At 67.4% G+C, this 115,343-nt stretch carries 88 protein-coding genes and 1 pseudogene (1 of these 89 only partly in view); 30 read left to right on the top strand and 59 right to left on the bottom strand.

The window, feature by feature from the left end:
* Positions 1-397, bottom strand: partial view of a fumarylacetoacetate hydrolase family protein gene (locus CFB39_RS25380; protein ID WP_089474903.1) — the 5' portion only. Its footprint begins 560 nt before the window's first position; the window shows 397 of its 957 coding nt (coding positions 1-397); it begins with the start codon at positions 395-397; the stop codon falls past the left edge of the window.
* A gap of 38 nt (positions 398-435) precedes the next feature.
* On the bottom strand, positions 436-1,506 hold the full coding sequence (locus tag CFB39_RS25375) for a VOC family protein (protein WP_089474902.1): 1,071 nt from the start codon (positions 1,504-1,506) through the stop codon (positions 436-438).
* A gap of 334 nt (positions 1,507-1,840) precedes the next feature.
* Here CFB39_RS25375 and CFB39_RS25365 point away from each other — a divergent pair, with 334 nt between their 5' ends.
* Positions 1,841-2,599 (top strand): TetR/AcrR family transcriptional regulator, encoded by a 759-nt coding sequence (locus CFB39_RS25365; protein ID WP_089474900.1) that lies wholly within the window; start codon positions 1,841-1,843, stop codon positions 2,597-2,599.
* Between the two features lie 300 nt (positions 2,600-2,899).
* On the opposite strand, the gene CFB39_RS25360 is transcribed toward CFB39_RS25365, so the two are convergent.
* The gene (locus CFB39_RS25360; RefSeq protein ID WP_089474899.1) at positions 2,900-3,625 is read right to left on the bottom strand and encodes a TetR/AcrR family transcriptional regulator; all 726 of its coding nucleotides are present in this window, start codon (positions 3,623-3,625) and stop codon (positions 2,900-2,902) included.
* Between the two features lie 155 nt (positions 3,626-3,780).
* Between CFB39_RS25360 and CFB39_RS25355 the strand changes: the two genes are divergently transcribed.
* The 8 genes from CFB39_RS25355 to CFB39_RS25320 all read left to right on the top strand — a co-directional run bounded on the left by CFB39_RS25355 (position 3,781) and on the right by CFB39_RS25320 (position 12,241).
* Positions 3,781-4,644: an alpha/beta fold hydrolase gene (locus CFB39_RS25355; RefSeq protein ID WP_089474898.1), complete on the top strand. Its 864-nt coding sequence runs from the start codon at positions 3,781-3,783 to the stop codon at positions 4,642-4,644.
* A gap of 16 nt (positions 4,645-4,660) precedes the next feature.
* Entirely contained in the window at positions 4,661-5,671 is a 1,011-nt protein-coding gene (locus tag CFB39_RS25350) for a VOC family protein (RefSeq protein WP_089474897.1), read from the top strand.
* Positions 5,668-7,434 (top strand): bifunctional 3-(3-hydroxy-phenyl)propionate/3-hydroxycinnamic acid hydroxylase, encoded by a 1,767-nt coding sequence (locus tag CFB39_RS25345; protein WP_089474896.1) that lies wholly within the window; start codon positions 5,668-5,670, stop codon positions 7,432-7,434. The genes CFB39_RS25350 and CFB39_RS25345 overlap by 4 nt, the downstream gene beginning before the upstream one ends.
* Positions 7,435-7,460: 26 nt before the next feature.
* Entirely contained in the window at positions 7,461-8,270 is an 810-nt protein-coding gene (locus CFB39_RS25340) for a 2-keto-4-pentenoate hydratase (RefSeq protein ID WP_089474895.1), read from the top strand.
* Positions 8,267-9,214: an acetaldehyde dehydrogenase (acetylating) gene (locus tag CFB39_RS25335; RefSeq protein WP_089474894.1), complete on the top strand. Its 948-nt coding sequence runs from the start codon at positions 8,267-8,269 to the stop codon at positions 9,212-9,214. Before CFB39_RS25340 ends, CFB39_RS25335 begins: the two co-directional genes overlap by 4 nt.
* 11 nt (positions 9,215-9,225) lie before the next feature.
* Positions 9,226-10,257, top strand: coding sequence for a 4-hydroxy-2-oxovalerate aldolase (gene dmpG, locus CFB39_RS25330; protein ID WP_089474893.1), 1,032 nt, complete (start codon positions 9,226-9,228; stop codon positions 10,255-10,257).
* Positions 10,258-10,339: 82 nt separating this feature from the next.
* Positions 10,340-11,395, top strand: a complete 1,056-nt coding sequence (locus CFB39_RS25325) for an amidohydrolase family protein (RefSeq protein WP_218829811.1) — start codon at positions 10,340-10,342, stop codon at positions 11,393-11,395.
* Positions 11,396-11,515: 120 nt separating this feature from the next.
* A complete protein-coding gene (locus CFB39_RS25320) occupies positions 11,516-12,241 on the top strand; it encodes an OmpW family protein (protein ID WP_089474891.1) in 726 nt (241 codons plus the stop codon).
* A gap of 114 nt (positions 12,242-12,355) precedes the next feature.
* Here the strand turns inward: CFB39_RS25320 and CFB39_RS25315 are convergent, their stop codons facing one another.
* The 7 genes from CFB39_RS25315 to CFB39_RS25285 all read right to left on the bottom strand — a co-directional run bounded on the left by CFB39_RS25315 (position 12,356) and on the right by CFB39_RS25285 (position 22,404).
* Positions 12,356-12,862 (bottom strand): TetR/AcrR family transcriptional regulator, encoded by a 507-nt coding sequence (locus CFB39_RS25315; protein ID WP_089474890.1) that lies wholly within the window; start codon positions 12,860-12,862, stop codon positions 12,356-12,358.
* Positions 12,859-13,518 carry a membrane integrity-associated transporter subunit PqiC gene (locus CFB39_RS25310; protein ID WP_089474889.1) on the bottom strand — a complete coding sequence of 220 codons (660 nt, stop codon included), beginning with the start codon at positions 13,516-13,518 and terminating at the stop codon, positions 12,859-12,861. Before CFB39_RS25310 ends, CFB39_RS25315 begins: the two co-directional genes overlap by 4 nt.
* The gene (locus CFB39_RS25305; protein ID WP_089474888.1) at positions 13,515-15,110 is read right to left on the bottom strand and encodes an intermembrane transport protein PqiB; all 1,596 of its coding nucleotides are present in this window, start codon (positions 15,108-15,110) and stop codon (positions 13,515-13,517) included. The genes CFB39_RS25310 and CFB39_RS25305 overlap by 4 nt, the downstream gene beginning before the upstream one ends.
* 40 nt (positions 15,111-15,150) lie before the next feature.
* Positions 15,151-16,479 carry a PqiA/YebS family transporter subunit gene (locus CFB39_RS25300; protein ID WP_089474887.1) on the bottom strand — a complete coding sequence of 443 codons (1,329 nt, stop codon included), beginning with the start codon at positions 16,477-16,479 and terminating at the stop codon, positions 15,151-15,153.
* A gap of 128 nt (positions 16,480-16,607) precedes the next feature.
* Entirely contained in the window at positions 16,608-18,074 is a 1,467-nt protein-coding gene (locus tag CFB39_RS25295) for an efflux transporter outer membrane subunit (RefSeq protein ID WP_089475664.1), read from the bottom strand.
* Positions 18,074-21,244 (bottom strand): efflux RND transporter permease subunit, encoded by a 3,171-nt coding sequence (locus CFB39_RS25290; RefSeq protein ID WP_089474886.1) that lies wholly within the window; start codon positions 21,242-21,244, stop codon positions 18,074-18,076. Before CFB39_RS25290 ends, CFB39_RS25295 begins: the two co-directional genes overlap by 1 nt.
* Positions 21,241-22,404 (bottom strand): efflux RND transporter periplasmic adaptor subunit, encoded by a 1,164-nt coding sequence (locus tag CFB39_RS25285; protein ID WP_373452742.1) that lies wholly within the window; start codon positions 22,402-22,404, stop codon positions 21,241-21,243. Before CFB39_RS25285 ends, CFB39_RS25290 begins: the two co-directional genes overlap by 4 nt.
* Before the next feature lie 442 nt (positions 22,405-22,846).
* On the opposite strand from CFB39_RS25285, the gene CFB39_RS25280 reads away from it, so the two are divergent.
* Positions 22,847-23,572: a TetR/AcrR family transcriptional regulator gene (locus tag CFB39_RS25280; RefSeq protein WP_089474885.1), complete on the top strand. Its 726-nt coding sequence runs from the start codon at positions 22,847-22,849 to the stop codon at positions 23,570-23,572.
* Positions 23,573-23,708: 136 nt separating this feature from the next.
* On the opposite strand, the gene CFB39_RS25275 is transcribed toward CFB39_RS25280, so the two are convergent.
* From CFB39_RS25275 to CFB39_RS25260, 4 genes are all read right to left on the bottom strand, one after another.
* On the bottom strand, positions 23,709-24,515 hold the full coding sequence (locus tag CFB39_RS25275; protein ID WP_089474884.1) for an oxidoreductase: 807 nt from the start codon (positions 24,513-24,515) through the stop codon (positions 23,709-23,711).
* A 37-nt stretch (positions 24,516-24,552) separates the two neighbouring features.
* Complete coding sequence (locus CFB39_RS25270; protein WP_089474883.1) at positions 24,553-27,693, bottom strand: efflux RND transporter permease subunit; 3,141 nt, start codon at positions 27,691-27,693, stop codon at positions 24,553-24,555.
* Entirely contained in the window at positions 27,690-28,808 is a 1,119-nt protein-coding gene (locus CFB39_RS25265) for an efflux RND transporter periplasmic adaptor subunit (protein ID WP_089474882.1), read from the bottom strand. The genes CFB39_RS25270 and CFB39_RS25265 overlap by 4 nt, the downstream gene beginning before the upstream one ends.
* Positions 28,809-28,890: 82 nt before the next feature.
* Positions 28,891-29,508, bottom strand: a complete 618-nt coding sequence (locus CFB39_RS25260; protein ID WP_089474881.1) for a TetR/AcrR family transcriptional regulator — start codon at positions 29,506-29,508, stop codon at positions 28,891-28,893.
* Between the two features lie 77 nt (positions 29,509-29,585).
* Between CFB39_RS25260 and CFB39_RS25255 the strand changes: the two genes are divergently transcribed.
* Positions 29,586-31,046, top strand: coding sequence for an efflux transporter outer membrane subunit (locus CFB39_RS25255; protein ID WP_089475662.1), 1,461 nt, complete (start codon positions 29,586-29,588; stop codon positions 31,044-31,046).
* 300 nt (positions 31,047-31,346) lie between these two features.
* On the opposite strand, the gene CFB39_RS25250 is transcribed toward CFB39_RS25255, so the two are convergent.
* The 18 genes from CFB39_RS25250 to tssJ form a co-directional block, all read right to left on the bottom strand.
* Complete coding sequence (locus CFB39_RS25250) at positions 31,347-32,837, bottom strand: ISNCY family transposase (protein ID WP_089474880.1); 1,491 nt, start codon at positions 32,835-32,837, stop codon at positions 31,347-31,349.
* Between the two features lie 175 nt (positions 32,838-33,012).
* Positions 33,013-37,581: an RHS repeat-associated core domain-containing protein gene (locus tag CFB39_RS25245; protein ID WP_089474879.1), complete on the bottom strand. Its 4,569-nt coding sequence runs from the start codon at positions 37,579-37,581 to the stop codon at positions 33,013-33,015.
* Between the two features lie 12 nt (positions 37,582-37,593).
* Entirely contained in the window at positions 37,594-38,862 is a 1,269-nt protein-coding gene (locus CFB39_RS25240; RefSeq protein ID WP_089474878.1) for a hypothetical protein, read from the bottom strand.
* Positions 38,863-38,877: 15 nt separating this feature from the next.
* Entirely contained in the window at positions 38,878-41,082 is a 2,205-nt protein-coding gene (tssI, locus tag CFB39_RS25235; protein ID WP_089474877.1) for a type VI secretion system tip protein TssI/VgrG, read from the bottom strand.
* Positions 41,079-43,736 carry a type VI secretion system ATPase TssH gene (gene tssH, locus CFB39_RS25230; protein WP_089474876.1) on the bottom strand — a complete coding sequence of 886 codons (2,658 nt, stop codon included), beginning with the start codon at positions 43,734-43,736 and terminating at the stop codon, positions 41,079-41,081. Before tssH ends, tssI begins: the two co-directional genes overlap by 4 nt.
* Before the next feature lie 12 nt (positions 43,737-43,748).
* The gene (gene tssG / locus CFB39_RS25225) at positions 43,749-44,840 is read right to left on the bottom strand and encodes a type VI secretion system baseplate subunit TssG (RefSeq protein WP_306426935.1); all 1,092 of its coding nucleotides are present in this window, start codon (positions 44,838-44,840) and stop codon (positions 43,749-43,751) included.
* 8 nt (positions 44,841-44,848) lie between these two features.
* Positions 44,849-46,720, bottom strand: coding sequence for a type VI secretion system baseplate subunit TssF (gene tssF, locus CFB39_RS25220; RefSeq protein ID WP_089427473.1), 1,872 nt, complete (start codon positions 46,718-46,720; stop codon positions 44,849-44,851).
* Between the two features lie 4 nt (positions 46,721-46,724).
* Positions 46,725-47,291 carry a type VI secretion system baseplate subunit TssE gene (gene tssE, locus CFB39_RS25215; RefSeq protein WP_256991455.1) on the bottom strand — a complete coding sequence of 189 codons (567 nt, stop codon included), beginning with the start codon at positions 47,289-47,291 and terminating at the stop codon, positions 46,725-46,727.
* Between the two features lie 16 nt (positions 47,292-47,307).
* On the bottom strand, positions 47,308-47,799 hold the full coding sequence (locus tag CFB39_RS25210) for a type VI secretion system tube protein Hcp (RefSeq protein WP_027791618.1): 492 nt from the start codon (positions 47,797-47,799) through the stop codon (positions 47,308-47,310).
* Positions 47,800-47,870: 71 nt separating this feature from the next.
* On the bottom strand, positions 47,871-49,379 hold the full coding sequence (gene tssC, locus CFB39_RS25205) for a type VI secretion system contractile sheath large subunit (protein ID WP_046547841.1): 1,509 nt from the start codon (positions 49,377-49,379) through the stop codon (positions 47,871-47,873).
* Entirely contained in the window at positions 49,372-49,926 is a 555-nt protein-coding gene (gene tssB / locus CFB39_RS25200) for a type VI secretion system contractile sheath small subunit (RefSeq protein ID WP_089474875.1), read from the bottom strand. The genes tssC and tssB overlap by 8 nt, the downstream gene beginning before the upstream one ends.
* 73 nt (positions 49,927-49,999) lie before the next feature.
* Positions 50,000-51,115, bottom strand: a complete 1,116-nt coding sequence (gene tssA / locus CFB39_RS25195) for a type VI secretion system protein TssA (RefSeq protein ID WP_089474874.1) — start codon at positions 51,113-51,115, stop codon at positions 50,000-50,002.
* A complete protein-coding gene (locus CFB39_RS25190; protein ID WP_089474873.1) occupies positions 51,102-53,465 on the bottom strand; it encodes a serine/threonine-protein kinase in 2,364 nt (787 codons plus the stop codon). Before CFB39_RS25190 ends, tssA begins: the two co-directional genes overlap by 14 nt.
* An 83-nt stretch (positions 53,466-53,548) precedes the next feature.
* The gene (tagF, locus tag CFB39_RS25185; protein WP_089474872.1) at positions 53,549-54,244 is read right to left on the bottom strand and encodes a type VI secretion system-associated protein TagF; all 696 of its coding nucleotides are present in this window, start codon (positions 54,242-54,244) and stop codon (positions 53,549-53,551) included.
* Positions 54,226-57,852 carry a type VI secretion system membrane subunit TssM gene (gene tssM / locus CFB39_RS25180; protein WP_089474871.1) on the bottom strand — a complete coding sequence of 1,209 codons (3,627 nt, stop codon included), beginning with the start codon at positions 57,850-57,852 and terminating at the stop codon, positions 54,226-54,228. Before tssM ends, tagF begins: the two co-directional genes overlap by 19 nt.
* 2 nt (positions 57,853-57,854) lie before the next feature.
* On the bottom strand, positions 57,855-59,177 hold the full coding sequence (locus CFB39_RS25175) for a DotU family type VI secretion system protein (protein WP_089474870.1): 1,323 nt from the start codon (positions 59,175-59,177) through the stop codon (positions 57,855-57,857).
* A 15-nt stretch (positions 59,178-59,192) separates the two neighbouring features.
* Entirely contained in the window at positions 59,193-60,605 is a 1,413-nt protein-coding gene (tssK, locus tag CFB39_RS25170) for a type VI secretion system baseplate subunit TssK (RefSeq protein ID WP_089474869.1), read from the bottom strand.
* Positions 60,602-61,117, bottom strand: coding sequence for a type VI secretion system lipoprotein TssJ (gene tssJ / locus CFB39_RS25165; RefSeq protein WP_089427480.1), 516 nt, complete (start codon positions 61,115-61,117; stop codon positions 60,602-60,604). The genes tssK and tssJ overlap by 4 nt, the downstream gene beginning before the upstream one ends.
* 629 nt (positions 61,118-61,746) lie before the next feature.
* On the opposite strand from tssJ, the gene CFB39_RS25160 reads away from it, so the two are divergent.
* Both CFB39_RS25160 and tagH read left to right on the top strand, forming a co-directional pair.
* Positions 61,747-62,133: a TssQ family T6SS-associated lipoprotein gene (locus CFB39_RS25160; RefSeq protein ID WP_089427481.1), complete on the top strand. Its 387-nt coding sequence runs from the start codon at positions 61,747-61,749 to the stop codon at positions 62,131-62,133.
* 44 nt (positions 62,134-62,177) lie between these two features.
* Positions 62,178-63,641 (top strand): type VI secretion system-associated FHA domain protein TagH, encoded by a 1,464-nt coding sequence (gene tagH / locus CFB39_RS25155; protein ID WP_089474868.1) that lies wholly within the window; start codon positions 62,178-62,180, stop codon positions 63,639-63,641.
* Between the two features lie 54 nt (positions 63,642-63,695).
* On the opposite strand, the gene CFB39_RS25150 is transcribed toward tagH, so the two are convergent.
* From CFB39_RS25150 to CFB39_RS25115, 8 genes are all read right to left on the bottom strand, one after another.
* A complete protein-coding gene (locus CFB39_RS25150; protein ID WP_089474867.1) occupies positions 63,696-65,174 on the bottom strand; it encodes a diguanylate cyclase in 1,479 nt (492 codons plus the stop codon).
* A 375-nt stretch (positions 65,175-65,549) separates the two neighbouring features.
* Entirely contained in the window at positions 65,550-66,995 is a 1,446-nt protein-coding gene (locus CFB39_RS25145) for an NAD-dependent succinate-semialdehyde dehydrogenase (protein WP_089427485.1), read from the bottom strand.
* A 152-nt stretch (positions 66,996-67,147) separates the two neighbouring features.
* Positions 67,148-68,446 carry a cytochrome c gene (locus CFB39_RS25140; protein WP_089474866.1) on the bottom strand — a complete coding sequence of 433 codons (1,299 nt, stop codon included), beginning with the start codon at positions 68,444-68,446 and terminating at the stop codon, positions 67,148-67,150.
* Positions 68,447-68,461: 15 nt separating this feature from the next.
* The gene (locus tag CFB39_RS25135; RefSeq protein ID WP_089474865.1) at positions 68,462-70,684 is read right to left on the bottom strand and encodes a xanthine dehydrogenase family protein molybdopterin-binding subunit; all 2,223 of its coding nucleotides are present in this window, start codon (positions 70,682-70,684) and stop codon (positions 68,462-68,464) included.
* A 1-nt stretch (position 70,685) separates the two neighbouring features.
* A complete protein-coding gene (locus tag CFB39_RS25130) occupies positions 70,686-71,141 on the bottom strand; it encodes a (2Fe-2S)-binding protein (RefSeq protein ID WP_089432687.1) in 456 nt (151 codons plus the stop codon).
* Positions 71,142-71,276: 135 nt separating this feature from the next.
* Complete coding sequence (locus tag CFB39_RS25125) at positions 71,277-71,576, bottom strand: putative quinol monooxygenase (protein WP_089458980.1); 300 nt, start codon at positions 71,574-71,576, stop codon at positions 71,277-71,279.
* 100 nt (positions 71,577-71,676) lie between these two features.
* Positions 71,677-72,735: an NADP-dependent oxidoreductase gene (locus CFB39_RS25120; protein ID WP_089474864.1), complete on the bottom strand. Its 1,059-nt coding sequence runs from the start codon at positions 72,733-72,735 to the stop codon at positions 71,677-71,679.
* A 234-nt stretch (positions 72,736-72,969) separates the two neighbouring features.
* Positions 72,970-73,590: a TetR/AcrR family transcriptional regulator gene (locus CFB39_RS25115; protein ID WP_089427491.1), complete on the bottom strand. Its 621-nt coding sequence runs from the start codon at positions 73,588-73,590 to the stop codon at positions 72,970-72,972.
* A gap of 305 nt (positions 73,591-73,895) precedes the next feature.
* On the opposite strand from CFB39_RS25115, the gene CFB39_RS25110 reads away from it, so the two are divergent.
* Positions 73,896-75,467 carry a hypothetical protein gene (locus tag CFB39_RS25110; protein WP_089474863.1) on the top strand — a complete coding sequence of 524 codons (1,572 nt, stop codon included), beginning with the start codon at positions 73,896-73,898 and terminating at the stop codon, positions 75,465-75,467.
* 149 nt (positions 75,468-75,616) lie between these two features.
* Here CFB39_RS25110 and CFB39_RS25105 read toward each other — a convergent pair whose 3' ends face one another.
* Positions 75,617-76,639: a DNA-binding protein gene (locus CFB39_RS25105; RefSeq protein ID WP_089474862.1), complete on the bottom strand. Its 1,023-nt coding sequence runs from the start codon at positions 76,637-76,639 to the stop codon at positions 75,617-75,619.
* A 519-nt stretch (positions 76,640-77,158) separates the two neighbouring features.
* Here CFB39_RS25105 and CFB39_RS25100 point away from each other — a divergent pair.
* Both CFB39_RS25100 and CFB39_RS25095 read left to right on the top strand, forming a co-directional pair.
* On the top strand, positions 77,159-78,343 hold the full coding sequence (locus tag CFB39_RS25100; RefSeq protein WP_089474861.1) for a thiolase family protein: 1,185 nt from the start codon (positions 77,159-77,161) through the stop codon (positions 78,341-78,343).
* A 288-nt stretch (positions 78,344-78,631) separates the two neighbouring features.
* Positions 78,632-79,297, top strand: a complete 666-nt coding sequence (locus CFB39_RS25095; RefSeq protein WP_089474860.1) for a cation diffusion facilitator family transporter — start codon at positions 78,632-78,634, stop codon at positions 79,295-79,297.
* Between the two features lie 199 nt (positions 79,298-79,496).
* Here CFB39_RS25095 and CFB39_RS25090 read toward each other — a convergent pair whose 3' ends face one another.
* The gene (locus tag CFB39_RS25090) at positions 79,497-80,687 is read right to left on the bottom strand and encodes a LuxR family transcriptional regulator (RefSeq protein WP_069251570.1); all 1,191 of its coding nucleotides are present in this window, start codon (positions 80,685-80,687) and stop codon (positions 79,497-79,499) included.
* 281 nt (positions 80,688-80,968) lie between these two features.
* Between CFB39_RS25090 and CFB39_RS25085 the strand changes: the two genes are divergently transcribed.
* The 4 genes from CFB39_RS25085 (at position 80,969) to CFB39_RS25070 (ending at position 84,946) form a co-directional block, all read left to right on the top strand.
* Positions 80,969-81,907: an alpha/beta hydrolase gene (locus CFB39_RS25085; protein WP_089474859.1), complete on the top strand. Its 939-nt coding sequence runs from the start codon at positions 80,969-80,971 to the stop codon at positions 81,905-81,907.
* Positions 81,904-83,028 (top strand): bifunctional 3,4-dihydroxy-2-butanone-4-phosphate synthase/GTP cyclohydrolase II, encoded by a 1,125-nt coding sequence (ribBA, locus tag CFB39_RS25080; RefSeq protein ID WP_089474858.1) that lies wholly within the window; start codon positions 81,904-81,906, stop codon positions 83,026-83,028. The genes CFB39_RS25085 and ribBA overlap by 4 nt, the downstream gene beginning before the upstream one ends.
* Positions 83,029-83,180: 152 nt before the next feature.
* A complete protein-coding gene (locus CFB39_RS25075; protein WP_089474857.1) occupies positions 83,181-83,609 on the top strand; it encodes a helix-turn-helix domain-containing protein in 429 nt (142 codons plus the stop codon).
* A 2-nt stretch (positions 83,610-83,611) separates the two neighbouring features.
* Positions 83,612-84,946: a type II toxin-antitoxin system HipA family toxin gene (locus CFB39_RS25070; protein ID WP_089474856.1), complete on the top strand. Its 1,335-nt coding sequence runs from the start codon at positions 83,612-83,614 to the stop codon at positions 84,944-84,946.
* 26 nt (positions 84,947-84,972) lie between these two features.
* Here CFB39_RS25070 and CFB39_RS25065 read toward each other — a convergent pair whose 3' ends face one another.
* Positions 84,973-86,202: a DUF2252 family protein gene (locus CFB39_RS25065; protein ID WP_089474855.1), complete on the bottom strand. Its 1,230-nt coding sequence runs from the start codon at positions 86,200-86,202 to the stop codon at positions 84,973-84,975.
* 218 nt (positions 86,203-86,420) lie between these two features.
* On the opposite strand from CFB39_RS25065, the gene CFB39_RS25060 reads away from it, so the two are divergent.
* Positions 86,421-87,656 (top strand): NADH:flavin oxidoreductase, encoded by a 1,236-nt coding sequence (locus tag CFB39_RS25060; RefSeq protein WP_089474854.1) that lies wholly within the window; start codon positions 86,421-86,423, stop codon positions 87,654-87,656.
* Positions 87,657-87,716: 60 nt separating this feature from the next.
* On the opposite strand, the gene CFB39_RS25055 is transcribed toward CFB39_RS25060, so the two are convergent.
* Positions 87,717-88,844, bottom strand: a complete 1,128-nt coding sequence (locus tag CFB39_RS25055) for a 4-hydroxyphenylpyruvate dioxygenase family protein (RefSeq protein ID WP_089474853.1) — start codon at positions 88,842-88,844, stop codon at positions 87,717-87,719.
* A gap of 355 nt (positions 88,845-89,199) precedes the next feature.
* Here CFB39_RS25055 and shiA point away from each other — a divergent pair, with 355 nt between their 5' ends.
* Both shiA and CFB39_RS25040 read left to right on the top strand, forming a co-directional pair.
* The gene (shiA, locus tag CFB39_RS25045) at positions 89,200-90,507 is read left to right on the top strand and encodes a shikimate transporter (RefSeq protein WP_089474852.1); all 1,308 of its coding nucleotides are present in this window, start codon (positions 89,200-89,202) and stop codon (positions 90,505-90,507) included.
* 217 nt (positions 90,508-90,724) lie between these two features.
* The gene (locus tag CFB39_RS25040) at positions 90,725-92,026 is read left to right on the top strand and encodes a UDP-N-acetylglucosamine 1-carboxyvinyltransferase (RefSeq protein WP_089474851.1); all 1,302 of its coding nucleotides are present in this window, start codon (positions 90,725-90,727) and stop codon (positions 92,024-92,026) included.
* An 87-nt stretch (positions 92,027-92,113) separates the two neighbouring features.
* Here CFB39_RS25040 and CFB39_RS25035 read toward each other — a convergent pair whose 3' ends face one another.
* Positions 92,114-92,602, bottom strand: coding sequence for a hypothetical protein (locus CFB39_RS25035; protein ID WP_256991454.1), 489 nt, complete (start codon positions 92,600-92,602; stop codon positions 92,114-92,116).
* A 394-nt stretch (positions 92,603-92,996) separates the two neighbouring features.
* On the opposite strand from CFB39_RS25035, the gene CFB39_RS25030 reads away from it, so the two are divergent.
* On the top strand, positions 92,997-93,536 hold the full coding sequence (locus CFB39_RS25030; protein ID WP_144030313.1) for a hypothetical protein: 540 nt from the start codon (positions 92,997-92,999) through the stop codon (positions 93,534-93,536).
* Positions 93,537-93,555: 19 nt separating this feature from the next.
* Here CFB39_RS25030 and CFB39_RS25025 read toward each other — a convergent pair whose 3' ends face one another.
* Complete coding sequence (locus CFB39_RS25025) at positions 93,556-93,969, bottom strand: PIN domain-containing protein (RefSeq protein WP_089474848.1); 414 nt, start codon at positions 93,967-93,969, stop codon at positions 93,556-93,558.
* Complete coding sequence (locus CFB39_RS25020) at positions 93,956-94,189, bottom strand: AbrB/MazE/SpoVT family DNA-binding domain-containing protein (RefSeq protein ID WP_089474847.1); 234 nt, start codon at positions 94,187-94,189, stop codon at positions 93,956-93,958. Before CFB39_RS25020 ends, CFB39_RS25025 begins: the two co-directional genes overlap by 14 nt.
* Before the next feature lie 166 nt (positions 94,190-94,355).
* On the opposite strand from CFB39_RS25020, the gene CFB39_RS25015 reads away from it, so the two are divergent.
* Positions 94,356-95,126 (top strand): IclR family transcriptional regulator C-terminal domain-containing protein, encoded by a 771-nt coding sequence (locus CFB39_RS25015; RefSeq protein ID WP_089427504.1) that lies wholly within the window; start codon positions 94,356-94,358, stop codon positions 95,124-95,126.
* Between the two features lie 60 nt (positions 95,127-95,186).
* On the opposite strand, the gene CFB39_RS25010 is transcribed toward CFB39_RS25015, so the two are convergent.
* From CFB39_RS25010 to CFB39_RS24990, 5 genes are all read right to left on the bottom strand, one after another.
* Complete coding sequence (locus CFB39_RS25010) at positions 95,187-97,487, bottom strand: ATP-dependent DNA helicase (protein WP_089474846.1); 2,301 nt, start codon at positions 97,485-97,487, stop codon at positions 95,187-95,189.
* Complete coding sequence (locus CFB39_RS25005; RefSeq protein WP_089474845.1) at positions 97,484-99,178, bottom strand: VRR-NUC domain-containing protein; 1,695 nt, start codon at positions 99,176-99,178, stop codon at positions 97,484-97,486. The genes CFB39_RS25010 and CFB39_RS25005 overlap by 4 nt, the downstream gene beginning before the upstream one ends.
* Positions 99,179-99,274: 96 nt before the next feature.
* The gene (locus tag CFB39_RS25000) at positions 99,275-100,153 is read right to left on the bottom strand and encodes a MipA/OmpV family protein (RefSeq protein ID WP_089474844.1); all 879 of its coding nucleotides are present in this window, start codon (positions 100,151-100,153) and stop codon (positions 99,275-99,277) included.
* A gap of 205 nt (positions 100,154-100,358) precedes the next feature.
* Positions 100,359-100,670 (bottom strand): hypothetical protein, encoded by a 312-nt coding sequence (locus CFB39_RS24995; RefSeq protein WP_041492268.1) that lies wholly within the window; start codon positions 100,668-100,670, stop codon positions 100,359-100,361.
* A gap of 323 nt (positions 100,671-100,993) precedes the next feature.
* Positions 100,994-101,293, bottom strand: a complete 300-nt coding sequence (locus CFB39_RS24990; protein ID WP_089474843.1) for a hypothetical protein — start codon at positions 101,291-101,293, stop codon at positions 100,994-100,996.
* Positions 101,294-101,428: 135 nt separating this feature from the next.
* Here CFB39_RS24990 and CFB39_RS24985 point away from each other — a divergent pair, with 135 nt between their 5' ends.
* The 3 genes from CFB39_RS24985 (at position 101,429) to CFB39_RS24975 (ending at position 103,196) form a co-directional block, all read left to right on the top strand.
* A complete protein-coding gene (locus tag CFB39_RS24985; RefSeq protein WP_089427509.1) occupies positions 101,429-101,677 on the top strand; it encodes a hypothetical protein in 249 nt (82 codons plus the stop codon).
* Between the two features lie 534 nt (positions 101,678-102,211).
* Positions 102,212-102,643 carry a CBS domain-containing protein gene (locus CFB39_RS24980; RefSeq protein ID WP_089442497.1) on the top strand — a complete coding sequence of 144 codons (432 nt, stop codon included), beginning with the start codon at positions 102,212-102,214 and terminating at the stop codon, positions 102,641-102,643.
* Between the two features lie 37 nt (positions 102,644-102,680).
* Entirely contained in the window at positions 102,681-103,196 is a 516-nt protein-coding gene (locus tag CFB39_RS24975; protein ID WP_089474842.1) for a PRC-barrel domain-containing protein, read from the top strand.
* A gap of 13 nt (positions 103,197-103,209) precedes the next feature.
* Here the strand turns inward: CFB39_RS24975 and CFB39_RS24970 are convergent, their stop codons facing one another.
* Both CFB39_RS24970 and CFB39_RS24965 read right to left on the bottom strand, forming a co-directional pair.
* On the bottom strand, positions 103,210-103,821 hold the full coding sequence (locus tag CFB39_RS24970) for a DUF4142 domain-containing protein (RefSeq protein WP_089474841.1): 612 nt from the start codon (positions 103,819-103,821) through the stop codon (positions 103,210-103,212).
* A gap of 106 nt (positions 103,822-103,927) precedes the next feature.
* Positions 103,928-105,919 carry an ATP-binding protein gene (locus CFB39_RS24965; RefSeq protein WP_089474840.1) on the bottom strand — a complete coding sequence of 664 codons (1,992 nt, stop codon included), beginning with the start codon at positions 105,917-105,919 and terminating at the stop codon, positions 103,928-103,930.
* 385 nt (positions 105,920-106,304) lie between these two features.
* Here CFB39_RS24965 and CFB39_RS24960 point away from each other — a divergent pair.
* Positions 106,305-107,352 (top strand): annotated as a pseudogene (locus CFB39_RS24960) (sigma-54 interaction domain-containing protein).
* 30 nt (positions 107,353-107,382) lie between these two features.
* Here CFB39_RS24960 and CFB39_RS24955 read toward each other — a convergent pair.
* Together CFB39_RS24955 and CFB39_RS24950 are read right to left on the bottom strand one after the other, a co-directional pair.
* Positions 107,383-109,182, bottom strand: coding sequence for a methyl-accepting chemotaxis protein (locus CFB39_RS24955; protein ID WP_089474838.1), 1,800 nt, complete (start codon positions 109,180-109,182; stop codon positions 107,383-107,385).
* 351 nt (positions 109,183-109,533) lie between these two features.
* The gene (locus CFB39_RS24950) at positions 109,534-109,785 is read right to left on the bottom strand and encodes a DUF3562 domain-containing protein (RefSeq protein ID WP_089427514.1); all 252 of its coding nucleotides are present in this window, start codon (positions 109,783-109,785) and stop codon (positions 109,534-109,536) included.
* A gap of 525 nt (positions 109,786-110,310) precedes the next feature.
* Between CFB39_RS24950 and CFB39_RS24945 the strand changes: the two genes are divergently transcribed.
* On the top strand, positions 110,311-110,745 hold the full coding sequence (locus CFB39_RS24945; protein WP_089474837.1) for a hypothetical protein: 435 nt from the start codon (positions 110,311-110,313) through the stop codon (positions 110,743-110,745).
* Positions 110,746-111,309: 564 nt separating this feature from the next.
* On the opposite strand, the gene CFB39_RS24940 is transcribed toward CFB39_RS24945, so the two are convergent.
* The 3 genes from CFB39_RS24940 to CFB39_RS24925 all read right to left on the bottom strand — a co-directional run bounded on the left by CFB39_RS24940 (position 111,310) and on the right by CFB39_RS24925 (position 115,315).
* Complete coding sequence (locus tag CFB39_RS24940; protein WP_089474836.1) at positions 111,310-112,245, bottom strand: universal stress protein; 936 nt, start codon at positions 112,243-112,245, stop codon at positions 111,310-111,312.
* Positions 112,246-112,463: 218 nt separating this feature from the next.
* Entirely contained in the window at positions 112,464-113,846 is a 1,383-nt protein-coding gene (locus CFB39_RS24935) for an amino acid permease (protein ID WP_089474835.1), read from the bottom strand.
* A gap of 443 nt (positions 113,847-114,289) precedes the next feature.
* Positions 114,290-115,315, bottom strand: coding sequence for a DedA family protein/thiosulfate sulfurtransferase GlpE (locus CFB39_RS24925; protein ID WP_041493311.1), 1,026 nt, complete (start codon positions 115,313-115,315; stop codon positions 114,290-114,292).
* Positions 115,316-115,343 lie beyond the last annotated feature (28 nt).

Here is a 115,343-nt window from a genome sequence, read left to right as displayed (position 1 = left end):
GTTTGAGGATGAGGCCGAGCTCGATTTCGTAGTCGAGAAACCGGACGTGCCGCGGTTTCACGACCGGTGAGTCGGCCGCGACGATACAACTCGTCGCCTTCGTGAAGATCATGTTGAACTTCTTCGCGTCCGGATCCATGCCAGATTCGATCATGTGCTGACGATAATTGGCGCCCTGGCAAACGAATTGCTGGTTGGTCGTCACCGGGGAAAGCCACTCCACCTCTTTCTCCGGAATCTTCGATCCGTCGAGCGTGACGAGTCGTTCAACCGGATTCGCCGCGAGAAAGCTCGCGGTCGTGTCGAAGTCGCCGGGAATCGGCGTGACGGCGCCGTGGGCGGCCACCCCCCATTGGGCGCGGCCGTTATGCCGGAAGTGCAGGACAAGCAGTGACATGGATGGATCTCTCGTGAGTCGAATGGGCGGTTTGGGGGTCAGGCGAACAGCTTCGCCAACGTCAATAGCTTGCTCAGCGTCAGATCGGGACTGCGGCGCAGGTTGCGAAACAGCGCCGCGAGGCTCGATGGCGTAAAGCGGGGCTTCGTGAAGCTGCGCGGCATCGTCGGGCCCCACTGCGCCATCGCTTCGCGACTGACCGCGTGCACCCCCGTCGGCTCGTCGGCCGTGAACAGGTCGCCGTCGCAATAGTGTTCGTGCTTGTCGCCCCACGGGTCCTGCCAGTAGTCGAAGATCTGGCTGCCGAGAATGTGTCGGCCGATGCCCCACGCATGCGTCCATCCGCTGTCGCGGAGCAGGCGCTGGCCCATGCCGACGGCATCGGCGTCGACCAGTTCGTACGCACTGTGGCTATACGTCGGCACGAACCCCTGGGCGAGTGCGAGCGTATGGTGATCGGCCGGCCTGTCACCCAGATCGAGCCGCATGAATGCAACCGCAGGCGAGCCGTCCGGCAGCACCTGGACATCGCTGGGGATGAACCCGAAATGCTGCGTGTACCACGCGCAGGTTTCCTGGTAGTCGGCGAGTTCGAGCACGACGTGCCCGAGCCGAATGACTTCGGGGGTGCTCGCCGGCGGCCGCTGCGTCTCGTTGATTCGTACGGGCGCGTCGACCGAGTTGAACGGGAGCGGAGCGCGATGCGGCAGCGTATCGGCCCGTGTCTGGCCCGCAATCGCATCGACCCGAAAACCGGACGGATCGGTGAGACGCACCCGGTGGCCGCCACCGGGCCAATCCGACGCCTCCACCTTCGATGCGCCAGGCACGCTGGCGAGCGCCTCCAGATCGGCTCGACTGTCGACCCGCAAGCCGAAGCCGACGAAGCGAGCCTTCGGCGCGTGGCGAACGACATAACAGAAGTGTGCCGTGCCCGTTCCGCGCAGCAGCAACTGCGTGTCGTCCCGCAGCACCGTTCGAAGACCGAAGTCGTTGAGAAAGTGCTCGGCCTCGTCGAGGTCCGGACGATCGAAGATCAGATAGGCGAGCGCCGATGCCTTCGTTGTCGGGTGAGGGTGTCGAGCCGGCTGTGTGGTAGTCAGTTTCATGGCGGATGACAGTCAGGCAGGTCGAATGGCAATTGCGAAGGCGGGCGCCGTCGCATCGAGGGACTTTCCAAGCAACGGCAGGCATGCCATCGAACCGGTGCACGACATGTCGGGCGTCGCACGCCACTCGCATCCGTGCGACGAAAGCGGGTGGTTGTGAATGGACGCGCTGGCGCCCGTATGCAGATGTGTCTCCACCGTTTCTCCATTCGTTTTTCGATCGGTTCTCGGGGCCGTGTTCAGCCGCCTTTGTGACATTAAATTCAGAAATGATAGTTTTGTCAATGTAGACATTTGAATCTATACTTGAGCCCGAACAAGGACCGGAAACGTCATGCCGAATACACCGAATCGCCGTACACCCAAGCGCTCCGCTCCGGAAGCACCCCATCCCGTGGTCGCGGTTACCGAAGAGCGCGAGCCGCGCGGCGCGCGCCGCAAGCGGGAAACCCGTGCCCGCCTGCTGGACGCCGCGCTCAGGCTGATGGCGCAGAAGGGGATGGAAGGCGTCGCGATCAACGAGATCACAGAGGCAGCCGACGTCGGTTTCGGCTCGTTCTACAACCACTTCGAATCGAAGGAGGCGATCTACGCCACCCTCGTGGAATCGGTATTCGAGGAGTTCGCGGATTCCCTCGATCGCCTGGCTAGCGGCTTGTCCGACCCGGCGGAAATCATTTCGGTGTCAGTGCGCCATACGCTGATGCGTGCGCGGCGCGAGCCGGTGTGGGGGCACTTCCTGATACGAGAGGGTTTTTCGGCGCGGGTCCTGACGCTCGGTCTGGGTCAGCGCCTGTTGCGAGACATCGAGCGCGGCATCGCCGAGAAACGCTTCGTGGTCGCCGACCCGTTCATCGGCTTCCTTTCGCTTGGCGGTACGGTGCTGACCGCCATTGCCGCCGAACTCAACTTCGTCGCTCCCGGCGCGCCGGCGGTGAATGTGCTGAAGGAACTCGGCTTCAGCGGAGAGCATTTTCCGGAACGCACCGCGGCAACGCTGCTGCATATGCTGGGGCTCAAGCGCGCAGAAGCCGAGAAGATCGCAAGCCGGCCGCTGCCGGTCGTGGAAGCGGTCGAACCGGCACAGTCGTGAACGAGGTGAGGCAGGCGCCGGCCGCGTCACCCCGTGCGAGTGCGGTACCCGCCAGTTCGTGGAATGCCACCGAAGGACGAGAACCCACGCGCATGCGCGTCGAACGGCATCGCGTGGCTTTGGGTGGGGGGAAGTGATCAGCCGGAAGGCTTGGCTGGACCGGGATGTGGCGGCTGTTTAACGAATTCCGACCAGCCCCCATCGACGCGTCTCTGAACGGCCGTTTGGTGGGTGAGTACGTCGATCCGGGGTCCGTAAAACATCGTGACGTTTCACGGGTCTAGGGCGACCCGATTGGTGTTACGAGCGGTGCGACGGCGCCTGTCGAATTCCGGGGGGCAGTTGAGCCTGCATCCTTGCATGCCCGCGTTCGAGTAGCGACGTATCGGGCGTTTCGATCGGCGGCAATACCGCTTCGACCAGCTTCTCCGCCTCAAGACGCTCGACGCCCAGTGCAAGCAGAATTGCTGCGACCACCGGCTCCGGAACGACGTTTTGCGGGCCTTCATTGGTGATTCTGAGGATCGTCGCGAGCGCGGTTCCGGCGATCACGTCGAGCGCGGTGCCGACGCCGACATGGGTGAAACGCCCCAGTGCCAGACCCTGCTCGATATGCGGCGGCAGGAACACGTAGATCAGGCTGCTCGGCCCCGCGGAATGCAGGCCGGCCGCGCAAATGAAGCGCGCCAGCAGCGGATACGCGCGCGCCGCGTGCAGGAACATGCGCACACCACACGCGATGCGGAGCGCCGGATCCTCATAACCGTGGACTTCCGCTTCGATCAAACGCAGCAACTCGTCGTTCAGTTCCTGCGTCACCGCCGCGAGCAGATCCTCGTTGGTGCGGAAGTATTTGTAGAACGTGCCCTGCGACACGTCTGCGGCTGCAATGACGTCCTGGATGACGCTTGCGCCGACTCCCTTTTCTGCGAACACGAGCATCGCGCTTTCGATCAGGCGGGCGCGCATGCGTTCGCGTCGCTCCGCCGCGACGCGGGTCCGATGGTCAACGGTCGTTTCATTCATGGCGGGAATTATACGGCGACGCAACAGACGCTCCGGCTGGCTAGGTGAAGACGAGTATATTGTCATGATGACAAATATCTCATTATTAAAACAAGCAAGCCTGATCAACCGTCTGGAGCGACTCCGCCGTGAATGCCCCGTTCATGACTCACGCAATGACTCAACGCACCGTTCGAGTCGGTGCGCGAACCATTTCCTTTACCGAAGCGGGCGAGGGCCCGGTGGTGCTCATGCCCCACGGCTGCGGTCCCGGCGCTTCCGGCATGTCCAATTACGCGCGCAATGTCGGTGCGCTCGCGTGCGTCCACCGGGTCGTCGTGCCCGACATGCCCGGCTATGGCAAATCGACGAAGGGCCTGGATCGCGGTGACCCGTTCGGCGACCTGGCCGCGAGCATGCTCGGGATGCTCGATGCGCTGCGTATCGAGCGCGCGCACATCCTCGGCAACTCGCTGGGTGGCGCCTGCGCGTTGCGCATGGCGATCGAGCGGCCGGCAGCGGTCGGCCGTCTCGTGCTGATGGGGCCCGGCGGCGTGGACACGACGCGTGGGTTGCCGACGCCCGGCCTCAAGCGTCTGCTGAATTACTACAAGGGCGAAGGCCCGACATTGCAAAAGCTTGCGACGTTCATCCGGGGCGACCTTGTCTACGACGGCAGCCTTGTATCCGATGCGACGCTCCAGGAGCGCTTTCAGTCCAGCATCGACCCGGAGGTCGTCGCCAGCCCGCCATTGCTCGGCCCCAAGGGCATTCCGCAATTCAGGAAACTCGACTTCACGCGCGATCCGCGTCTGGCCGGCGTGCAAAACCCGACGCTCGTGTTGTGGGGAACGGAGGACAAGGTCAATCGACCGAGCGGTGCCCGCTCGCTGCAGCGGCGCATGCCGAACTGCGACGTAGCATCTGTTCAGCAGACCGGTCACTGGGTGCAGTGGGAGCGCGCTGACGAATTCAACGCGATGGTGGTGGCATTTCTGGCCGAAGACAGCGCCGACGCGCCTGACTTCCGCCGTGTTTGAGCCGGAGCGCGCCGCCATGCCGACCATCGCCAGCTCGCCGGCCTCGCCCGACACGTTGTTCGGTCGCGTGCGTCTTGGCTATTTGCTGATCGAATCCGTCCGACTGGACGCCTGGAGCACGTTCGTCACGGAGGGGCTAGGGCTGCATGCGGATCGTCCGCAGCCCACGTTGCTCGCCTGCCGGATCGATGCGCATCAGCGTCGCTTGATCGTTCATGAAGGACAAGCGGAAGACGTCACCGCGATCGGCTGGCAGCTGGCCGACGACGCGGCGTTGAAGCTTGCGTTCGAGCGGCTGTCCGCGTTCGGCATCGAGGTGCTGCAGGGCAGTGCGGACGAAGCCGCGTTGCGAGGGGTGACGCGCTTCTGGCACTTCACCGGACCGAAGCGGTTGCGCACCGAGTTGTTCACCGACGCGGGGCTGACCGATTCGCCGTTGCAGATGAAGGCAAGCGGATTCGTGACAGGCGCATCGGGCCTCGGGCACGTCGCGATCACGACGCGTCAGCCGGAAGCGATGCAGGCGTTCTGGAAAAAGGTATTCGACGCGCGCCTGTCCGACGAAATCGAGGACAAGATCGACGGCCTGAATCTCGATTTCGCATTTCTGCGGCTGAACGAGCGCCACCATTCGCTCGCGACCGCGGCGACGCGCGGGATTCGCCTGAATCCGCTGCGCACGCAGATTCACCACCTGAATCTCCAGTGCGCGTCACTGGACGATGTGACGCAGGCCTATTTGCGGTGCAGGTCGATGGGATACCCGATCGCCAATGCGATCGGCCAGCACCCGAACGACCGCGAGCTTTCGTTCTATGTGCAGACGCCGTCCGGTTTCGAGATGGAACTCGGCTGGAACCCGATCGTCGTGGACGAGCGCGCGTGGAGCACGACGACCTACCGCGGGATCAGCCTGTGGGGCCATCGCCCGGAGAACCTGACGTTGCGCGCCCGGCTGGGCCGCGCGCGACGCGCGTTCGCGTCGCTGCTGCATCCGGAATTCATCATCCAGGGAGACCAAACATGAGCGTAGTGCATCAGGACGATGCGTGCGACGTCGCGATCGTGGGGCTGGGGCCGACCGGCCTGGTGCTCGCACACCTGCTCGGCCAGGCGGGCCACCGCGTCGTCGTGCTCGAGCGCGAACCGGTGTTTTACGGTAATGCCCGCGCTGTTTATACCGACGACGAATGCATGCGGATTTTCCAGCATCTGGCGGTGGCCGACGAACTGCAGGCGCGCATGATGATGGAAACGCCGGTGCAGCTCGTGCGCCCCGACGGCACGCCGATCACGCAGTACATGCCGCGCAAGCGACCGCTCGGCTGGCCGATCATCAATTTCTTCTATCAGCCGTATCTCGAAACGACGTTGTCCGACACGCTGTCGCGCTATCCGAACGTCACGATCCGGCGCGGGCGCGAAGTCGTCGATTTCTCGCAGGACGCCGACCGCGTCGACATCGTGCACCAGGCCACGCGCGATGCGCGCTTCAGCGAAGCCACGGATGCGCGTACGCGCTTGAGTGCGGAACCCGATGTGCAATCGCTGCGGGCGCGGTACATGGTCGGAGCGGACGGCGGGCGCAGCATCGTGCGCACGCGACTCGGCATCGACATGGCCGGCAAGAGCTTTCCCGAACCGTGGCTCGTCGTGGATATCGAGCGCAAGCCCGGAACGGACGCACTGCGCCACCTGCCGTACTTCAATTTCGTCGTCGACCCAAAGCTGCCGGTCGTGAGCTGCGTGCAGCCCGACAAGTTTCACCGCTTCGAATTCATGCTGATGCCCGGTGAAACGAAAGAGAACATGGAGCGACCGGAGACGGTGCGCGCGTACCTGTCCCGGTTCGTCGATCCGGACCAGTTCGTCGTCAAGCGCAAGCTCGTTTATACGTTCAATGCGCTGATCGCGGCCAAATGGCGGATCGGCCGCGTGATGCTCGCGGGCGACGCGGCGCACATGACGCCGCAGTTCATGGGGCAGGGTGCCAGCTCCGGCGTGCGCGACGCGTACAACCTCGGGTGGAAGCTCGACCTCGTGCTGCGCGGCGCCGCCGGCGATGCACTACTGGACACCTACCAGTCGGAGCGCCACGCGCACGCCAAGGCGATGATCGACGTGTCCGTGCTGCTGAAGAATGTCGTATCCGTACGCAATCCGCTGGGCACGTTCGTGCGCGACACGTCGCTCGCGGTCATCCGGATGATCCCGCCGCTCAGGCGCTGGTTTCAGGAGGGCGGTTTCAAGCCGGCGCCCGTGTACAGGAAGAACGCGTACATCGGGCTGCCGCGGCGCCGCCGCAACGGCCCGGAGGGGGCGCTTGCCCCGCAACCCGAAGTGCGCCGGTTCGACGGCGCGAGGCAGCGGATGGACGACGTGCTCGGGCGCGGATTTTCGCTCGTTGGCCTGAACGTTGATCCGTCCCGGTATCTGGATGCCGCGTCCGCTGAAGTGCTGCAGGCGTTGTCGGTGCGGTACGTCACGCTCTATCCGTACGGAGGACGTCCGCAGGGGCTCGAGGGCGTCGAGCGCGACAACCGCAACGGTGGCGCACCCGAGGTCGAGGACATTGACGGCAACATGATCGCGTGGTTCGCGAAGGCGGGGTTTCGCGACAAGGCCGTGGCGATCCTCAGGCCGGACCGGTTCGTATTCGCCGTCGTACCCGTGACCGAACTCGATCGCACGGTGACGCGCCTGCGCGACCAGCTCGGCGTGCCGAATACGGGCGGCGGTACCCGCGCGGCCGTGCCGGCCGATGCGGCGTCGTTCGCCAGGGCTGCCTGAATTCCGACTCTTTCATTCCGCCAATCATGTGTCCCTTACCTGACGATTCCCGTATTCATGCCGCCGCCGACGCACTGCGCAATGCGCGCGCGACGCGCACTCCGGTCGAACCGATTGCCGAGCGGTTCGGCATTGCCGGGCTCGCTGCCGCCTATGCGGTGGCCGAAGCGAACACGGCGGCGCGAACCGCTGCCGGCGCGCGCATCATCGGCAGGAAGATTGGATTGACATCGCTCGCGGTGCAGCGGCAACTCGGCGTCGACCAACCTGACTTCGGCGTGCTGTTTGACGACATGGAGTATCTCGACGGCGACGACGTGCCGATGGATCGCTTGCTGCAACCGAAGATCGAGGCCGAGGTCGCGTTCGTCGTCGGTCGCGATCTCGACGACCACGCACCGAGCTACAGCCGCGTCGTGTCGTCGCTGGCCTATGCGTTGCCGGCGCTCGAGATCGTCGACAGTGCAATCGCCGACTGGCGGATCACGCTAGAGGACACCGTCGCCGACAATGCGTCGTGCGGCGCGTACGTGCTCGGCCATCAGCCGGTGTCGCTCGGCCGGCTTTCGCTCGGCGAGCTCGGCATGACGATGACCAAGCACGGCGACGTCGTCTCGACCGGCGTCGGTGCAGCCTGCCTTGGCCATCCGTTGCGCGCGGTCTATTGGCTCGCTCGTACGATGGCGCGTCATGGACAGGGCCTGCGTGAAGGTGACGTGATCCTGTCCGGTGCGTTTGGCCCGATGGTGGCGGTGGCGAGCGGGGACGCGATTCACGCGCAAATCGGCGCGCTCGGCAGCGTGCATTGCCGTCTCGTCACAGGAGCCGCTCAATGAGCAGGAAACTCAAGGTTGGCATCATCGGCAGCGGCAACATCGGCACGGATCTGATGATCAAGATCCTGCGGCACGGCGAACATATCGAGATGGGTGCGATGGTCGGGATCGACGCCGCGTCGGACGGGCTGGGGCGTGCAGCCCGGATGGGCGTCGCCACGACGCACGAAGGCGTCGAGGGGCTCGCGCGGATGCCCGCGTTTGCCGACATCGACATCGTGTTCGATGCGACGTCTGCATCGGCCCACGCGTACAACGATGCGTTCCTGCGCACGATCAGGCCCGGCATCCGCGTGGTCGACCTGACGCCGGCGGCGATCGGTCCGTACTGCATTCCGGTGGTCAACGGCGCGCGCCATCTGGATGCACCCAACGTCAACATGGTGACGTGCGGCGGACAGGCGACGATCCCCATGATCGCGGCGGTGTCGCAGGTCACCAACGTCCACTACGGCGAGATCGTCGCATCGATCTCGAGCCGGAGCGCGGGACCGGGCACGCGTGCCAACATCGACGAGTTCACCGAGACGACGGCGCGCGCGATCGAAACGGTCGGCGGCGCGGCAAGAGGCAACGCGATCATCGTGCTCAATCCGGCCGAGCCACCGCTCATGATGCGCGATACGGTATACACGCTCAGCGATTTCGCCGACGAAGCGCGCATCGAGGCCTCGGTCGCGCGGATGGTGGACGCGGTGCAGTCGTACGTGCCGGGCTACCGCCTGAAGCAGCGCGTGCAGTTCGATCGCATCGAATCCGATCGGCCGATTCGCATTCCGGGTGTCGGCGAACGCATGTCGGGCCTCAAGACTTCGATCTTCCTCGAAGTCGAGGGGGCCGCCCACTATCTGCCGGCCTACGCCGGCAACCTCGACATCATGACGAGCGCGGCCCGGGCGATGGCCGAACAGGTCGCCGCCCGCATGCTGCGCGACGCAACGTGAGAACGCCGCCCATGGACAAGAAGGTCTATATCTCCGATGTGACGCTGCGTGATGGCAGCCACGCGATTCGTCACCAGTACAGCGTGGCGCAGGCGCGGCAGATCGCGACGGCGCTCGATGCCGCGCGGGTCGATTCGATCGAAGTCGCGCATGGCGACGGCCTGCAGGGCGGCAGCTTCAACTATGGTTTCGGCGCGCATACCGACCCGGAATGGATCGCGGCCGTCGCCGAGGTCGTCACCCACGCGAAGGTCGCCACGCTGCTGCTGCCCGGTATCGGCACCGTGCACGATCTCCGTGCCGCGTACGACGCGGGCGCACGCATCGTACGGGTCGCCACGCATTGCACGGAAGCCGACATTTCCCGCCAGCACATCGAATTCGCGCGTGAACTCGGCATGGAGGCCGTGGGCTTCCTGATGATGAGTCACATGCACACGCCCGCCGGCCTGGCCGAGCAGGCGAAGCGGATGGAAAGCTATGGCGCGACCTGCTGCTACGTCGTGGATTCCGGCGGTGCGATGAACATGAATGACGTGCGCGACCGCGTCCGCGCGTTCAAGGATGTGCTGAAACCCGACACCGAGGTGGGCATTCACGCGCACCACAACCTGAGTCTCGGTGTGGCGAACTCGATCGTCGCGGTCGAGGAAGGGTGCGATCGTGTGGACGCGAGCCTGGCGGGAATGGGAGCCGGGGCGGGGAACGCACCGCTCGAGGTATTCGTCGCGGCAGCCGAGCGCCTCGGCTGGCGTCACGGCACGGATCTGTACCGGCTGATGGATGCGGCGGACGATATCGTCCGGCCGCTGCAGGACCGCCCGGTGCGCGTCGACCGGGAGACGCTTGCGCTCGGTTATGCCGGCGTGTATTCCAGCTTTCTGCGCCATGCTGAACTGGCTGCCCGGAAATATGATCTCGGTACGGTCGATATCCTCGTCGAACTAGGGCGGCGCGGTATGGTGGGCGGTCAGGAAGACATGATCGTCGACGTGGCGCTGGATCTGTCGAACGCCCGGGACGCATCCCGAGCGGCGACGTAGGTAGGCGGCGTTTCGATACCGAAACGACACGCTTTAAATATATTTCGTCATCCATATCATACGTTTCATGCCGGAGCTGATCGTGCACCGAATCGACGTCCATCATCATTTCGTTCCGCCGGCCTATCGCGATGCGATGTCGAGGCAGGGCATACAGAAGGTCGCCGGCGCGGCATTGCCGGAATGGCATGCGCAAGCGTCGCTCGACGTGATGAACGAGAACGGCATTCAGGCGGCGCTGCTGTCGATCTCGGCGCCGGGTGTGTATTTCGGCGACCTCGAAGCAGCGCGCACGCTCGCACGTCAATGTAACGAATTTGCGGCGCAGCTTTGCGATGCGCATCCCGGCCGCTTCGGTTCGTTCGCGGTTCTGCCGATGCCGTTTACCGAACTGGCCTGTGCGGAAGCCGTTCACGCGCTCGACGTGCTGAAAGCGGACGGCGTCGTGCTGCTGGGTAGTACGGAAGGAAAGTTTCTCGGAGCGCCGGAATTCGACGAACTGATGGCCGAGCTCGATCGCCGCCATGCGGTCGTGTTCGTGCACCCGAACCTGCATCGGACGAGCGAGTCGCTCGGGCTCGGTGCGCCCGGCTTCCTGATCGAGTTTCTGTGCGATACGACGCGCGCGGCGGTCAACCTGATGCTGACGGGGACGCTGGAGCGTTACCCGAATATTCGCTGGATTCTCGCGCACGCGGGCGGATTCCTGCCTTACGTCGCGTGGCGCGTGTCGCTGGCCAACCTGATGCCGGAATACCTTTCGGCGGTACCGGCCGGCGCGCTCACTTACATCAGGCGCTTTCACTTCGACACGGCACTGTCGCCTGCCGCGTATCCGCAGGCCGCGTTGCGCGAACTGGTCGAGCCGTCACAGGTCCTGTTCGGCAGCGATTTCCCGTTCGCGCCGGCGCCGGTGGCCGCGATGCAGCGCGAAACGCTCGAACGGTCGCCTGTCTGGGACGCCCACGCGCGCGCCGGCATCGAGCGCGGCAACGCGCTGCGCCTGTTCCCGCGCTTGGCCGGCGATGCGGAGCGCGTCGCCAGTAAGCCGCCGCACGACAGCGGCCCGTTGACTTCGCTCCGGCGCGCGGCGGCCGGCGCGAGCGTCCGGTTGATCGACCGGCTCAGGGACCGCTGAATCCCGCTTCGTCTGGCCCCCCGGACGCGCATGCCTGGCGGATGACTTCCGCCCGGCGGTGACGCTTGCCGCCGTTTCGCCGGTGGCGCCTTTCTGCACATCACAACAATTGGAGACAACATGAAACATACGAGCGCGGCCATTCTTCTGTCGATCGCGGCGATATCGTGCGCCCGAGCACAATCGGCGGGTCAGTGGGTCATGAACGCTGGATGGCTTCACATGGCGCCGCAGGATTCGAGCGAACCGTTGACGGTGAATGCACTCGGACGCTCGAGCACGGTGGCGGGCAGCGGCGCGAGCGTGGCGGATACGGATACGTTCGCGCTGACGGCAACCTATTTCGTCACCGATCACATCGCACTCGAGACGATCCTGGGCATTCCACCGAAATTGCATCTGAGCGGCACCGGCTCCCTGTCGTCACTCGGCGAACTGGGGACGGCTAGCGCGTGGAGCCCGGCGATTCTTGCGCAATACCATTTCGGCGAACCGTCGGCCCGCTTTCGGCCGTATGTCGGCGCGGGCCTGACTTATGTGTGGTTCCGGGACGTACAGCTGAGCAACAAGGTCGCGAGTGGCGCATTCCTGTATTCGCCGACGCTCGGCAGCCGTCTTGAAGGCCCCACGTCGGTGACGCTGAGCCATTCGTTCGCGCCGATCGTCAACGCCGGGCTGACGTACAACATCGATTCGCACTGGTCGGTCGGTGTGTCGGTCGCCTACGTGTGGTTGTCGACAAAAGCCGACCTGAGCACGCGATCCGCGGTCGGAACCGTGACGAGTTCGACGCGGATCAAGATCGATCCGATCACGACCTTCGTGTCGTTGGGGTATCGGTTCTGAACGGGATAAAGCGGCGTGCGCCCATTTGGCAGACAGTCTTCTTGGAAGGGTTGGCGTCCGCCATCGCGCGGACACTCGTGGCGACCGCCAGGCCGGCATGAGCATCGCTGCGTCCTACGTCGGCTCGTTGCGCCGTGGGCACCGCGCGCCAGCACGCAACAGCGCGACGCCGAGCACTGCCGCCCATTCGGCCATGCGGTCCGAGGTGCCCGCCGCGTCCGGTAGCGCGGACAGTTCGGCATGCATGTGGTCGATGATCTGCCGGAATCCGGCATCGCGCAGTGCGTACAGGTGCACCTCGACCCACAGCGGGAAACATTCCCAGCCGGCGGCGATGTTCGTGGAGCCGGCGGCGGTGCAGTCACCGCCGCCTTCCGGCGTCGCCAGCCGAAGCTTCCCGATCATTCGATCCTGGTCGCGGCGCAGGATCTCGATCAACGGTTCGCGCTTGTGTTCGAAGTGCGCATAGAACGCGCCGCGCGTATAACCAGCGCACTCGGCGATATGTTCGACGCTTGTATCGGCAAAACCTTTCGCGATGAATAGAGCGCGAGCGGTGGCGATGAGCCGCTCGCGGGTGTCGAGCCTGCGTTGCTCGCGTGTGAGGCGGGTGGGTTTCATCCTGGGTTGTTGTCGAGTGTTCCCGTGCGGCATCCGGCGCGCGGCGCCGCGCGTGTCGCTTCCGCACGAATGACCGCGGCGATGTCGAGCGCGAGCATATCGAGCGCATGGCGATGCGCATCGACGAGCGCGTCGTAGCCCGCCGATGCGCCGGCCCGAATGACGCTGCGGCACGTCAGCACCGGCTGCCCGGCCCCGGAACTCACACTCCACGTCGCATCGAGCAGCACGTGCGACGCAGGCCACGACTCGATACGCTGGATGTTGACCGTGACCCTGTAGACGGGTGCGTCGGCAGCATGGGCGACGCGGTGAACATCGATCGTGCCGAGCCGGGAGGCGACGCGCGTCGACAGCCCGTCGCGCAGCTCGTCGCCGAGCGGCGCGGCCCAGCGCTCCTGCTCGAGGATATCGACCCGGCCGGGTCCGCTTTGCACGACGAACCGGTTGCCGTCCGCCGGCGCCGTGACGTGCACGGCCTGGATGTCGATCAGCCATGGGGGAGGTGACGCAACAGCGTCGCTGCCGGCACTGTCCGTCATCGCGAGGGTATGGAAGTGCACGGGCGGCGACGTGCAGGCGCTCAGCACGGCCAGTGCGACGCACGTCGTGATGCGCAACGGCATGCGAAGCCGATGAAACGATCGCGCTTTCATTGCTGTTCTCCCTTCTTGCCGAACAGCAGCGACTCCGGATGACGCTGCAGATAGTCGGCGAGCGCGTTCAACGACTGGAGCGTCTGCGTGAGCGATTGCATCGCGTCATGTACGTCCGACTGCATCGGCGAATCCTGCCGTAACGTCGACTCCGCCGCGTTGAACGTGCGTTGGGCGGCGGCCAGCGTGTCATGTGCTTGCGGTACCACCTGCTCGTCGAGGTGGCCGAACAACTGGTTCGCATGCGCCAGTGCGCCGTTCAGATTGTTGCCGATCCGGTCGAACGGAACCTGGTCGAGCTTGTGCGCGATGTCGGCAATCTGCACCTGGAGTTCGTCGAGCGTGTTGGGCACGGTCGGAAGCTCCACCGGCGTATGGCGCACGTCCACGTTGGCGCGCGGCGCCTTCGGGAACATGTCGAGCGCCACGTAGAGCTGGCCGGTCAGCAGGCTGCCGGTGCGCAGTTGCCCGCGCAGCCCCTGCACGACCAGGTGTTCGAGCAGTTCGTGGCCGCCTGCCGTATCGGGCGCGGGCAGCGCCGTATCGCTGCGCCGGCTCAGTCGCGACGGATACAGCGCCATCGTGACCTTCATGCTGAAGTTGCGCGCGTGCTCGTTGTACTCGATGCCGATGCTCGTGACCTGGCCGAGCGCAATGCCGCGCAGATCGACCGGCGCGCCGACCGCGAGCCCGCGCAGCGACTGGTCGAAGCGCATGACGACCATCAGCGGCGTGCCGTCGGGGTCGCGCATCGCGTCGGCTTCGTCGGATGCGAGCCGGAACGGCGCGTTGTCGGCTGCCTGCGGCGCCTCCGGCTGGCCGGGCGGCGACTGAAATGCGAGGCCGCCGACGATCACCGTCGCCAGCGATTGCGTATTGAGTTTCAGTCCGCTCGAATCGAGCCGCAGATCCACGCCGCTCGCGTGCCACCAGCGCGTGTTGGTACCGACGTACTTGTCGTAGGGCGCCTTCACGAACGCCTGCACGTCGACGCCGGTCCCGTCCTTGTCGAGCGAGAAGCCGACGACCTGGCCGACCTGCAGATGCCGATAGAACAGCGGCGAGCCGATGTCGACCGAGCCGAGCGAGTCGCCATGCAGCAGATAGCGGCGGCCCTGCTGGTCGGCGGTGACGGGGGGCGGTGTCTCGAGACCGGTGAAGTCGGTCTGCTTCTGCGGGGAGCGGCCGAGATCCGCGCCGATGTACGCCCCGGAGAGCAGTGTGCCGAGCCCGGAAATCCCCGTAGCGCCGACGCGCGGTCGAACGACCCAGAAGCGCGTGTCGCGGTTCGCGAACCGCGCTGCATCGCGCGTCAGCTGAATGCTCGCGATCACGCGCTTGAAGTCGGGGGTGAGCGTGATGGTCCGGACCGAGCCGATATCGACGTCCTTGTAGCGGACCTTGGTCTTGCCGGCTTCTAGGCCATCGGCGTTGGCGAACGTGACCGTGATCGTCGGGCCGGTCGCGGCGACGGTCCGGATCACGAGCGACAGCCCGATCAGTGCGCATACGAGCGGCACGATCCAGACGAGGGACGGGATCCAGCGGCTGTACGGCCGGATCTCGGGCGGAGGAATATCGAAAGGAGACATCGTTCTGGAATACGAAAGGAATGGGCGGGCTGGCGCCCGTTCAGGGTTGGCGGCGGCCGGTAGCCGGGCGTGGCGCGCCGTCCCAGATGAGCCGCGGATCGAACTGCATCGACGCGACCATCGTCAGCACGACCACGGCGCCGAACGCGAGCGCGCCGGGGCCGGGCGTGATGTCGGCGAACGAGCCGAAATGCACGAGCGCGATCGTGAGCGCGACGACGAACACGTCTAGCATCGACCAGCGGCCCACGCGCTCGACGAGGCGGTGCAGCCGGGCGCGTTCGAGCGGCCGCCATTGCACGCCGCGGTAGGCGGCGATTGCCTGCAACGCGAGGATCGCGAGCTTGAGCATCGGCACGAGCACGCTCGCAATGAACACGATGACGGCGAGCGCCCAGTCGCCGGACGTCCAGAAGTACGCGACGCCGCCGAGGATCGTGTCGTCCTCGGCCCGGCCGAGCGACGTCGCGTGCATGACGGGCAACAGGTTCGCCGGGACGTAGAGCAGTGCGGCCGCGGCGGCGAGCGCGCCCGTGCGGGCCGCACTGTGCGGGCGGCGCGCGTGCAGCCGCGAACCGCAGCGCGTGCAGCGCGGGTCGGACATATGTGCCGACTGCACACGCGCGCAGTGGTGACAGGTGACCAATCCCGCCGCGCGAGCCGTCATGCGCGTCGGTCCTTCGGCTAACCGGGGCGCGGCGTGATGCGTCATGTCGGGGCGGGGCGGTGTCGTGCGCGCGGCGCTGTCCGGCTGCAGCGCGACGAGTTCGTCGCGCGCTTCCCACAGGTGGACCGGGTCGATCGACGACAGCATGCCGAGCATCACGGTAAGCGCGCCGAACGCGAACAGCGCGGGCTCGGCGAGCACGTGCGCGAGGCTCGTCATCTTGACGATCGTGATCAGTACGCCGAGCATCAGCACTTCCACCATGCTCCACGGCTGCAACAGCCGAGTGCCGAGCAGGACCGCCGCGAAGCGCCTCGGTACGCGGCCTGCGCGCAACGGCACGAGCAGGTACAGCCACGCGGCAAGCTCCATCAGCGGGAACAGCATCGTCGTGCAGAACACCAGCACGGCCACCACCGGCTGGCCGTTCGACCATAGCGCGAGCACCGCGTCGCCGAGCGTCGCGCGCGACGCGATGCCGGCCGCATCGAGCGCGACGATCGGGAAGGCTTGCGCGATGCAACAGGTCAGCAGCGCGGCAAGCGTCAATGCGCACAGCCGGTCGAGTGAGCGGCGGCCGTGCGCGGCGCCGCTCACGCGGGCGCGGCACCTCGGGCAGCGCGCCGTCAGCGCGCGCAGGCGCGGCGGACGCTGAAGCAGGAGGTCGCATTCGTGACAGGCGACCAGGTTATCGGGTTTCATCGGGAATCGATCATGCGGGTAACGGAGGCCGGACGCCGCGGGACGTGCAATACGCCGGGCATCGGGCATCGAGGTTCGGCCCGGTGCGGCCCGAAGGCGCGCGACCGGTCCGTCGACGCAAACGGCGGCTATTGCCGGGCCGCGACCGTCGTGCCGGTCTCGGGCGGCAGTTCGCCCATCGCCTGCAGGAGCGCCGCCGTATCGGTCATTCGGCGGCTCGCGGCACGCACCGCATCGAGATCCGCGTTCAGATAGCGCTGCTCGCTCGCCCGTTGCGAGGTCATCGGAACGGCACCCAGCGTGCGGCGCTGCACCGTTTCACGGAAGGCCTCGCCGGCCGCGCGCGCCGCGAGTTCGTTCGCGGCCAGCGCTTGCGCGTCGTTGTCCAGCGCGGCGAGCGAATCCGCGGCATCGCCGAACGCGGACAGCACCGTCGCCTTGTACTGCAGCACCGCCGCGTCGTACGCATCGCGCGACGCCCGTCGGTGAGCCAGCAGGGCGCCACCGTGGAAAATCGGCTGCGACAGCCCGGCGCCGACCGCCCACAGCCCGCCGGCGCCCGACAACAGCGCTGGCCAGCTGAAGCCGCCGCGCCCCATCGTTGCGGTGAGCGAGAGGCTCGGGAACAACTGCGCGGTCGCTTCGCCGACGTCGGCCGATGCGGCCTTCACTGCTGCCGCGGCCGCGCGAATGTCGGGGCGCGCCTTCAGCAGGTCGGACGGCACGGCGACGGGCACGTGCTCCGGCAGTGACAGCCCGGTGAAAGCGGGAATCGGCGGCGGCGCGTCGGGCGTGCGGCCGAGCAGGATCGCAAGGGCGTGAACGGCGCGCGCGCGTTGCTGGCGCAGCGGCGGCAGCGTCGCGGTCAGCGACGCCGCATCCTGTGTCGACGCCAGCGCCTGCACGCGGGACACCGCGCCGAGCGCCTGGCGCTGCTGGTCTTCGAGCGCGGTCGCTTGGGCGACGGCGACCAGGCGTTCGGTCAGCATGATCTGGCGGTCGAGCGCCGCGGCGCCGATGGCCGTGCCGACGATGTTGGCCGCCAGCGCGCGCCGCGCCGCTTCGAGCTCGCAACCGCGCACGTCGACGCGTGCGGCGCTCGCCGCATTCGCATACCGCGTGGCGCCGAACAGGTCGAAGGTGTAATGCGCCTGCAGTTGCCCGACGAAGACGTTGTAGCGCAGGTTTTGCGCACCTGCGCCGGAAATGTCCGGCGTGCGCGTGCGGGCGACCTGCGCGTTCGCGTCGATCGACGGCAGCGTCGACGCGCCGATCTGCGCGCGTAGTTCCTCCTGCGCGGCGGCGAGCGTCTTTTCCGTTGCGGCCAGCGTCGGGTTCGCGCGCAGGCCTTCGTCGACCAGCGCGTCGAGCGCGCTGGAGCGATACAGGCGCCACCATTGCGGGACGGGGGCGGCGCCGACGTCGAATTGCTGCGTGACACCTGCCGCTTCGACGGTGCGCGGCGCCTGAGGCATCGCGCCGTAGTGTGCCGGCGACGGCATCGCGGGCGGCGTGCTGTTCGGCGCCATTGCACAGCCGCTCAGGCCGAGCGCCGCGCTCGCGGCGAGCACCGATGTGATACGAGGGAATGTCATCAGCATGTCTCCGAGGGTGCGACGGTCATTGCGCACGACTCGCGTTCGTCGCTGCGCACCTTGAAGCAGGTCGCATAGAGGGCCGGCAGGAAAAAGATGGTCAGCACCGTCGCGATCGTGATGCCACCCATCAGCGCCGTGGCCATCGGGCCGAAGAAGCCCGAGCGCAGCAGCGGAATCAGCGCGAGCACGGCCGCGGCGGCGGTCAGCATGATCGGCCGGAAGCGGCGCACGGTTGCGCCCACGATCGCGGCGAAACGCGGATGCCCGGCCGCGATGTCCTGGTCGATCTGGTCGACCAGGATCACGGAGTTGCGCATGATGATCCCGAACATCGCGATCACGCCGAGCAGCGCGACGAAGCCGAACGGCTTGCCGAACAGCAGCAGCGCGGCGACCACGCCGATCAGGCCGAGCGGCGCCGTCAGCACGACGATGAAGGTGCGCGAGAAGCGCTTGAGCTGGATCATCAGCAGCGTCAGCACCGTGATGATCATGATCGGCATCTGCGCATTGATCGAGGTCTGGCCCTTCATGCTTTCCTCGGCCGCGCCGCCGATCTCGATCCGGTAGCCGGCCGGCAGCGAGGCGCGCACCGTGGCCAGCGCGGCGTCGATGTCGCGCGTCACGCCGATGCTCGGCGCTTCGCCGCGCACGTCGGCCTGCACGGTGACGGTCGGTTGACGATCGCGTTCCCAGATCACGCCGTATTCGAGCGTGTCGCGCACGTGGCCGATCGTGCCGAGCGGCACGGGGCCGTGCGGCGTCGGGATCGCCAGGCCTGTGAGCTTCGACGGATCGATCCGTTCGCTCTTCGGCGCGCGCAGATCGACGTCGATGAGCTTGTCGCGCTCGCGATACTGCGTGACGGTGTAGCCGGACAGGGTCATCGCGAGAAAGCCCGACACGTCTTCCGACGTCACGCCGAGCTGGCGTGCCTTGAGCTGGTCGATCTCGAACGAGACCGACCGCTCGGCCGGCTCGTCCCAGTCGAACTGCACGTTGCGCGTGCGGGCGTCGGCGCGCACCTTGTCCGCCACTTTTTCCGCGATGCCGCGGACGGCGGCGATGTCGTCGCCGCTGACCCGGAACTTGATCGGGAAGCCGACGGGCGGCCCGTTCTCGAGCCGCGCGACGCGGGTGCGCACGGTCGGGAACCGGCTGGCGAGCGTCGATTCGAGCCAGTGCGACAGCCGGTCGCGCGTCTCGACGTCCTTGGCCGTGATCACGAACTGCGCGAAGTTCGGCTGCTGAAGCTGCTGGTCGAGGGGCAGATAGAAACGCGGCGCGCCGGTGCCGACGAAATCGACCACGTGGTCGATTTCGGGTCGACCGTCGAGCGCCTTTTCGAGCCGTTTTGCCTCGCGCAGGGTGGCCTCGAACGAGGCGCCTTCCGGCAAGCGCATGTCGACGAGCAGTTCGGGCCGCTCCGAATTCGGGAAAAACTGCTGCGGCACGCGCGTGAACGCGGCCATCGCGATCGCGAACAGCACGGCGGTGACGCCGAGCACCACCCAGCGCCGCTCGATGCAAGCCGAGATCCACCCGGACAGCCGGCGGTAGAAGCCCGTGTCGTACACCTCGTCTCCGTGTGCGTGACCGTCGCGATGCGCCTGCTCGGGCAGCATGTGGTAGCCGAGCAGCGGCACCAGCACGACGGCCGCGAACCACGATACGATCAGCGCGATCGCCGATACCTCGAAAATCGATCGCGTGTATTCGCCGGTGCTCGATTTCGCGAGCGCGATCGGCAGGAAGCCGGATACCGTGACGAGCGTGCCCGTCAGCATCGGGAATGCCGTGCTCGTATAGGCGAAGGCCGCCGCGCGTGCGCGGCTCCAGCCCTGTTCGAGCTTCACCGCCATCATCTCGACGGCGATGATCGCATCGTCCACCAGCAGCCCGAGCGCGAGCACCAACGTGCCGAGCGACACCTTGTCGAGGCCGATGCCGAATACGTGCATGCACAGTGCCGTCACGGCCAGCACGATCGGAATCGTGATGACGACGACCATCCCGGTACGCAGGCCGAGCGACACGAGGCTGACCACGAGCACGATCGCGACGGCTTCGCCGACCGCTTCGACGAAGTCGTCCACCGAGTGCTTGACGGCATGCGGCATGCTCGACACCGAGGTCAGCTTCAGGCCGGCCGGCAGACCGGCCTGGAGCTCGGCTGCCTTCGCGTCGAGCGCCTTGCCGAGGTCGATCACGTCGCCGCCCTTTTGCATCGTGACGCCGATGCCGAGCACGGCATGGCCGTTCGTACGCATCTGCGTGACGGGCGGGTCGTCGTAGCCGCGCGTGATCTTCGCGACGTCGCCGAGCCGGAACGTCCGGTCGTTCACGGTGATCAGCATGTCGGCAAGCGCCTGCGTGTCCTTGAACGCACCGCTCGGCCTCACGAATACGCGATCGTCCGCGGTCGTGATGGTGCCGACCGGCGCGACGGCGTTTTGTGCATCGATGGCCTGGGCGAGCTGCTGCGGCGTGATGGCGAGCCGCGTCAGCTGCGCATTCGAGATCTCGACGAACACGTGCTGGGCCGGGTCGCCGAAGTAGTCGACCTTCGCGACGCCCGGCACGCGCAACAGCCCGGCGCGCAGCCTGTCCGCGTAATCGTGCAACTGCGCCGGCGAGTACCCGTCGCCTTCGAGCGCATAGACGTTGGTATAGACGTCGCCGAATTCGTCGTTGAAGAACGGTCCGACCGTTCCCTTCGGCAGTGTCGAGCGGATATCGCCGACCTTCTTGCGCACCTGATACCAGGTTTCGGGCACCTGGTCGACCGGCGCCGAATCCTTCATCGCGAAGAAAATCATCGATTCGCCGGGGCGCGAGTAGCTCTTGATGTTGTCGACGTACGGCGCGGCCTGGAGCTGGCGGCCGATGCGGTCGGTGATCTGTTCCTGCACTTCGCGCGCCGAGGCGCCCGGCCAGTAGGTCTGGATCACCATGGTGCGGAACGTGAACGGCGGATCCTCGGATTGCGCGAGCCGCGTATAGCCGATCACGCCGAAGATCGTGGCGAGGCCGATCAGAAAAATCACCAGTTGCTGATGCTTGAGCGCCCACGAGGACAGATTGAAGCGACGGTCGTCGCCCGAGCCGGCATCGGTTCGCGGATCGTGCGGGCCGTCCGACGGATGTTGACGTTCGGGGGCGTTCATGACGGGAACTCCTCGGGATGCAGCGGTGGCACGGCGCGTACGCGCTCGCCGGCGCTGACCGTATGGACGCCTTGCATCACGACGCGCTCGCCGCTCTCGAGCCCCGACGTAATGGACACCGTGCGCTCGTCGTAGCGTCCGATCGAAACCGGGCGCAGTTCCAGCGTGTCGCTGCCCTTGCGGACGACCCAGACTGCCGGCGTTTCGCCGCGGTGAAAGAGTGCGGTGGCCGGCAGCGTGATCGCGTGGGCGGCGGCGTCGGCGGTACCGTCGAACGTGACGTTGGCGGTCATGCCCGAGCGGACGTCCGGGCCCGGCGCGATCAGCGTCAGCTTCACGCGCCACGTGCGGCTCTGCGGATCGGCCGCTGCCGCGACTTCACGCACGCGTGCGTCGAGGATCTTTCCCGGCAGTGCCGTCAGGCCGACGTGAGCGACGCGGCCGACGGCGAGATCGCGCAGGTCACGCTCCGAGACGTCGCACACGATGTCGAGATCGCCGCTCCAGTCGAGGTGAAACACCGCCTGGCCGGACTCGACGTTCTGTCCGGTATTGGCGTCTTCCGACGTGATGACCCCGTCGTGATCCGCGATCAGCGTCGCATAGCGCAGATGATCGTCGGCGAGCGCCATTTGAGCGAGGGCGGAATCGCGTTGCGCGACCGCCGATGCATACGCGTCCTGCGTCGTCTCGAGCTGTGCCGGCGCAATCAGGTTGGCCTGGGCTTGCGCGCGGTCGCGCTCCAGCTGCTGCTTCGCATAGACGGCGCGATGCTCGGCGGCATCGAGCTGCGCACGGGCATTCAGCAGCGTGTTGTGCAGGTCGGCCGGATCGAGCATCGCGAGTGCCTGGCCTGCCTTGACGACGTCGCCGATTCGCACGCGCCGCTCGACGATCTTGCCGCCGACCCGGAACGACAGCGGCGTCGAATATCGTGCCTGGACCTGCGCGGGTAGCACGCGCTGCCCTGCGTCGTTGTCCGCATGAACCGCCAGCGCAGCGACCGGTTGCAATTCGGGCGCGGGCGCTTCGCGCGAGTGGCAGGCCGTCAGCAGAATCGCACAGCAGGCGAAAGCGATCGGCGCCCGCCGAACCGGCGGCGCGAGGCGTGTCAGAAACGGGCGCGTTACATTCCGCGCGTCAAGACTGGGTGATTTCACGATGTTTCCAAGACAAGTGAGAGGTCAACTGAAGAAATTCGACGACGATCCTGCTGATAAATCAGTACTCCAATATTTGTGATGCAAATCGGCCGCGTTTCCGGGCTACCGATGCCCATGCACTGTGACGGCCGCTGACCTGGCGACGGATCGGTCGCGTCGGTGGCGCGGCCGGCCGACAGAGCCGGGCGGCGCCTCACATCGCCGTCGCCTGGTGTCCGGACCTGGCGCACGACGGGATAACTAACCGGCGGGGACGGCTTGCACAGGCCGTGAACGCGCTGGCGTTGCCCGCTACCGCGCGTCGGACGCCGTGTTGGCACAGGAACCCTGTGCTGAGATTTCCGAGATTAGACTCATAACTGATAATATTGTCAAGTATGAGTGGTTAATCTAAGATTGCGGCATGCAGAAAATTCTTACGAACAGGGAAGACGCGCTCATGGACCGAACGGTCGGGCCCCGTCGCCCGAACGTCTCCGTTGGGGAGGCGGTGCATCGCCAACCGCGCGGCGCGCGCCGCAAGCAGGCGACGCGCATGCGTTTGCTGCAGGCGGCGTTCAGGCTGATGGCGGAAAAGGGGAGGGACAACGTGGCGATCAGCGAGATCACCGAGGCCGCGGATGTGGGGTTCGGCTCGTTCTATTACCACTTTGAATCGAAGGACGGCGTCTTCGCCGCGCTGACGGAGTGGGTGTTCGATGAATTCGCGGACGGGCTCGAGCGTCTCGCGGGCGGCTTGTCGGATCCCGCCGAGGTCGTGTCCGTATGCGTGCGCCACACGCTCATGCGAGCACGCCGGGAGCGCTTATGGGGCCGCTTTCTGATGCGGGAGGGCTTCTCGGCGCGCGCGCTCGATCAAGGGCTGGGCAAGCGTCTGAGGCGGGACAGCGAGCGCGGGATCGCGGCACGCCGTTTTGTCGTACACGATCCGTTCGTGAGCTTGCTCGCGATGACGGGGACGATTCTCGCGGTGCTCACGGCGGAGGTCTATGCGGCCGACAAGGTCGCGAGCGGAAGCAGGGTGCAGGCGAGCGTGGAGGGCGGTTTTGCGGAGCGCGCCGCAGCGGTGGTATTGCAGACGCTCGGCCTGACGCGCGTCGACGCGCAGGACGTCGCGAATCGCCCGCTACCGCCGGGCGATTTTGCCGCGACGGGCGGCGATTGAGCAGCGGTAGCCGCCGTCGGCCCGTCGGGACGCCCGGGTGGGGTAACGAGGGCGGCAACGCCACCGTGTCCAGTAGCGAGCATGCCGCCGGACGCCACTCAGCGTGCGGTCCACGATCGCATCGTTGCCGATGGCGTCACGTGAGCCGGAATTTTTTCCGCAGGCTCGAATCGACGGGGCCGGCCGGCATGAAGCGCCGCAACTTGCGCAATAGCGACGCCTCGCCGGCCGGCGTGCGTCGCATCCGCCATGCGCCGAGCGCCGCGTCGACGATGGTGGCGGCCACCCCGTCGGGGTGCGGCGCGGCTTTCACGCTGTCGGCGACGGCGCGCGACGCAAGCGTTCGCTCGCGGTCGTACTCGGCGATTGGCGCGCTGGCCTGCGGCGCATTGACGTCCAGGCTGGTCCGTGTAAACGACGGTTCGACCAGCGTCGCGCGAATGCCGAACTGGCGCACCTCGTGATCGAGCGATTCGGTCAAACCTTCCACTGCATGTTTGGATGCTGAATAAAGCCCCATATAGGGCGCCGGCAGGAAGCCGAGCACCGAGCTGACATTGACGATCCGGCCGCGCCGTCGGGCCCGCATGTGCGGAAGCACCGCATGGGTCGTACGCAGGAGGCTGAATACGTTGGTGTCGAACAACGCCGTGGCTTCGGTCACGGAGGTCTCCTCCACCGCGCCGATCAGGCTCATGCCCGCATTGTTCACGAGCACGTCGATACGCGCCGCGCGATCGATGATCGCTTGGATACCCGATTGAACGGACGCGTCGTCACGCACGTCCATCTCGATCAACTCGACGCCGGCGACGGGCGCCGTTCGCGCAATGCTGCGCACGGTGCCGAACACGCGGCACCCGCGTTTGGCGAATCGTTCCGCGGCAACGCGCCCGATGCCCGACGACACGCCGGTCACGACGACAACGGTGAAATTCGACATGGCTGCTTCCTTCGATACGGGGAATGGATCGGCGTAATCAATCGCGCGCGTCGAGCGCGGGCTGAAGTGCGGGCTCGCCCGGCGATGCCGGTTCATGGCCGCCGTGGCGGGCGGCGGCGGACTGACCGGGCCGGATCCTGAACCAGATCGCATACATCGCCGGCAGGAACATCAGCGTGAGGATCGTCCCGGCGAACGTGCCGCCGATCAGCGTGTACGCAAGCGTGCCCCAGAACACCGAATGCGTGAGCGGAATGAACGCGAGCACGGCTGCCATCGCGGTGAGAATCACCGGGCGCGCCCGCTGCACGGTCGCTTCGACGACCGCGTGGAACGGATCCAGTCCCGCCTGTTCGTTCTGGTGAATCTGGCCGATCAGGATCAGCGTGTTGCGCATCAGGATCCCCGACAGCGCGATGAGGCCGACCAGCGCATTGATGCCGAACGGCTGCCGGAACAGGATCAGCGTGGGCACCACGCCGATCAGGCCGAGCGGGCTCGTCATGAACACCATCACCATCGCGGAGATCGAGCGCACCTGGAAGATGATGATCACGAGCGTGACCGCCAGCATGATCGGGAAGAGCGGCAGCATCGCCTTCGTGGCCTTGCCGGATTCCTCGATGGAGCCGGCTTCCTCGATTCGATAGCCGCTCGGCAGCGCGGCGATGATCGGCTGAAGCTGCTGCGTGATCGCAGCCGACACGTCCGGCGGCTGCAAGCCTTCGGCGATGTCGCCGCGCACCGTGAGCGTCGGCACGCGATCGCGCCAGCGCATGATCGGCTCTTCCATCCGCACGTCGACCTTGCCGACCTGCGACAGCGGGATGCGCTGGCCGTTCGCGCCGGCGAGCGTGAAGTCGTCGAGCCGCGCCGGGTCGAGCCGCGCGTCGCCGCCCGAGCGTGCGATCACCTGGACGGTCCGGATATCCTCGCGCACCGCGGTGACGGGCACCCCGGTCAGCAGGAACTGCAGCTGCTGCGCGACCGCGCTGGACGTCAACCCGACTGCCTGCAGGCGGTCCTGCTGCAACGTGAAGTGCAGCGTCGGCGCGCGCGTGCCCCAGTCCGCATTGACCGTGCGCATCATCGGGCTGCCGTTCATCACGCGCTCGACATCGGTCGCGATGCCGCGCAGCGTGTCCGGATCGGGTCCCGTGATCCGGTAGGCCACCGGGAACGGCGAATACGGGCCGAACACGAGCTGCGTCACGCGCACGCGCGCTTCGGGCGCGAGGCCGTCGGCGATGGCCCGCCGCAGGCGCGCCTTCAACGCGTCGCGCTCGTCCTGGCTGTCGGTGCGGATCACGATCTTCGCGAACGACGGATCGGGCAGTTCCGGCCCCATCGCCAGATAAAAGCGCGGCGCGCCCTGGCCGACGTACGCGGTGACGATCCTCGCCTCCTTCTGCTTCGCGAGCCACGCCTCGACCTTCGACGTGGCGGCGCTCGTTTGCGAAATCGACGTGCCGTACGGCATCTGCACCTCGATCAGCACCTCGGGGCGATCGGAGATCGGGAAAAACTGCTTCTTGACGACCGCCATGCCGAGAATCGCGAGCACGAAGAGGGCGATGACCGACCCGGCGACGAGCCATTTGCGGGCGATCACGCGCGTCAGCAGTTGCCGGAAGCGGTTGTAGCGGGGCGTGTCGTAGATCGCATCGTGGCCGCCTTCGAACTTCTTGAAGTTCGGCAGCATCTTCACGCCGAGGTACGGCGTGAACGCGACGGCGACGACCCACGATGCGATCAGCGCGATCCCCACGATCCAGAACATGTTGCTCGTGTATTCGCCCGCGGTGGAGCGTGCGAAGCCGTTCGGCATGAAGCCGACCGCGGTGACCAGCGTGCCGGCCAGCATCGGCGCCGCTGTATGGCTCCACGCGTAGGCTGAAGCAGCCACGCGGTCGTAGCCTTCCTCCATCTTCACGACCATCATCTCGATCGCGATGATCGCGTCGTCGACTAACAGCCCGAGCGCGAGGATCAGCGAGCCGAGCGTGATGCGGTCGAAGTTCTTGCCGGTCGCGGCCATCACGACGAACACGATCGCCAGCGTCAGCGGCACGGCCGCGGCGACGACGAGCCCCACGCGCCAGCCCATGCTGACGAAGCTCACGAGCATCACGACGAGCAGCGCGGCGAAGAACTTGACCATGAACTCGTCGACGGCCGAGCTGATGTTCACGGACTGGTCGGTGACCTTGGTCAGGCTCATGCCGAGCGGCAGCGCCGCGTTGATCGCGCCGACTTCGCGGTCCAGCGCGCGGCCGAGCTCGAGCCCGTTCCAGCCATCGCGCATCACGACCCCGAGCAGCAGTGCGGGTTCGCCGTTGTTGCGGATCAGGAAGGTGGACGGGTCTTCGTAGCCGCGCTCGACGGTCGCGATGTCGGACAGTTTCAGCGTGCGGCCCTGCGAGACGATCGGCGTGTCGCGAATCTTCTGCAGCGTGTCGAACGCGCCGTCCACGCGAATGAAGATCTCCGGCCCGCGCGTCTCGACGGAGCCGGCCGGCGTCAGCAGGTTCTGGCCGTTGAGCGCGGCGAACACGTCCTGCGGGCTCACGCCGAGCGTCGCGAGCCGGTCGTGCGACAGCTGCACGTAGATGCGCTCCGCCTGTTCGCCGATGATGTCGACCTTCTTCACGCCCGGCACGTGCAGCAGCCGCTGGCGCTGCGTCTCCGCATCGCGCACCAGCAGGCGCTGCTGTTCGCCCTTGGCCTTCAGCGCGAACAGCGCGAACGTGACGTCCGCGTATTCGTCGTTGACCAGCGGGCCGATCACGCCGGCCGGCAGATCGTTCGATACGTCGCCGATCTTCTTGCGCGCCTGATAGAACTGCTCCTGCACTTCGGACGGCGGCGTGCTGTCGAGCAGCGTCAGCGTCGTGAACGCGAGGCCGGGGCGCGTGTAGGTTTCGCTGCGGTCGTACCAGCGCAACTCCTGCATACGCTTTTCGATCTTTTCGGTAACCTGATCGTGCATTTCTTGCGCGGTCGCGCCCGGCCATGCGGTGACGATGGTCATCACCTTGACGGTGAAGGCCGGGTCTTCCGCGCGGCCCAGCTTGAAGAACGACACGAGCCCCGCGAGCGAAATCAGGCAGATCAGGAACAGCGTGATCGCGCGCTCGCGCACCGCGAGCGCCGACAGGTTGAAGCGGCGTTCGCTCATGGCTGTGCCCCTTCGCGCGCGACCGTGGTGGCCTGCGCGGCCACGCGAACCGCTTCGCCGTCATGCAGCAACTGCGCGCCGAGCGCGACGACCCGCTCGCCTTGCTTGAGTGCGCCGGACACGCGTGCGCTGTCGTCATCTACATGCTCGACCGTGACCGGCCGCCATCCCACCTTGGCCGGCTCGCCTGCGACGACCCATACGCCGGGCCCTTTGCCTCCGTCCAGCAGCGCGCCGATCGGCACCTGCAGGCCGGGTTGCGGCGTCGCGCGTGCGTCGTCCGGTATGCGGATCGTGACGGTCGCGCCCAGCGGTGCGGCGGCCAGCGGGCCTTGCAGCACGTAGCGCGCTTCGAACGTGCGCGTACGCGCATCGGCGGTATCGGAGAGCTGGCGCAGCGTGGCGGGGACGCTCGAGCCCGGCTTGCCGAACAGCTCGGCCTGCGCCATGGAGCCGACCGCGGGGCGCAGGGTTTCCGGCAACTGGATCACGGCTTCCCGGCTGCCGGCGTGCGCGAGTCGTACGACCGGCTGGCCGGCGCTCACGACCTGGCCGGGCTCCGCGAGCGTGTCCATCACGACGCCGTCGCCGTCCGCGACGAGTTCCGCATAGCCGGTCGCATTGCGCGCGACGTCGGCGTCGGCTTCGGCGGCGCTCAGTTGAGCCTTCGCCGCATCGGCCGCTGCCTTGACCTGGTCATAGGCGGATGCCGATATCGCGCCGGTGCCGCGCAGGTCACGGTAGCGGGCTTCGTCCTCGGCGGTCTGCCGCGCGCGTGCCCGTGCCGCGGCCACGGCTTCGTCGCGTGCGCGCGCCGCGAGCTTCAGGTCGACGGGGTCGATCCGCATCAGCGGCTGGCCGCGCCGGACGGTTTGCCCGGTATCGACGAGACGCTCCTGCACCTTGCCGGACACCCGGAACCCGAGGTCGCTCTGCACGCGTGCAGCGACGGTTCCGGTAAACGAGCGGGACGCTTGCGCGGCCGCCTGCACGATGGCGGTACGCACGAGCGGCGCCTCCGTGCGCGGATCGGAAGACTCCTTTCCGCTGCAGGCGGCTAGTGCGAGGGGCAGTGCGGAAGCGACTGCGAGGAGAGCGAGGCGACGCCGGACCATGAAAGACCCACTGACGAAGTGATCGGGGCTTTCATTGTGTATCTAGTGACCAAAAGAGTCAATGGTCACAAATGGTGTCACTTCAAGGGGCGAGGCTGCGGAGCACCAGGCTCGACAACTGCGCGGGTGCGGCATCGGTCGTGTCGAGGTTGTATTGCAGCAGCAGCGGATTCAGGTACGGCCGCATCACGAGGTAGATCGCCGACGCGGTTTCGTCCAGCGGCGTCTTGCGCTCGAACTCGCCGCTTTGCCGGCCCGCCTGCAGCACCTCCTGCAGCAGCTTTTGCACGCGCGCCTCATAGGCCTGCACCGACTGCCAGTTGCCGGTGGCGGCCGACGCGGCGATGTCGTACAGCTTGCGGTCGCGGAAGAACAGCCGCAGGCTCGCTTCGGTAAAGACCTTGAACATGCGCCGCAGCTTTTCGGTGGGCCGTTCCGCTTCGGCGACGGCGGTGCGCACGTCGGTTTCGATTTCGTGCAGGCAGTTCGCGCAGATCATCTCGCCGATCGCCTGTTTCGATTCGAAGAACTTGTAGATATAGGCCTTCGAGAAACCGATGGACTTCGCGAGGTCGGACACGGTCGTCTTTTCATAGCCGTACCGGCTGAAGTGCTCGGTGGCGGCGGCCACGATCTGATCGCGCACGTCATGATCGGCCGGGCCGCGCGCGGGCGCGGGGGAAGCGGTGTTTTCTTTCATGGATTGCGGCTGGCAGGGATAGACAACGAGTGACTATTTGGTATTATAGTCACTACCTGATCTTGGCTGAAACCGTCATGCTACCGAAACCCATCGTTGCCGCGGTGCTTGCCGCGCTCCTGTCGACGGGATGTGCCGTCGGTCCCGACTACGTGCATCCGGACATCGCGATGCCGCAGCGCTTCCAGGGCCAGGGCGCCGTGGAGCAGCGGCAGGCGGCGGCCGACGCCGAGCTCGCGACGTGGTGGACGGGCTTCGGCGATCCGCAATTGACTCGGTTCGTCACGCTCGCGCTCGCGCAGAACCTCGATCTCGCGCAGGCCGCGGCACGCGTCACACAAGCGCGTGCGGGGCTCGGTGCGGCCAATGCGGCGCTGCTGCCGTCGGGCAACGTGACGGGTCAGGCCGCGCGCGTCTACCAGTCGGTCGAAACGCCGTTGGGGCGTGTGCTGAATTCGACGCCCGGTTTCGACCGTCACGGCAGCGACTACGAGGCCGATTTCACCGCAAGCTGGGAGGTGGATGTGTTCGGCGGCTTGCGCCGCGGGCGGGAAGCCGCGCTCGCCGACTATCAGGCGTCCGAGGCGGCGGCGGTCGCGACGCGCCTTGCCGTGGCCGCGCAGACGGCGGACATCTACATCACGATTCGCGGGTTGCAGGGCCGGCTGAAGGTCGCGCGGCATCAGGTGCAGACCGAACAGGATCTGTTGTCGACCATCAATCTGCTGTATGGAAAGGGGCTCGCGGCGGAGCTTCAGGTCAGGCAGGCCGAAGGCGCGCTCGCTCAGGTCCGCGCAACGGTGCCGGTACTCGAAGCGGCGCTGGACACGGCGATGAATGCGCTCGACGTGATGCTCGGCTCGCAACCCGGTACGTATCGCGCGGAATTGCTCGACGGCGGCGACGTGCCGGCTGCACCGCGGATCGCGGCGACGGGAACGCCTGGCGAACTCCTCAGGCGGCGGCCCGACCTGATCGTCGCCGAGCGGCGCCTCGCGGCGTCGAACGCGCGCATCGGCGCGGCCATTGCCGAGTATTACCCGAAGTTTTCGCTGAGCGGGTTGATCGGCAGCGCGACGACGATGGGCGCGGGCAACCTGTTTGCCGGCGGCGCGAACCAGGCTGCCGGCGTGCTCGGCCTGCGCTGGCGTTTGTTCGACTTCGGGCGCATCAATGCGCAGATCGCGCAGGCCAAAGGGCAGGATGCCGAAATGCTGGCTGCGTATCGGCTCGCGGCGCTGCACGCCACCGAGGACGTCGAGAACGCGTTCTCCGCGCTCGTCAGGCGCGACGAGCAGGCGGCGGTTCTCGCCGACGGCGTGAAGTCGCTCGGCCGCGCACGGGCTGCGTCGTTCGCTGCGTACCAGAAGGGCGTCGTCAGCCTGATCGAGGTGTTGCAGGCGGACGAAAGCCTGCTGCGTGCATCGGACGAGCGCGTGCAGGCGAAAACCGAAGCGGCGCGGGCGTCGGTGGCTGCGTTCAAGGCGCTCGGTGGTGGATGGCAAGGGGCGGTGTCCGAGGCCGTTGCGAGTCGATAGTGTTTGTACGTGTGATACCAGCGTTCGAGCGATTTCGTTGTGAATAGCCTAGTTGACGAACGGTCGCGGTGAGGCACTTTCCAAGCCTCAAGTAGAGCTTGACTGCTCGGATGCGTTCTTCGTATGAGTACATGGGCTAGCTCCTCATAGTCCAAGAATTCCGCCGCACCCCCGAACACGACATTTCTAAAAAGCTACTACACCAATGTCATACCCGGATTCAGATGTCCACCTTCCAGCTATTTAAAAATGTCCGGTTTTAAGGTTGGTTTTTCTACTTCTGTTTCCTCGTCTTGACCGTTACGCAGTGTCGAAGGTCGGCGCCTGAACGGGCAGGGCGCTCACGTTTGTTTCTCCAGCTTTTGCGGACCGACGGCCAGGTTTGGTTGGCGGCTTTGCGGTTTGTCGACGTTGCGCCAGCTCCACGATCACATGCTCGACGTCGGCCTGCGTGATCTCGCGTTGCTTCTTCTTGCCCGCTTGGGGTTCGTTTCGGTCGGTCCGGGTTGAGTCGCCGCGATGTGTTCGTGACGGAGCTTTACCGATTCGACTGTTATCGCGTTGCGCCTGAAGCGCTTGCGCGACCTCCAGCACATGACTCAAGCGCTTGTGCTCCACGACTGCGCCTTGATCGATTTCGGTTAGGCGATCGTACTGTCTGTAGTCCAATACCCGGTCGTCAGCCCGTAGTTCAATCCGTCCATCCGGGTACTCCCACACCTCGATCTGCCGGTCGATCAGCTTCCGGTTGACCGGCGTATCGTCCAGCAAGTACATCACCCGGTCGTACTGAACCGTGAGCGACTTCGTCACTTTCCGCGGCTCACGCCACGTCAGCGCCCGCTCCAGGCTCTCGTCGGTCCGTAACGGCCGATGCGCATTGAAGTCGCTCTTTGGCGGCTTCGCGAAGCGCGTGTTGTAGGCGGCCATGAAGGAGGGCGCGTAAGCGTTGGCGTCGGCCACCGTGTTGATCTCGCGCAATCGCATCTCCTTGACCAGCCGATCCTGCAACGTCAGGTGCGCTCGCTCCACGCGCCCCTTGGCCGAGCTGCTGTTCGCGCAGAACGTGTCGATGTTCAGCTCGTACATCGCCCGGCCAAACGGCGTCACGCGATTGCCAGTCTTGCCCGGCTTCACGTTGCGAAACACGCTGGCCTTGTCGCTGTAAAACGCTCCCGGCTTGCCATGGCGTTCGATGTACGCCCGCGTTGCCTCGAAGTAGCTGAAGGTCGACTCCGTCTGCGTGAAGTGCAGCATCATCAGCCGGCTCGTCGCGTCATCCACATACACCAGCAGCGTGCAGGCCGGCGCCCGTTCCTCGAACCATCGATGGTCGCTGCCGTCGATCTGGATCAGTTCACCCAGGCACGCACGACGCGCTCGTGGCTGGTAGACCTTCGGGGGGCGTTGCCGCCGCGGAATCCAGAGCCCAGCATCCGTCATCAGCTTCCTGACCGTTTCCTTGGCCAGCCGAATGCCGTGACATTCCCAGAGCTTCTCGCAGGCCAACGTCGGCCCGAAATCGGCGTAGCGGTCACGGATGATCGACAGCGCCCGGTCGGCGGCTCCCGGGTCGAGACGGCGGTTGCCGGGCTTCGCTCGGTGTCCCGACACCAATCCCGCCGCGCCGTGCTCACGAAGCCGGGCGACCAGTCGGCGAACCTGGCGTGTCGTCAACTCCAGCCGTTCCGCTGCACGCCATGGCTTGAGCTTGCCGTCCGCTACGTCCTGAATGACCTTGAACCTGTCTAGCTCCCGCATCGTCATCGTGATCCGCTCCGTTGCAGCCATTGCAGCCTCCGGCGCCGGACACCCGGCGGCCGGTCAGCTTACGCGGCCCGAAAGCGGACATTTCTATGTAGCCAAAAGCGGACATTTCAATCTAGCCACTACAACCAAAACCGTCGATAATTCACGTTATGTAAAATTAAGAGCAAGCCAACTTCCATGTATTGACCGATGTCGATCACGGTTGTGACCAACCGCTACTTTTTGGCGCTTTGGCAACCGTGCCCGGCGGCAAGTATCCGTATTCCTCCCATTCTTCTGCTGTTCTTGTATGTACCGGGACGCCGCCGATTTCGATGACGCCATTACGCGTCACGATGACACCGTGCCTTTCGCCAAACCAATTGTCCATTTGATTTTCCCAGGCGTCCTGCAAACCGAGGAGCTCCGGTTCGCCGGAATGCTTGCTCGTAACGTGCCCGGCTTCGATAGTCGGCCCATTCGCCCAGTCGATGAGATCTTCGTGCCTGCGCGAAGGCGGACGCGTGAACGCTTTGATCCGGTTGCCGGCGTCGTCTCGTCCGAGCAGAAAGCGCAACGGATGATTGGCTTTGGCCCAGATTTTCTCCAGCGCCCATTTTCTGAATTCGCTCTTGCAATCAGTCCCGTGCGGATCGATCCACGAATACGGATTGGGGGCGAACATGTAAGGATTGCGCCCGCCTTCGAGGCCGATCGGATCCTGGCTGATGAAGCTTCCGGTTGCCGGGTCAAAGTACCGGTGCCGGTTGTAATGCAGACCTGACTCCTTGTCGAAGTATTGCCCTTGCAGTCTCAGCGGCTGTCCGGCGGCCGTTGCCCCGCCCCGTTCCGTTGCAGATCCCGTCGGGCCGTAAAATGCCTCCCAGACAACTTTGCCGTGGCGGTCATGCATTCGCACTGGCGCCCCGTTTGGATCGTTCTGGAAAAAGTACGTCATTTCGGGCCGAGGTAACGAGCCCGCGGTCGATGCCGTCTCCTTGCCTGCCATCAATTCGGTATATACCGTCGCAAGTGTTCGAAATGTTCCCGGGTAATGAACCCATTCACGGGCGCAGCCCGGCGCGGGCGCCGTATGATGGCTGTTCGCGCGCGCTTCGGTCGTATATTCGCCGACGAGCGTATTACGATCCCAGAAGAAACGACTGATCTGTGATGGAGAGATCGAATTTTCGCCGCCCGGCGATTCCACATGCGTTATTTTGCGCACGCGTCGCTGAAATGGATCGTACTCGTAATGTGCGCGGATGCGGGCCGGCAGTCCAGACGCTTCCGGAACATCGAGTCGTACCGCGACCGATTCTTCCAGTTGGCCCGCTGCATCCCAATGCAGCGTCATATCCTGACTGCAGTTGTGCCGCCGTATCAAGTTTCCCGCTCGATCGTATTCGTGGTGCTGTCCGTCGTATTCGCCTTCGCGGACCCAGATCCCGGTTGATCCAGGATTCGTGGCGCCCGCCGTGAGGCGTTCGCGGATTCGCATTTTCAGCAGATCGCCGGCAGGGTCGCGCAACAAGCGATTGAGACGTCCGAAGGAATCGAGATGCTCGGTGAGATAGCCCAGTGGGTCATAGCGAAAGTAATCTGAATTGCCGAGCGCATCGCATTTTTCGATCAACTCGCCGTTCGCATCGTACGAGTAATCGCTTGCAAGCAGCGTGGCCCCGGCTGAGGTCAACAGAACCTGCGACGCGAGCCGGCCGCTGGATTCGTATGAGAGGTCACGCTGCAAGTCGGCACCCAAATGCTCGGTTCGAGCCTGACCGAGCGGATCCCGAGCGATGACGGTCGGCGCGGCGTCGTCGATCTGGACAGACGTTACGGCATTTGACGCGTCGTACGTATAGCGCACGACATGTTCGACGATCTGGTTACCGGCAACGATTCGCGTCGCGCGTTCGATTCGGTTGCCGGCCACGTCATAGACGCTGGCAATCGTAAAGGCACTCCCCTGCCCTGCGTCGCACTGACGTTCCTCGATCACCCTGCCGTCTGCGTCATGGCGGATTTCGACGCGACTGAACGGGTTCTGCGCGAGCACCAGATCGCCGTTCGAATCGTACGAAAAACGATCAATGTATACGTGGTCATCGCCCGTCGGACCCGCTGCACGCTTCTGGACGAGACGGCCGGATCGATCGTAGCCGTATTCGATCGTTTGCCCGAGCGGGTCGATGCTTTGAAGCAGTTCACCTGCCACGCCGTACCGATAACGGCGTGTTTGGCCCCAGTAGTCGGTCTCTTCGGTGACACGTCCCAGTGCATCACGCACGAGGTGATACAACTCGCCGCGCTCGTTGACGACGCCGATCAACTGCTGCTCACTGTCGTACCGATACTCCACCACGCTCCCGTCCGGCGCCAGCCGTCTACGTATCTGACCCAGCGCGGCATATTCCATCCGAGTCACCTGGCCGTTGGGATCGCGATAGCGTGTCAGGTTACCGTCAGCGTCATATTCGAGAAGGATTTCCCGCTCGCCGGGCTCGATTGCTCGCGTCAGATTGCCGTTGCGATCGAACTCGTAGCGGCTGATCTGATTCAGCGCGTTGATTTTACGGGTGACGTTGGCCCGTGCGTCATAGGCATACGTCGTACGATGTCCAAGCGCGTCGATGACTTCGATCAGGTTGCTATCGTCGTCGTAGGAAAAATACGTCGTTGCGCCGCGGGGTTCCGTATGCGATATCAATTGCCCGTGCTCGTCATGGACATACCGTGAACGCGCACCGGCCGGCGAAATCTGTCCGAGCAGCTTGCCGAACTCATCCCATTCGTACCGCCATTGCCTCCCTCCCGGCGCAGTGATGGACACCAGCCTCTGATCCGAGTCGTAGGCTGCACGGACGACACCCCCGTCCGGCCGCATCTTTGCAATCAGATTGCCGTGCGGGTCATACTGCCACGCGGTGGCGCGTGCAGCCGGATCGACGCTTTGGCTGGTGCGCCAGCGCGCATCGTACCGATAGCTCGTGACGCCGCCGAGCGGGTCGATCCGGGCGACGGGCAAGCCGCGTTCGTTCGCTTGCAGGATCGTCTGGTTCCCTCTGGAATCGGTGATACACGTCTCGTGATGCGCGATATCGTAATCGAAGCGATAGTCGAAAAGCCCGTCGTCGCCCCATGCATGGTCGACACGCCATACTTCGTCGTCGCCACGCCGATGGCTGTAGTAGAAAGAGACGCCGGCGGCGCTCGTGTGGCGCAACAGCCGGTGCCCTTCTCCGTACGTGAATCGATGCGGCTGGCCCATTGCATCGAGCACGGTAACGAGATTGCCGTTCCGGTCTTGCTCGTAACCGACCAGCGGATGGGCATGGCCGTCGGCGTCGATCAATATCAGCGCACTGAGCAAATTTGTTTGCGTCCTGGTCGAGCCCGTCGGATCCGTTTCGCACCGGACTGCTCGCCTGCTTGCCCCGTTACGTGTCCACTCGAGCAGGCGCCTCAGCGTGCCATCGGGCCCTCGCTCGAACACCCAGGCGTTGCCGTTGAGGTCCGCGATTTTCTCGATGGGCAACGTCGACACCGCATTCTCCGCAGGCATCGGCATCGCGCGCTGCCGGTGGACCGGCAATGCGAATTCGTATTCGATTCCGGCGCGTGTCCTCATGACGAGCCGATCGTCGCGTCGATAGAGTGCGTATCCGTACTGCCAGTCATAGACGCGCGCGGGCCAACCGGCTGAATCGGGCATCGTATCGAACGCCGTCGCGTGTTCAGCGAGGTATGCAACAACGCCCGTCGCGTCGCCGGTGTGCCGGATCAGGTCGAGCCGAATATCGGCCGGCGTCTGCCAGCCGGCGCCAATCGCGCCTCGCCACGTGTCGTGACTCGCGTAGTAGCGGCTCCAGACGAGCGGTAACCGTCCGGCGATCGTGAAGTCATGCTGCTGGACGATCACCTCGCCGGTGATCGAATCGACGGGCTCTGCATCCAGCACCTTGCACCGCAAAAAACCCGGCTTCAGATGCAGCTTGTCAGCCAGCGTCTTCGCCCACTTCGACCCGCGGAACGCCTTGAACAATCCCTTCGCCAGCGCCGCCATGTTGACGATCGGCGGTCCACCAACCAGCACCGGGCGTCCGGTCGGAATCGGCAGCATGAACGACGTCGGCAACGACAGATGCTCGCGCTTCGTATGCGCACCGTTGTGCGTCGGCGGTTCCAGGCCGACCGCCCAGCAGCTCATCGCCGGCAGCGCCAGGAACGCCATCGGGTCGTTGTTCGCGAGCACGGTCTTGCTGCCCATGTAGGCTTCCGCGTCGTTAGATGGGTCCGGATCGGGTGGCGCGAACGATTCGCCGAGCGGAAAATGCAGCGCCGGCGCATGGAATGCATGCGTACCCGCGGTAGCCCGCAGCATCCCGTTCACGAAGATCGGCCGACCCGCGATGCTGCCCATCCCGACGCCCGCCCCCACCGCGTTTGCGATATCGCCCGCAGTCTTTGCCCCCTTCAGCGCTTGAGCAACAGTGGGATCCTTCGCCAGTTTCTGAAGCTCGCCGGAAACGGCTTGGGCCGTGTCCTCGAGCTTCTTCGCGTCGTCCGGATGGTCTTCAAGATATTCAACCGCCTTTTCCTCGATGATCGTGAAGGCGATCGCACCGATGACGCCCAATGCAGCGTTCACATATTCGCGCAGGTCAAGCATGAACCCGACATGGGGATGCGGCAGGAATACCGGTGTCGGACTCGGCGCTACCAATACCGAATGCAGGTCGACCCCGACGACCGGATCGAGATGTTTGACCGCGGGCAATCCCATGCGCGTCTCCGTTCAGCGGCCGCCGCGCAAGGCGGCGACTTTCTCGCGGAGTTCGGCGCGACGCCGGTCGAACGCCCCGACCTGCGACACCATCCACTCGACGACGAGCTGCAGGTTGCTGTTCAGGCGTGTCGCGTCGTCCAGCGTCAAGCCCGCATCAAGTGCATTGAAGCCGGCTTCCAGCGCGTGCTCGCGCTCCCCTGCCCGCTCCCAGCATACGGCGCTCATGCGCCACGCTTCGACGGTCATCAACGCATCCTGCGCGGCGGCCGTCGACGCGGCCGCCCGCTCGTAGCAGTAAGCGGCGCGCGCATGATCCCTGACCATCAGATGCACGCTCGCCTCGCCGAACAATCCGTTGGCGACGAGCTTCCAGCCGGCCGGATGTCCGGCGTTCACCGCATGCGTGCCGCTTTCCGCTGCTTGCCGATATGCATCGACGGCATGCTCGTGGTCGCGCCATTTCAGATATGCGGCGCCAGCAATCAGATGCACGATGACGCACTGGTCGAACCACTTCTCGCGCCCGGCCACTTCCAGCGCCGCCGCGCGGAGTGCTTCGAGGCGCGCGGGATTGCCGCCTTTCACCGTCTCGCTCATCGTGACGAACAGCCGCCGGAATTCGCCGCTCGACCCGCGTTCGCCCGACTCCGCGAGCAGTTCGCGCGGCACGCTCGCCATCGAATACTTGCCGTGCACGATGCAGACCAGATTCGGATGATGCTGAACCAGCGGCGCGACCGGCTCGATAACCGTGCGCGGCACGACGAAGCGCACGCGCTCACCCAGTTGCGGCGTCGCGGCGAGGGTCGACAGCAGGCCATCCATCCACCGCACCCATGCGGATTCGTCATCCGTCCGGGACGGCGCGAGCACGAATACCAGTGCCGGGAACACATCCGGGTGATGTTCGATCAGGCTGGTGGCCACGGTGAGCAGGTAACGGACCGGATCGACGCCGTCGAAAAACGGCGGCTGCCAGTCGGTACGGATTCCCGCTGCGTCGGATGCAGCGCGGCGGCTGTCGTAGAAGGCAATCAGCTCGTCGGCCAACGCCTGTGCGTAGCGCGTTTCGGTCGCGAACGCCGTGCGCATCGTTCGAACCGCGCACGACGTGTCCTCCTGAGCCTGAAAATACAACCGCACGAGCGGAGAATCCGCTTCATCCGTGTACCAGATCATCAACCGAGCGGCCTGGTCCTTCGCGAAACGCATCCAGTCCGAATGCGCGTCCATGAACCTGCGCTCTACGGGATTGGTCGGCTGCCAGTTCTGCTGCATTCGTGCGGACCTCCATCATGGATTCAGTTTCAGGACGGTGCCCTCGACCGTATGCTCGCCCGTGGCCGACGACGTCACCGTCGTTCCGCGCACACTGTGGCTTTCGGTACCGGTCGACGCGACATTGACGCCCTGGATCGTGATCGTGCCGTCGCGCTTCATCACGATGCTGGACATCCCGCAGACGAGCGAAAGCTGGTCGCCGGCGTTGACGGTCACCTGATGCTGTACGTTCGTCGTATGGCTCGCACCGACGTTGACGGTGTGTTCGCCGCCGACCGTGTGCGTATGGGCGTTCGAGATCGTCGACGTTCGCGTGCCGATTTCCTCGGTATGCGTGGACGCGACCTGCGTCTTCATGTCCTGAGACGTCGTGTGATAAAGCTGCGCGACGCTCAACGTCTTGCCCTCGCCGATCGTTTCGGTCTTGGCTTTGGCGACCGTCTCGGTATGCACGCCACCGATCGTCGCGTCGCGATTCGCGGCGATCGTCACCGTTTCGTTCTGCCCGACCGTCCGCGTCCGGTTGCCGACAACCCCATGCGTCTCGTTCGCCCCAATCTGCGCGACCCGGTTCTGCCCGATATTCACCGTCTCGTTCTGCCCCACGCTCCTCTGCCGGTTGTTCTTCACCTGCATCGTTTCGTCGTTCCCGACCGTATGCGTATGGTTGTTCCCGACGGAAAGCGAATGATCGAGCTCCGTCTCCGCATCGAAATTCCTTTCCGCGTGCATCCACAGTTGCTCGGCGCCCTTCTTGTCCTCGAACCGGAACGCATTGGCGTGGTCGGTCGTTCCACCCGGCGACGACCGCGACAACAGCCCGCTCTGCGTCGCACTGCCCGGCAGCCCCCACGGCGGCATCTTCTCGCCGTTGAAAACCCGCCCGGTGACGATCGGCTCATCCGGATCGCCATTGAGAAAATCCACGACCACCTCATCGCCCACCCGCGGAATCTGCACGCCCCCGAACCCACCCCCGGCCCACGGACTCGACACCCGCACCCAGCACGACGAATCCTGATTGCTCTGCCCGTACCGATCCCAGCGGAACTGCAGCTTCACGCGCCCGTACTGGTCGGTCCAGATTTCCTCCCCCGGCGGCCCGACGACGGTGGCCGTCTGCGGCCCGTTGGTGCGCGGCCGCGGCGTCTCGCGCGGCGACCGGTAAGGCAGGCTCGACGGCTGCACGAGCATCATCGTCTGATGCACGACGGCTTCCGCACCTTGGTCGCTCGCATACGCGTTCTCCTGAAAGCGGTACTGGCACCGCACGATCAGGTATTCGCGGTTCTGGTCCGCCCGCGGGCAATGTTCGAGCGTGAACAGATAACCGGGCGCGACACCCCGCACATCGGTATCGGCGCTCGCCCGTTCATGTTCCGCCTGCTGTTCCTCGAGCCGCACGCGGCTGTAATGCGCACCGGGTGCATCGTCGCGATACCCACCCGGCCACTCGAACGAAGCAAAACTGTCGTGATCGTGCCCACGCGGATCGACTTTCTGCGACGAAAGATCGGCGCGCGGCTTCGTATAGTCATAGTCGGTGGTCTGGTGCCGGCCGACGCTCACCGCCTGCGCGGGCAGCCAGCCGTCGATGTGCTCCTCGTCGGCGATCGCGGTGCGGTCGCGCGCGATGTACGGAATCGTCTCGTAGCCGGGCAGCACGGTATGCGACGACATCGCGTCGCCGAGCATCAGCGTATGCGTGTCCTCCGCATGCCGGAACCAGAAGTAGATCCCCTCGAACTCCATCAGCCGCGACACGAACGCGGCATCGGTCTCGTTGTACTGCACGCAATAGTCGCGCGGCACATACGATTCGGCGAGGTGGTTCTCGATCGGAAAGCCGTACGTCGACAGCACCTCCTGCACGATCTCGGGCACGGTCTTGTTCTGGAAGATCCGGCAATCGGAGCGGCGCGTCGCGAGCCACAGCCACGGGCGCACGATCAGCTCGTAGCCGTAGTAGCGCTCGGCGCGCCGGCCGGAAAGCGACGCGCGCGCAACGATTCCGTTCAGGTAGCGGGTCGACCGGTCCTGCTGTTCGATCCGGACCGTCACGGGCTTGCCGAGCATGTCCTTCAGCGACAGGCTGTGACTGTCGGCAAGCGCCTCGATCCGGAATTCGAACAGGCGGCCGAGTTCATCGCTGCCGTCGAGCGTATGGAACTTGAGGCCGTCGCCGTGCGGGGTGTCGAGTGTGAATACGCGATTCAAGTCGTTTCCTCCTCGTCGAACCGGTACGCGAATTCGCCGTCGGCGGCGCTCAGCTCGATCGACGACAGCGTGCGACCCTCGAGCGTGGCCTGCAGGATCGCGCGGCCGATGCGCGGCATCACGGTGTGCGTGAGGATCGCGTCGACCATCCGGCCGCCGGATTCGATCGTCCTGCAACGCTCGACGACCAGCGCGGTCGCCGCATCGGTGCAGCGCAGCCGGATGCCGTGGTGCGCGTCGATCCGCTGCTCGATCCGCCGCAATTGCAAGGCGACGATCCGCGCGAGCGTCGCGTCGGTGAGCGGGTAGTACGGCACGACGGTCAACCGGCCGAGCAGCGCGGCGGGAAACACGTCGAGCAGCGGCGCGCGCAGCGCATCGGCGAGCGTCTGCACGTCGGGCAGGCGCTCGGCGTCGCGGCACAGCTGCATCACGCGATCGGCGCCGACGTTCGACGTCAGCAGGATCACGGTATGGCGGAAATCGATGTCGCGCCCCTCGCCGTCCTCCATCCAGCCCTTGTCGAATACCTGGAAGAAAATCTCGTGCACGTCGCGGTGCGCCTTCTCGATCTCGTCGAGCAGCACGACGCTGTACGGGCGGCGGCGCACGGCTTCGGTGAGCACGCCGCCCTGCCCGTAGCCCACGTAGCCGGGCGGCGCGCCCTTCAGTGTCGACACCGTATGCGCCTCCTGGAATTCGCTCATGTTGATCGTGATCGCGTTGTGTTCGCCGCCGTACAGCGTGTCGGCGAGCGCGAGCGCGGTCTCGGTCTTGCCGACGCCGGACGGCCCGCACAGCAGGAACACGCCATGCGGCTTCTTCGGATCGTCGAGCTTGGCGCGCGCGGTCTGGATGCGCTCGGCGATCAGCTCGACCGCGTGCTGCTGGCCGACGACGCGTTCGCCGAGCGTATCGGCGAGCTTCAGCACGGCCTGCGTTTCGTCGCCGACCATGCGGCCGAGCGGAATGCCGGTCCAGTCGGCCACGACCGCGGCCACCGCGTGTGGGTCGACGGCGGGCAGCACGAGCGGCGCATCGCCCTGCAGGTCGGCCAGCGCTTGCTGGGCAACCGAGAGACGCGCTTGCGCCGCAGCCCGTGCATCCGCATCGAGTGCGTGGGACGGATCGTCGTCGAGCAGCAGCGCACGGGCATCGACGATCGCGGTCAACGCGTCGCGTTCGGTTTGCCAGCGCGTGTCGAGGCGATCGAGTTCGGTTCGGGCGGTAGCAATGTCGTGCTCGATCGCGTCGCGCCGCGCCGTATCACCGGTACCGAGCGCGCATTCGCGCCCGATCCGCTCCTGTTCGACGCGCAGGCTGTCGATGCGGCGGCGTGCATCTTCGATCGGCGCGGGTACCGCGTGCTGGCTGACGGCGACGCGCGCGCAGGCCGTATCGAGCAGGCTGATCGCCTTGTCCGGCAACTGGCGGGCGGGAATGTAGCGGTGCGACAGCGTGACGGCGGCCTCCAGCGCATCGTCGAGCACGAGCACGCGGTGGTGGGTCTCGAGCTTTCCGGCGAGGCCGCGCAGCATCGTCAGCGCGGCCGCTTCCTCCGGTTCATGGACGTGCACGAGCTGGAAGCGTCGCGTCAGCGCCGGGTCCTTCTCGATGTACTGCTTGTACTCGGACCACGTGGTCGCGCCGATCGTGCGCAGCAGGCCGCGGGCGAGCGCGGGCTTCAGCAGGTTCGCGGCGTCGCCGGTGCCGGCGGCCCCGCCCGCGCCGACGAGCGTGTGGACTTCGTCGATGAACAGGATCGCCGGCCGCTCGGACGACATCGCTTCGTCGATCACGCCGCGCAGCCGGCTCTCGAATTCACCCTTCACGCTCGCGCCGGCCTGCAGCAGCCCGATGTCGAGCAGGTACAGCGCGACGTCCTGCAGCGACGGCGGCACGTCGCCGGCGGCAATCCGCAGCGCGAAGCCTTCCGCGACCGCCGTCTTGCCGACGCCGGCCTCGCCGACCAGCAGCGGGTTGTTCTGCCGGCGTCGCAGCAGGATGTCGACGATCTGACGAATCTCCGGATCGCGTCCGATCACCGGATCGATCTCGCCGGCCCGTGCGCGGGCGGTCAGGTCGACGGCGAAGCGCGCGAGTGCCGAGCCGTCGGCGGCGGTCGCGCCGCGCATCGTCATGTCGCCGCCCGGCGCCGCCTGCCCGGCCGGTGGCGCTTCGGGCGAGCCTTCGACGATCGACGCGAGGTCGTCGGCGAGCACGTCCGGCACGATGCGCTCGAATTCGCGCGTGATCGCCAGCAGCACGTTGCGCAACTGCGGTGTCTTCAGGATCGCGAGCAGCAGCACCGCGCCGCGAATGCGCGTCGCGTCGTACTTCAGCGTCGCGTAGACCCACGCGCGTTCGACCGCATCGTCGATGTGCACGGACAGATCCGACACGGAGCCCGCGCCGCGCGGCAGTTTGTCGAGCGCGGTAACGAGCCCGCGGTCGATCGCGGCGTCGTCCACGCCGAAGTGGCGCAGCACGCGCTGCAGGTCGCCATCGGGCCGCTGCAGCATCTGCTTGAACCAGTGCGCAAGCTCGACATACGGATTGCCGCGCAGCCGGCAGAAGCCGGTCGCCTGCTCGAGCGTCTCGTAGAGGAACGGATTCAGCTTTCCGAACAGGTTGGCGCGGCCGATATCGGACATGACGGTTCCCGTTTAGGCGGTTTCGCGATGAAGGGGTGCGCCGCCGCGCCGCACGTCGTAGCGGACGACGAGGTCGCGCGCGGGGCCGGGGTCGAGCCGTTGCCCGAGCCACGCGGTGCGGCCGATGCCCTGCGGCGCGCCGAGCGCAATCGCCGGCACCGCGTCGGCGGCCAGTTCGAGCTGCACGTCCCAGTCGAACTCGATGCCGACGTATTCGCGCACCCATTGCGTGAGCTGCCGTGCATGCGGGCCGCCCGGCAGGAAACGGCGGTACGCGTCGAGTGACAGCGGGCCGAGCACGATCCGGAAGCGCGACTGCGCATCGCGCACGGCCGCACCGAGCGCGACGGCGCCGACCCGCAACGTCGGCCGCGTCGCGCGGATCGTGCAGCGCTGCGAACGTTCGATCGCGACCCACTGCGGCACGTGCTCGACGATGCGCGCCTCGACACCGAAATGCCGGCGCAGGATCTGCACGAGCCCTTCCGGGTTGCGCGTGTGCCGCACGAGATGGCCCGCGTGGAAATAGCGCGCATGCGGCGCGAGCGTGTCGGCGTCGGCGTGGATGTCGGCTTTCGCAACCGGCTTGTCGCCCTGCGCCGCCCGGCCGATCAAACTCGCGACATAACCGTCGAACCGGGCGCGCTCCAGGCGATCGAGGCTCACCGTCGGCTGTGCGTCGGCCCAGGCGCGGTAGAACAGCAGGATCAGCCGGTGATGGAACAGGTCGGCGAACGCGGCGAACGTCGGATCGTCGTGCTGCGCGGCGCGTTCGTGCGCGTATTCGGTCAGGTGCGTCGGCAGCGGCCCGTTCGGGCCGAACAGCCCGAACCCGTGGATCGCGATGCGCGGCGGCATGCCGCTGCCGTCGTCGCTCACGCCGGCCAGCATCGAAGCCGCGAACGCGAGCGACGGCTGCTGCCCGAGCCGCACCGGCTCGTCGCGCGGCCGCGTCGCATGGCCGAGCGGCGCGCGGCCCGGCGACAGCGCATCGAGCCAGCGCAGCGCCTGGAACAGGTCGTAACCGTGCGGCGCGGCACGCAGGCGTGCCCACCACGCTTCGCGGCGTGCGGCTTCGGCAGCCGGCCCGGCACCCGGTGACATATCGCGCTTCATATCGCTGGCCGCCTGCCGATGCGCGCCGGCCAGTGCGCGAGCGTGCCGCGCTGCGCGCTGGTCAGCACGCATTCGGCGAACGCGTTGATCGACACGTGCCGCGCGAAGAACTGTTCGAGCACCGCGCCGAGCAGGAACGGGCTGTCGCCGGAGAACGCATGATCGTCGACGGTCACGTCGACCTGCACGCCGCGTCCGAACATCAGCGGGCCGGACGCCGGCAGCCGGCGGAACACCGGCGAGAACGCCACGCGCAGCACGCCGTCGATCTGCCGGCGCATCGCGGCATCGGCCGGGTCGGCATGCAGGCCGAGCAGTTCGCGCAGCGCATGCGCGCCCTCTTCGTCGTCGAGATCGGTCAGCGTGTGGCGTGCGAGCCCGAGATGGCGGATCAGCCGCCACGCGGTTTGCGCATCGGCGATCGGCGGGCGCGGCCGCGACGGGCCGCGGATCGCGACGATGTTCTCGACCGGGGCCGACACGCGCAACGTGAACGTGTTCGCGTCGCCGGGCGGCTGCAGCAGCACGAGATCGCGATTCGTGCACAGGGTATCGGCCGCCAGGTAACGCATCGTTTCGTCGTACGGCGCGCACTGGCTGTCGACGAGCGACACGTAGGTCTCGCTGCCGACGTAGCCGGTGCGCGTGCCGTTCGCACGTGCCTGAGACGAGACCAGCCTCGGTTCGCGCCGCACCGTGTAGTAAGCGCCGTGATTGCCGTCGTCGCTCGCGAACGATGCATGAAACGGCCGGAATTCGCGCGACTGGCCATCGTCGCGCTGCTCGCTCGCGAGCCGCTGCACCGCATAGACCTCGTAGTCGAGCGGCCGGCTGCGATCGACGACGACATGGTGCTCGCGCGCGCCCGGCTGCAGCGGAATGCGGTCGGCGCGGCGCGCGAACAGGTTCACGGCCGGCGTGCAGTTCAGCGCGAGGTGTTTCGCGCTGACGGCCGCCTCGAGCGCCGCATCGTGGCGATCGAACAGCACGGTCAGTTCGAACGCGTCGCCGGTCGCGCGTGCGAGCGCGGCGCGCAGCCCGCCGATGCTGAAGAACAGGAAACGCGCCGGAAACGCGAAATACTCGCGCAGCAGCCGGTAGCCGTGGAAGCTGCGGCCGTCGTCGGGCAGGATCGCCTGCGCGGGATCGAAGCCCTCGTGAACGATCGCGTCGGCGTCGAGCGTATGCAGCCAGCGCGGCGGCTGCGCCGGATCGTGGCACACGACGCCGAGCGCATGCGCGGCAATCAGTTCGAGCAGATGCAGCGCGTCGCGTTCGGGGCCGGCGAGATGGAACGTCAGCCGGTCGAGCGGCAACTGGGACAGTTTGGCACCGCCGCGCGCCTCCAACCGGATGCGCAGCGCGCCGCGTACGTCCTGCCGCGCGGCGAACGCGCCGCGCGGCAGCCACGACGGCGCGCCGGTGACGGTCGCATCGGTCAGTTCGAGCGGCCACAGCGTCAGGTCATGCGCGGTGCGGAATTCGCAGGCGGTCTGCTCGGACGCGGCCGGACGCGCGCGCAGCGCGGTGCCGGCCGGCAGCCGCCAGCCTTGCGCCAGGCTGCCTTCGTTCAGCAGCGGCGCGAACCGCACGATCGCCATCGACGGCAGCGGCGCGATATAGCCGGGATAGACGGCATCGAGGAGCGCCTGCGTGAAGCGCGGAAACTCGGCGTCCATCTTGAGCTGCACGCGCGCGGTGAGGAAGCTGAAGCCTTCGAGCAGCCGCTCGACGTACGGATCGGGCGGCCCCGATTCGTTGAGCCGCAGCCGCGCGGCCACTTTCGGGAACTGCTGCGCGAATTCGCCGCCGAGCTCGCGCAGGTACGCGAGTTCGCGGTTGTAGTAGTCGAGCAGGCGCGTATCCATCGCGTCAGGCCCCCGCCACCGATTGCAGCGACATCGCGCCCGTCTCGAGATCGAGGTCGGAGCGCAGCACGAATTCGAGCGGATGCGGGATCGACCACAGCGTGCCGCGAATCTCGAACAGCAACACGTTGTGGCGCCGTTCGCCGGCCCGGCCGCCGGCCGCGTCGATCACGCTGCGAACTTCGACGCTGTCGGGCGCGATGCGCGGCTCGAAGCGGAGGATCGCGTCGCGGATCGACGCCTCGACCGACATCCGCTCGACGCCCGACATCGGCTTGCCCACGAGCGGCCGCATCCCGTAGTTGAGCACCGACGCCTGCGCGTGCGCGAACGCCGACCAGTCGACGAAGCCGTCCTCGGCGTTGCGCGTGTTGAGCAGCCACGCGAGATCGCGCAGCACGGCCGCACGCAGGCGTTCGGTGCCGATCCACTGCGCGCCGGGCGCTTCGGCGGCGCGCTGCGGCGTGTCGTCGGTGAGCCGGTCGAGCAGCGCGGGCTGGAGCCGGTCGCGCAGGCTGCCTTCCCTGCCGTCGCGGCCATCGCGGCCGTCGCGGGTTCGCGGGTCGTCCATCGTCATCTCCGCGCCGTCACATCTCGGTGTTTTCCTTGATGTTCCAGCCGACGGTCACCTCCGCGCCCTTGCCGCCGTTGTCGTTCTGCTGCCAGTACTGCTTCTTCACCTTCGCGGCCTGGAAGCCGTAATGCATCATCAGCCGGTCGGCGACGTCGCCCGGATCGATGCCCGCGACCTGCGCGGACGTGACGAGCACCTCCTGCAGCGTCACGCGCATGAACTCGACCTGCGTGCCGCCCGTCTTGCACGCGGAGATCTCGACCGACGACAGATGCTTGCCGTTCGCGCAGTTCTTGATGATCGCGGGCGCGCCCTTGTCCATGTACGCGGCGACGACGAGATCGTTGAAGCTCGCCTTGCCCGCGTTGCCGCCGCTGCCGCTCGCCATCGCGCCCGGCTGGCTCGCGCCCCACGTGAACGACTGGATGTCGGTCCAGCCCTTGTGCTGCGCGTCCGCCGATTCGCCGGTCACGCCGTCCACCTTCATAAACATTGCCACGCCCATTGCCGTCTCCGTTTCAGTGCGATGTCAGGATGAATGCCGCGTTGAATGCCGATCGTTGCTTGCTGCGCTGCTCACTCGTTGGCCGCCTTCGCGGTCGGCAGCCGCGAGATGAGCCGCAGCGACACCGTGAGCCCTTCGAGCTGGTAGTGCGGCCGCAGGAAGAATTTCGACGTGTAGTAGCCGGGGTTGTCCTCGACCTCGTCGACCACCACCTGCGCGGCCGCGAGCGGCTTGCGCGCCTTGGTTTCCTGCGACGAGTTGATGGGGTCGCCGTCGACGTAGTTCATGATCCAGTCGTTCAGCCAGCGCTCCATGTCGTCGCGTTCGCGGAACGAGCCGATCTTGTCGCGCACGATGCACTTCAGGTAATGCGCGAAGCGGCAGCACGCGAACAGGTACGGCAGGCGACCGGACAGCCGCGCGTTCGCGGTCGCGTCGGGATCGTGGTACTCGGCCGGCTGGTACAGCGACTGCGCGCCGATGAACGCCGCGAAATCCGAGTTCTTCCGGTGCACGAACGGCATGAAGCCGTTCTTCGCGAGCTCGGCCTCGCGGCGGTCGCTGATCGCGATCTCGGTCGGGCATTTCTGGTCGACGCCGCCGTCGTCGGTCGGGAACGTGTGGCTCGGCAGCCCTTCGACCGCCCCGCCCGATTCGACGCCGCGGATCGACGAACACCAGCCGAACTGCTTGAACGAGCGGTTGATGTTCGCGGCCATCGCATACGCCGAATTCGCCCACGTGTAGCGGTCGTGGTTCGCGGCGTCGGTGTCTTCCTCGAAGTCGAATTCGTCGACCGGGTTGGTGCGCGCACCATACGGCAGCCGCGCGAGAAAGCGCGGCATCGCGAGGCCGATGTAGCGCGAATCCTCCGACTGCCGCAGGCTGCGCCACGCCGCGTATTCGGTGTTCTGGAAGATCTTCGTCAGGTCGCGCGGGTTCGACAGCTCCTGCCACGAATCCATCTGCATCAGCTCCGGCGACGCCCCGGCGATGAACGGCGCGTGCGCGGCCGCCGCGATCTTCGACAGCTCGCCGAGCATCTCGACGTCCGGCGGGCTGTGGTTGAAATGGAAATCGCCGACCAGGCAGCCGAACGGCTCGCCGCCGAATTGCCCGTATTCCTCTTCGTAGATCTTGCGGAACAGCGGGCTCTGATCCCACGCGACGCCCTTGTAGCGCTTCAGCATCCGCGCGACCTCGTTGCGCGACGCCGGTAGCGCCTTGATCTTCAGCAGCTCGTCGGTCTCGGTGTGCGTGACCAGGTAATGCAGCCCGCGCCACGCGCCTTCGAGCGTCTGGAATTCGTTGTGATGCAGGATCTGGTTGATCTGCTCGGACAGCTTGCGGTCGATCTCCGCGATGATCTGCTTCACGCTGCCGTACGCGTCGGTCGTCATGCCGACCGTGTGTTCGAGCGCCTGCTGCGCGAGCGTGCGCACCGCGCGCTCGACCGACTCGCGCGCCTCGGCCGTCTTCGGCTTGAACTCCTTCTGCAGCAGCGCGGCGAATTCGTCGTGCGCGACGGCCGGTTGCGCGGCGTCGCGCGTGTCCGCACGGGATTGGACGGGATCATTCATCGCGGGCCTCCGGTTGGGTCGTGTCACCGCCCTGCGCGGGCTCGTGCGGGTTGCGCACGAGCGTCTTCAGCAGGTCGGGATCGTTGATCGCGCGCTCGATCAGCTGCTCGGCGCCATGCTTGCCGTCCATGTACGACAGCAGGTTCGACAGCTCGGTGCGCGCCTCCAGCAGCCGGCGCAGCGCGTCGACGTTGCGCGCGATCGCGGCCGGCGAGAAATCGTCGATCTGCTCGAACGTCATGTCGACGTTGAGCATCCCTTCGCCCGTCAGCGTGTTCGGCACCTGGAACGCGACACGCGGCGCGACCGATTTCATCCGCTCGTCGAAGTTGTCGACGTCGATCTCGAGAAATTTCCGCTCCGGCAAGTCCGGCAACGGCTCCGCACGCTTGCCCGCCAGGTCGGAAATCACGCCCATCACGAACGGCAACTGCACCTTGCGTTCCGCGCCGTAGGTCTCGACGTCGTACTCGATCTGCACGCGCGGCGCCCGATTGCGCGCGATGAACTTCTGTCCGCTGCCTGCCGCCTTGGTTCTGTCCGTCATCGTCCACTCCTTCACATCGATCAGGTTGCGCAGTTGGTCGTCACCGCCCGCGTCGCGGCGGCGCTCGCTCGTGTCATTCGCTCCGCTCGCCGCTCAGCAGGTCCAGCTTCGGCAGGCTCTCCGGCGCGAGATCGCGGATGATTTCGTAGAAGTCGAGCGCGAGCAGCCGCTGCGCGCGCCGCAGCAGCAGCGGCGCCGGATGGCTCGGCTCGTGTTGCTCGAAATAGCGGCACATCTTGTCGAGGCCGATGCGCACGTCATCGCGGCTCGTGACCTCGGCATCGCGCCAGGCGTGCGCGTTCGGTCGTGCAGCCGGCGCGGTTGCGGCAGCGCCTGGCTGCGCCGTGTCGCCGGGCGCGGCCTGCTGCATGTCGGGCGACACCGGTTGCGGCTCGAGCGGCGGCACTTCGCGCACGATCCGTTGCAACGCCTTCTCGGCGTCGCCTTCGTCGGGCGCCCATTCGCGGCCCAGCCTGTCCGTCACGTCCGCGCGGATCGCCTCCAGTGCGTGCAGTGCCGCGCGCGCCGCGTCGAGCGGCGTCGTGCCGTCGCTGCGCGCGGCCGACAGCGCAGCCAGCAGGCTTTCGCGGCTGCCCGCCACGGGGCTGCCGGCGTCGTCGCGGCCGTCGAGCAGCCGTTCCGCATCGCGCACGCTCGGCCCGCCGTCGAACAGCGGCTGGCGGCGCGCCGCGCGCGCGCAGTCGTGCGCGCCGGCTATCTCGGCGAGCGCGTTCATCCGCAATGTCGGGTCCGGTTCGCCGTCCGCGTCGAGCCGCGGATGCAGGTCGTCCCAGCGGCGTTCGAGCAGGTTCGCGACGAGCGCCAGCGCGTCCGCATAGCCGGGAATGCCGTGTTGCTCGGTCCAGCTTCGTGCGAGACAGGCGATGACGCGCAGATCCTTCGTGCGCGCCGACAGCGCCAGCGCGAGCCGCTCGACCGCCCGCCAGTCGGGCGCTTCGGCCGGAATCACGGTGTCGCCGTATTGCTGCTCGGCACGCGGTGTCGCGCGCTCCTGCAGTTGCAGGAACTCGGCGTCGTATTCGAGGTTCGCACCGCACGGCGCATCGGGCGCGACGTCCGCGAGCAGCCGGCCGATCAGGTCGGCGCGCGGGGTCGCCGGCAGGCCGGGCGGCACCGTGGCATGTGCGGCGGCGGCCAGCGCCGCCTGGCTGACGTCATTCGAATGCATAGTCGATGTTGACCGGTTTGCTGCCGAAGTCGATCGCCACGGTGCGGTGCAACGGCGGCAGCGTGCCGTTGCGGATCTCGATCACGTAGACGCCCGGCGTCAACGATACGGAGCGCAGCGGCGGGCTCGCACCGCGCCGCGCGCCGTTCACGTAGACGTCGCCCCATGGCCGCACGTTGAAACGCACCTGCACGGTTTCCTGCGCCTTCGGCGGCCGCGGCTGCGACTCTGCCGTTGGCGCGGTGACGGCGGCGACGGCAGTCTCTGCCTCCGACGGCGCCTTCGGTGCGGGTGTCGTCGCGGTCGCCGGTGTGGCGGCCGCTTCCGACGGCGGCACGTTGACGACGCGTTCCGACGAATCGAGGCTGCCGGCGGGCGCGATGCCAGAGCTGGAGCCCGACGGCGACGGGGCCGGGTTCGTCACGGTGGTCGCAACCTGCGGCGCGGGCGTGGCGGCTTCGACGGCAGGCGCGCTGGCCGGTGCGGCGGCGACGGGGGGCGGCGGAACCTGCGTTGACGATCCGGCCGGGAGGCTCGACGGCGGCACGACGGTCGGTGTCGGCCCTTGCTGGGCCAGCGTGGCGCCCGGCGTGCTCGCGGGCGGTGACGTACCGGCCTGCGGCCGGCTGGCGGCCGGCGCGGCCTCGTCGGCGACGCGGGCGGGACGCGACAGATAAGTCGCCGCGAGGCCGACGGCGATCAGCGCAACGAGCGCGCTGCCGACGTAGACAGGCAGGCGGCGGTTGCGCGATCCAGGCGGAGCGTGGCCGCGTTGGGCGCCGGTCGGCCCGGATGCGCCACTCGATGACGAGGCCGACGCCGATGCGGCGGGATGCGGTGCGCTCGAACCAGCGGTGCCGGCAGTCGCGGATGCGTTCGCATTCCCGGAACCCGCCGCACCGCGCGCACCGACGCCGGCGTCGGTCGTTGGGGATCGCGTACCGGCTGCGTCGTGTGTGTCAGTTCGTGCAGCGGGCGCTTCTTGCGCGCGTTCGACGTTTCCGTTCGCCGTTTCGGATTCGACCGGCTTTTCAACCGGTTTCGCAGGCGATTGAGACGCATGCGATGCAGCAGACGCTGCGAGCGAGCCCGCAGCCGCAACGGCGGCGCCTTGCGCGACGGTTTTGGACGTCGAAGGCATATCGGCCGCCGGCTTGGCGCCGGACACGCCAGACGCTGCGGATGCCGTGTCCGTGGGTGTAGACACATGATCCGCACCACCGGCTGTCAACGCTCGCCCATCCGGCGCAGCGTTGCCCGAAGCGGTCCCGCCCGCGCCGATCGAAGCCGCGCCAACAGCCGACGCCGTACCGGACGCAGCAGAAGCCTCCCCCTTCCCTTCCCCGCTCCTGCCTGCCTCACCCACCGGCGGCACGACCGCCGCGCCATATCCGCCACCCGTCCCGACGTCCCGCAACCCGAGCTCCGCCGCGAACGCCGCGACCGATTCCGGCCGATCCGGAATCCGCAACTGCAGCGCATGATCGACCGCCGCGAGAAACGCCGGGCTGTACACCTCGCCGGCCGGCAGTTCGCGCGACGCGAGCGGCCGGTACGTGTCCTTGATGCTGCGCACGACGGCCGCGGGCGGCAGCTCGCCGGTGATCATCGCGTGCATCACCGCGCCGAGCGCATAGAGGTCGGTCCACGGCCCCTGGCTGAACGCGGGATCGTCGGTGTACTGCTCGATCGGCGCATAGCCGGGCTTGATCATCATCGCGCCGTCGTCGACCAGGTCGCCGATCCGTTTGCGCGCCGCGCCGAAGTCGAGCAGGATCGCGCTGCCGTTCGGCCGGATCAGCACGTTGTCGAGCGCGACGTCGCGATGGAAGCACTGCGCGCGATGCAGCGTGTCGAGCGCGCCGAGCAGCGCGCCGACGATATTGCGCAACTGCGTCTCGCTGATCCGCATCCCGCCGTCGAGCAGTTGCTTGAGCGTGCGCCCTTCGTAGAACGGCATCACCATGTACGCGGTGCCGTGGCTTTCCCAGAAATGCAGGACCTTGACGAGCCCCGGATGGTCGAATTGCGCGAGCAGGCGCGCTTCGTTGAGGAACGCGCCGCGCCCGGCGTCGAAGGCCTGCGCGAACCGCTCGGAGCGCAGCGACACCGTATAGTCGCCGCCGCGCGTGGCCAGCATCGACGGCATGTATTCCTTGATCGCGACCGCGCGCCGCAACGTGCGGTCGAATGCGCGATAGACGATCCCGAAGCCGCCGATGCCCAGCACCTCGTCGAGCTGCAGTTCGCCCAGGCGATGGCCGAGCGGCAGCGGCCGCACCGTGAATTCGGATGCGTCGCTGCGTGTCGCCGTGTCGTGCTCGTTGTCTCTCGATCCAGCGTCCTTCATCTCCACCACCTCTCGAAACCGCGTCCTTTCCACCCGCCGCACCCGCCGCACCCGGCGGCCCGCCGTCGGTCAGCCGGGGGCCGCTAGCTGCCGCCGAACAGCGTCAGGAATAGCGCGTTGTCGGGCGTGCCCGTATGCGCATGCGTGCGCAGCGGCGATCCGTCCGCGCGGTTGGTCCACCAGAAACTGGTGCCGCCGTGCGGATCGAAGTAACCGGACAGCCCGGGCCACGCGGCCGGGGCCGGCCGTTCCGGCGGCGGCGCCGGCATGCCGTCGACGATGTCGGCGTACGTGTCGTCGCCCTGCGTGAGCCGCACACGCGCCAGCATCTGCTCGAGATCGCCGGGCGCGCGTGCATGGCGGATCGTGTCGAGCAGCGCCTGGCCGACCTGCCAGTAGAACGTGTCGGCGGCATCCGGCAGCCCGTTCCAGTAATCGGCCGCACGCATCGGCAGCGTGACGATCACCGGGTAGTAGCGCCCCACCCGGTCGCAGCTCGGCGCGAGGCAGCCCGGCTGAATGCACGACGCGCCCGCACCCGCCGGAATCAGGAAGTTCCAGACCGGCGCGACCGTGTAGTGGCGCTCGATCTCGTCCGCGCCGCGCTGGCGCATCGCGGCCATGCCCTGCTGGAGCCAGCGCTCCCACCACAGCGCGAGCGCATGCGGCAGCCGGCTGTTCACGAAGTCGCCGGCGCCGGGAATCTTCCCGTACCAGGCCGGCGCATCGCCGTCGGTACGCGTGAACGGCGGTGTCGGGATCATGGCTTCGGCGGGCATGTAAAGGACTCCATCTGGGGCAGCCTGAACGGGTTGCGGACACTGCCCGCATTCACTTGCAGCACGATCGGTTTGCCGTCGACCGTGAAGCGCGCAATCATCTGGTCGGAACCGCGCCCGGCGGACACCCCCGCGCGGTCGAACAGCCGGTGCAGCGCCCACGGCCCGTCGGTCGAGAAGCCGTCGGTCGCGCCGGCCTGCCCGGACACCTGCAGCCGCACCTGGTTGCTGCCGCGCGGGCCCGGCCAGTTCACCGCGCTCTGCACGAGCGGGCCGTGCGCGTAGCGGACGATCTGCCCGTCGACGTCGAGCACCATCTCCGTGATCGACGGGTCCATTTCGAGCGGCTGGATCTGCACCTTCAACTGCGCGGTGCGCGCACCGCCGCCGAAATAGACGTCGCGGATCACCGCCGCCTTCTCGAACGACGCCAGCATCGCGGCGGCCGACGGATCGGCGTCCGCATTGCGGTTCGCGAAGCGCCACGGGTGCGACGTCGTATCGACGATCGACTGCAGGTTCTTCTGGAAGAAGTCGTCCATCAGGCCGCCGGGCGCGAACATCTGCGCGAAATCCGCCGGCGCGACGTCGCGCGCCGCGCCGCGCGCGAACGGATAGCGGCCCGCGATCGCCTGCCGGCAGAAGTCGCCGACGTTCGCGCCGGCCCGCGTCGCGACGCTGCGCTGCTCGACGGTCGCCACGCTGCCGTTCGCGACGTTCGACAGGTCGTCGAGCACTTCGCGGAATGGTGTCGGCAGGCGGCCGGCCTGGGCGCGCAGCTTCGCGGGCGCATCGGACGGCGGCGGCTGCGCGCCGCTCCTCAGCGCGTCGTCGGTGGCTGTCAGGTACGTGTACAGCGCGTCGATCGACTTCAGCACGTCGTTGAATGCCGACGCCTGGTCGCCGCTGCCCGGCGCGAACGCACGCAGCCCGGCGAAGTGGCTGTCGACGATCTGCTCGGCGCTCGCGGGCGCCGCCGCGGACGCACTCGAATTGCTGCCCTGGCCCGCGAAGATCTGCGACAGCGAGCTGCGCGCCTCGTCGACCTTGTCCTGCGCGCGCGCCGCGAGATTGCGCGCCCCGCCCGGTGCGTCGCCGAGCGCCGTATCGCGTGCGAGCGCCACCATCAGCCGCGTGAGCGGCGAATCGGCGGAGGACAGCGCGCGCGCCACCTGGATGCTCTGCGCGAGCGTCGCGGTGCGCTGCAGCTTGATGTCGGCGAGATAGTCGTCCCAGATCTTCAGGTAGTCGTTCAGGTAGAGCTGGCGGATATCGCGCGCCCACGCGGCCGCGTCGTTCGGGCCGGGAATCTCGGACAGCCCGAGGTTCAGCACCCACACCTCCTCGCGCCCGTACGCTTCGACCTCGCCGGCCAGGCGCGGCGCGAACACGTTGCGATAGCCGTTGCGCGTGTAGAGCCCCGGCACGCCTTCCGACAGCGGCTTGCCGCTCTGCCGGCGGAACACCAGTGAAGCGTCGGGGCCGACCGCCCGCGCGACGCTGAAGTCGAACGCGGAGGTGGCCGGCCGCAGCGTCATCGTCATCTGCCGGTACAGCCGCTGCGAGAACGGCACCTGGCGCAGCCGGTCGCGCACGTCGGCCACGAGCCGCTCGTTCATCGGATACGGCGACACCGCGACCCGGTTGCCGAACAGCGCGGCAAGATGCGCACGCAGCGCGGCGCGTTCGGCCGGCGAGAAATCGGGCGGCAGCGCGCGTTCCATCTCGAGGTCGACGACGGCCTGCACGAACGCGGGATCGTAGTGCGCGCTGTCGTACAGCATCAGGTACGCCTTCAGCGCCGCATACGCGTATTCGGTCTCGTCGGGCCGTGCATCGCGCAGCGCGGCCTCCATCCGGCTCGCGGCGATCGGCAGCAGCACGTCTTCGAGCGCGCGCCGGTACACGGCGTCGACGGCTTCGTCGATCTTCTCGCCCTGGAACAGCCCCCACCGATACGCCAGCGGCGGATGCTGCAGGTCGACGCCGCCCGCATTCGCGAGGTTGCCGAGCGCGTCGAGCACGGGCAGCAGGCGCGCGACGTCGGCCGCATCGGAGAATTTCGCGCCGGCGATCTGCGCATCGACGGCCGGCACGCGCCCGGCGATCTGGTCGAGATACGTGCGGTTGTTCGAATAGCTGCGCAGCCACGCAAACAGCACGGCCACGCACACCAGCGCGAGCAGCACGTAGCCGGCGATCTGCAGCACGCGCCGCTTCTGGTGCCAGCGCAGGTCGCTGCCGGCAAGCGCGGCTTCGCGGAAGATGTGCTCCTGCAGCAGCGACTTCAGGAAGAAGCTGCGCCCGGTCGAACCGACCTGCGCGACCGGCGGCACGCCCTCGATCTTCAGGAAGCGTTTGATGCCGCTCATCACGCGATCGAACGCGGTGCCCTCCTGCGTGCCGCTCGTCAGGTAGACGCCGCGCAGCATCGGCATCGGCTCGTAGCTCGACACGGAAAACACCTCGGCGACGAACTGGCCGAGCATGTCCTGCAGGTCGGCGATCTGCTGCGGCAGCAGGTACGTCATCTCGCGCTGGCGCGCGTCGGTCTGCGCGGCGAGCAGTTCGGGCAGCCCGTCGTTCAGCCGCTGGTGCAGCAGCCGGTATTCGCGGTCGAATGCCGCGCGCAGGTCGAAGCCCGGCGCCTCGCTTTGCGCGAGCGGGAACGTGAAACCCCACACCTGTGCGCATTCCGCGCGGCCGTAGTGGCTGAAATACTCGGCGAAGCCCGCGAGCAGGTCGGCCTTCGTCACGAGCAGGTACACGGGAAAGCGGATGCCGAGCTGCGCGCGCAACTCGAGCAGCCGCTTGCGCAGCACCATCGCATGCTGCGTGCGTTCGGCCTCCGACGCGCCGAGCAGGTCGGCCACGCTGATCGTCAGCATCGCGCCGTTCAGCGGCTGGCGTGTGCGGTATTTCTTCAGCAGGTCGACGAAGCCTTTCCATTCGGCCTCGTCGAGCGCGCGGTTGCCCTCGTGCGTCGTATAGCGGCCGGCCGTGTCGATCAGCACCGCGTCGTTCGTGAACCACCAGTCGCAATGCCGCGTGCCGCCCACGCCGCGGATCGCCGCGCGGCCGAACTGCTCGGCAAGCGGAAAGCTGAGCCCGGAATTCACGAGCGCGGTGGTCTTGCCCGAGCCCGGCGCGCCGATGAACACGTACCACGGCAGCTGATACAGATACTGGCGCGACATCCGGTCGAACCAGCGCGGCAAGCCCTTGCGCGCGGTGTCGGCCTGCCCGAAGCGCACCTTCTTCAGCAGCGAAGCGGCTTCGTCGAAGCGGCTGCGCAACTCGTCGAGCTGCGCTTTCGCCGGATCGTCGGCGGCAGCCGGCCCGGGCGCGGCCTCGCGCAGCTGATTCAGCAACTGCGCGTTGAGGCGGCCGGCGCGCCAGCTGCGCCACGCGACGCGTGCGCCCCACGCGACGAACAGCACTGCGATCGTGAGCCCGCGCGCCCAGCCGCTTTCGAGCGGCCGGACCTCGGCGAACGCGAACAGCGGCCCCGCGAGCCATACGAAGCACGCGAGCACGACGAGACCGGCGAAGGTCCAGATCTCCCGCGACGGCAACGGCCGGACGAAACGCGCGACAGCCTGGTTCATGGTCAGTTGGCTCCCTGCGTGGCGCTCGCGCCGACGGCGGCACTGCCGGGCGCCGGCAGCAGCGTGATCTCGACGCGCCGGTTCAGTGCGCGGTTCGCCGGCGAGTCGTTCGGCGCGACCGGATCGAGCGTGCCGCGCCCTTCCGCGGCGAGCCGTTCCGGATGGTCGAGCCGCGCGGCGATCATCCCGCGCACGGCTTCCGCGCGTTCGCGCGACAGGTCCCAGTTCGATGCGAAGCGCGCCGTATGCACGGGCGTGTCGTCGGTATAGCCGGTCACGCGCACGTTGCCGGGCACCTTGTTCAGCGCGTCGGCCACGCGCGCGAGCACCGGCACGTAGCGGTCGATCACCGACGTCGAGCCGGACTTGAACACCCCGTCGCCGCGCAGCACGATCACGCTGCGGTCGGCCTGGTCGCGCACCGCCACGAGGCCGGCCGCGATCTCCGGTTCCAGGAACTTCGCGATGCGCGGCGCCTGCGCCGGGCGCGGCGGCGCCTGCGCGGGCTGCAGTTTCGGCACGTGCAGCGCATCGATCGACGCGAACAGCCGATCCGAATGCCCGGCAAGCGCGATGCGCAGCCCGACGAACACGCCGAAGCCGATCAGCAGCGCGAGCGCCACGCACACCCACAGCGGCACGCCGAAGCGGCGCGCGACATCGCGCGTGACGACGTCGCGCCAGTGCGGCGACAACGCCGGTTCGAATTCGCCGCGCACCGAGCGGATCGTCAGCGCGAGCTGGTGGCGCAGCGCGTCGAGCTGCGCATGGCCGTTGTCGAGCACGCGATAGCGGCCCTCGAAGCCGAGCGCGAGACAGAAGTACAGCAGCTCGAGCAGGTCGAGATGCTGGCGCGGCTGCTGCGACAGGCGTTCGAGCAGGTGGAAGAATTTCTCGCCGCCCCACGTCTCGTTGTGGAACGACACGAGCAGGCTGTGCGACGACCACACGCTGCCGCCCCACGGCGTTAGCGCGGCCGCCTCGTCGAGCGCCGTGCACAGGCAGTAGCGCGCGCCGATGATCGCTTCCGACGGCACGCCGGCCTCCTGCGCCCGCGCCTCGAACTGCCGGATCTCGACGACCAGGTGCTCGCGCAGCCACGCGGGATTCGGGTGATGGACGGTCGAGCGGATCTGCGGCACCAGGTTGAGCAACGGATTCGCCGCGGCGACGAGCGGGTTCGTGCCGCTCGCGGCCCAGCGCCCGGGGCGCGGCTGCGTCGCGGTCGGGCCGGCCGCGCCCGCCGCGGCCGGATGCATGCCGCCCGGATTCGGCGGCACGAATCCGCCGGCGCCGGGGGAGATCGATTCGGAGGAGGAATTCATCGCGTCGCCCCGCCCTTACCCGCGTATCGCCCAGAACTCCATCGAGAGCCCAGGGAATTCGCCGGCGAAATGGAAAGCGAGACCGCCGGAGCGCGCCAGCTGCTTCCACAGGTCGCTGCCCTTGTCGATCTCGAAGTACGTATGGCCCGCGTGATACGGGATCTGCCGCGGCGCGACCGGCAACTGGCGCATCGTGATGCCCGGCAGCTGCAGCTGCACGAGATCGCGGATCCGCTCGACCGGCCCGAGCTTCGCCTGCGCGGGAAACCGTGCACGCAGGCTGTCGGCCGGCACGTCCGCGCGCACGGCGAGCACGAAGCCGGCGGTGTCGCGCAGCGCCGGGTCGGCCAGCGTCGCGACACGGATGCCGTTGCCCGCATCGCGCAGCTCGATCTGGATCGCGTTCTGCTCGAGCACCGTCGACAGCGACCGGCGCAGCTCGGTCATCAGCTCCGCGAAGCTCGTGCGCAGGTCGTCGTGGACGTAGACCGCAAGCGACTGCGGGCGCCGGCCGGCCGCCGTGAACGTGCTCAGGTCGCAGGCGAGCTTCAGCCAGTCGCAGAACAGCGCCTCCGGGTGCGTCGACACGTGCTGCTGCGCGTGCCAGGTCAGCGCGAGATAGCGGTTCACGAGCTGCAGCAGCAGGAAATCCGCGACCTCCGACACGCCGCCGCGCCCGGGCTCCGACAGCCGTGCCGCGAGCGCTTCGCTGCGTTGCGTGAGCAGCCCGTGCAGCTCGCGCGCATACGCCAGCAGCACGGTGTCGTGCTGCGCGACGAGGCGCGGCGGAATGTAGCCGTCGTCGACGAGCAACCGCGCGTCGGTGCGCCGCTCGACGATCCGTGCGACGCCGAGCGCGTGCCAGTCGCCGGTCAGCTCGGCTTCGAGCATCAGCCGCACGTTCAGGCGGCCCGTCTGCAGCAGCGCGGGGCCGAGCGCGACCGCGTTTGCGTCGGCCACTTCGTATTCGCGGACGACGTAGCGCGCGACGTCGGCGCTGCCGTTCGCGCTATTCACGCCGTTCGCGGCATGGCTGCCGCCCGCGCCCGCACCGAACGACACCTCCTCGCCGCCGCCGCGCCACAGCGGCAGCGCGAGCACGACGAGCTGGTCCTTCGCATTGGCCGGCACGTCGAGCGGCTCGGGGAGATCGTCCGGATGGGACAGGTCGAACGGCGTGCCGTCGCGCATCACGCCCGACGCGGTGCGCAGCGCGACCTTGCCGAGCGCCAGTTGCTCGCGATCGAGTTCCAGCGTGTCGAAGCCCCAGTAGAAGCCTTGCAGCGGCAGGCAGCGCAGCGCGACGTAGCGCTCCCAGTGTCGTTCGAGCTGCTGGAAATGCTGCGGCCGCAGGAACATCCCCTCGGTCCACACCACCCGCTGGCGGAGCGCCGCGATCGGCGTCGCGGACATCGTCGGTTCGGTCATGGGCGCCCCTTCGCATCGTTCAGCGCGACGCCGCCATTGCGGACGGCGATCGACAGCTTCAGCTCGCCCGGCGACGTCTGCCAGAACTTGTAGAGATTGAGCTGCTTCGCGCGCGGCAGCGGCACCGTCAGCCGCCAGCGGTTCTTGTCGAGCATCCGGTATTCGGCGACCACGCCGATCGCGCCGGCCTCGACGTTGCCGCGATAGCGCAGCGTGCGCGACTCACCCGGCCGCAGGATCACGCGGTCGGTGCCGAGCAGGTCCGCGCCGAGCACGTTTTCCGGCTTGTCCTGCAGCGAGAAGAAATCGGCGCTGTCGAACGACGACGCCGCGCGGAGCTGGAACACCTTCAGCACGATCGGCGAAGGCTTGCGGTTCATGTCAGGGTTGACGTCCGGCGCAACGTCAACCGTGATCGCATACGGCACCGCCGCGGCGTGCTCCGTCGCACCGCACCCCGGCAACAGCATCACGCATCCCCATACGATGAAACTGCTCGACCGCCATTGCATATGCCACCCTCGCCACCCAATAGCCGCGCGCCGGTTTTCGACTTCGAAACCGGATGATCTGATTGAAAAAGGGACAATTAATTGATCGGTAATTGTGTAACCTGCATATCCATCCATTGCAATCCGTGTCGGCAAATTGTTCTTGTAAAAAGCCGGGTCATATCAATCGGGGTTTTTGAAAGTCGCTTTGGCGAGATGATGGGCAATTGAATTGAGATTGGTAAATTAATGGCAAAAGTTAATCCGACCGGTGCGCCTGGGCGGCCCGGTTCTATGGCGTGGACACCTGTCGGATGGGCGCGGGACGTACGCCGGCCGGCCGCCGGGCAAGGGACGCTCGCGACGCTGGTGGTGTGCCAGGCTATTCGTTTCGCACGAACGGATGCCCCGTTTTCAGTGCATTGACGTGCGCTGACCAAACAACTGACGAATCCGAAAAACACAGCGAACTATAGGCCGTTTTTTCGGTTTCACAAGCACTGAAATTCGTAGTCGATTCTGTATTCAGGGGGAAACGGATTGGCGAAATGAAACAAAACGTAACAGCTGGTTGGGTATCGATGATTGGCACTAGAATCCAACAGCGCTTGTGTGCCACCTTCCAATTACGCCAATCTTTAATTTCAATAATGAAAGGTCGTTCATCGCTCGTTCTTTTCCTCGGCGCATGGTTGCTGGGGGCCGGCGGGTGCAGTACGTCCCCGACACAGTCGGCTGCACGCGCGACGGTCGACAGCGCGCGCGCCGCGTACGACAGCGGCGACTACGGGCGCACGATCGCATTGCTGAGCCATGCGAAGGAGATCGATGGCGCCGACACCGACACGCAGGTGGCCGCGCACAAGCTCCTCGCGTTCAGCTATTGCGTGACGAACCGCATCACGCCGTGCCGCGCCGAGTTCTCGAAACTTCTCGACCTCAACCCGCGCTTCGACTTGTCCCCTGCCGAGAAGGGGCATCCGATCTGGGGGCCCGCGTTCGAATTCGCGCGCCGCAGGCATGCGTCGTCATCCTGAACGAACCGGTTTCCACGCGAGCGCTTCACCGAGCGACGTATGACATGCAACTGATCGTGATCGAACATGCCGGCGAGCCGGTCGAAAACGACTCCTACGACGCCGTCGTGTTTCATCCGCCCGGCGGCACCATCGGCCGGGCCAGCGACAACCATCTCGTGTTGCGCGACGACACGCGGCAGATATCGCGGCTGCAGGCGCTGCTGCAGGTCGGCGACGACGCGTGCCTGCTGAAGAACCTGAGCAGCGTCTCGACGATCGAGGTGAATCGCGAGCCGGTCGGCTATGCGCAGGAGCGCCCGCTCAATACCGGCGACATCATCCGCATCGGGCCGTACGTGCTGCGCGCCGAACGTGACGACGGCGGCCAGGGCGACGATGCCCCGGTCATCGACATGGCGACCGATACCGGCGTGCACGTCGATCCGCCGTCGCAGGCGCGAACGTCGGCGGCGCCCTCGCCTGCATCGTCTTCGCGGATCGATACGAAAGGCGCCGGCAACCGGCTGTGGGGGCTTCTCCAGGATCGTCTCGCGCCACGCGGCAAGGCGGCGGACACCGGTACACGACCAGGTGGCCCTGCACGGGCGGATGCCACGCAACCGGCGAACCGCGCGGCGCAAACCGTACCGCCCGCCCCTTCACAGCGCGACCTGCACCAGCTGTCGATCGATCCGCTCGACCTGTTCGCGCAGCCGTCGGGCGATATCGGCACATCAGGCACGACGGGCACGGCATCGCATGCCGATCGCGGCCACACGGAGCGCGAAGCGTCGTCCGCGACCCAGGCCGACCATGCACCCGAGTGGACGCAACACGTGCGGGTGCAGCCCGCTGCCGCGCGCACTGCCGATACGCATGCGCAGCCGGCCGACGAACCGGCGCCGCATGCCGCCCGCCCGCCGACGCCCGATGAACTGCTGAGCGCGTTCTTCGAAGGCGCGGGGCTCGATACGGCTGCCGAGTCGCATCAGTGGTCGGCCGAGCAGCTGTACATCGCGGGCCAGTTGCTGGCGCTGTTCGCGAACGGCACGGTCGAGCTGCTGTCGTCGCGCAGCATCCTGAAGCGCGAGGTGAAGGCGCACATGACGATGCTGCTCGATCGCGAGAACAACCCGCTGAAGCTGCTGCCGGACGGCGGCGCCGTGCTGCGGCAGATGTTCGGGCTGCCGCTGCCGGGCTTCATGTCGCCGCAGAGCGCGGTGAGCGACGCGTTCCAGGATCTGCATGCGCACCAGATCGGCATGGTGGCCGGCATGCGCGCCGCGTTGATGGATCTGCTGACGCGCTTTTCGCCGCAACGGCTGCGCGAGCGCGACGACGCGATGCGCTGGTACGAGAAGCGCGTGCCCGTGCTGTACAAGGCGAGGATGTGGGATCGCTACGCGGCGACCCATCGCGACACGGTGTTCGCGATCGAGGACGATTTCGCGTCGGTGTTCGGCAAGGCGTTTCTGGCGGCGTATGACGCGGAGGTGGAAAGCTATCGCGGCAGCGGCCGGCATTGAGCGTCGAACGGCACGCCGGCCGTCGGTGGCGGGCGGTGCGTGCCGGCGATGGTGTCAGGTGCCTGTTTCATGCGAGGCCACCTTGTTTCGCCCGGTTTCCTTCGCGTGGTACAGCGCCTCGTCGGCCGCCTTGATCACCGCCTCGACCTCCCCTTCCTGCCCGGGCGCCCAGCTTGCCACGCCGATGCTCGCGGTGACGCGCCCGAATTCGCTTTCCGCATGTTCGATCGCGAGCCCGTCGATGGCCGCGCGAATCCGTTCGGCGATCTCGGTCGCGCCCGTGGCCGGCGTATCGGGCAGGATCACGACGAATTCCTCGCCGCCATAGCGGGCGGCGGTATCCGCGGGACGCCGGATGTTGTCGCCGATGCATCGCGCAACCGCCGCCAGCGCGTCGTCGCCGGCCTGGTGACCATACGTGTCGTTGAACGCCTTGAAGCGGTCGACGTCGACGAACAGCAGCGAAAACACCGAACGGGCACGGCGCGCGCGGCGCCATTCGAGGTCCAGCACTTCCCCGAACGAGCGGCGATTGTTGAGCCCGGTGAGGCCGTCGGTGCGCGCGAGCATCACCAGCTCGGATTCGGCCCGCATCCTGCGCCGCAGCTGGGTGCCCAGCAAAAAGGACAGCACGATGAACGCCGCGCCGAAGGTCGCGACCAGCGCGCCGATCGTGATCGCGCGCCGCCGCCACGCCGCGTAGATGTCCTGCTCCGCCTCGGCGACCATGATGATCAGCGGCAGGTGCGGCAGCGTCTTGAAGTAGTACAGGCGGCGCACGTGGTCGATCGTCGAGGTCTCGATGAACGAGCCTTCCGGCGCCGTCATGAAGTGGCGGAACGTCGCCGCCTTGCTGATGTCGCGGCCGATGGTGCGCACGTCGTACGGCTGGCGCATGAACATGATGCCGTCCCGGCCGACCAGCGAGATCGCGCCGTGCGAGCCGAGCGCGAGGCCGGCGAACAGCGTGTGGAAATACTCGAGATTGACCGCGATCATCACGATGCCGCCGAACGAGCCGTCCGGATTCGACACGCGGCGCGTCAGCGCCACGCTCAGCGAACCGCCCCGCAGGCGGGACGCATAGGGATCGCTGATGTAAAGCCCGGCGTTCGGATTGTCCCGGTGAACCGTAAAGTACGTGCGATCGCCGAAGTTGCCCTGGCGCGGCACGTCGTTCGCCGAATCGAGGATGATGTTGCCGGCCGCATCCAGCACGAGCATCGAGCCGAGAAATTGCGCGGTCATCGCATGATCGAACAGGACGGCGCGCCGCAGGGCCGGCGTGGCCGCCATGACGTCCTGCCGCTGAAGGCCCTGGATCACCGCCTCCAGTGACAGGCCGTACAGCTCGATATTGCGCTCGATGTCGCGCTCGGCGACGAGCGCCAGATTTCGTGACGTCTCGCGTGCGCGGTCGAGCGCGTCGTGACGGCTCTGAAACAACTGCAACACGCAGAGGCCCATCAGCGCGCACGCTATCAAGGTCCCCGCCAGCACAACGTAGTACGGCGCTGCCGACCGCGGATGCATCCGTGTCCTCTCAGGTTGGGCCGACGCTGACGCACCGGTTGTTATGGTTTCTTCTGAATAAGCTATACCAAAAAGTGTGACATCCGGGTACGAGGGGCAGTCCGTACTTGCCAGGTTGCGGGTCACGTGAGCTGAACGGTATCGGGCGGAAGGTGCCGACGTCAATTCACCGAGGGACGCGGCGCGAGTCGTTGCCGGTGACGGAATTGAAACAATTCGCCAGCAGTGACACGTATATTGAAATACCGAGGAGCGTCGCCGTTCGAATGCACGGCGGGAGTGAGACGCTGGCGAGAGACCGGGCGCACCGCCCGGCCCGCGCCGATCGCATGCGCGACGCCAACAAGCGCCGCGCACGCGATCGATCGACGACCGTCAGACGGCCATCACCGTCACCGACTTCGTGACGAGGTACGGCTCGAGCGCTTCCGGCCCGCCTTCCGACCCGTAGCCCGAGTCCTTCACGCCGCCGAACGGCATTTCCGGCCACGGCGTCGCCGGCTGGTTGATCCACAGCATCCCGACTTCGAGGCGCTGCGTGAGCAGGTGCACGTTCGCGAACGAACGCGTGAACGCGTAGCCGGCGAGACCGAACGGCAAACGGTTCGCTTCCGCGATCGCATCTTCAAGCTTGTCGAAACCGCGAATCGCCGCGACCGGGCCGAACGGCTCGTTGTTGAACACGTCCGCTTCGAGCGGCACGTTCGCGATCACGGTCGGCGCGAAGAAGTTGCCTTCCGAGCCGATCCGCTCGCCGCCGGTTTCGATGCTCGCGCCGACCTTGCGCGCGTTGTCGATGACCGACGCCATCGCGGTCAGCCGGCGCGGGTTCGCGAGCGCGCCGAGCGTCGTGCCTTCCTCGAGGCCGTTGCCGACCTTCAGCCCTTCCGCATGCTTGACCAGCGCGCGCGTGAATTCGTCGCGGATGCTGTTGTGCACGAGGAAGCGCGTCGGCGAGATGCAGACCTGCCCCGCGTTGCGGAACTTCGCGCCGCCGGCCGCCTTCACCGCGAGCGCGACGTCGGCGTCCTCGGCGACGATCACCGGCGCGTGCCCGCCCAGCTCCATCGTCGCGCGCTTCATGTGCAGGCCCGCCATCGCGGCGAGCTGCTTGCCGACCGGCGTCGAACCCGTGAACGTGACCTTGCGGATCACCGGGTGCGGGATCAGGTACGACGAGATTTCAGCCGGATCGCCGTACACGAGGCCGATCACGCCGGCCGGCACGCCCGCGTCGACGAAGGCGCGCAGCAACGCGGCCGGCGAGGCGGGGGTTTCTTCCGGCGCTTTCACGAGGAACGAGCAGCCGGTGGCCAGCGCGGCGCTCAGCTTGCGCACGACCTGGTTGACCGGGAAATTCCACGGCGTGAAGGCGGCGACCGGGCCGACCGGCTCCTTCACGACCGTCTGCTGTGCGCCGAGGTTGCGCGGCGGCACGATCCGGCCGTACACGCGGCGGCCTTCGTCCGCGAACCATTCGATGATGTCCGCCGCCGACAGCACTTCGACGCGCGCTTCGGTGAGCGGCTTGCCCTGCTCCTGCGTCATCAGCTGCGCGATCGCGTCGGCGCGTTCACGCACCAGCGCCGCCGCCTTGCGCATCGTCGCCGCGCGCTCGTGCGCGGGCACCTTGCGCCAGGCTTCGAAGCCGCGTTGCGCGGCGGCGAGCGCCCGGTCGAGATCGGCGATGCCCGCGTGGGCCACCTTGCCGATCGGCTTGCCGGTCGCCGGGTTCACGACGTCGATCGTCTTGCCGCTCGCGGCGTCGACCCACTCGCCGTCGATCAGCAGTTGCGTATCCGTATAAGTCACGTTAGCCATCCAGACACCCCTACATTGCGTCGATAAACGCGCGCTGCCGCGAACGGCCGCGCGCCGGTTGACAGAAAAAGCCACGTCGCCGGGGCAGGCACGCACCCGGCGGCAGTGGCGGCGGGCACGCCGGCCCGCCCTCGTTCCGCATGGGGCCGCGCTCAGCGCGCGGCCGCCGTCGCCTTGCGGAGTTTCGCGACGTCCGCCGCCTGCACGGCCGGCGCGCCGTTGTTCCAGCCGGCGCGCATGAACGTCAGCACGTCGGCGATCTGCCGGTCATTCAACTGGTTCGAGAACGCCGGCATCGGATACGCGGACGGCACGCCATCGATCACGAGCGTGTCGCTGCCGTTCAGCGTCACGTTGATCAGCGACGATGCATCGGTTTCGAGCACGTTCGGATTGCCGGCGAGCGGCGCGAGCAGCGGCGCGTAACCGCGCCCGTCCGCGCCGTGGCAATGCAGGCAGTAAGCGTTATACACCTTCGCGCCCGGATCGGCCGCCGGCCGGCCCAGCGCGGCCTGCGTCGCCTTCGGATCGTAGCTGTACGGCGGCGCGCCCGTGCCGCCTGCCGCCGGCAGCGATTTCAGGTAACGCGAGATCGCCGCCAGATCGTCGTCGGTGAGCGCCTGCGTGCTGTGGTTGATCACGCTGACCATCGAGCCGAACGCGGTCGCGTGGCGGTTCGCGCCGGTCTTCAGGAACTGCGCGACCTCGGCCTCGTTCCAGCGGCCGAGCCCCGTGTTGGGCTCGCCGGTCAGGTTCGACGCGAACCAGTTGTCGATCGGCGCGCCCGACAGGAACGCCGCGCCGCCTTCGTCGAGCGCCTTCTCCTGGAAGCCGACGCCGCGCGGCGTGTGGCACGACCCGCAGTGCCCGAGCCCCTGCACGAGATACGCGCCGCGGTTCCACACCACGTCCCTGGACGGCTTGTCGGCGTAAGGCGTCGTGTCGAGGAACACCTTGTTCCACAACGCGAGCGGCCAGCGCATGTTGAGCGGCCACGGGATGTCGGACGGCCGGTTCGCCTGCTTCACCGGCTCGACGCCGTGCATGAAGTACGCGTACAGCGCCTTCACGTCGTCGTCCTTCAGCTTCGCGTACGACGGATACGGCATCGCCGGATACAGGTTGTGACCGTCCTTCGCGACCCCCTTGCGCAACGCGCTGGCGAAGTCGGCTTCGGTATAGCCGCCGATGCCCGTCTCCGGATCGGGCGTGATGTTGGTCGTGTAGATCGCGCCCATCGGCGTGACCATCTTCAGGCCGCCGGCGAACGGCGTGCCGCGCGGCGCGGTGTGGCACGCGACGCAGTCGCCCGCTTTCGCGAGATACGCGCCGCGCGCGACGAGCGCGCTGTCGGCCGGCGCCGCCTGCGCGGCGTGCGCGGCTGTGCCGGCCAGCAGCGCAGACACGGCGAGCAACGACGTGCCGAGCATCTTCAGGGTGAGGTTTTGCATGGTCGTCTCCTCCCCTCAAGCCGTCTTCAGCTGGTCGCCGACCGGCAGCTTGCGCAGCCGCTTGCCGGTTGCCGCGAAGATCGCGTTCGCCACCGCCGCGGCGGTCGCGGCCGTACCCGGCTCGCCGATCCCGCCCGGCGCCTCGCCGCTTTTCACGAGATGCACCTCGATCGGCGGCGTCTCGTTGATCCGCAGCATCCGGTAGTCGGTGAAGTTGCTCTGCACGACGCGGCCCTCCTCGATCGTGATCTCGCCATACAGCGCGCCGGTAATCCCGAAGATGATGCCGCCCTGCACCTGTGCCTCGATCGTGTTCGGGTTGACGACCATGCCGCAGTCGACCGCGCACACGACACGCTTCACCAGCACTTCGCCGTTATCCACCGCGACGTCGACGACGATCGAGAAGAAGCTGCCGAACGCGTGCATCACCGAGACGCCGCGCCCTTGCCCCGTCGGCAGCGCCGGGCCGCCCCAGCCGGCCGCCTTGGTCGCGACGTCGAGCACGTTGAGCGCGCGCGGCGTCTTGCCGAGCAGCGCGCGGCGGTATTGCACCGGGTCGGTCTTGGTCTGCGCGGCCAGTTCGTCGATGAAGCTCTCGACCACGAACGTGCCGCGCGTCGGGCCGACGCCGCGCCAGAACGCGGTCGGCACGTGGCGCGGCTCCTGGCGCACGTAGTCGACCAGCTGGTTCGGCAGGTCGTACGGCAGTTCGGCCGCGACCTCGACCGCATCGGGATCGACGCCGTGCTGGAACGCCGGCGGCGCGAAGCGCGCCATGATCGACGAGCCGACGATCCGGTGCTGCCACGCGACCGGCTTGCCGTTCGCGTCGAGGCCGGCCGAGATCCTGTCGTAGTAGCACGGCCGGTACATGTCGTGCTGCACGTCTTCCTCGCGCGTCCAGACTACCTTCACCGGCGCGTTGACCTGTTTGCCGACCTTCACGGCCTGGCCGATCATGTCCGTCTCGAGCCGCCGGCCGAAGCCGCCGCCGAGCAGGTGGTTGTGCACGACGATCCGGTCGGGCGCGAGGCCCGTGAGCTGCTGCACGGTATCGCGCGCCCGCGTCGGCACCTGCGTGCCGACCCAGATCTCGCAGCCGTCGCCGCGCACGTGCACCGTGCAGTTCACCGGTTCCATCGTCGCGTGGGCGAGCAACGGCTGTTCGTAGACGGCGTCGACGCGCGTCTTCGCATTCGCGAAGGCCTTGTCGACGTCGCCGTCCTTGCGTGCGACCGCGCCCTTGCCGTTCGCCGCCGCCTGCGCGAGATCCGCGAACAGATCCTTGGTCGAGACTTTCGCGCCCGCGCCCTCGTTCCACTTCACGACCAGCGCCGACGCGCCGCGCTTCGCGGCCCACGTGTGATCGCCGACCACCGCCACCGCGTTGTCGACGCGCACGACCTGGCGCACGCCGGGGATCTTCTTCGCGGCCGTGTCGTCGACGCTCGCGACCGTGCCGCCGAACACCGGGCTGTTCACGATCACCGCGACCAGCATGCCGGGCAGGCGCACGTCGAGCCCGAACTGCGCGGTGCCGTCGACCTTCTCCGGCGAATCGAGCCGCTTCGCGGGCGTGCCGATCAGCTTGAAATCCGCCGGCTGCTTCAGCGCGACGTCCTTCGGCACCGGCAGCTTCGCCGCCGCATCGGCGAGCTGGCCGTACGACGCGCGCCGGCCGCTCGGCGGATGCTGCACTTCGCCGTTCGCGGCGCGGCAGGCTGCCGGATCGACGTTCCATTGCTTCGCGGCCGCCGCGACCAGCAGCGTGCGCGCGGTGGCGCCGGCACGGCGCAGCGGTTCCCATGCATAGCGCACCGACGTCGAGCCGCCGGTGAGCTGGCCGCCGAGCAGCGGATCGAGGAACAGCTTCTCGTTCGGCGGCGCATGGTCGAGCGTCACGCTCGACAGCGGCACTTCGAGTTCTTCCGCGATCAGCATCGGCAGCGCCGTATAGACGCCTTGCCCCATCTCGACCTTCGGCATCACCAGCGTGACCTTGCCGGCGCGGTCGATCTGCACGAACGCGTTCGGTGCGAACACGCCCGGTTGAGCCGGCTCGGCGGCGTCGCCGCCGATCACCGAACGACGCGCATCGTCACCCGCGGCCGGCATGCTGAAGCCGAGCAGCAATCCGCCGCCGGCCGCCGCGCCCAGCGACATGCCGAGCTTGAGGAACGAACGGCGCGACACGCCCGCGCCGGCCCGACCGGCTTCGATCAGTCCTCGTGACATGTCAGGCCTCCTTGGCGGCTTGCTTCACGGCCGCGCGAATCCGGTTGTACGTGCCGCAGCGGCAGATGTTGCCGGCCATCGCCGCGTCGATGTCGGCGTCGCTCGGGTTCGGGTTCGATGCGATCAGCGCGGTGGCGGCCATCACCTGCCCCGACTGGCAGTAGCCGCACTGGACGACGTCGAGCGCGCGCCACGCCTGCTGGACCTTGTGGCCGGCCGGCGTCGCGCCGACGGCTTCAATCGTCGTGATCTTGCGGCCCGCGACGGCCGCGACCGGCAGCACGCACGAGCGCGCGGCGACGCCGTCGAGATGCACCGTGCACGCGCCGCACTGCGCGATTCCGCAGCCGAACTTCGTGCCGGTGAGACCGACGACGTCGCGCAGCACCCAGAGCAAGGGCATGTCGTCGGGGGCGTCGACCGAGCGGGTTTCGCCGTTGATGTTGAGGGTGATCATTCAGCCTCCGGGGCCGGTGTATTGGGGAAGCGGCGCGAACGATGCGCCGCGTGGTGTTGTCATCGCCGCCGCGTGCCGTGCGGCGGGTGCCGTGCGGCCCGGGTGGGCGCGAGCCGCGACGGGCGTACGGCGGCGTTACTCGGCGACGTCGATGCCCGACAGCACCTTGATGACCGGCGGCGCGGTGAACCAGTCGGCCGACTTCGCGCGGAATTCGCCGAAATGCGGGCTCGCGAGGTGCGCGTCGAAGGCGGCCTGGTCGTCGTAGATCTCGTACAGGTGCAGGTTCGGCGAGCCGTCCTGTTCGCGGAACAGGTCGTAGCGCCGGTTGCCCGGCTCGGTGCGTGTCTTCGCGACCATGCTGCGCAGCTCGGCCTCGGCGGCCGCCGCGTGTTCGGGTTTCAGGAACAGGGAAGCAATCACGTGAAGCGCCATCTTGTCATTCTCCTAGTCGTCGATAGCGGAATCGAGCATGCCACAAGCCGGCGTCGCGTGACGCCAGCGTGCAGCCGTTGTGTGTCGCCGTGCCGAGGCGTCAGGCCAGTTCGTCCGGGCCCACGCGCACGACGACCTTGCCGAAGTTCTTGCCGGCCAGCAGGCCGATCAGCGCTTCCGGCGCATCGGCGAGATCGGGGACGACGTCCTCGCGCGTCTTCACCTTGCCCTGCGCGACCCATTCGCTCATGTCCTTCATGAACGTCGCATAGCCGGTGGCATAGTGATCCATGATGATGAAACCCTGCATCCGGATGCGCTTGCGCAGGATCGTGCCCATCAGTGCCGGCACGCGGTCGCGGCCGGTCGATACGGCCTTGTCGTCGTAGGCCGCGTCGTTGTAGTGCGCGATGATCCCGCACACCGGCACGCGCGCATGGTCGTTGAGCAGCGGCCACACCGCGTCGAACACGGCCCCGCCGACGTTCTCGAAATAGATGTCGATGCCGTTCGGGCACGCTTCCTTCAGCTTCGCGGCGAACGCCGGATCGCGGTGGTCGACGCACACGTCGAAACCGAGCGTATCGGTCACGTACGCGCACTTGTCGGCGCCGCCCGCGACGCCGACCACGCGGCAGCCCTTCAGCTTGGCGATCTGGCCGACCACCGCGCCGACCGCACCGCTCGCCGCCGCGACCACCACGGTTTCGCCGGCCTTCGGCTCGCCGATCGTCAGCAGTCCGGTATAGGCGGTGAAGCCCGGCATGCCGAGCACGCCGAGCGCGTACGACGGATGGGCGAAGTCGCGGCCGAGCGGAATCAGGCCGCTGCCATCGGACAACGCATAGTCCTGCCAGCCCGCGCCTGCGACCACCAGGTCGCCTTCGCGGAACGCCGGCAGGTTCGACGAGACGACCTGGCTGACGGTGCCGCCGACCATCGGCTGGCCGAGTTCGGCCGGCGGCGCATAGGACGGTGCGTCGCTCATCCGGCCGCGCATGTACGGGTCGAGCGACAACCAGACCGTGCGCAGCAGCACCTGGCCGGCGCCGGGCGTCGGCACGTCAGCGGATTCGGTGCGGAAGTTGTCCGGCGTCGGCGCGCCGACCGGGCGCGAATTCAGGACGATCTGGCGATTAGCGGTCTTGCTTTGTGGCATGTGAGCCTCCGTCAACAGGAATGGACGTGCTTCGTGGGCACGATCGGATCAGGGATGGACCAGCGGGAGACGCACGCGGGCGGCTGCATCGGCGCTCGGGCCGGCGCGGCTGCGTGCATGCGGTTGAATCAATCGGGACAGCGTAACGCGGTGTGACACGTTCGTCATGCGTGGTTGAGTAGACCAGTCGTCTAGAATCGGGGTAAAAACAAGGCGCGCCGATGCGCGCCCGGGTTACGACTGCACGTCGCCCGGCTCGAGCGGCGGCAGGTTCAGCATGCGCCGCGTTTCGACCATCGCTCGTTCGAGCGGCTTGCGATTGCGGTGAATCTTTTCCAGCAGCGTCGCGCCCAGCCACAGCTCGTACAGGATCGCGGCCGTATGCGACGGATCGGCGACCCCGCTCAGCGAACCGTCGGCCAGCCCGGCCTCGATGCCGCCCGCGAGCCGCTCGATGATCTGGCTCGTGCCGTTGCGCAGCACCGCGCGCATCGCTTCCGACAGGTCCGACACTTCCGCGCCGAGCTTCACCGCGAGGCACTTGCCTTCCGGATCGTCCGCGCACTGCGTGTGCAGCCAGTTGCGCCAGTACGTCATCAGGCGCTCGGCGCCCGTGCCGGCCTGATGCTTGAACAGGTTGTCGAGGTGCGCGAGATAGCCGTCGAAATACGACTCGAGCAGCGCTTCGCCGAATGCCTCTTTCGAGCCGAAGTAATGGTAGAACGAGCCCTTCGGGATGCCCGCCGCAGCGAGAATCTCGTTCAGGCCGACCGCCGAAAACCCCTTGTGGAGCATGATCGGCTTGGCGATATTCAGGATGTGCTGGCGGACTTCCGCGCCCGAAGATGCATTCATGATGGCGTATGGTAGCAACGATTAGACCGGTCGTCTAGTAACGTCGAGCCGGCATGTTGAGCGGCACTTTACCCGATCCCCGCCCGGCGCCCAAACGTCGCGCCTGCATACCTTCCCCTTCCCGCTCCGCCGAGCGTGCGGCGTCACACGCCCGACTCGGTTTCGTCGCAGGCGTTTCATCGATCTCCCGCATAAATACGCGCGGCGCATGTGCCGGTGATCGACCCGTTTCGGCCGGCATTGCACACGTGTGCAATGTGCCGGATCGTCGTTGTCGCCTCCCGAACCCGTGACCAGGAACGCCCATGACCGCTTCGAAACCCGAACGCCCGTCCGCGCCGAACCGCCGGCGCTTCATCCAGCGCGGCGCCGCGCTGACCCTGTCGCCGCTCGTCGGCTCGCTGGCTGCCTGCGGCGGCGACGGCAACCCGACGTCCGCGTCGTCGTTCGCCGCCGCCGGCGCCGCGGATGCATCCGCACGCAGCTACGGCATCGCCGACCGCTCGATCACGATCAACGTCGTCAATACGATCCCGTCGACGACGCTCGCGTACGGCAACGCGGCGAGCCAGAGCGGCTCGCTGCCGCAGGCGTCGCAAGCGCAGGTCGCCACCGGGCAATCGACCGCCGTCAGTGCGTCGAACAGCTGGGGCGACTGCACGGGATCGTTCAGCCTTGCCGGCGGCGACGCATCGTTTGCCATTTCGTACACGCATCCGTTCGGGTCGCAGCCGACCACCGTCAGCGTCACGCCGTCGGCCGGCTACGTGTCGGGCGCCGACGCCGCCACGTTTCCCGGTCACGACTCGGTCGCGAATCTCACGCTGTATCGCGGCGTCCCGACCGCGAATGGCGCGTGGGTCGTCCCGCTCGCGCAGCTCGCGACGCCGCCGGCCAACAACTGCCAGGATTTCGCGAACAGCATGTTCGGCAGCAACGTGCGCACGGCCGCGGCCATCCAGTCCGCCTATCAAAGCACCGGCCCGCTCGGCTACGTGCCGCCCGCCGACTTCACCGGCGGCCAACTGGCGGGCTTCGTCGCGCAATGGGTGCAGCGCTGGCAGAGCGGCGCGGCCTATGGCGTGCTGCCTGCTGCCGATGCGCAACTCGTCGACGCGCTGAAGCAGTACGTGTCCGGCGCGTCGAACGCCGGCCCGCTGACGATGTGGGTGCCGCAGATCGCGTGGCAGGCCGGCTCCGATCCGGCGGTGTTCGCGCTGACGGGCTATCGCGCGTTTCCGTTCGTCGATGCACAGGGCAACTGGAATACGAGCACGCTGTCCGCGTTCCTCACGCTGCTGGCGGCCGGCTCGCATATCGTCGCGATCAGCGCGACGAGCGACCTGCCGGCGGGCGTCACGATGCAGGCGTTCGACAGCTTCATGGGGGCGAGCGGGCTGACGACGTCGACGGATATCGGCAACTCGCACTACGCGTCGGTGTTGAACACGACGGGCCGCTATTACCTGAGCGTCGGCAGTGATTTCGCGCCGGCGAATTGCGGGCTGATCCTGTCGTTCCTGTACGGGCGCACGGTGAACAACCTGCTCGCGGGCGCCGGCACGTACAACACGTTCATCCAGCTCGAAGGCTGGCAGGCCGGCGGTTCGCGGCACAACGCCGACTATGCGACGTATCAGCAGACGCTGTGGAACATCTCGACGTACGGCGCGTCCGCGTATAGCGAGAAGCGCGCGACGTCGATCTTCCTCGCGCCCGCCGGGTGGACGCCGCAGGTCTATCAGACGACACGGATGATGCCGTACGTCGGCGCCTATGCGCAGTCGAATGGGTCGCCGCAGGGCTGGCTCAATACGTCGCTCGTCACAATTCCGGCGGATGCGCCGGCGTTGCCGTCGCGGTATGTGTCGAGTTGATCGGTATCGGTGGATGGGTGGGCGATCGGGGGTGTGAGGGGCTCGGTCGCTTGCCTGGCCGCTTCCGGCTTCGGCTTCCGGCTTCAGCTTCAGGCTCCGGGCTTCCGGCGTGCGTCGCCTTCGGCTGACGCACGCTTGCGGCTTCTACTTCAACGAGGCGGCGCTTCGTCCGCGCGCTTTCGCGTGCGCGCCCTCCGCTCGTCCCGTTGTGCGGCTGGCGCTGCCTTGGCACCACGCAGCGCCGACCGGCGCGAGAGCGCCGTCATTTCTCGCCGCAGCGCATCGAGTTCCTTGCTCCGTGCCGCATCGGTCGCCAGCGCGCCGTCGAGCTGCCCTTGAAGCACGCCGCATCGATGCAGCGCGTCGCCGAGCTGCGCCTGCAGTGCGGCCATTTCCTTGCGCTGCTGCGCATCGCGCTGCTCCATGCGCAATGCCGCTGCCTCGAGTTCCTTCTGCAGCCGCGCGGCCGCGAGCCGCTCGCGATCGATCTCCTGAAGCGCCCGCTTCTCCGACGCGCGCAAACGCTCCTCGGCCCGGCCGGCATCGTCGCGCAGCCGGTCGAGCTGGGTGGTGAAGTCCGCCCGCGCCTGCGCAAGTGCGCGGTCGCCTTCCGCGTTGTCGGCCGTGAGGCGTTCGATATCCGCTTGCAGCGCTTGCCGCGATGCGTCGTCCGCCGCCCTCGCCTGTTCCAGTTCCTGAATGCGTACCTGCGCGGCCAGCAGCGCGGCCGTGCGTTGCTCCAGCGCGGTTTCGGTGCGGGCCAGTTCGGCCTGCATTGCTGCCACTTCCGCCTTCGCCGCAACCCGCTCGGCCTCGACCTCCGCGCGCAATGCGTCGAGCGCGCCGGCCGCGTCGGCGCTCGACCGATTCCACAGCGCCGCCACCAGTTCGCCGGCGGCCGCCTGCAGATCGGCCGGCAGATCGGGATGCTCGATGCGCACGCGACTCTTTTCCCGCAGCTCTGCCCAGAACTCGCCGAGGACGGCCGTCGGCGTGCTCATGCTGCCCTTGCGGACGAGCTGGTACAGGCGGTTCGCGGTGGGCGTGATGCCGAAGCGGAAGAACAGCAGCGCGCAGGCTTCGCGATACAGCTCACGGGTTTTCGGGAAATCGGCCTTCAGGCGCTCGATTTCGGCGGTCAGGCGGGATTCGTCGGCAGCGAGATCGGACATGGCGGGTTGGTCTGGTGATTTCGTAAATAATATAACGTAAACCGTTAAATATCCAATTCATCACGCCTTTTAATTTGACATTATTTATATAATGTCGATATCAACGAAGTCGGCATCACGTACGAAATCGCCGAGCACGACACGTCGCTCCAACTCCATCCCCATCCGCCCGTACACCAAAACGCCTCTGCAATCGGCGCAAAAACCGTCATCAGCGCTGATAGATCGAAAGCCGACCGCCGACCGCGACGTGCGCGGCGTCAGGCGCGCCCCTCCCCGACTACATGCCCTGCCCCTCAATCTCCTACGCAAAGTCCCCGTTGACAGTATGCATATGCATAGATACCGTTCCCTCACAGAGCGGCACGTGATTCCGTCATCGGAGGCGGCCGCATTGCACCGCGCCGGCGTTCCTGCCGGCGTCACGGCGCAATCGAACCGGCGACGCGAATGGCGCGGCGCGCCCTCGTTCGCCACCGACTCGTCCGCGCAACTTGCAACGCGATCCAGGAACGCATCATGAGCACACGCGAAGTCGTCATCTGCCACCCCGTCCGGACACCGATCGGTACGTTCAACGGATCCCTGAAGGACACGCCGGCCACCGAGCTCGGCGCGATCGCCATCCGCGAAACCTTGCGGCGCAGCGGCCTCGACGGCGCGGCGATCGACACGGTCGTGCTGGGCAACGTGATCCAGGCCGGCAACAAGATGAATCCCGCTCGGCAGGCCGCCATCGGCGCGGGCCTGCCGGTCAAGGTGCCGGCGCTCACGGTCAACCGCGTCTGCGGCTCCGGCGCGCAGGCGGTCGTCAATGCCGCGCAGGAGATCCTGCTGGGCTACGCGAATGCGGCGATTGCCGGCGGCATGGAAAGCATGGAGCGCGCCCCGTACCTGCTCGACGGCGCACGCTCGGGTTACCGGATGGGCGACGCGCCGATCCGCGACAGCATGCTGCGCGACGGCCTCGTCGATGCGTTTTCCGACCAGCATTCGGGTTGGCATACCGAGGATCTCGCGAGCCAGCTCGACATCTCGCGCGATCGCCAGGATCGCTGGGCGCTCCGCTCGCAGCAGCGCTTTTCCACCGCGCTGGCGGACGGCAAGTTCGACGCCGAGCTCGTGCCGGTCGACGTCCTGCAGCGCAAGACGCGCGTCGCGTTTGCGCGCGACGAGACACCGCGCCCCGACACGACGCTCGAAGCGCTCGCGAAGCTGAAGCCCGCGTTCCGCCCAGACGGCACGATTACCGCGGGCAATGCACCCGGCCTGAACAGCGGCGCGGCGGCGATGCTGGTGGCGGATCGCGCATTCGCCGACGCGCACGGGATTGCGCCGAGCGCGCGGCTGGTTGCATTCGGCGTCGCTGCCGTCGAACCCGGCATGTTCGGGCTCGGCCCCGTGCCGGCCGTCAGGATCGCGCTGCAGCGGGCGGGCTGGACGCTGGCCGACGTCGAGCGTTTCGAGATCAACGAAGCGTTTGCGGTCGTGCCGATCGCGGTGGCGGGCCAGCTCGGCATTGCCGAGGAGATCGTCAACATCGAAGGCGGCGCGATTGCGCACGGTCATGCGATCGGCGCGACGGGTGCGGTGCTGACGACCCGCCTGATCCATTCGATGCGGCGCGACGGCATCAAGCGCGGCGTCGTCACGCTGTGCATAGGCGGCGGCCAGGGCATCGCGCTGGCGATCGAGGCGCTTTGAGTCGACGCTGACGCCGGCGCATCGGCGCATCGGCGCATCGGCGCATCGGCGCATCGGCGATTCGGACGAAAGGGAAACGCCGCGGGCGATGCGGCTCGCGGCGCTGGCTTCCCGAGTCACGGTGCAGCCAGTCACCTTCCCGGCGGCACCGCGCCAAGTCGGCGGGCGGCCCGGAGGCTTCCGTACGCATCGCGCACGGATTCGGCGATTGCCCCCCGTGTCACCGATCTGCCACCGTCGACCGGTAGCGTTCGGGGCTGACCCACGCTTTCGACAGACGAATCCGCCATGCAGCGCACGTCGCGCGCCACGCCCCATGTTTATGCGGCCACGTCCCGCGCCCTCGCCGTCAGCCTCGTGATCAACCTGCTGCTGCTCGCCGTCGAGACGGCCGCGGCGTGGTCCGCGCATTCGTCGGGGCTGCTCGCGGACGTCGCCCACGCGGCGATCGATCTCGCCGCCGATGCGCTGATTCTCGTCGCGTGCCGGCTCGACGCACGCCTGCCGCCGGAGCGGCGCCCGACCTATGAACCGCTCGCGCTCGCGGGCCTCGGCGCGTTGCTCGTCGTAACCGGCGCGCAGATGATCTGGCATGCAACGAACCGGTTCGCGACACCGCCCGTCGTGCAGCCGGGCGCGGCGACGCTCGCACTCGTCGCCGTCACGCTTGCCGGCAAGGCCGGGCTGTCGCACTGGATGCTGCGCAAGGCGCGCGAGACGGGCTCCGCGCTGCTCGAGGCGAGCGGCTGGCATGTGCGGACCGATGCGCTGTCGTCTCTGCTGGCGGCGCTCGCGATGAGCGCGGCACTGGTTGGCTTCGGTCGTCTCGACGATCTGGCCGCGCTGGCGATCGGCGCACTCGTGATCCGCACGGGTGTGGGTTTCATCCGGCGCGGCTGTGCGCAGTGGCCGGCGCTGTCGGCATGGGCCGATCGGTCGACGCGCGGCTCGTGAACGCAGCGGGCAGCGCCCCGCATCGCGAGCGGCACAGTAGCCGCTATCTGCGACGATGAATGAAGAAGAGGCTCGCGCGGTGCGAGCCTCTTTTGCATGAGGTCGCCGCCATCATCGTGCAATACGCGACGCGTTGACCGAAGTTGATGTATCGCCAGACGAATGCGGCCGGTTCCGATGGATCGACCTTGATGGTCGCTTACCCGAGCGGCACGACGCTCCCGAGCAGAATCCGCACGAGCGTCGCCTGGCGCGTGACACCCGTCTTCGAGAAGATCGCGCGCAGATGGGTGCGGGCCGTGTTCTTGCTGATCCCCGATTCCTCCGCGGCTTCCTCGAGCGTCAGCCCGTTCGTCAGCAGCAGCGCGAGCGACGTCTCGGCGGGCGTCAGGTCGAACAGCTTGCGGATGATCTCCTGCGCGCCCTGCGGCTTGCGGTCGGGGTCGCGCAGGAACAGCGTGACGGCCGGCCGCCGCTTGTTGTCCTCCGACCAGTCCGACAGCAGCACCGTGCGCACCAGCAGCCCGAGGCGCGGCTTGTCGAAGCTGCGCGTGATCGGCATCGCCTCGACGGTCGCCGCGGCCGTGCCGTGGTGCCCCATCACCGCATGGCGGATCAGCCGTTTCAGCGTGCGGTTCTCCTGCGCATCGGTCGCCTCGATCGTGCCGCGCGCAATCGTCAGACCGTTGTTCTGCTTGAGGATCTCGTCGGCCACGCTGTTCAGGTCGATGATCGTGCCGTTCTCGTCGAGCGTGATCGTGCCGATCTGCATCCGGTTGATCGCATTCGCATAGATCGAGCGTTCGACCTCGGCCGTGTCGAGCCGCGAATGCAATTCCACCGCGCGTTTCAGGTGCGGCAGCAGCAGCGCGCAGATCGCCTTGTCGCGCGCGGAAAACTGCTTCGACGCATGGTTGCGGCACACGCGGAAGCGGCACTCGACGCCCGACGCCGTGCGCAGGTCGGCGCCGAGGATATAGCGCACGTCCTGCGGCTTCAGGAACTGCTTGTACAGCTCGCTCGACAGCCAGCCCGTGTCGCCGAACACGTCGTCGACCGTGACCACGCGGTCGGCCGGCAGGCCCACGAACGGGTCGAGCGAATAGTAGTAGTTGTTGTACGACGCCTCGCCGTCGCCCGGCACCACCGGGCCGAATTCCGACGCGTGCACGGACAGCGGCGCGCGGCGGTCGCTGGCGGCCGCGCGCAGGATCAGCGTCACGTAGTTCGCCTGCAGCCAGCGGCGGACCAGTTCGAGCGCGCCGGCCCACGGCGGCGTCTCCAGCGGCCCCTGGTAGATGCGCGCCATCAGTTCGCTGAAATCCGCGACGCCGATGTCGGCTTCGTCACTGGTTGCCTGGCTCTCTTGCGGAGCCCATCTCGTCTCCATCAGCACGCTCCATCCTCCATACGGCATGTTTCCGGCGCGACCCAACCGCGCCGCCATGATTAAGACGCGTCTAAATTCCGGCGTCATCGGGAGATTCACTGAATGGTGAGAATTGGCCATCCGTGCGAACGAACCATCGTCCGATCGGATGATGTGGCGCCCTGCCTGCTGCGCTGGAATGCCCGTCAGGCCGTGCCGGCAAGCGTCCGGCGCGGACTCAGGGAAAACCGCGACACGGGTTTACCTGATTCAAAACGCATCCGATTCAGACAGGAGTCCCCATGCCGCTCGACCCACAGGCGCAGGCGCTGCTCGCCGCGTTTGCCCAGGCACCCGCGATCGATTTCGCGCAGCTGACCGTTCCCGCATATCGCGCGAGCCTTGCCGCCGGCGGCGCGTTCGCCCCGGGCGATGCCGTCGCCGCCGAGGAGGACTGGCGGATTCCGCTGTCGGACCGTCAGTTGTCCGCACGGCTGTATCGGCCCGCCGCCGACGGGCCGTTGCCGCTGACCGTGTTCTTCCACGGCGGCGGCTTCGTGTCGTGCGGGATCGACACGCATGCGAACCTGTGCCGCAGCCTCGCCACCCGGGCGCGCACGCTCGTGCTGTCGGTCGACTACCGGCTTGCGCCCGAGGCACGCTTCCCGGCGGCCGCGCACGACGCATGCGACGCGGTGCGCTGGGCTGCTGCCAGCGCGCGCGATCTCGGCGCGCGCGCCGGGGCGATCGCCGTGGCCGGCGACAGCGCCGGCGGCAATCTCGCGGCCGTCGCCGCGCTACAGTTGCGCGGCTCGGGCGTCGCGATCGCGCACCAGTTGCTGCTGTATCCGGTCGTCGATTGCGCGACCGAGCATCCGTCGTACGAAACGCTCGGCAACGGCTATTTCCTGACGGCGGACGCGATGCGCTGGTTCAAGCAGCACTATTTCGACGACGGCGCCGATCGCGCGTCGCCGCTCGCGAGCCCGCTCGCCGCGCCGGACGTCGCGGGCGTGGCGCCGGCGACGATCGTCAGCGCCGAATTCGATCCGCTGCGCGACGAGGCCGAAGCCTATGCGCTGCGCCTCGCGCAGGCCGGCACGCCGGTGACGCTCGTGCGCTGGCCGGGCCAGCTTCATGGTTTCGCGAGCATGCTCGGCGCGATCGATGCAGCCGACCGCGTGCTGACCTTCGGCGCCGACGCGCTGCGCCGCGCGTTCGATTTGACGGAGGCACGATGACGCTCGCCGGCACGCTGGAGATCGTCGACGAACTGCGGGCGGGCCGCATGGTCCTGCTCGTCGACGAAGAGGATCGCGAGAACGAAGGCGATCTCGTGATCGCGGCCGATCACGTGACGCCCGACGCGATCAATTTCATGGCGCGCTTCGGGCGCGGGCTGATCTGCCTCACGCTCACCGCCGAGCGCTGCGAGCAGTTGAAGCTGCCGCCGATGGCCGATCACAACGGCACGCCGTTCGGCACCGCGTTCACCGTCAGCATCGAGGCGGCCGAAGGTGTGACGACCGGCATTTCGGCGGCCGATCGCGCACACACGATCCGTGCCGCGGTGCGGGCCGGCGCCCGCCCGGACGACCTCGTGCAGCCCGGCCACGTGTTCCCGATCGCCGCGCGCCCCGGCGGCGTGCTCGTGCGTGCGGGGCACACCGAGGCCGGCTGCGATCTTGCGGCGCTCGCGGGGCTCACGCCCGCGTCGGTGATCTGCGAGGTGATGAACGACGACGGCACGATGGCGCGGCTGCCCGAGCTGAAGGCGTTTGCCGCGCAGCATGGGCTGAAGATCGGCACGATCGCCGACCTGATCCATTACCGACGCGAACACGAGTCGCTCGTCGAACGCGTCGGCGAGCGGCCGCTGCATACGCCCTGGGGACGATTCCGCGCGATCGAGTATCGCGATACGGTGCACGGCGCGCCGCATCTCGCGCTCGTGCGCGGCGAGCCCGATCCGTCGACGCCGGTGCTGACGCGCGTGCACGAATGCCATTCGCTGCTCGACCTGCTCGATGCGGAGCCGTCCGCGCATTCGTGGCCGCTGCACGCCGCGCTGCAACGAATCGACGCGGCCGGCTGCGGGGTCGCGGTGCTGCTCGACTGCGACATGCGTGGCGACGCAATGCGAGTGCCGACCAGCCATGCGCGCCGCGACGGACGCGTGACGGGGATCGGCTCGCAGATCCTGCGCGAGCTCGGCGTGCGGCGGCTGAACGTGCTGTCGAGCCCGTTCCGGCTGCCGGCGCTGTCGGGTCACGACCTCGAGATCATGGCGTTCATTCCGCTCGGCGACGATGATCCGGAAAGCGCGCGGAGCGTGCAGGCGAATCCGCTGCGGGTGGCGTGAGACATTGACGCGGGATGGCGGGTCGGCTTTACGCCTGACAGGCTATCGCTTGTTTTCGGTGGATACAGTCTTTGGTTTGTATTTTGATAATACATGCTATAGGCTGTATTTTTCGATTACAAACGATCGCTTGTCATCCTGCGGAGCGCCCGATGTCCTTTCCTGTCCAGACCCTGACCCAACTGCGGCCGATACTCGTCGGCTTCCGGAAAGCCGCGGGCCTCACGCAGGCGCAATTGGCCGCCCGTCTGGGCGTCACGCAACAATCCTACGCGCAGCTCGAGGCCAACCCGTCGGCGGTCAGCATCGAGCGGCTCTTCAAAGTGCTGAACGCGCTCGGCGTTCACATGACACTCGCACTGGGCAAGCAGGACGTGTCGGCGGCATCGGCCGATCCCGTGCCTGTGCCCGATGCCACACCGGCGGTTCGGAAACCGGCTTCGAGCAAACGCAAGCAGGAAACGTCCCGCGCCACCACGCCCGCCAAAAATCCAGCCAAACCCGCAACCGGCGCCAAGCGCAAGCGGCCCACTGACGCAGCACCCGGCAAGCCCAGGGTTGCGAAGCGGGAGGACTGGTGACGATGGCCACGCGTGTCCGCCACGACCGGCTCGACCTGTGGATGAATGGCATTCCGGTCGGCTACTGGGAAGTCCGGCGCGGCGTCGAGCGCCTTGTCTACCTGCCTGAATGGCTCGACGATCCACAGGGGCGGCCGCTGTCGCTGTCGTTGCCCTTCACGCCCGGCAACCAGCCGCACCAGGGCGCGATCGTCGCCGATTACTTCGACAACCTGCTGCCGGACAGCGAGCCGATCCGCCGTCGCATCGCGCAGCGTTACGGGCTCCGCTCGACGGCGCCGTTTGAACTGCTCGCGTCGATCGGCCGCGATTGCGTCGGCGCGATTCAGATGCTGCCGGCCGGTGAGACGCCCGTCGATCTCGAGGCGATCGACGGCATGACGCTTGACGACGCGGCCGTCGCCGACGTGCTGCGCCACGCGACCGCCACGCCACTGCCCGGCCGCGCGGAGCTGGAAGGCGACCTGAGCCTGTCGATTGCCGGCGCGCAGGAAAAGACCGCGTTGCTGCGTTACGGAAACCGCTGGCTGCGACCATTGGGCAGCACGCCGACGACGCACATTTTCAAGCTGCCGCTCGGACGTGTCGGGAACATGCAGGCCGACATGCGGACGTCCGTCGAAAACGAATGGCTGTGCTCGACGCTCGTCGCCGCGTACGGCCTGCCGGTCGCACCGTGCGAGATCGGCCGGTTCGATGACCAGAAAGCGCTGATCGTCGAGCGCTTCGACCGGCGGCCATCGCGCGACCGCACGTGGATCCTGCGATTGCCGCAGGAGGACATGTGCCAGGCGACCGGCACGCCCGCAGGCGCGAAATACGAATCCGACGGCGGCCCCGGCATCGAGACGATCATGGGCATCCTCGCGAATTCGGCCGACGCTGCGCGCGACCGGATGAATTTCTTCGTCACGCAGCTCGTGTTCTGGGTGCTGGCGGCGATCGACGGCCACGCGAAGAACTTCAGCATCGCGCATTTGCCCGGCAATACCTACCGCAGCACGCCGCTGTACGACGTGCTGTCCGCGCATCCGATCATCGGCACGCGCCGCAACCAGCTTCCGCCGCGCCGCGCGCGGCTCGCGATGGCCGTGTGCGGGAATAACCGGCACTACGTGATCGGCGAGATCCAGCCGCGCCACTGGATCGCGCAGGGCCGGCGTGTCGGCCTGACCGAAGATGACGTGCACGCCGCGATGGCAGCCGTCGTCGCGCGCACGGAACCCGCGATCGCCGAGGCCGCAGCGCAGATCCCGGCGGAGTTTCCGGCGGACGTGGCGGATGCAATCTTCGAGGGCATGCGACGGCAGGCCCGCAAGCTGGGCGCGCCCGGGTAGCCTCGGCCGTCGCGCGCGGCGACACGCTACGCTCCGGCGGCGAAGCGCCGGCAATGCTCCAGATACCCCGCTTCATGGCTGCTCACGAGCTGGACGATGCTGTTCCACAGCCACATCGGTGCATCGATCGTCTTCGCGCGGGTGCGGCCGAGTTCGGTGCGCCACGCCATGCGTGTCGGCTTGTCCATCTGGCGCGCGTGGGCCGCGCCGACCACCGCACCGAGATAGCGCGCGACGTCACGCGCATCGTCCTCGGCGAGCAGATCGATGTCGAGCTTCAGGTCCTGCGGCAGCAGTTCGCGGATCACGACCGCGCGATCGAGCAGGCGCGCGGCCCGCATCCGCTCGCCGAGGGCCGGCGACAGATGCCGTGCGCCTTCCACGACGCGCTCGGCGTTGTCGCGCGGCATCGTCGCCGTTTCGTCGCGCGGTGCAGCGGCCGTCACGCCCTCCTTGATGTCCATCAGACACAGGTCGTCGCCGTCGCTCACGTCGCCGTCGATGTCGAGCAGCACCGCGTAGCGTAGCCGTCCAAGCGAACTGCAGCCCTTCACCCAGTACGCCGCGTCGAGCACGTCGACCTTGCCTCCGTCCTTGCGACCCTTGAGGCTCGTCGCGAGTGTCGCGATCGCCTCGTCGCTGAACAGCGTGCCGATCGCACGGGATTCCTTCGCACTCAGCGGCCAGAAGCGACGGCCAAGCGGAATCGTCGGCGCGAGCCCATCGATCCGTTCGACCGCGAGTTGCCGCCACGAGCGGCGCATGGCCTGCTTCATCACGAGGTGCACGGGTTCGGGGCGTTCGGGCAGCTTCGCGTGGCGGCTGCCGAATGCCGACGCATAACCCGCCGTCATCGCCTCCATCATGTGCACGATCGTCAGGCCCGCCAGTGCGGACCCGCGCGCGGCCGTCGCCAGCGACAGCCCGAGGCGGATCAGGTCGTGAACGGGATTGCCGACGACCGTCTGGTCGAGATCCCGGATCTGCACGTCGACCTTCCCTTCGCTGTTCGCGACCGGGCCGAGATTGCCGGTATGGCAGTCGCCACAGATCCAGATCGACGGCCCGTGCGGCAGTGCGCTGCCGTTGGTTTCGACGAGCCATTCGTAGAAACGCGCCGTATTGCCGCGCACGTACGCGTGAGGTGAGCGCGCCATCTTCCGGCGACGCTGTTCGGTCAGGATCGCCTGGCGCCCGGCGGGTTTCGGCATGCGCTTCTGCTTTTGTTTCGGCTTCGGCTGTGACTGGTTGCTCATTCGGTTCTCCGGATGTTCCTGTCGTGTGCGGCATGCGGCTTCGTCACGATGCCATTGATCGATGCCTTTCTGCAAACCGGCAGCGTCGCCAATGTCCGCCCCCCCGGCCTGCCGTCTCATGCTTCATTCGGCCGGATCGGGGCCATCCACCTGGACGATGCGCGCCGGTGCGGGTTGCGCACAATGACCGTCGAACCCATTCCCGACGTCTCCCCGACATGGAACTCACCGAACCGTCCCCCGCGTTCAGCCCGCTGCAGATCGGCCCGCTGACGTTGCGCAACCGCCTGATCAAGTCCGCCACCAACGAGGGCATGACGCCGAACGGCGTGCCGTCGCGCGCGCTCGTCCGTTTTCACGAACGCATCGCCGAAGGCGGCGCCGCGCTGACGACCGTCGCGTACTGCGCGATCAGCGACGATGGCCGCACGTTCGTCGACCAGGCGCGGCTCGACGCGCCGACGATCCGCCAGTTCCGCGCGCTGACCGACGCCGTCCATCGCCACGGCGCCGCCGCATCCGCGCAGATCACGCACGGCGGCTGCTTCACGTTCCTGCCGTCGCTGTCGACCAAGCGGCCATTGAGCGCGTCGGGCGGCTTCAACAAGGTCGGCGTGATGAGCGGCCGCTTCCTGAAGCAGGCGATGACGCACGACCAGATGTCGACCATCGCCGACGAATTCGCGCAGGCCGCACGCCATGCGCGCGACGCCGGCTTCGATGCAGTCGAGATCCACATGGGGCACGGCTATCTGCTCAGCCAGTTCCTGTCGCCGCTGTACAACCGCCGCCGCGATGCGTATGGCGGCGACGCGGCGCGGCGTGCCGCGTTCCCGGTCGAGGTGCTGCGCCGCGTGCTCGATGCGGTGGGCCGCGACCTCGCCGTCGTCTGCAAGATCGGCGTGACCGAAGGCGTGCGCGGCGGCGGAACCGCCGACGACGCTTGCGAAGTCGCGCGGCGGCTCGAAGCCGAAGGCGCGCACCTGCTCGTGCTCAGCGGCGGGATGAACGTCGAATCGGTGTGGCAGCTGTTCGGCAGCCCGTTGCCCGGCGATGCGCGCGCGAATGCCGACAACGCGATCGTGCGCGCGGCAATGGCGCTGCAGAAGCTCACCGAGCCGAAGATGGGCGCGTTTCGGGAAATGTATTTCCTCGAACACTCGAGGAAGGTGCGCGCGGCCGTCAGGATGCCGCTCGCTTACCTCGGCGGCGTACGTTCGCGCGAGAACGTCGAGCGGGCGATGCGCGAAGGGTTCGACGCGGTGGCACTCGCACGCGCGCTCGTGTTCGAGCCGGATTTCATCAACGGGCTGCGCGACGGCCGGCTCGCGCAGTCGGGCTGCACGTCGTGCAACCGTTGTGTCGTGTCGATGTACACGCCGGGCGGCACCGCGTGCGTGCTGCGCGAGCCGAACGACCCCGCGCCGAATCGCGTGCCGGCCGCCGGCATCTGAGGTTTGACGTGGAACGCGTGATGCCCGACACGCGATGCCTGATGCGGGCGCCGCGGCCGCTCAGCCGGCGTCGCGTGCGCGGGCGAGCGCCGCGAGGTTCCCTTCGCCGAACCCGTGGTGCCCCTTGCGCTGCACGATTTCGAAGAAGATCTCGCCGGGCCGGCGCTTGACGAAGGTCTGGAAGAACAGGCGCGGCACGCCGTCGCTGCCGATCTCACCGTCGACCAGCACCGCGTGGCGGCGCAGCGCGTCGAGGTCGACGCCGTGCCCCGGCAGCCGTGCGTCGACGTCGTCGTAATAGCGAGCCGGCGGCTCGACGAATTCGACGCCGTTCGCCCGCAGCGCATCGACGCAGGACAGGATGTCGTCGGTGGCCAGCGCGACGTGCTGCACGCCCTCACCGGGGTGGTCGGGCAGGTACGCATGCATCAGCTCGGTGCGCCGCGTGCCTTCCTCATAGACCGGAATCCGCACCGCGCCGCATGGCGACACCATCACGCGCGATTCCTCCGACACATGCCAGTGCGCGTCGATTTCGTGGATCTCGCGAAAATGCAGCAGGTCGTGGTAGAAATCCAGCCACTCCTGCATGCGCCCCGCGCCGACGGTCTGCGTGAAATGATCGACCTGCTGCAGCCCGACGCCCACGCAGTCGAGATCGGTATGTGCGGTTGCGATGTCGATCGGCCGGAAATCGATGTCGAAGATGGAAATATCGCCGACGCCGCCGCGCTGGCCGTCACGCCCGCGCCAGCGGTCGACGAAATAGAGGTGGGAATCGCCGATGCCCTGGATCGCCGGAATCTTCAGCTCGCCGACGCCGACCTTCTCGCCCTCGAACGCCCACGCGCCGAGCTCGATCGCCCGCTCGAATGCGCGCCGGGCGCTGGCCACGCGCAGCCCGATCGCGCAGACGCCCATCCCGTATTCCTCCGCGTAGCGCGCGGCGAACGAATCGGGCTCGGCGTTGATCAGGAAGTGCATCTGCCCTTGCCGGTACAGCGTGACGTTCTTGCTGACGTGCCGCGCGATCGCCTTGAAGCCGAGCTGCTCGAAGCGCTGCGCGAGCGCTTCCGGCACGGGCGCCGCGAATTCGACGAACTCGAGGCCGGCCATCCCGAGCGGATTGGCAACCGGATCGGCAACGGGCGGCGTATCGCTGGACAGGGGGTGGGAAGTGCCGGGCATTCCAGTCTCCGGGGCATGCGTCGATGGGGATGGCGCTCGTTGCGTGCGGGATGCGCCGCCAGGGTGGCGACCGCGCGTCCGCTCCGAACGGGCGAGTTTTCAATGCTGCCAATTTTAACCAGTTCGTTCACGGCGGCACACCCTGGCCAAACGGGATATCGTCACGCCGCCTAGTGCAAACCCGGAAAGCGTTCGATAATCGCACGGATTTGAACGATAATCGCGCACTCTGTCCGATTGGCCAATTGCCGCCATGCGGCGCGCGCCCTATTCTCCGTTCACTCATCGACTTCAATGCAGCATCGGACGCGGCGCCGCCACGATTCCACGATGCGCCGTGCCAGGAGACATCGCCATGACCCCAACCTTCGACACCCTCGACGCCGCAGCCAGCGCCCGCGCGCGCAGCCAGGCCCGCAAGGCCGCGATCGGCAGCTTCGTCGGCGCCGTCGTCGACTGGTACGACTTCCTGCTGTACGGGATCGTCGCCGCGCTGGTATTCAATTCCGAGTTCTTCCCGAAAGTCAGCCCGACGATGGGCACGCTCGCGGCGTTCGCGACCTTCGGCGTCGGCTTCCTGTTCCGGCCGCTCGGCGGCGTCGTGTTCGGCCACTACGGCGACCGGCTCGGCCGCAAGCGGATGCTGGTGCTGACCGTGATGCTGATGGGGCTGTCGACGGTCGCGATCGGCCTGCTGCCGGCGTTCTCGACGATCGGCTGGTGGGCGCCCGTGCTGCTGGTGCTGATGCGCGCGATCCAGGGTTTCGCGGTCGGCGGCGAATGGGGCGGCGCGGCGCTGATGGCCGTCGAAAGCGCGCCGAAGCAGAAGAAGGCGTTCTACAGCAGCGGCGTGCAGGTCGGCTACGGCGTCGGCCTCGTGCTGGCCACGGGCATCGTGTCGATCCTGAGCCACACGCTCGGCGAGGCCGCGTTCAAGTCGTGGGGCTGGCGCCTGCCGTTCGTGTTCAGCATCGTGCTCGTGCTGATCGGGCTGTGGGTGCGCAAGAACATGGACGAATCGCAGGAGTTCGTCGAGAAGGTCGAACACGGCAACCGCAAGTTGCGCCTGCCGGTGCTGGAAGCGCTCACGCGCCATCCGAAGGCATTCCTGCTGATCATCGCGCTGCGCCTGGCCGAACTGTTCACGATGTATATCGTCACCGCGTTCGCGCTCAGCTATTCGACGACGAACCTCGGCATGTCGCGCGACCTGTTCCTGAACATCGGCCTGCTGGTGGGCGCGGTGAGCTGCGTGACGATCCCGTGCTTCGCGTGGCTGGCCGACCGCTACGGCCTGCGCCGCATCTACCTGATCGGCGCGCTGATCGGCCTGGCGTCCGCGGTGCCGTTCTTCATCGCGCTGGAAGCGCGGTCGATCGCTTGGATCGTGATCTTCTCGATCCTGCTCGCGAATGCCGCGCACGACATGGTCGTGAGCGTCCAGCAGCCGCTGTTCACCGAGCTGTTCGGCGCCGAATACCGCTATAGCGGGGCGGGCGTCGGCTACCAGTTCGCGAGCGTGGTCGGCGGCGGGTTCACGCCGTTCATCGCGGTCGGCCTCGTCAGCATGGCCGGCGGCTCGTGGCACCTCGTCGCCGGTTATCTCGCGGTGGGCTGCCTGATCTCGCTGGTGGTCGCCGCGCGGATGCGGGCGGCGCAGTAACACGCTGACCGGATGGACGGCCCGATGCGCGGCCGGCCATCCGGCTTGGCTCGACGATGACCTGCAACGGCGCCACTGCCTCGTGTTCGAGCGCACGACGTCAAACACTGTCAGTTACACGCGTCGATTCGCCCTTTTCCCCGCTGAACATGCCACGCCGCCCGCCGACCAATGGCATCATATGGGCCTACGTCAGTCACCGATACGCCCCCATATCATGTCGAATCTCATCGTCCACGGCGGCACTCCGCTGCGCGGGGACATCAAGCCGTCCGCGAACAAGAACGCCGTCCTGCCGATTCTGTGCGCCACCCTGTTGACCGATCAGCCGCTGCGCCTCATCGGCGTGCCGGACATCACCGACGTGCGCAAGATCCTCGACATCTTCCGCACGCTCGGCAGCGAGGTGTCGGTCGACTTCACGACGGGCCTGCTCGAACTCCACCATCGCAACACGACATTCGATCCGGCCGTCCATCGGCTGCCGGAAGCGATGCGCTCGTCGATCATGCTGATCCCGCCGCTGCTCGCGCGCTTCGGCGTCGCGCGCCTCGAGAACGACGTGAAGGGCTGCACGCTCGGCGTGCGCGAGATCGATCCGCACGTCGAGGTGTTCGAGCGCTTCGGCGCGCACATCGAGCGCACGCCTGATTCGCTGATCGTCCGCACCGACGGCCCGCTGACGGCCAACGACCACTGGCTCGACTACGCGTCGGTCACGACCACCGAGAACTTCGCGCTGTGCGCGACGGCCGCCAACGGCACGTCGACGCTGATGAACGCCGCGTCCGAGCCGCACGTGCAGGAGTTCTGCCAGTTCCTCGCGATGATCGGCGTCGCGATCGAGGGCATCGGCACGTCGCGGCTGTGCGTGACGGGCGGCCACAAGCTCGGCGGCGGCGAGTTCCGCTTCGCCGAGGATTTCCACGAGATCGCGACGTTCCTCGCGCTCGGCGCGATCACCGGCGGCGACATCACGGTGCGCAACTCGTCGCCCGAACATTTCCCGCTGATCGACCGCACGTTCGCGAAGTTCGGCGTCAACGTCACGCACCGCGACGGCTGGTCGCGCGCGGAGCGCGACGGCCCGCTGCGCGTGCGCCGGCCGTTCACGCAGAACATCCTCACCAAGGTCGAAGCCGCGCCGTGGCCGTACCTGCCGGTCGACCTGCTGCCGATCTTCATCGCACTCGGCGTGCGTGCGGAAGGCAGCGCGATGTTCTGGAACAAGGTGTACGACGGCGCGCTCGGCTGGTCCGGCGAACTGTCGAAGTTCGGCGCGCACGTGCTGCTGTCCGATCCGCACCGGCTGATCACGTTCGGCGGGCTGCAACTGACGCCGGCGCGCGTCGAGAGCCCGTACATCATCCGCGTCGCGATCGCGCTGCTGATGGTGGCCGCGAGCATCGAAGGCCGTTCGGAAATCATGAACGCGCTGCCGATCCGCCGCGCACACCCGCACTTCGTCGAGAACCTGCGCTCGGTCGGCGCGAACGTCGAGTGGACGAGCAGCGAGTAAAGCCCTGACGGTACGGCGCAAGCGCTGCGAACAGCCGTACCATCCTCCCCACCCGGCCGGCGCCTGCGCCGGCCGCGCCTTCCCGCGTTACTCGCCTCCTCCGCAATCGACATCGCCGCCGCCCATGTGGTCGAACCCGTAAAGCATCACGGCCGTCGTGCCGCGCGCGGGGTTACTCGGGCGTTTCGCCAGGCTTTCATCGAGCGGAGACGACGGATACTGGACACTCGTGTCCATCAGGTTGCCCGGCTCCGAGCGCAACTCCGCTTCGGTCAGCTTGCTTCCTTCCGCGCGCGGCAGCCCGAACGCCTTGCGCACGTCCGCTTCGTTCCACGTCCCCTTCAGCGTGACGGTGACCATCTGCAGCCTGCCTTGCTCCCAGTCGAGATCGACCTTCGTCGCGAGCGGATGCACGCCGGCCGCGAGCCGGTCGGGGAACGCCGGGCCCTCGTAGTAGGCCTTCGTGTTCTTGCACGCGTCGCCGGTGTTCCGGTACTGCTTCAGCGCGCAATTGAAGCGCTTGTCACGGTAGCCGAAGGCCGTTTCGACGTAACAGCCGAATTTCGGTGACGTCATGCGCGGCCACGCGCGGATGTCGGCGGTCGGACGCGGCAATGACGTGTCAGCCGAGGAATTGGCAGCGGCAAGTAACGGCACGAACGCGGCGTACGCGATAAACAGGGATTGTCGGATTTTCATGTCCAGTTCAAGTCGATGCCGCGTTTGGCCCGATGTCATGTTCGCCTGCACTGACAGACGCACGGGGCGGGCAACGCGGAAACCATCGGAGTGGGGATCGGCTCGTATCAGATTCGTACGCGTCCAATTGCCCGAATTCTCCGGGCCGGGGATTCTAACGTCCCGTTTCCGATTCCGCGATTTTCAACACCCGGCTTCGAAATGATCGAGACGGCAACGCCCCCGGATTCAAAGCGGGAATCAATCGGACCACCTGCTTCCCTCAAATCGCATGAAACCGAAATTCGACCTGCTATCGATGCGCGAAGTGTGGATAGACGCTTACCTCACCGGCGACGTCGAGCAATTGGCCTACGTGGAAAGCGCTCATTTCTTCGTCAAGCACGGCGGACTGACAAAGACGAAACAACAGCAGCTGGCCCGCCTGCGGACCTTCTCAGCCGAGTATGTTTCGCGCATGTCGGGCATGACGTACGTGGACGAGTCGCGGTGCATTATCGAGTACGGTGAATGGGCGACGATATCCGGGATTTGCGCGATGCGGAAAAACGGCCAAGTTTTCGAGCGAAACGCATTTACCGAGTTATGGGTAATTGACGACGGACATGGCAAGTCGCCGCGCTGTGTTACAGGCACCAGCCGCACTTGGTCGGCGCGAACGTCGGTGGGACGAGCGGCGAGCAAGGCTGCACCGGAGGGGATGCGCCCCATCCAGATTCCCCTCCTTCCCCATGCGACCGACATTAGGATACCGGCGCCCCGCCTGACCGCGAATCACAATCGGCGGATCCAGGCAGTCTGTCGGCACTAGCCGCCGAAACCGTCGGTACTCACGCGAACGGATTTTTCAGCACCGGCCCACCCTCCACACGCAAGCCGTCATGCATGTCCTCGGTATAGAGGTATTCACAGCCCTCGATCGAAGCGCTTGCAACGATACATGCGTCGTAAAAGGACAAGCCGTGCCGCTCCGCCAGCTTTCGTCCCAGGTCATGCGTGTCGACCGAGATCGGCACGACACGGCACAAACTCCTGATCGGCTCCAGAAACTGCCCCACGTCGATCCACGGCATCCGCAATTTGCGACTGCAGACACTGGCTACCTCGTTCAGTACCTGGACACTGATGGTCGGCCGCCGAAGCAGGAGTGACTCTGCCAGGTTCGCCTTGGTATCGTCCTCGGACAACAGGTAAAGCACGACGTTGCTGTCGACGAACGAGTGCGTCGCATCAGTCCCGCTCATTCGCCTCATCCCGGCTGAACTTGAAATCGGCGGGCAACTTGCCACGGAAACGCCGCAACCGCTGCAGAAGCTCTTCGGGCCGCGGCTTGCGACTCACGGCGAAAACGCGAGGGCTATCGACCACGATTTCGATGTCGTCACCTTCGCGAAGCTCCAGGGCTTCGACCACACTGGCCGGAAGGCGGACGGCCAGACTATTGCCCCACTTTGCAACCTGCATATGGACCTCCTTGGATATACATATTCAATTGTATATCCCGCCCCCCCCGTCTGCAAAGCTGACCAAATGGGGGATCCCGTCCCCCGCACGCCTTTCACCTGAAAAAGTGCGCGATAATCGCCCATTCACGCGCGATGACCGCGCATTCCGACGCCTGATCACGACGATGAAAAAGCCCGAACTCGACCGACGCGACTGGATTGCCGGCCTCGAAAAAGGCCTGGCGATCCTCGAGGCGTTCGACAGCCAGCATGCGCGCATGACGCCCACCCAGGCCGCCGCGCGCACCGGCCTCACGCGCACGGCCGCGCGGCGCTACCTGCTGACGCTCGAATCACTCGGCTACGTGTACACCGACGGCAAGCTGTACGGTCTCACGCCGCGCGTGCTGCGGGTCGGCTGGTCGTACTTCGATTCGGCCCGCCTGCCGCGCACGGTCCAGCCCTATCTGCAGCAATTGAGCGCGTCGCTGAACGAGTCGGCGTACGTGAGCGTGCTCGACGACTGGGAACTCGTGTTCATCGCGCGCAACGGCGTGTCGCGCGTGATGACGACCGGCTTCGTGCTCGGCGCGCGCGTGCCGGCGCCGCTGACGTCGCCCGGCGTCGTGCTGCTCGCCCATCATCCGGATCGCGAAGCCGTGCGCGCGTGGCTCGACGACACCGAACTGCCGCCGTTCACGCCGCACACGATCACCAACAAGGCGCGCCTGCTCGAACAGGTCGACCAGGCACGCGACGCCGGTTTCGCGGCGATCGAACAGCAATTGCAGGTGGGCGTGCGCGGGATCGCGGTGCCGCTGAAGAACCGTCATGGTGAAGTGGTCGCCGCGCTGAGCACGAACATGCCGATCGGCGCGGAGACGACCGACGCGGCCGTGCGGCGCGTCCTGCCGCATCTGCAGGAAGCCGCGCTCGCGATGCTCAACGTGCTGTAGCAATACGCGGAGACGGGCAAGCCGCGCGCCGGAACGGGCCGCGCAACGTCACCGTTACCGTCACCCGATCCGCCACCACCGCGGCAGCAGGTCGCGCACTTCGCGCCGCCGGTAACGGTCGTCGATCAGGTGCACGACACCTTCGTCGTGCTCGGTGCGGATCACGCGCCCCGCCGCCTGCACGACTTTCTGCAAGCCCGGGTACAGGTACATGTAGTCGTAGCCGTTGCCGAAGCGCGCATCCATCGCACGCCGCATCTGCTCGTTGACGTCGTTGACCTGCGGCAACCCGAGCGTCGCGATGAACGCGCCGATCAGCCGCTCGCCGACCAGGTCCACGCCTTCCGAGAACGCACCGCCCAGCACCGCGAAGCCGACGCCGCGCCCGCCCGCGTCGAAGCGCGCGAGAAAGGCGTCGCGCTCGCTTTCCGCCATGCCGGGCGCCTGCGCCCAGACGGGCACGTCCGGATGCCGCGTCTGCATCAGCGCGACCACGCGGCCCAGATAGTCGAAGCTGCTCAGGAAGCCGAGATAGTTGCCGGGCCGTGTCGCGTATTGCGCGGCGATCAGGTCGGCGATCGGTTCGAGCGAACGGTCGCGGTCGCGCCAGCGCGTCGACACGTGGCTCGCGACGCGCACCGTCAGTTGCTCGGCGCGGAACGGCCCGTCGACGTCGAGCCAGCCCGTCTCGCCGGGCAATCCGAGCGTGTCGCGATAGAAATGAAACGGGCTCAGCGTGCCCGAGAACAGCACGGTCGCGCACGCGGCTTCGTAGCGCGGCGCGAGAAAGCCGGCCGGAATCACGTTGCGCACGCACAGCGTCGACTGGACGCGGCGCCGGCGGCCGGCCGACGCCACGCCGTCGAGCGCCGGCTGGCGCGGTATCGGTTCGCCGTGCAGCGTCGCGTCGAAGATCGACGCGCTGTCGAACGCTTCGGCCAGCACGCCGAACTGGATCGCCTCGAAATGAAACCGCAGCAGTGCATCGCCGTTCGCGCGCGGCGCGTCGGCCAGGTGTTCACCGATTGCCGCAACGAGGTTCTGCACGGCCGACACGATCGGGCCCGGAATCTCCGGATACGCGGCATAGCGCTCGATCTGCGCGCGGCTGACCGAGCCCCAGGCGCGGGCGAGCCGGTCGAACGCCTTGCGCAGTGCCGCGGGCGCAATCTCGCGCGCCGCCGCGAACGCGAACGGGTCAAGCGATGCGCTGTACATCTTCCTCGCGCGATCGAGCAGGTTGTGCGCTTCGTCGACGAGCACGCCGACGCGCCACTGGTTCTGCTGCGCGAGCGTGTGCAGCATCGCGCTGCCGTCGTAGTAGTAGTTGTAGTCGCCGATCACCATGTCGGACCAGCGCGCGAGCTCCTGCGACAGGTAGTACGGGCAGACGTCGTGCGCGAGCGCGGCCGCGCGCACCGTGTCGCGGTCGAGCAGCCCGGCCTCGATCGCCGCATCGCGCGCGGCCGGCAGCCGGTCGTAGAAGCCTTTCGCGAGCGGACACGATTCGCCGTGGCATGCGCTGTCCGGGTGCTCGCACGCCTTGTCGCGCGCGACGAGTTCCAGCACGCGCAGCGGCAGCGCCGGCGTGCCGGCGCCGAGCGTCGTCGCCGCCTCGAGCGCGAGCGCGCGGCCGGGTGTCTTCGCGGTCAGAAAGTACACGTGATCGAGCTCGCCCTCGCCGCAGGCCTTCAGCAGCGGAAACACGGTACCGAGCGTCTTGCCGATGCCGGTCGGCGCCTGCGCCATCAGGCACCGCTCGTCGCGTGCGGCGCGATAGACGGCCACCGCCAGCTCGCGCTGGCCGCTGCGGAACCGGCCGTGCGGAAACGCCAGCGCGCGCAGCGCCGCATCGCGCGCCGCCCGATGGGCCGTCTCGCGCTCGGCCCAGCCGACGAAGCACGCGCACTGCTCGGCGAAGAACGTCGCAAGCTCGGCCGCGCCCAGCGTTTGCGTCAGCACCGTCTCGCGCTCCGACACGATGTCGAAATAGACGAGCGCGACGTCGATTTCCGGAAGGCTGCGCGCGTCGCACATCAGGTGCGCGTAGACCTTCGCCTGCGCCCAGTGCAGCGCGCGGTGGTTGTCGGGCATCGCATCGAGGCTGCCGCGATAGGTCTTGATCTCCTCGAGACGGTTCGCCACCGGGTCGTAGCCGTCCGCGCGGCCGCGCACGGTGAGCGTGCCCCAGGTGCCCGTCAGCGCGATCTCGGTTTCGTAGCGGGCGCCGCGATTCGACGTGACCGCACCGTGGCCGGCGATGCCTTCGAGCGCGGTCGGTGCGGGCGTGAAGCGCAGGTCGAGGTCGCCGCGTCGCGCGGTGAACTCGCACATCGCCCGCACCGCGACGACGTAGCTCATGCGGACAGCCCCGCCGCTTCGGCGTGCGCGACGCCCTCACCGGCCCACTCGACATCGATCACGCGCACCGGCATGCCGTGCGCGACGCAGTACGCGAGCCAGCGCGTCTGGTTGTCCTGCAGGCGGTCGCCGGGGCCTTTCACCTCGATCAGCTCGTAGCGGCGCTCGCCGGGCCAGAAGCGGACGAGATCGGGCAACCCCGAGCGGTTGCTGCGGATATCCGCGAGCAGGCGCGTGAACCACAGCCGCAAGTGCTCGGGCGGCAGGCATGCGAGCGCCTCGTCGAGCAACGCGTCCGTCAGCACGCCCCAGAACACGAACGGCGATTGCAGCCCGGCCTTCGTCGCGAAATGCCGGCGGATCGTGTCGCGATACGCGCCCGAATCGAGCTGCGCAAAGCACGCGGCGAACGCTTCCGCACGACGCGCGACGAAATCCGGTGCGTGCAGATCGGCCGGACCGCGCTGGAACGGGTGGAAGAACGCACCGGGCACCGCGGCGAACACGGGCTCCCAGCACAGCAGCCCGAACAGCGAATTGATCAGCGTGTTTTCGACGTAATGGACCGGCGAAGCCGGCTGCGCAAGATGGTCGCGCACCGCGAATTCGACGCTGACGAATGCGTCCGGGCGAGCAATCACGAGTGTCTCGCGCGGCACGTCCGCCGCCGCGGCAGCACGCTCGACACGCTGGCCGAGCCGGCGCTGCAGGCGCGGCAGCATCCGCTCGACACGCTGGCGCTCCTCGTCGCTCTCGAAGCCGCCGCGCGCATCGAGCGCCAGCGCGAGCGCCTCGCCGTCACGCCCGCAGCGTTCGAGCACGCGGATGCGCCGATGGCGGCTGCCGGGCCATGCGCTGCGTGCATACGCGTCGAGCGCGCCGTCCCAGTCGGCCCGGCGCTCACACGTCTGCCCGAGCGCGAACAGCAGCTTCGCGCGACGCGTCACGAGCCACGGCTGGGTGCAGCCGACCGCGTCGATGGCGCGCATCAGGTCGTCGAACGGCAGATCGTCGGGCCACGCGTCGAGCGCGTCGCGACACATCTGCAGCGCGAGATATGCATCGACGTCGCCGCGCTGCTGGAACGCACGCGACGACGGCGCGATCGGCACGCTTTCGTACTGGAACACGCCGAGATCGGCGAGCACGAACTCGCTCCAGTCCTGATGGAGATTGCCGAAGAACATCAGGCGCAGCCGGTCGCACAGCGCACCGACCGTCACGCGCAGCACGCGGTCGCCGGCCTGCGCGCACCACGCGTCGAGCGGTTGCGCGACGTCGTGCGCGGGCCGCAGCCGCTCGAGCCATTCGGGCTTGCGCTCGCCGGCATGCGCGGCGAGTGCCGGAAAGATGCGCAGCAGATCGGCCTTGGTCGACAGCGCGAACAGTTCGTCGAGCGTCAGCGCAGGCGCCGGATCGACCCAGCCGAGTGCGACGAGCGGCGCGACCGCGTCGAGCGTGCAGCCGATTTCGTCGTAGACGAGCTTGCTGGCGCGGAAGTCGGACCCGTTGCGCATCAGCATCCGCACGAGCAGCGCGCGCGACGCCTGCGGCAGCGTGGCGAACTGCCCGACGAACGCGTGCTCGTGTACGTCGAACAGGTCGTCGTAACGCGCGCCGAGCCAGGCCAGCGCGCGTTCGAAATTGGTCAGGTAGTAAAACGCCGGGGGCGTCGGCGATGCAGGCGTCACGGGGATCCATCACTGTACATTTGTACAGGTCGGAATCATATCAAATGTGACGGCATCTGCCGCACGCCCCGTCGGCGATCGGCTCCGCGGCCCCACTCAGAACTGGTAATTCACCGACATGTCGAACACGCCGTTGGTCTTCTGCTGCGTGATCGGGCTGTGCGCGGCGCGGCCGACGAGCTGCTCGAGCGCGCCGTCGATCGTGATGAACCAGTGCTTGTTCACGAACCAGGCCATCGTCACGCCCGCGCCGACCGACTTGAGCCCGGCCCCTGACGAATAGGCCGGCAGCCCCGAGCGCGCGGCGACGCCCTGGCTCACGCCGAACCAGCTGTTCATGTAGCGCGAATCGGCGAACGACACGGTCGGCCCCGCGAACCAGAAGAAATGCTCGTTGCTGCCGGGCATCGGCATGTACGCGGAGAAATCGCCGACCCAGCCATTCGAGCCGCCGATGCTGCGCCGGATATCCGCGCGCAGCACGAGCGGAAACTCCTTCGAGATCACGTAATCGGCCGCCAGTTTCATCACCGGCGCCGCGTTGATGTTGTCGAGGCCGTTCAGGTGCTGGAGGTCGTCGGCCGAGCGGCGCCCGAGGTCGTAACCGACGGACAGGCTCACGCGCCAGTTCGGCCCGCGCAGCACGTTCGCGCCGAGCCCTTCGCCGGTCGACAGGAAGAACAGGTCGCGATAGCGGATATCGATCGTCGGGCCGCCCATCACGCGATAGCGATCGGAGCCCGCATAGCGCGGCTGCAGCGTCATCGCGGCGCCCATGCTGATATCCCAGGTGGAGATGTTCGGCTCGTACAGCTTCTGGAGCGGCACGCCCGCCGAGTATTGCCACTCGCCGAGCGGTGAAGGCGTCTGGGCCGACGCGTCGCGGGCGCCGGCCGCGGCAAGCGCCGCGCAGGCCGACACCCCGGAAACGAACCGGCGTGCGCCGGGTGACAACAAAGGGCGAGCAACAGTCATCAAGGTCCCCGTCGGTTGCGCGAAACGAACCTGAAATAAAGAAGCGCATTACGCCTCTTCGGCTGCAGCGGTGGGCAGCCTGCGGCGCGAACGTAGCGTGCGCTGAATTAACGGACATCCTACGCGACCCACGCGCGGACGCAAAGCGCCCGCTGCGTGCGGGCACTTTGCCGTACGCGGGACAGTCCGGTGAAGCGGAGTGGAATCAGAATCGCTCGACGTGATAGTCGCCGGCCAGCGCGGCTGGGCTGCGCGTCGACATCATCCGCGAGAAGCCGTCGGCGAGCCGCCCGAGCGCGAGCTGCTTCTGGCTCGCATCCCAGTGCGTATAGGTGTCGTACGCGGCATCGTCGAACGACACGGTGACGGCGACCGGTCGGCCGCTGGCGCGAAAGCCGATCTGCAGCACGCCGCCCGGCAATTCCTCGATGTGATAGCGCAACGAGCGCGATTCGAAGTAGCGGCCCAGCACCTGAGCGATCGCGCGCTTGTCTGGCGATTGCACGTGAATGTCCATGAGGGTCCTCCTTTTTTCAGTGTTCGCGCGGACGGTTGTGATGCACCGCCTCCCGGCATCCGGATCGGTGGCGGGTGCGACGGCGGGTCGCCCTGCGGCAGCCCGTCCGGCACGGGCGGATCGACGGGATCGTCGTGCCCGGGCGGCGGCGGGTCCGGGTCGACATCGGGCGTCGTCGGCTCGGGGCGGTGCAGCATGGATGGCGTCTTCATGTCTCTCCTGCGCGACGGCGCGCGCATCTCGATGGCGCCGGCATCGCGCGCAAGCGGCGTGCCCGCTCCTGCGCGCCCGGTTGCCCGCTCCGGTCGGACGCTGTCGTGCGCTCAGTCGTCGTAGGCCGCCATCACCAGCCACATCGTGCGCCCCTCGGCGGTGAGCCGGGCCGCGAGCGCGAACCGGTCGGACGGCGTGCATTCCGCGACGAGCGCCCGCTGCGCGCGCTCGGGGCCGTCGTAGACGGTGTCGTTCAGTGCGCGGACCTCGTCCTTGCCGTCGAACATGCGTCGCTCGGGCCGATAGACCCGCGACTCGCGCTTCCATGTGTCGAAGCGCTCGCGCAGGTGGGCGAAATCGCCGCCGCATACGTTCGCGTCGTAACGTATCCTTTTCCTGGATGCATTCATCACGATGTCCTCTCGTCCACGCCGACGGCGCGCGTGACTGCGCAGCGTGCGGTTTCGCCAACGCGCAACCGTCGTGCCGACGGCCCGCGCAGGCATGGCGCTTGCGCCTCTATCGATGACCAAGGAGGTTCGACCATGACCGTTCACGCCCCCGGCCGCCACGACGCCGTGTCACCGGCTGCCGGACTGCTCTGGCTCGCCACGTCGCGTCCGCCGTCCAAAGACAAGACGGAGGAACGCATCGACGAGGGCCTCGAGGAGACGTTTCCGGCCAGCGACCCGCCCGCCGTGGGCGGCGCGACCCGTATCGATCCTGCCAAGCCATCCGGCAAGCACGAACGCCGCTCGCCGGACGTCCCTTCACCGCCCCGCGATCACGGCTGACGGCGGCAACCGGCCCGCGCTGCGCGGCGGCGCAGCGGCGTGCCGGAGCAATCTGGAGTTGATCTGATGAAACGCCTTGAACGCAGATGGCATGAAATCAGCGGCGCCGCCGGCGTTGCCGCGCTGGCGGCGATCGAAAGCGCGGTGGTGCTCGCGATCGTCGCGATGACGGGCATCGGCCACTGAGGTCCTGCCCTGCCCGCTCGAGCTGTCGCCGTGGAAGATGTACAAGCGGGCTGGCAAATTTCTCCGTCGCCTCGCCGGCCAGGGCTTGTTCACGCTAATAACGGGCTTGCGCTGGCCCCACGAATGATTTTTCCCAAACAGCGGAATGTGCGTTGCCGGCCGCATTGCGGCGTCGCGCGTCGCTTGTTTGGCTTGGCCAAACGGCGCTCCTTGCTTCTTGCACTGCAGCCGGCAAGGCACGTTCGCAAGCCCGTTATTAGCGTGAACAACCCCTAGGCCCGGCGTGTGCGGCCCGTGCGCGGCACGCCATCTGCTTCCCCGATAGTCTTGCTCACGAAGGAGACGTTCATGTATCGCGTCACCGAGATCATGTCGCGCGACGTGGTGTGCGTCGCGCCGACCGACACGATTCGCCACGCGGCCGAACTGATGCGGCGCTTCGATATCGGCGTGCTGCCCGTTTGCGACGGCGCCGAACTCGTCGCGATCGTGACCGACCGCGACCTCGCGGTGCGCGGACTGTCGCACGGCCATTCGTCCGATACGCCCGTGCAGGCGGTCGCGTCCCAACCCGTGCAGTGGTGCGTCGAGGACGACGGTGTCGGCGACGTCCAGCAGCGGATGGCCGACGTGCAGTTGCATCGGATGCCGGTGCTCGACCGCAACCGGCGGCTGGTCGGCATCGTGTCGCTCGGCGACATCGCGACGCGCGCCGGCGGCCCCGAGCGCGACGAGCTGGCCAATACGCTCGAGGACGTGTCATTGCCGCGCCGGCGCTGACCGGCGCCCGGGTGCCGCTTCGACCAGGAGGTGTTCGATGACAACGGACAGACCGTCGCGTGACGACACGCGCATCGTCGGCGGCAACCGCCGCACGGCCGGCGGCGGGCCGGGGCCCGACGTGATGGCCGCCCGCACGCTCGAAGGCGATCGCGTCCTGACGATGGACGGCGACGACATCGGCCAGGTCGCCGACATCATGCTCGATGTGCGCTCCGGCCGGATCGCGTATGCGGTCGTGTTGGCGGGCAACCCGCCCGGGAGCGGCGACAAGCTGCTCGCGGTGCCGTGGAACGTGCTCGTGCTCGACGTCGAGCGCCGCTGCTTCGTGTTGCCCGTCGCCACCGAGCGCGTGCGCGAAGCCCCCGGCTTCGACAGGAGCCGCTGGCCCGCTATGGCCGATCCGGCGTGGGCCGAGGCGCTGCATGCCTACTACGGCAGTTCGCCGTACTGGCTGATCGAGGAAGGCGAAACGGCGCTCGACTCACCGCCGTACGAGGCGTCGCCGGGCGGCCCCGAAGCGCCTGAAAGCCCTGACGGCGGCAAGCGGTAGCGCGGGTCGGCGCTCAGTGTGCGGCCGCCACCGTCTGCGCGAGTTGCCGGGCGGCGGCCAGGTGCGCCTTCAGCGTCGGCAACGCGTGGGCCGCGAACGCGCGAAGCTGCGAATCGCGGCCGTTCCGCGCCTCCGTTTCGTAGAGCCTGATCGCTTCTTCATGCGCACGCGGGCCCGCCAGCGCGACATAGGCGGTGTCGAACGCATGACCTTCCTTGGTTCGCAACGCGGTCACGGCCGGATCGACGAGCATCCGCGACTGGACCGGTACGCCCTTGGTCGCGCCAAGCTCCCGCAATTCGGCGGCGAGCCGTCCGTGATCGTCGACCATCCGGCGCGCGAACGCCTTCACGTTGGGGTTCGACGAGCGGTCGAGCGCGAGCTGGCTGGCCTGCCGCTCCACCTTGCCGATCATGCCGGCCTTGTCGATGAATTCGACGTCGATACCGGTCGGCCGTTGGGTCATGCCGGCCTCGTCGGGCGTCGTGCCGGGGCGGATGACGCCCGGCGCGACCTGGGCCGACGACGCGGGTAACGCCTGCGCATGGGCGAGTACGGCGATCGATGCGCCGACGGTCGCGGCCAGCACGATCGCCGCCGGCCGATGGATTCGATTCGTTTTCATCCGGACCTCCGTGTGGCGCGACGGGGCGGGCCGGCCGCGCGGGTTGCCGTTGCGTCCATCGCGCCGCGTCCCTTCGTCATGACGGGGCGAGCCGCCACGCCGGCTGCTACCGGCCGCGCCCTTTCCGATCGTGCGCGGCGTCCGGCGCGACATCGGCGATCACGCTCGCCAGCGTCGGCATGTCCACCGGCTTGCGCAGGTACGCGTCGAACCCGGCCGCCATCACGCGGTGCCGGTCGGCGTTGCCGGCGTGGGCCGTGACCGCGACGACGGGCAGATGCCCGCTGCTGCCCGGCAAATGACGGATGCGGTCGAGCAGCCAGAAGCCGTCACCGTCCGGCATCGCGAGATCCGACAGCACGACGTTCGGCGCCTGCCGTTCCACCGCGTCGAGCGCGTCGTGCCCCGACTGCGCGGTCGACACCTGCGCGCCCATCGTTTCGAGTGCCGCGGCAAGGCTCGCGCGCGATGTCGCGTCGTCGTCGACGACGAGCACGCGCTGGCCGTCGAGCGTCACCGGGTCCGGCGTGTCCGCCGCGTGCAGGAGGTTGTCGGCCGGATCGTCGATGTCCCAGCCAGCCGGCAGCGTGACCGTGACGGTCGTCCCGCGCCCGGGGCCGGCGCTCGTCGCCACGACATCGCCGCCGTGCAGTTGCGCGATGTGGCGCACGATCGACAGGCCGAGCCCGAGGCCGCGCTCCGGCGACGCGAATGCACGTTCGGGGCGGCTGAACGTCTCGAACAGGTGCGGCAGGTATTCCGGCGCAATGCCCTGCCCCGTATCGGCGACCGACAGCCGCACGCGCTCGCCTGCCCGGGCCAGCGACACGACGATGCGCCCGCCCGGCGGCGTGAACTTGATCGCATTCGACAGCAGGTTCGACAGGAGCTGGCGCACGCGCTCGCGGTCCGCCGGAATCACGCAGGTTGGCATCGCGTAGTGGGTCGACAGCTCGAGCCCGCTCGCCTGGGCCGTCGCGTCGAGTTCACGCGTGGCATCGCGCACGATCCGCACGAGATCGACCGGCACGCGCTCGAGGCGCAACCGGCCGGTCGCGAGCGAAGACGCATCGAGCAGGTCGGCCACCATGTGCGACAGCGACCGCGCGCTGCGATCGATCGCGTCGACGGCCTGTTGCGCGAGCCCCTGGCCGTCGACGTTGCGCAGCACCTCGACCCAGCCGTAGATCACGTTCAGCGGCGTGCGCAGTTCGTGCGACACCGTGGCCAGCAGTTCGTCCTTCAGCCGGTTCGACGTGTCCGCCTGGGCGCGTGCGTCGCGCGCGCCGCGCAGCGAGCGCAGGTTGCGCCGCTCGCCGCGGCGCCGTTCGTGCGCATCGCGCAGCGTCATCGACAGGCCCGTGCAGTTGCCCTGCGCATCGACCATCGGCGACGCGGCGAAGGTCGCCCGAAAACGGCCGCCGTCGCGTCGCACGCACAGCACGTCGAGCGGACCGACCGGCGCGTGGAGGTTCGCGAACGACGCGGGCAACGGATGGCGCCGCAACCAGCGCGGCGCGATCATCGCGGCGACGTCGCGTCCGGCGGCCTGCGCCGCGTCGATGCCGAAGATCCGGCGCGCGGCCGGATTCCAGCTCGTGATCCGGCGTGCGGCATCGACCCCGACGATCGCGTCGGGCGAAGCGTCGACCACACGGCGCAGCAGGCGGTCGTCGGGTACCGGCACGCGTGCGGCCGGCGCCGGCTCGCGATGCGGCTCGCGGGCATCGGCGTCGCCGTCGTCATCGGGTTCGCGCAGGCGATCGTTCGCGAGCAGCGGCTTCACGGCCATCACGAGCACGCACTCGACGAAGCTGATCGCGACGAATGCGCCGGCTTGCGTGAGCAGCTCTGCCAGCGGCGCATCACGCCACCACAGCATGCCGATCACGGCCACGCTCAACGCGGCCGCAACCAGCCCACCGCCGAACGACGTCAGCCATGCGGCAGCCGCAACGCCTGCGTAAAAGGGCAGCGGCGCAAATGGCGCGTGCTCGCCGACGACGCGAACCGCCCACGCCTGCAGCGCGGACGCCAGCCCGACGGCCAGCACGATCCATGCACCCTGCCGTAACAGCTCACGTGTCAGGGTCCTCATTGCATCCTTGCCTCGCGCCGGCTCCGGTCGCACGGCGTCATGCCGCGGGTCGACCGTCCGGCCTGCCGTCGAGCGTGCCGGGCGAGCCTGACGGGATCCGCAAGCGGCATGCCTGACGCGGATCGCGGATGGCTGCCTGCCTGACTCCCTGGCTGTCGGGTGTGCCGTAACCGGTTGAGCACCGGCCGGCGTCGCGCGCCGCATCAACGCACGTTGGTCATGACCAGCTTTTTCATCGAAATTCTGTAAAAAAGCACCGATACGACCCTGGATGGCACAGCAGTGCCGCGATGCGCGTCAGGACTCGATGGCCTGCTTCTTCTGTCCCCGCCGCGCACATTGGAAATTTCTATTTTGCGGCACCTTCGTGGCCGTTTCGCTGTCGATGAAAATATTGCAATCAACGGAGCGTGTGGTGCCGATTTTCAAAACGGCCCCACCCATGCCGATCCATGCCAATGGGAGAAACCGCAAACCGGTCGAAGCAACGTGCGGACGGCCGCCGGTTGTCCGGCCGGTCCACCGCGATGCGCACGCTGCTCGGCCGCATCGAGAAGATCGCCCCGACCCGCGCCAGCGTGATGATTGCCGGCGAAAGCGGGGTCGGCAAGGATATCGTCGCGCGCCGGCTGCACGATCTCAGTGCCCGGCGCGACGGCCCGTTCGTCCCCGTGAACTGCGGCGCGATTCCGCCCGATATCGCGGAATCGCAATTGTTCGGGCACGAGAAAGGCAGTTTCACGGGCGCAATCGCGCAGCGCGAAGGTTTCTTCGAAGCCGCGCGCGGCGGCACGCTGCTGCTCGACGAGATCGCGGAAATGCCCGCGTCATTGCAGGTGAAGTTGCTGCGGGCGATCGAATCGAACGTGATCGTCCGGGTGGGCGGCACCGAGCCGATTCCGCTCGACGTGCGCATCGTGTCGGCCACGCGCCATAACCCGGCCGAAGCCGTGCGCGACGGCCGGCTGCGCGAGGACCTGTTCTATCGTCTCGCCGCGTTTGCGCTGTACGTGCCGCCGCTGCGCCAGCGCGACAGCGACATCGAGACGATCGCACTGGAATTCGTCGACGCGCTCAACGCGCGGCACCATGCGCACAAGCGGCTGACCGACGCGGCGATCGCCGCGCTGCGCGCGTATTCGTGGCCCGGCAACGTCCGCGAGTTGCACAACACGATCGAGCGCGCGTACATCCTGGCGGACGAAGGCATCGACGTCACGCTGCCGAAGCCGGCGATGCCGCCCGAGCGCCTGTCGGAGAACACGATGGCGCTGCCGCTCGGCGCGACCTTGCACCATGCGCAGCAGCGCTTCATCGCGGCGACGTTGCGCCACTTCGACGGCAACAAGCCGCGCGCCGCGAAAGCGCTCGGGATCAGCCTGAAAACGCTCTACAACCGGCTCGCGCTGATGCGCGACAACGGCCACTCCTGAGCGGCGCGGCCGTCTTTCCCACGCGCTGCGTCAAGCGACCTTGAACCGCCCGACCGTGGTCGCCAGCGCGTTCGCCTGCGACTGCAGCGCGGTCGCGGCGGCGGTCGACTGTTCGACGAGCGCCGCGTTCTGCTGCACCATTTCGTCGAGCTGCGTGACCGCGCGATTCACTTCCTGGATGCCGCGCGTCTGCTCGTTCGCCGCGTGCGTGATCTCGGAGATGATCGTCGTCACGTTCGACACGTTGGACACGATCTCGCGCATCGTGTCGCCCGCCTGACGCACCTGCCCGGATCCGGCCGACACGCTCGCGACCGTCGATTCGACCAGCACCTTCACTTCGCGCGCGGCCTGCGCGCTGCGTTGCGCGAGGCTGCGCACTTCCTGCGCGACGACCGCGAAGCCGCGGCCCTGCTCGCCCGCGCGTGCCGCTTCGACGGCCGCGTTCAGCGCGAGGATGTTGGTCTGGAACGCGATCCCGTCGATCACGCCGATGATGTCGCCGATGCGGCCCGAGGCTTCCTCGATCTTCTCCATCGTCGCGACGACGTCGGACACGACCACGCCGCCGTGCGACGCGATCCGCGACGCGGCCGCCGCGCGTTCGTCGGCCTGGCCGGCGGCGGCGGCCGATTGGCCCACCGTCGCGGTGATTTCTTCCATCGACGCGGCCGTTTCCTCGAGGCTCGCCGCCGCCGATTCGGTGCGCGACGACAGGTCCTGGTTGCCCGCCGCGATCTCGTTCGCGGCCGTGCGCACCGATTCGCTCGCATCGCGGATCTGGCGCATCACGTCGTTCAGCTTGTCGACGAAGCTGTTGAACGAGCGGGCGATGTCGGCCACTTCGTCACGACCGTCAGCCGGCAGGCGCTGCGTCAGGTCGCCGGCGCCCGAGCCGATCGCGGCCATGGCCTGGCGCACTTGCGACAGGCGACGGAACGCGGTCGCGGTGATCGCGCCGATGATCAGCGACGCCACGCCGACGATCACGAGCAGCGTGATCAGCGACGCGGTCAGCAGCGAGCGCATCCCGGCCGTCGCTTCGTTCTTGTCGAGCAGCACCAGCGCGTACCAGTCCGTGCCCGGCACGGGGCGAGCGCGCACCAGCTTCGCGTCGCCGCCGACCGTCACTTCGACGGGCGCGGCCGCGGCCGCGATCGTCGCGCCGTTCGTCGCGCCGAGTTCGGGCGACACGTCGGCGACCGGCTTCAGCGTGAGCTTCGGGTCCGGGTGGGCAACCACGTGGCCGTTGCTGTCGATCAACATCCCGAAGCTCGCCGGCGTCGGACGGATCGACTTCACGTTCGCGATCACGGTGTCCATCGAGACGTCCGCTGCGACGACGCCCTTCACCGCGCCGTCACGCAGGATCGGCACCGCGAACGTGACGACGAGGTTGCCGGTGCCGGCGTCGACGTACGGCGGCGTGACGACCGGCTTGCCGGCCTGCGCGGCCTGCTTGTACCACGGGCGACCGGTCGGATCGTAGTCGGGCGGAATGCCGGTCGGGTCGGAGAAGTGGAACGCCTTGTCGGCGTAGCCCGCGTAGACGTTCGTGAAACCGCCGGCCGTGGCCATCTGCTTGAACACCGGCAACGGATCGGGTGTCAGCGCGGCATCCTGCAGCGACGCGATCATCCGGCTCCGGGTGGCGACCCAGTCGGCGATCCCGACCACGTGGCCGCTGGCGACGGAGGTCAGGTTGCGGTCGATCGCGTCGTCGTTGTACGAGCGCGCGATGAAATAGTTGATGAGCGTGGTGGCGACGAGCGCGAATACGACGATGGCGACGCACGCGGCAAGGATGCGGGCGCGGATGGACGAGAGCATGGCAACGACTCGGTAAGGGAGCGCGAACGCCCGGTGGACGAATTCACCGGGTAAACGGCAATCGCGCCACTTACTTGAGGCCGCTGTGACAATTCAGTGAAACGTATGACAAAACGCAAGACCGGTTGTCAGCGAATCGTCAGGATGACCGTGCTGCGCGGCGCCGTGCGCCCACCGCCCGCGGACGCGACGACGGCACCGTCGATCCCGGGCACGGCGATCAAGAAGCGCGTTGGAACGGGCCGGTTTGCTGCCGACCGACTCATGAATGTCGATCAGGATCCGGCCCTGGCCCTGCCCCCCGGCCACGGATCGTGTCACGTCCGCGGCATCCGCCGCGGCGCTCGCCCGTCACAAGCGATGGCTCGGACGCGGATCGGCGTCCGCGGGCGCATCGGCACGCGTGTCGTCGTGGAGATCGTCCTGCCGGCGCATCCGTTCGCGCAGGTGCCGGATCGCGAATACGTGGATGTAGTCGTGCACCCGCGCGTCGGACGACAGCGCGCGCACTTCGTCGTCGAGCATCGCACGCAACTGATCCGAGCCGATTGCACGCTGTTTGGCGGCTTCCTTGAGTGAATCGAGCAAACTGTCCTTGGACATCGACGGACTCCTGACGGTCGAGGAACGAAAAGAAGAAGGTACCGGAAGCTTAAAGACTGAACGGCGGCGCGGCGTGCGATGCGCCGGCGCATGTTTGTGCGCGATCAACGGCACGTTGCGTGCCGCCGTGCCGATCCGTCCCCGAACCGGCCGCGCAAGATTCGCGGCGCAAACTGCCCGCGAACGAGACTGGAAGCCCTGCCACGCCACCCCGGGGCGCGGCACCGGCTGACACAGGCCGACGATGGAACGCCGCCCGACGCCGATGCACTGGCCAAGTTAGACCGGCCGAAATCATGCGTCAAGCGATCCCCTCCGCGCGCCTCCCATTCGTCCGAACGAACGCGCCGGCGTGTCAGCGGATTCCTATAGGCGCCGCGCATTACCTGACAGCGACTTCAGCGCGCGCTGCTTGGCAGCGCACGGGCGCGACACGATACTGGTGACATGGACGAAACGTTCATACGGGTCATCGCTCAGCCGGCCGTCGAGCCGGCATGCGGGGCCTGGCGCAGGAGACCAACCATGGCACATCGCAACTTACCGGGCCGGGACGGCCAGCGGCGCGCGTCGGGCAAAGCGCGCGCCCTGCCCGCCCAGGCCGCGTCGGCGGGCAACCTTCCGTCCGACAATATCGACACCTTGCTTGCGCTGGCACGCGAGGCCGGATTGCTCGTCACGCTCGACGGGCAGATCGGCCGCGAAAAGTACCAGAGCGTCGCGGGCTCGGTGCTCGCGTTGCAACGGTTCGCCGCGGCACTCTGCGCGCGGGCCGCACCCGACGCGCCGGCCGATGCCGAGCCACGTCGCAAGGCGCGCCCCGGCTGGCCGCACGCGAACCGCCTGCGCAACCGCACGTGCAGCGCGTGCGCGCCGCTGCATGTCGGGCATCAGCGTCCGCGGGTGCGCCGCGCTCCCGGCCGACGGCACGACTTGCGGTCGATGCTTCGCTTCACCTGAGCATGCAGGCATGCCGTTGCACGGCACGGGGGCCGTGCAACGGCTGAACATCTCACGACGTCGCAGCGCCTGACGCACGCCGCGCCTGTACTACAGCGAGCGGCACACCTGCCGCGATCCTCACCGATCCGCATCGGCGCCACCGCGCGCCATCACGCGTCATCACGCGTCATGACGCGCCGTTCGACACGGCCGCCATCACGACGATTCCTGCGGGGAAGGCAATTCAGACGGGGCCAATTACAACACGAACGCGGAAAGCGGACGGGGTGACTTCCACCCCGTCCGTCCCCCAAGGCAACCGTGGCTGCCTACCCTCGTGCCAGAGAGTTCTCGGTCGGATGACGCGCCGTGCATCGCACGTCGCGGCTCCGGAAATTGATGTCACGGCTGTGAATGCACCGTCGATCGCGGCCATCAACACGCGTGTTGCAGCGTGGCTGCGCGGTACATGCACGACAGACCGGCCGTGTTGCCGGTTGTTCCGACAATGTCTCACGCGCGAGGCGCGCCGTTTCTGATGCAGGTCAAGCCAAGCCTGCTTCGATCGCGACACCGCGCGCTTTATTCGGTACCGCGCACGAGCAGCACCGGCACCTGGGCGAGATGCGCAATGCGGCGCGCGACGCTGCCGATCAGCCAGGCGGCGATGCCGCGCCTGCCATGCGTGCCGACCACCAGCAGTTCGGCACGCCAGTGCACGGCGTCGCGCATCAGCGCATGGGCCACGTCGTCGCTGGTCGGGCGGGTTTCGACGACACTGCGCTTGCTCGGATTCCCGGTTGCATGGAACAGCGGGCCGATCTTCGCGAGCGCATCCTCGCCCTCCGCGCGATAGGCATCCTCGAGCGCGCGCACCGGCACGATATCCGTCAGACGAACCGCGCGATCGATCACGTAGGCCGCGTACAGCAACGTCGTCGGCGTCGCGAAGCCGAGCCCGACGCGCACCGCGTGCAGCGACGGCTCGCTGCCGTCGACCGCGAACATCAGCCGCTGCAGGCCGCCGTCCGACGGCCGCACGTAGCCTGCCGGCACGATCAGCAGCGCGCAGCGCACGCGGGTCGTCAACGTGTCCGACATCGCGCCTTCGACGAGCCGCAGCAGCCCGTGATGCGGATTCGCGCCGACCATCAGCACGTCCGCGCGCCATGCCGACGTATCGCTCACCAAGGCATCGGCCACCGAGCCGCCCGTCACCGACGTATCGATGATGGCCTGCTCGACCTCGATCCCGCTGCCGGCGAACATTGCCGCGATCCGTTCGTTGATGGCTTGCGCCTCGCGCATCATGTCCTCGCGCGCGGACGTCAGCAGTGCGTCGATGCGCGGGATGTCGGGCAACACGAGGCGCGGGTTGTCGATGGCGCAGACGATGCGCAATCGCATGCCGGGGCGCAGCAGCGTGCGCGCATAGCGCGCGGCGGACAGCGATTCGGGCGTCGGATCGACGGCCAGCGCGATCCGCGCAAGCGTCGGGATGGACTGGGCAGGCTGCATGGCGAAGGCCTCCGTGCGTGCGCGTCGTCGCGGAACGACGACGGGAGCTTCGCGCGGAAGCGGCGCACGGCGGCCGGGCCACCGCCGCGGTCGCGGCGGTCACGGGGATCGGCGGGTTGCCACGCGAAACGCGGACAATCGATTCGTTCAGCATAGGTCGTCCGGCCCGCGCGTGCATGATCGCGATCAAGGGTCGCGCGGGCCCCTGCCCGTGCTGCTTACGACTTGGTCGGCACCGATGCCGCCGGACGGTTCGCGTAGAACAGCGCATACGTGATGCCGAGCAGCACGATCCAGACCGGCCCGATCACGAGCGCGACGCGCGTGTCGGGCGTGAACGCCATGAGCACGACGACCAGCACGAGAAAGCCGAGCGCGACGAACGAACCGAGCGGATAGAACGGCACGCGGATCGGCAGGCGCGCGATCTTGTCGGCCGACAGCGTGCGGCGAAAGCGCATCTGCGCGATCAGGATCACGCACCACGTCCAGATCGCGCCGAACGTCGACACCGACGTGAGCCACGTGAACACGTGCTGCGGCGCGAGATAGTTGAGCAGCACGCCGATCAGCAGCAGCGCGACCGACACGATCACGCCGTACACCGGCACGCCATGGCGATTGACCTGGCCGAGCTTGCTCGGCGCCTGGCCCTGCTGCGCGAGGTTGTAGAGCATCCGCGCGGTGCTGAACAGGCCGCTGTTGCACGACGACAGCGCCGCGGTCAGCACGACGAAGTTGATGATGCCGGCCGCCGCCGGGATGCCGAGCCGCGAGAACGTCATCACGAACGGGCTGCCCTGGGTGCCGATCTGATCCCACGGATACAGCGACATGATCACGAACAGCGCACCGATGTAGAAAATCAGCACGCGCCAGAACACCGAGTTCACGGCCTTCGTCAGCGACTTCTCCGGGTTGCGCGCCTCGCCGGCGGTGAGGCCGAGCATCTCGACGCCGAGATACGCGAACATCACGATCGGCAACGCGGCGACCACGCCGTTGAGGCCGTTCGGCATGAAACCGCCGTGCGCCCACAGGTTCGACAGGCCGATCGCGACGCCACCGTTGCCGATGCCGAACGCGATCATCAACCCGCCGCCGATGATCATCAGCACGATCGTGACGATCTTGATCAGCGCGAACCAGAACTCGAATTCCCCGTACAGCTTGACCGCGATGAAGTTCACCGAGCCCATCGCCATGAGCGCCGCGAGCGCCCAGATCCAGTTCGGCACGCCGGGGAACCACATGTGCATGTAGACGCCGACCGCCGTGATTTCCGCCATGCAGGTGACGATCCACACGAACCAGTAGGTCCAGCCGGTCAGGTAGCCGGCGAGCGGCCCGAGGTAGTCGCGTGCGTAGCGGCTGAACGCGCCGGCGACGGGATTGGCGATCGCCATCTCGCCGAGCGCGCGCATGATCAGAAAAATCGCGATGCCGCCCAGCAGGTAGGTCAGCAGGATGGCCGGGCCGGCGACGCGGATCGCGCTGGCCGAGCCGAGGAACAGGCCGACGCCGATCGTCGCGCCGAGCGCCATCAGGTTGATGTGCCGCTCTTCCAGCCCGCGATGCAACTGGTCTTCTGGTTGTTTCAAGTCCGTCTCCTGGCAGCCGTGAACGAGCCGCCGTCATTGTCGATGTCAATGCGCGCCCGTTCATGCCGATCCCGGCATGCCGAAAACGAAATAATCTCCGCTGGCGTTTTCTAAATTAGAAACGACACGGATATTGCGTCAATCCGATGGGAATCGCCGCGGATTATCCGTATGTTCCGGAACAATCCGGAAAACGGATCGGGCCTTTCACGGAATACGCCCGCGCGGCCCGTTCGACGCGGCTGTGCGCGAAACGGGCGGCGACGGGATCAATCGCTTTCGGCGCGAACGAACACGCGTCGAAGGTGCGCGATCAGGCGCACGCAATATGCAGGCGGGATTATAGGGAGGATAAGCCGATTCACGCCAGCCGATTTTCGTAAAAATCGCGGGGCGTGAAACCGGTAGTGGAATTCGAATGCGCGCGACTCCCGCGCTCGGATTTATTTCGACAGCGTCGCGCGCACCGTATATTCGCCTTCGATCGCACCGTGATCCGGCCGCACGAAATACCGCGACGCATCGAGATCGGCCGGCATCGGCTCGACCGGATAGCCGTGCTTTTCCCACGCATCGAGGCCGCCCTTCAGTGCGCGGATGTTGTGGATCATCTTCTTGCGCTGCATCTTCGCGATCAGGCGCTTCGCGGTGGCCTCGTTCGGGCATACGCAATACACGACGATCGGCCGCTTCAGCATTTCCGGATCGAGCAGGTCCGGCGAATCGAGATCGACCGGCACCGCGCCGGCGATCCGGTACGGTTCGCGCTCGCGGATCGCTTTCGGCCGCGCGTCGAAGATCAGCGGCGGCTCGTCCGACGTCATCATTTCGACGAGCTGCGGCGGCGAGATGCGCACCTGCGCGAGATAGCGGCGGAACTGCACGCGACGCACCCAGCGGTACAGCAGGAACGTGATGAAGATCGCGAGGAATGCATCGAGGATCGTGCCGCCGCTCGCGCGCACCCACAGCACGAACTGGACGATCTGGTCGTGAATGGCCGCGCCGCCGACCAGCCAGAACGCGGCCCACAGCGATGCGCCGGCCAGGTCCCAGAACAGGAACACGCCGACGCCGATCGCGGTCGTGCCGAGCAGCGGCGCGGACACCAGGCCGAGGCCCGGCAGGAATTTGGACAGCACCAGCAGCGGCGCGCCGTATCTTTCGAATACGTTACGTGCGAAACGCAGCGTCGTGTCGAGCGACAGCGAGAAGCGCACGAGGCCGTTCAGCAGGCGCCGGCCGCGGGTGCGGCCCATGAAGAACCACAGCGAATCGGCCAGCATCGTCGCGCCGATCGCCGCCGCGAACATGCTGACCCAGGACGCCTGCCCCATTGCCGCCATCGTGCCGCCGAGAATCAGCATCGGCACGGCCGGCACCGGCACGCCGAGCTGCGTGATCAACACGCTCGCGAACACGGCCCACGGGCCGAGCGACGATGGAATAGCGATGGGAAAGTGCCACACGGCGGCGCTCCTGGAAGGCATGCAGCCG

The organism is Burkholderia sp. AU6039 (genome assembly GCF_002223365.1).
Classification (GTDB): domain Bacteria; phylum Pseudomonadota; class Gammaproteobacteria; order Burkholderiales; family Burkholderiaceae; genus Burkholderia.
Note: the sequence above shows the minus strand (reverse complement) of the source record. Positions and strands in the feature narration are given on the sequence as shown.

Coding starts and splice junctions, on each gene's coding strand:
- CFB39_RS25250 (WP_089474880.1), bottom strand. CDS start 32,837: ATGGCTGCAACGGAGCGGATCACGATGACGATGCGGGAGCTAGACAGG.
- CFB39_RS24990 (WP_089474843.1), bottom strand. CDS start 101,293: ATGAATGCATCCAGGAAAAGGATACGTTACGACGCGAACGTATGCGGC.
- CFB39_RS25035 (WP_256991454.1), bottom strand. CDS start 92,602: ATGACGTCACCGAAATTCGGCTGTTACGTCGAAACGGCCTTCGGCTAC.
- CFB39_RS25360 (WP_089474899.1), bottom strand. CDS start 3,625: ATGAATGAAACGACCGTTGACCATCGGACCCGCGTCGCGGCGGAGCGA.
- tssA (WP_089474874.1), bottom strand. CDS start 51,115: ATGCATTCGAATGACGTCAGCCAGGCGGCGCTGGCCGCCGCCGCACAT.
- CFB39_RS25145 (WP_089427485.1), bottom strand. CDS start 66,995: ATGGCTAACGTGACTTATACGGATACGCAACTGCTGATCGACGGCGAG.
- tssC (WP_046547841.1), bottom strand. CDS start 49,379: ATGAATGATCCCGTCCAATCCCGTGCGGACACGCGCGACGCCGCGCAA.
- CFB39_RS25075 (WP_089474857.1), top strand. CDS start 83,181: ATGTCCTTTCCTGTCCAGACCCTGACCCAACTGCGGCCGATACTCGTC.
- CFB39_RS25340 (WP_089474895.1), top strand. CDS start 7,461: ATGTGTCCCTTACCTGACGATTCCCGTATTCATGCCGCCGCCGACGCA.
- tssB (WP_089474875.1), bottom strand. CDS start 49,926: ATGACGGACAGAACCAAGGCGGCAGGCAGCGGACAGAAGTTCATCGCG.
- tssK (WP_089474869.1), bottom strand. CDS start 60,605: ATGACCGAACCGACGATGTCCGCGACGCCGATCGCGGCGCTCCGCCAG.
- CFB39_RS25125 (WP_089458980.1), bottom strand. CDS start 71,576: ATGGCGCTTCACGTGATTGCTTCCCTGTTCCTGAAACCCGAACACGCG.
- CFB39_RS25040 (WP_089474851.1), top strand. CDS start 90,725: ATGTCGAATCTCATCGTCCACGGCGGCACTCCGCTGCGCGGGGACATC.
- CFB39_RS25270 (WP_089474883.1), bottom strand. CDS start 27,693: ATGAGCGAACGCCGCTTCAACCTGTCGGCGCTCGCGGTGCGCGAGCGC.
- tssG (WP_306426935.1), bottom strand. CDS start 44,840: ATGTCACCGGGTGCCGGGCCGGCTGCCGAAGCCGCACGCCGCGAAGCG.
- CFB39_RS25275 (WP_089474884.1), bottom strand. CDS start 24,515: ATGTCGAATTTCACCGTTGTCGTCGTGACCGGCGTGTCGTCGGGCATC.
- CFB39_RS25290 (WP_089474886.1), bottom strand. CDS start 21,244: ATGAACGCCCCCGAACGTCAACATCCGTCGGACGGCCCGCACGATCCG.
- dmpG (WP_089474893.1), top strand. CDS start 9,226: ATGGACAAGAAGGTCTATATCTCCGATGTGACGCTGCGTGATGGCAGC.
- CFB39_RS24985 (WP_089427509.1), top strand. CDS start 101,429: ATGACCGTTCACGCCCCCGGCCGCCACGACGCCGTGTCACCGGCTGCC.
- CFB39_RS25365 (WP_089474900.1), top strand. CDS start 1,841: ATGCCGAATACACCGAATCGCCGTACACCCAAGCGCTCCGCTCCGGAA.
- CFB39_RS25300 (WP_089474887.1), bottom strand. CDS start 16,479: ATGAAACCCGATAACCTGGTCGCCTGTCACGAATGCGACCTCCTGCTT.
- CFB39_RS25210 (WP_027791618.1), bottom strand. CDS start 47,799: ATGGGCGTGGCAATGTTTATGAAGGTGGACGGCGTGACCGGCGAATCG.
- CFB39_RS24975 (WP_089474842.1), top strand. CDS start 102,681: ATGACAACGGACAGACCGTCGCGTGACGACACGCGCATCGTCGGCGGC.
- CFB39_RS25090 (WP_069251570.1), bottom strand. CDS start 80,687: ATGGAGACGAGATGGGCTCCGCAAGAGAGCCAGGCAACCAGTGACGAA.
- CFB39_RS25055 (WP_089474853.1), bottom strand. CDS start 88,844: ATGCCCGGCACTTCCCACCCCCTGTCCAGCGATACGCCGCCCGTTGCC.
- CFB39_RS25015 (WP_089427504.1), top strand. CDS start 94,356: ATGAAAAAGCCCGAACTCGACCGACGCGACTGGATTGCCGGCCTCGAA.
- CFB39_RS25020 (WP_089474847.1), bottom strand. CDS start 94,189: ATGCAGGTTGCAAAGTGGGGCAATAGTCTGGCCGTCCGCCTTCCGGCC.
- CFB39_RS25000 (WP_089474844.1), bottom strand. CDS start 100,153: ATGACTGTTGCTCGCCCTTTGTTGTCACCCGGCGCACGCCGGTTCGTT.
- CFB39_RS24965 (WP_089474840.1), bottom strand. CDS start 105,919: ATGAGGACCCTGACACGTGAGCTGTTACGGCAGGGTGCATGGATCGTG.
- CFB39_RS24955 (WP_089474838.1), bottom strand. CDS start 109,182: ATGCTCTCGTCCATCCGCGCCCGCATCCTTGCCGCGTGCGTCGCCATC.
- CFB39_RS25105 (WP_089474862.1), bottom strand. CDS start 76,639: ATGTCCGATCTCGCTGCCGACGAATCCCGCCTGACCGCCGAAATCGAG.
- tagH (WP_089474868.1), top strand. CDS start 62,178: ATGCAACTGATCGTGATCGAACATGCCGGCGAGCCGGTCGAAAACGAC.
- CFB39_RS25305 (WP_089474888.1), bottom strand. CDS start 15,110: ATGTCTCCTTTCGATATTCCTCCGCCCGAGATCCGGCCGTACAGCCGC.
- CFB39_RS25265 (WP_089474882.1), bottom strand. CDS start 28,808: ATGGTCCGGCGTCGCCTCGCTCTCCTCGCAGTCGCTTCCGCACTGCCC.
- CFB39_RS25280 (WP_089474885.1), top strand. CDS start 22,847: ATGGACCGAACGGTCGGGCCCCGTCGCCCGAACGTCTCCGTTGGGGAG.
- tssF (WP_089427473.1), bottom strand. CDS start 46,720: ATGGATACGCGCCTGCTCGACTACTACAACCGCGAACTCGCGTACCTG.
- CFB39_RS25130 (WP_089432687.1), bottom strand. CDS start 71,141: ATGATCACCCTCAACATCAACGGCGAAACCCGCTCGGTCGACGCCCCC.
- CFB39_RS25260 (WP_089474881.1), bottom strand. CDS start 29,508: ATGAAAGAAAACACCGCTTCCCCCGCGCCCGCGCGCGGCCCGGCCGAT.
- CFB39_RS25065 (WP_089474855.1), bottom strand. CDS start 86,202: ATGAGCAACCAGTCACAGCCGAAGCCGAAACAAAAGCAGAAGCGCATG.
- CFB39_RS25115 (WP_089427491.1), bottom strand. CDS start 73,590: ATGAATGCATCTTCGGGCGCGGAAGTCCGCCAGCACATCCTGAATATC.
- CFB39_RS25190 (WP_089474873.1), bottom strand. CDS start 53,465: ATGAAGGACGCTGGATCGAGAGACAACGAGCACGACACGGCGACACGC.
- CFB39_RS25295 (WP_089475664.1), bottom strand. CDS start 18,074: ATGACATTCCCTCGTATCACATCGGTGCTCGCCGCGAGCGCGGCGCTC.
- tssE (WP_256991455.1), bottom strand. CDS start 47,291: ATGGACGACCCGCGAACCCGCGACGGCCGCGATGGCCGCGACGGCAGG.
- CFB39_RS25375 (WP_089474902.1), bottom strand. CDS start 1,506: ATGAAACTGACTACCACACAGCCGGCTCGACACCCTCACCCGACAACG.
- CFB39_RS25240 (WP_089474878.1), bottom strand. CDS start 38,862: ATGCAGCAGAACTGGCAGCCGACCAATCCCGTAGAGCGCAGGTTCATG.
- tssH (WP_089474876.1), bottom strand. CDS start 43,736: ATGTCCGATATCGGCCGCGCCAACCTGTTCGGAAAGCTGAATCCGTTC.
- CFB39_RS25100 (WP_089474861.1), top strand. CDS start 77,159: ATGAGCACACGCGAAGTCGTCATCTGCCACCCCGTCCGGACACCGATC.
- CFB39_RS25150 (WP_089474867.1), bottom strand. CDS start 65,174: ATGCATCCGCGGTCGGCAGCGCCGTACTACGTTGTGCTGGCGGGGACC.
- CFB39_RS25070 (WP_089474856.1), top strand. CDS start 83,612: ATGGCCACGCGTGTCCGCCACGACCGGCTCGACCTGTGGATGAATGGC.
- tssM (WP_089474871.1), bottom strand. CDS start 57,852: ATGAACCAGGCTGTCGCGCGTTTCGTCCGGCCGTTGCCGTCGCGGGAG.
- shiA (WP_089474852.1), top strand. CDS start 89,200: ATGACCCCAACCTTCGACACCCTCGACGCCGCAGCCAGCGCCCGCGCG.
- CFB39_RS25345 (WP_089474896.1), top strand. CDS start 5,668: ATGAGCGTAGTGCATCAGGACGATGCGTGCGACGTCGCGATCGTGGGG.
- ribBA (WP_089474858.1), top strand. CDS start 81,904: ATGACGCTCGCCGGCACGCTGGAGATCGTCGACGAACTGCGGGCGGGC.
- CFB39_RS25350 (WP_089474897.1), top strand. CDS start 4,661: ATGCCGACCATCGCCAGCTCGCCGGCCTCGCCCGACACGTTGTTCGGT.
- tagF (WP_089474872.1), bottom strand. CDS start 54,244: ATGCCCGCCGAAGCCATGATCCCGACACCGCCGTTCACGCGTACCGAC.
- CFB39_RS24970 (WP_089474841.1), bottom strand. CDS start 103,821: ATGAAAACGAATCGAATCCATCGGCCGGCGGCGATCGTGCTGGCCGCG.
- CFB39_RS25335 (WP_089474894.1), top strand. CDS start 8,267: ATGAGCAGGAAACTCAAGGTTGGCATCATCGGCAGCGGCAACATCGGC.
- CFB39_RS25030 (WP_144030313.1), top strand. CDS start 92,997: ATGAAACCGAAATTCGACCTGCTATCGATGCGCGAAGTGTGGATAGAC.
- CFB39_RS24940 (WP_089474836.1), bottom strand. CDS start 112,245: ATGCAGCCTGCCCAGTCCATCCCGACGCTTGCGCGGATCGCGCTGGCC.
- CFB39_RS24995 (WP_041492268.1), bottom strand. CDS start 100,670: ATGGACATTCACGTGCAATCGCCAGACAAGCGCGCGATCGCTCAGGTG.
- CFB39_RS25140 (WP_089474866.1), bottom strand. CDS start 68,446: ATGCAAAACCTCACCCTGAAGATGCTCGGCACGTCGTTGCTCGCCGTG.
- CFB39_RS25310 (WP_089474889.1), bottom strand. CDS start 13,518: ATGAAAGCGCGATCGTTTCATCGGCTTCGCATGCCGTTGCGCATCACG.
- CFB39_RS24980 (WP_089442497.1), top strand. CDS start 102,212: ATGTATCGCGTCACCGAGATCATGTCGCGCGACGTGGTGTGCGTCGCG.
- tssJ (WP_089427480.1), bottom strand. CDS start 61,117: ATGCAATGGCGGTCGAGCAGTTTCATCGTATGGGGATGCGTGATGCTG.
- CFB39_RS25120 (WP_089474864.1), bottom strand. CDS start 72,735: ATGCCACAAAGCAAGACCGCTAATCGCCAGATCGTCCTGAATTCGCGC.
- CFB39_RS25255 (WP_089475662.1), top strand. CDS start 29,586: ATGCTACCGAAACCCATCGTTGCCGCGGTGCTTGCCGCGCTCCTGTCG.
- CFB39_RS25320 (WP_089474891.1), top strand. CDS start 11,516: ATGAAACATACGAGCGCGGCCATTCTTCTGTCGATCGCGGCGATATCG.
- CFB39_RS25110 (WP_089474863.1), top strand. CDS start 73,896: ATGACCGCTTCGAAACCCGAACGCCCGTCCGCGCCGAACCGCCGGCGC.
- CFB39_RS25135 (WP_089474865.1), bottom strand. CDS start 70,684: ATGTCACGAGGACTGATCGAAGCCGGTCGGGCCGGCGCGGGCGTGTCG.
- CFB39_RS25085 (WP_089474859.1), top strand. CDS start 80,969: ATGCCGCTCGACCCACAGGCGCAGGCGCTGCTCGCCGCGTTTGCCCAG.
- CFB39_RS25095 (WP_089474860.1), top strand. CDS start 78,632: ATGCAGCGCACGTCGCGCGCCACGCCCCATGTTTATGCGGCCACGTCC.
- CFB39_RS25160 (WP_089427481.1), top strand. CDS start 61,747: ATGAAAGGTCGTTCATCGCTCGTTCTTTTCCTCGGCGCATGGTTGCTG.
- CFB39_RS25175 (WP_089474870.1), bottom strand. CDS start 59,177: ATGAATTCCTCCTCCGAATCGATCTCCCCCGGCGCCGGCGGATTCGTG.
- CFB39_RS25355 (WP_089474898.1), top strand. CDS start 3,781: ATGACTCAACGCACCGTTCGAGTCGGTGCGCGAACCATTTCCTTTACC.
- CFB39_RS25060 (WP_089474854.1), top strand. CDS start 86,421: ATGGAACTCACCGAACCGTCCCCCGCGTTCAGCCCGCTGCAGATCGGC.
- CFB39_RS24945 (WP_089474837.1), top strand. CDS start 110,311: ATGGCACATCGCAACTTACCGGGCCGGGACGGCCAGCGGCGCGCGTCG.
- CFB39_RS25245 (WP_089474879.1), bottom strand. CDS start 37,581: ATGGGATTGCCCGCGGTCAAACATCTCGATCCGGTCGTCGGGGTCGAC.
- CFB39_RS25025 (WP_089474848.1), bottom strand. CDS start 93,969: ATGAGCGGGACTGATGCGACGCACTCGTTCGTCGACAGCAACGTCGTG.
- CFB39_RS25315 (WP_089474890.1), bottom strand. CDS start 12,862: ATGAAACCCACCCGCCTCACACGCGAGCAACGCAGGCTCGACACCCGC.
- CFB39_RS24950 (WP_089427514.1), bottom strand. CDS start 109,785: ATGTCCAAGGACAGTTTGCTCGATTCACTCAAGGAAGCCGCCAAACAG.
- CFB39_RS25010 (WP_089474846.1), bottom strand. CDS start 97,487: ATGAGCTACGTCGTCGCGGTGCGGGCGATGTGCGAGTTCACCGCGCGA.